95 protein-coding genes and 1 tRNA gene are annotated in these 87983 nt (G+C 58.7%); 52 read left to right on the top strand and 44 right to left on the bottom strand.

Annotation, left to right across the window (positions count from 1 at the left end):
- Positions 1-870: 870 nt before the first annotated feature.
- The 3 genes from rpsT to mutM form a co-directional block, all read right to left on the bottom strand.
- Positions 871-1137, bottom strand: a complete 267-nt coding sequence (rpsT, locus tag QSV77_RS14155; RefSeq protein ID WP_003493474.1) for a 30S ribosomal protein S20 — start codon at positions 1135-1137, stop codon at positions 871-873.
- Between the two features lie 194 nt (positions 1138-1331).
- Entirely contained in the window at positions 1332-2105 is a 774-nt protein-coding gene (locus QSV77_RS14150) for an enoyl-CoA hydratase (RefSeq protein WP_302733858.1), read from the bottom strand.
- 47 nt (positions 2106-2152) lie between these two features.
- Positions 2153-3049, bottom strand: a complete 897-nt coding sequence (mutM, locus tag QSV77_RS14145; protein ID WP_302733856.1) for a bifunctional DNA-formamidopyrimidine glycosylase/DNA-(apurinic or apyrimidinic site) lyase — start codon at positions 3047-3049, stop codon at positions 2153-2155.
- Between the two features lie 142 nt (positions 3050-3191).
- Here mutM and ubiE point away from each other — a divergent pair, with 142 nt between their 5' ends.
- From ubiE to QSV77_RS14130, 3 genes are all read left to right on the top strand, one after another.
- Positions 3192-3968: a bifunctional demethylmenaquinone methyltransferase/2-methoxy-6-polyprenyl-1,4-benzoquinol methylase UbiE gene (gene ubiE, locus QSV77_RS14140; RefSeq protein ID WP_302733855.1), complete on the top strand. Its 777-nt coding sequence runs from the start codon at positions 3192-3194 to the stop codon at positions 3966-3968.
- Positions 3969-4004: 36 nt separating this feature from the next.
- Positions 4005-5579, top strand: coding sequence for a 2-polyprenylphenol 6-hydroxylase (gene ubiB / locus QSV77_RS14135; protein ID WP_269700206.1), 1575 nt, complete (start codon positions 4005-4007; stop codon positions 5577-5579).
- 480 nt (positions 5580-6059) lie between these two features.
- The gene (locus QSV77_RS14130) at positions 6060-6995 is read left to right on the top strand and encodes a sterol desaturase family protein (protein ID WP_142840901.1); all 936 of its coding nucleotides are present in this window, start codon (positions 6060-6062) and stop codon (positions 6993-6995) included.
- A gap of 41 nt (positions 6996-7036) precedes the next feature.
- Here QSV77_RS14130 and QSV77_RS14125 read toward each other — a convergent pair whose 3' ends face one another.
- The 3 genes from QSV77_RS14125 to QSV77_RS14115 all read right to left on the bottom strand — a co-directional run bounded on the left by QSV77_RS14125 (position 7037) and on the right by QSV77_RS14115 (position 10252).
- Entirely contained in the window at positions 7037-7396 is a 360-nt protein-coding gene (locus tag QSV77_RS14125; RefSeq protein ID WP_142840900.1) for an MmcQ/YjbR family DNA-binding protein, read from the bottom strand.
- On the bottom strand, positions 7393-8598 hold the full coding sequence (gene coaBC, locus QSV77_RS14120; protein WP_302733854.1) for a bifunctional phosphopantothenoylcysteine decarboxylase/phosphopantothenate--cysteine ligase CoaBC: 1206 nt from the start codon (positions 8596-8598) through the stop codon (positions 7393-7395). Before coaBC ends, QSV77_RS14125 begins: the two co-directional genes overlap by 4 nt.
- A gap of 70 nt (positions 8599-8668) precedes the next feature.
- Complete coding sequence (locus QSV77_RS14115) at positions 8669-10252, bottom strand: peptide chain release factor 3 (protein WP_052820301.1); 1584 nt, start codon at positions 10250-10252, stop codon at positions 8669-8671.
- Between the two features lie 89 nt (positions 10253-10341).
- On the opposite strand from QSV77_RS14115, the gene dut reads away from it, so the two are divergent.
- From dut to cysK, 3 genes are all read left to right on the top strand, one after another.
- A complete protein-coding gene (dut, locus tag QSV77_RS14110; protein ID WP_302733853.1) occupies positions 10342-10812 on the top strand; it encodes a dUTP diphosphatase in 471 nt (156 codons plus the stop codon).
- Positions 10813-10889: 77 nt separating this feature from the next.
- Positions 10890-11507 (top strand): LysE family translocator, encoded by a 618-nt coding sequence (locus tag QSV77_RS14105; protein WP_302733852.1) that lies wholly within the window; start codon positions 10890-10892, stop codon positions 11505-11507.
- Positions 11508-11662: 155 nt separating this feature from the next.
- Positions 11663-12631: a cysteine synthase A gene (gene cysK / locus QSV77_RS14100; RefSeq protein ID WP_142840897.1), complete on the top strand. Its 969-nt coding sequence runs from the start codon at positions 11663-11665 to the stop codon at positions 12629-12631.
- A gap of 218 nt (positions 12632-12849) precedes the next feature.
- Here the strand turns inward: cysK and QSV77_RS14095 are convergent, their stop codons facing one another.
- The 10 genes from QSV77_RS14095 to rsmI form a co-directional block, all read right to left on the bottom strand.
- Entirely contained in the window at positions 12850-14382 is a 1533-nt protein-coding gene (locus tag QSV77_RS14095; RefSeq protein ID WP_302733851.1) for a YifB family Mg chelatase-like AAA ATPase, read from the bottom strand.
- A gap of 184 nt (positions 14383-14566) precedes the next feature.
- Positions 14567-15526, bottom strand: a complete 960-nt coding sequence (gene gshB / locus QSV77_RS14090) for a glutathione synthase (protein WP_302733850.1) — start codon at positions 15524-15526, stop codon at positions 14567-14569.
- 241 nt (positions 15527-15767) lie between these two features.
- On the bottom strand, positions 15768-16280 hold the full coding sequence (locus tag QSV77_RS14085) for a cupin domain-containing protein (protein ID WP_302733849.1): 513 nt from the start codon (positions 16278-16280) through the stop codon (positions 15768-15770).
- 110 nt (positions 16281-16390) lie between these two features.
- Positions 16391-17491 (bottom strand): sn-glycerol-3-phosphate import ATP-binding protein UgpC, encoded by a 1101-nt coding sequence (locus QSV77_RS14080; protein ID WP_302733848.1) that lies wholly within the window; start codon positions 17489-17491, stop codon positions 16391-16393.
- A 10-nt stretch (positions 17492-17501) separates the two neighbouring features.
- On the bottom strand, positions 17502-18344 hold the full coding sequence (ugpE, locus tag QSV77_RS14075; RefSeq protein ID WP_142840892.1) for a sn-glycerol-3-phosphate ABC transporter permease UgpE: 843 nt from the start codon (positions 18342-18344) through the stop codon (positions 17502-17504).
- 11 nt (positions 18345-18355) lie between these two features.
- On the bottom strand, positions 18356-19324 hold the full coding sequence (locus tag QSV77_RS14070; RefSeq protein WP_302733847.1) for an ABC transporter permease subunit: 969 nt from the start codon (positions 19322-19324) through the stop codon (positions 18356-18358).
- An 83-nt stretch (positions 19325-19407) separates the two neighbouring features.
- On the bottom strand, positions 19408-20706 hold the full coding sequence (locus QSV77_RS14065; protein WP_046799279.1) for an extracellular solute-binding protein: 1299 nt from the start codon (positions 20704-20706) through the stop codon (positions 19408-19410).
- 132 nt (positions 20707-20838) lie between these two features.
- Positions 20839-21399, bottom strand: a complete 561-nt coding sequence (locus QSV77_RS14060) for a sugar O-acetyltransferase (protein WP_269700221.1) — start codon at positions 21397-21399, stop codon at positions 20839-20841.
- Between the two features lie 14 nt (positions 21400-21413).
- Entirely contained in the window at positions 21414-21782 is a 369-nt protein-coding gene (locus QSV77_RS14055) for a YraN family protein (protein ID WP_302733846.1), read from the bottom strand.
- Positions 21772-22713 (bottom strand): 16S rRNA (cytidine(1402)-2'-O)-methyltransferase, encoded by a 942-nt coding sequence (gene rsmI / locus QSV77_RS14050; protein WP_137085833.1) that lies wholly within the window; start codon positions 22711-22713, stop codon positions 21772-21774. Before rsmI ends, QSV77_RS14055 begins: the two co-directional genes overlap by 11 nt.
- A gap of 268 nt (positions 22714-22981) precedes the next feature.
- Here rsmI and dnaN point away from each other — a divergent pair, with 268 nt between their 5' ends.
- From dnaN to QSV77_RS14020, 6 genes are all read left to right on the top strand, one after another.
- Positions 22982-24100, top strand: coding sequence for a DNA polymerase III subunit beta (dnaN, locus tag QSV77_RS14045; protein ID WP_046799275.1), 1119 nt, complete (start codon positions 22982-22984; stop codon positions 24098-24100).
- Between the two features lie 195 nt (positions 24101-24295).
- Entirely contained in the window at positions 24296-24889 is a 594-nt protein-coding gene (pmtA, locus tag QSV77_RS14040) for a phospholipid N-methyltransferase PmtA (protein WP_137085831.1), read from the top strand.
- Positions 24890-24984: 95 nt separating this feature from the next.
- Positions 24985-25581 carry a histidine phosphatase family protein gene (locus QSV77_RS14035; protein ID WP_302733845.1) on the top strand — a complete coding sequence of 199 codons (597 nt, stop codon included), beginning with the start codon at positions 24985-24987 and terminating at the stop codon, positions 25579-25581.
- Between the two features lie 4 nt (positions 25582-25585).
- Positions 25586-26293 (top strand): orotidine-5'-phosphate decarboxylase, encoded by a 708-nt coding sequence (pyrF, locus tag QSV77_RS14030; RefSeq protein ID WP_142840886.1) that lies wholly within the window; start codon positions 25586-25588, stop codon positions 26291-26293.
- Positions 26294-26310: 17 nt separating this feature from the next.
- Positions 26311-26598 (top strand): DUF1330 domain-containing protein, encoded by a 288-nt coding sequence (locus QSV77_RS14025; protein WP_142840885.1) that lies wholly within the window; start codon positions 26311-26313, stop codon positions 26596-26598.
- Between the two features lie 120 nt (positions 26599-26718).
- A complete protein-coding gene (locus tag QSV77_RS14020) occupies positions 26719-27699 on the top strand; it encodes a complex I NDUFA9 subunit family protein (RefSeq protein WP_302733844.1) in 981 nt (326 codons plus the stop codon).
- A 602-nt stretch (positions 27700-28301) separates the two neighbouring features.
- Here the strand turns inward: QSV77_RS14020 and QSV77_RS14015 are convergent.
- Positions 28302-29108 (bottom strand): undecaprenyl-diphosphate phosphatase, encoded by an 807-nt coding sequence (locus QSV77_RS14015; protein ID WP_302733843.1) that lies wholly within the window; start codon positions 29106-29108, stop codon positions 28302-28304.
- Positions 29109-29266: 158 nt separating this feature from the next.
- Here QSV77_RS14015 and QSV77_RS14010 point away from each other — a divergent pair, with 158 nt between their 5' ends.
- The 13 genes from QSV77_RS14010 to guaA all read left to right on the top strand — a co-directional run bounded on the left by QSV77_RS14010 (position 29267) and on the right by guaA (position 42830).
- Positions 29267-29959 (top strand): glutathione S-transferase family protein, encoded by a 693-nt coding sequence (locus QSV77_RS14010; RefSeq protein WP_142840881.1) that lies wholly within the window; start codon positions 29267-29269, stop codon positions 29957-29959.
- A 124-nt stretch (positions 29960-30083) separates the two neighbouring features.
- Positions 30084-31241: a tRNA epoxyqueuosine(34) reductase QueG gene (gene queG / locus QSV77_RS14005; RefSeq protein WP_302733842.1), complete on the top strand. Its 1158-nt coding sequence runs from the start codon at positions 30084-30086 to the stop codon at positions 31239-31241.
- A 3-nt stretch (positions 31242-31244) separates the two neighbouring features.
- A complete protein-coding gene (locus tag QSV77_RS14000; protein WP_302733841.1) occupies positions 31245-32117 on the top strand; it encodes an SDR family oxidoreductase in 873 nt (290 codons plus the stop codon).
- Between the two features lie 427 nt (positions 32118-32544).
- On the top strand, positions 32545-32913 hold the full coding sequence (locus tag QSV77_RS13995; RefSeq protein ID WP_035219318.1) for a septal ring lytic transglycosylase RlpA family protein: 369 nt from the start codon (positions 32545-32547) through the stop codon (positions 32911-32913).
- A gap of 60 nt (positions 32914-32973) precedes the next feature.
- Positions 32974-34263 (top strand): RsmB/NOP family class I SAM-dependent RNA methyltransferase, encoded by a 1290-nt coding sequence (locus tag QSV77_RS13990; RefSeq protein WP_302733840.1) that lies wholly within the window; start codon positions 32974-32976, stop codon positions 34261-34263.
- A 155-nt stretch (positions 34264-34418) separates the two neighbouring features.
- The gene (locus tag QSV77_RS13985; protein WP_302733839.1) at positions 34419-35696 is read left to right on the top strand and encodes an imelysin family protein; all 1278 of its coding nucleotides are present in this window, start codon (positions 34419-34421) and stop codon (positions 35694-35696) included.
- A 58-nt stretch (positions 35697-35754) separates the two neighbouring features.
- Entirely contained in the window at positions 35755-37278 is a 1524-nt protein-coding gene (locus QSV77_RS13980) for a di-heme oxidoredictase family protein (RefSeq protein WP_302733838.1), read from the top strand.
- Positions 37278-38399 (top strand): imelysin family protein, encoded by a 1122-nt coding sequence (locus tag QSV77_RS13975; protein ID WP_302733837.1) that lies wholly within the window; start codon positions 37278-37280, stop codon positions 38397-38399. Before QSV77_RS13980 ends, QSV77_RS13975 begins: the two co-directional genes overlap by 1 nt.
- A 4-nt stretch (positions 38400-38403) precedes the next feature.
- A complete protein-coding gene (locus tag QSV77_RS13970; RefSeq protein ID WP_302733836.1) occupies positions 38404-39498 on the top strand; it encodes a DUF1513 domain-containing protein in 1095 nt (364 codons plus the stop codon).
- 51 nt (positions 39499-39549) lie between these two features.
- Positions 39550-40002 (top strand): TspO/MBR family protein, encoded by a 453-nt coding sequence (locus tag QSV77_RS13965; protein ID WP_302733835.1) that lies wholly within the window; start codon positions 39550-39552, stop codon positions 40000-40002.
- 82 nt (positions 40003-40084) lie between these two features.
- Positions 40085-40534 (top strand): PaaI family thioesterase, encoded by a 450-nt coding sequence (locus tag QSV77_RS13960; RefSeq protein WP_065114661.1) that lies wholly within the window; start codon positions 40085-40087, stop codon positions 40532-40534.
- Positions 40531-41169: a 5'-methylthioadenosine/S-adenosylhomocysteine nucleosidase gene (locus QSV77_RS13955; RefSeq protein ID WP_142840873.1), complete on the top strand. Its 639-nt coding sequence runs from the start codon at positions 40531-40533 to the stop codon at positions 41167-41169. The genes QSV77_RS13960 and QSV77_RS13955 overlap by 4 nt, the downstream gene beginning before the upstream one ends.
- Before the next feature lie 83 nt (positions 41170-41252).
- Complete coding sequence (gene guaA / locus QSV77_RS13950) at positions 41253-42830, top strand: glutamine-hydrolyzing GMP synthase (RefSeq protein ID WP_110755693.1); 1578 nt, start codon at positions 41253-41255, stop codon at positions 42828-42830.
- 38 nt (positions 42831-42868) lie between these two features.
- Here guaA and QSV77_RS13945 read toward each other — a convergent pair whose 3' ends face one another.
- Both QSV77_RS13945 and QSV77_RS13940 read right to left on the bottom strand, forming a co-directional pair.
- Positions 42869-43357: a hypothetical protein gene (locus QSV77_RS13945; RefSeq protein ID WP_302733833.1), complete on the bottom strand. Its 489-nt coding sequence runs from the start codon at positions 43355-43357 to the stop codon at positions 42869-42871.
- Positions 43358-43501: 144 nt separating this feature from the next.
- Complete coding sequence (locus QSV77_RS13940) at positions 43502-44080, bottom strand: TetR/AcrR family transcriptional regulator (RefSeq protein WP_302733951.1); 579 nt, start codon at positions 44078-44080, stop codon at positions 43502-43504.
- 167 nt (positions 44081-44247) lie between these two features.
- Between QSV77_RS13940 and QSV77_RS13935 the strand changes: the two genes are divergently transcribed.
- On the top strand, positions 44248-44964 hold the full coding sequence (locus QSV77_RS13935; protein WP_302733832.1) for a 2'-5' RNA ligase family protein: 717 nt from the start codon (positions 44248-44250) through the stop codon (positions 44962-44964).
- A gap of 206 nt (positions 44965-45170) precedes the next feature.
- Here QSV77_RS13935 and QSV77_RS13930 read toward each other — a convergent pair whose 3' ends face one another.
- On the bottom strand, positions 45171-45338 hold the full coding sequence (locus QSV77_RS13930; RefSeq protein WP_003503889.1) for a hypothetical protein: 168 nt from the start codon (positions 45336-45338) through the stop codon (positions 45171-45173).
- 232 nt (positions 45339-45570) lie between these two features.
- Between QSV77_RS13930 and QSV77_RS13925 the strand changes: the two genes are divergently transcribed.
- The 3 genes from QSV77_RS13925 to QSV77_RS13915 all read left to right on the top strand — a co-directional run bounded on the left by QSV77_RS13925 (position 45571) and on the right by QSV77_RS13915 (position 47734).
- The gene (locus QSV77_RS13925; protein WP_142840868.1) at positions 45571-45918 is read left to right on the top strand and encodes an ArsC family reductase; all 348 of its coding nucleotides are present in this window, start codon (positions 45571-45573) and stop codon (positions 45916-45918) included.
- A gap of 11 nt (positions 45919-45929) precedes the next feature.
- Positions 45930-46406, top strand: coding sequence for a Cys-tRNA(Pro) deacylase (ybaK, locus tag QSV77_RS13920; protein ID WP_271360565.1), 477 nt, complete (start codon positions 45930-45932; stop codon positions 46404-46406).
- An 89-nt stretch (positions 46407-46495) separates the two neighbouring features.
- Positions 46496-47734 carry an aminopeptidase gene (locus QSV77_RS13915; protein WP_302733831.1) on the top strand — a complete coding sequence of 413 codons (1239 nt, stop codon included), beginning with the start codon at positions 46496-46498 and terminating at the stop codon, positions 47732-47734.
- A 6-nt stretch (positions 47735-47740) separates the two neighbouring features.
- Here the strand turns inward: QSV77_RS13915 and QSV77_RS13910 are convergent, their stop codons facing one another.
- Positions 47741-48604 carry an EamA family transporter gene (locus QSV77_RS13910; RefSeq protein WP_302733829.1) on the bottom strand — a complete coding sequence of 288 codons (864 nt, stop codon included), beginning with the start codon at positions 48602-48604 and terminating at the stop codon, positions 47741-47743.
- An 81-nt stretch (positions 48605-48685) separates the two neighbouring features.
- Between QSV77_RS13910 and QSV77_RS13905 the strand changes: the two genes are divergently transcribed.
- The 3 genes from QSV77_RS13905 (at position 48686) to QSV77_RS13895 (ending at position 51260) form a co-directional block, all read left to right on the top strand.
- A complete protein-coding gene (locus tag QSV77_RS13905; protein ID WP_302733828.1) occupies positions 48686-49186 on the top strand; it encodes a MarR family winged helix-turn-helix transcriptional regulator in 501 nt (166 codons plus the stop codon).
- Positions 49187-49295: 109 nt separating this feature from the next.
- Entirely contained in the window at positions 49296-50003 is a 708-nt protein-coding gene (locus QSV77_RS13900) for a FadR/GntR family transcriptional regulator (protein WP_302733827.1), read from the top strand.
- A gap of 54 nt (positions 50004-50057) precedes the next feature.
- Positions 50058-51260, top strand: coding sequence for a mandelate racemase/muconate lactonizing enzyme family protein (locus tag QSV77_RS13895; RefSeq protein ID WP_142840864.1), 1203 nt, complete (start codon positions 50058-50060; stop codon positions 51258-51260).
- Here the strand turns inward: QSV77_RS13895 and xseA are convergent, their stop codons facing one another.
- Positions 51261-52859 carry an exodeoxyribonuclease VII large subunit gene (xseA, locus tag QSV77_RS13890; protein WP_302733825.1) on the bottom strand — a complete coding sequence of 533 codons (1599 nt, stop codon included), beginning with the start codon at positions 52857-52859 and terminating at the stop codon, positions 51261-51263.
- A gap of 190 nt (positions 52860-53049) precedes the next feature.
- Between xseA and QSV77_RS13885 the strand changes: the two genes are divergently transcribed.
- Both QSV77_RS13885 and QSV77_RS13880 read left to right on the top strand, forming a co-directional pair.
- Complete coding sequence (locus tag QSV77_RS13885; RefSeq protein WP_080818188.1) at positions 53050-53292, top strand: hypothetical protein; 243 nt, start codon at positions 53050-53052, stop codon at positions 53290-53292.
- A 12-nt stretch (positions 53293-53304) separates the two neighbouring features.
- The gene (locus QSV77_RS13880; protein ID WP_302733824.1) at positions 53305-53676 is read left to right on the top strand and encodes a hypothetical protein; all 372 of its coding nucleotides are present in this window, start codon (positions 53305-53307) and stop codon (positions 53674-53676) included.
- On the opposite strand, the gene QSV77_RS13875 is transcribed toward QSV77_RS13880, so the two are convergent.
- Positions 53673-54656 (bottom strand): Gfo/Idh/MocA family protein, encoded by a 984-nt coding sequence (locus tag QSV77_RS13875; protein WP_302733823.1) that lies wholly within the window; start codon positions 54654-54656, stop codon positions 53673-53675. The genes QSV77_RS13880 and QSV77_RS13875 overlap by 4 nt on opposite strands.
- 182 nt (positions 54657-54838) lie before the next feature.
- Between QSV77_RS13875 and QSV77_RS13870 the strand changes: the two genes are divergently transcribed.
- From QSV77_RS13870 to QSV77_RS13855, 4 genes are all read left to right on the top strand, one after another.
- Positions 54839-55399 carry an isochorismatase family protein gene (locus QSV77_RS13870; RefSeq protein ID WP_142840860.1) on the top strand — a complete coding sequence of 187 codons (561 nt, stop codon included), beginning with the start codon at positions 54839-54841 and terminating at the stop codon, positions 55397-55399.
- Positions 55399-56382, top strand: a complete 984-nt coding sequence (locus QSV77_RS13865; RefSeq protein WP_302733822.1) for a GlxA family transcriptional regulator — start codon at positions 55399-55401, stop codon at positions 56380-56382. The genes QSV77_RS13870 and QSV77_RS13865 overlap by 1 nt, the downstream gene beginning before the upstream one ends.
- 110 nt (positions 56383-56492) lie before the next feature.
- Positions 56493-57443 (top strand): aldo/keto reductase, encoded by a 951-nt coding sequence (locus tag QSV77_RS13860; protein ID WP_302733821.1) that lies wholly within the window; start codon positions 56493-56495, stop codon positions 57441-57443.
- Position 57444: 1 nt separating this feature from the next.
- Positions 57445-57888: a GNAT family N-acetyltransferase gene (locus QSV77_RS13855; protein ID WP_302733820.1), complete on the top strand. Its 444-nt coding sequence runs from the start codon at positions 57445-57447 to the stop codon at positions 57886-57888.
- Here QSV77_RS13855 and QSV77_RS13850 read toward each other — a convergent pair whose 3' ends face one another.
- A complete protein-coding gene (locus tag QSV77_RS13850; protein ID WP_302733819.1) occupies positions 57889-58779 on the bottom strand; it encodes a LysR family transcriptional regulator in 891 nt (296 codons plus the stop codon).
- 116 nt (positions 58780-58895) lie between these two features.
- Here QSV77_RS13850 and QSV77_RS13845 point away from each other — a divergent pair, with 116 nt between their 5' ends.
- Entirely contained in the window at positions 58896-59897 is a 1002-nt protein-coding gene (locus tag QSV77_RS13845; protein ID WP_302733818.1) for an aldo/keto reductase, read from the top strand.
- A 53-nt stretch (positions 59898-59950) separates the two neighbouring features.
- Here QSV77_RS13845 and pheT read toward each other — a convergent pair whose 3' ends face one another.
- From pheT to infC, 6 genes are all read right to left on the bottom strand, one after another.
- Positions 59951-62374: a phenylalanine--tRNA ligase subunit beta gene (pheT, locus tag QSV77_RS13840; RefSeq protein ID WP_302733817.1), complete on the bottom strand. Its 2424-nt coding sequence runs from the start codon at positions 62372-62374 to the stop codon at positions 59951-59953.
- A 24-nt stretch (positions 62375-62398) separates the two neighbouring features.
- Complete coding sequence (gene pheS, locus QSV77_RS13835; protein WP_110755727.1) at positions 62399-63481, bottom strand: phenylalanine--tRNA ligase subunit alpha; 1083 nt, start codon at positions 63479-63481, stop codon at positions 62399-62401.
- Positions 63474-64352 (bottom strand): phosphotransferase, encoded by an 879-nt coding sequence (locus QSV77_RS13830; protein ID WP_302733816.1) that lies wholly within the window; start codon positions 64350-64352, stop codon positions 63474-63476. The genes pheS and QSV77_RS13830 overlap by 8 nt, the downstream gene beginning before the upstream one ends.
- A 175-nt stretch (positions 64353-64527) precedes the next feature.
- On the bottom strand, positions 64528-64932 hold the full coding sequence (gene rplT / locus QSV77_RS13825) for a 50S ribosomal protein L20 (protein WP_003507464.1): 405 nt from the start codon (positions 64930-64932) through the stop codon (positions 64528-64530).
- Positions 64933-64972: 40 nt separating this feature from the next.
- On the bottom strand, positions 64973-65176 hold the full coding sequence (gene rpmI / locus QSV77_RS13820) for a 50S ribosomal protein L35 (RefSeq protein WP_003493355.1): 204 nt from the start codon (positions 65174-65176) through the stop codon (positions 64973-64975).
- Positions 65177-65367: 191 nt separating this feature from the next.
- Positions 65368-65904, bottom strand: coding sequence for a translation initiation factor IF-3 (gene infC, locus QSV77_RS13815; protein ID WP_077224822.1), 537 nt, complete (start codon positions 65902-65904; stop codon positions 65368-65370).
- 187 nt (positions 65905-66091) lie between these two features.
- Here infC and QSV77_RS13810 point away from each other — a divergent pair, with 187 nt between their 5' ends.
- Together QSV77_RS13810 and QSV77_RS13805 are read left to right on the top strand one after the other, a co-directional pair.
- The gene (locus QSV77_RS13810) at positions 66092-66880 is read left to right on the top strand and encodes a carboxylesterase (RefSeq protein WP_269708228.1); all 789 of its coding nucleotides are present in this window, start codon (positions 66092-66094) and stop codon (positions 66878-66880) included.
- Between the two features lie 118 nt (positions 66881-66998).
- Entirely contained in the window at positions 66999-67613 is a 615-nt protein-coding gene (locus QSV77_RS13805) for a transglutaminase-like cysteine peptidase (protein WP_269708229.1), read from the top strand.
- A 57-nt stretch (positions 67614-67670) separates the two neighbouring features.
- Here the strand turns inward: QSV77_RS13805 and mbfA are convergent, their stop codons facing one another.
- Positions 67671-68654 carry an iron exporter MbfA gene (gene mbfA, locus QSV77_RS13800; RefSeq protein ID WP_142840850.1) on the bottom strand — a complete coding sequence of 328 codons (984 nt, stop codon included), beginning with the start codon at positions 68652-68654 and terminating at the stop codon, positions 67671-67673.
- Positions 68655-68792: 138 nt separating this feature from the next.
- Between mbfA and QSV77_RS13795 the strand changes: the two genes are divergently transcribed.
- Both QSV77_RS13795 and QSV77_RS13790 read left to right on the top strand, forming a co-directional pair.
- A complete protein-coding gene (locus tag QSV77_RS13795) occupies positions 68793-69266 on the top strand; it encodes a group III truncated hemoglobin (protein ID WP_302733812.1) in 474 nt (157 codons plus the stop codon).
- Between the two features lie 189 nt (positions 69267-69455).
- Complete coding sequence (locus QSV77_RS13790; RefSeq protein ID WP_262516375.1) at positions 69456-70559, top strand: TRAP transporter substrate-binding protein; 1104 nt, start codon at positions 69456-69458, stop codon at positions 70557-70559.
- 6 nt (positions 70560-70565) lie between these two features.
- On the opposite strand, the gene QSV77_RS13785 is transcribed toward QSV77_RS13790, so the two are convergent.
- Complete coding sequence (locus QSV77_RS13785) at positions 70566-71660, bottom strand: AraC family transcriptional regulator (protein ID WP_302733950.1); 1095 nt, start codon at positions 71658-71660, stop codon at positions 70566-70568.
- A gap of 143 nt (positions 71661-71803) precedes the next feature.
- Between QSV77_RS13785 and QSV77_RS13780 the strand changes: the two genes are divergently transcribed.
- On the top strand, positions 71804-72877 hold the full coding sequence (locus QSV77_RS13780; protein ID WP_302733811.1) for an alpha/beta fold hydrolase: 1074 nt from the start codon (positions 71804-71806) through the stop codon (positions 72875-72877).
- Positions 72878-72891: 14 nt separating this feature from the next.
- On the opposite strand, the gene QSV77_RS13775 is transcribed toward QSV77_RS13780, so the two are convergent.
- From QSV77_RS13775 to QSV77_RS13765, 3 genes are all read right to left on the bottom strand, one after another.
- Positions 72892-73410 (bottom strand): GNAT family N-acetyltransferase, encoded by a 519-nt coding sequence (locus QSV77_RS13775; RefSeq protein WP_271360550.1) that lies wholly within the window; start codon positions 73408-73410, stop codon positions 72892-72894.
- Positions 73411-73430: 20 nt separating this feature from the next.
- On the bottom strand, positions 73431-74009 hold the full coding sequence (locus QSV77_RS13770) for a helix-turn-helix domain-containing protein (protein ID WP_193559519.1): 579 nt from the start codon (positions 74007-74009) through the stop codon (positions 73431-73433).
- 98 nt (positions 74010-74107) lie between these two features.
- Positions 74108-74509 (bottom strand): ketosteroid isomerase-related protein, encoded by a 402-nt coding sequence (locus QSV77_RS13765; RefSeq protein ID WP_142840843.1) that lies wholly within the window; start codon positions 74507-74509, stop codon positions 74108-74110.
- A gap of 73 nt (positions 74510-74582) precedes the next feature.
- Here QSV77_RS13765 and QSV77_RS13760 point away from each other — a divergent pair, with 73 nt between their 5' ends.
- The 3 genes from QSV77_RS13760 to lepA all read left to right on the top strand — a co-directional run bounded on the left by QSV77_RS13760 (position 74583) and on the right by lepA (position 77957).
- The gene (locus tag QSV77_RS13760) at positions 74583-75191 is read left to right on the top strand and encodes a GNAT family N-acetyltransferase (RefSeq protein WP_302733810.1); all 609 of its coding nucleotides are present in this window, start codon (positions 74583-74585) and stop codon (positions 75189-75191) included.
- A complete protein-coding gene (locus QSV77_RS13755; protein ID WP_302733809.1) occupies positions 75188-76057 on the top strand; it encodes a carbon-nitrogen hydrolase family protein in 870 nt (289 codons plus the stop codon). Before QSV77_RS13760 ends, QSV77_RS13755 begins: the two co-directional genes overlap by 4 nt.
- A 61-nt stretch (positions 76058-76118) precedes the next feature.
- Complete coding sequence (lepA, locus tag QSV77_RS13750) at positions 76119-77957, top strand: translation elongation factor 4 (RefSeq protein ID WP_161991328.1); 1839 nt, start codon at positions 76119-76121, stop codon at positions 77955-77957.
- A gap of 69 nt (positions 77958-78026) precedes the next feature.
- Here the strand turns inward: lepA and QSV77_RS13745 are convergent, their stop codons facing one another.
- Complete coding sequence (locus QSV77_RS13745; protein ID WP_302733808.1) at positions 78027-78434, bottom strand: DUF2000 family protein; 408 nt, start codon at positions 78432-78434, stop codon at positions 78027-78029.
- 94 nt (positions 78435-78528) lie between these two features.
- Here QSV77_RS13745 and QSV77_RS13740 point away from each other — a divergent pair, with 94 nt between their 5' ends.
- On the top strand, positions 78529-79305 hold the full coding sequence (locus QSV77_RS13740) for an AraC family transcriptional regulator (protein WP_302733949.1): 777 nt from the start codon (positions 78529-78531) through the stop codon (positions 79303-79305).
- On the opposite strand, the gene QSV77_RS13735 is transcribed toward QSV77_RS13740, so the two are convergent.
- The gene (locus tag QSV77_RS13735; protein ID WP_302733807.1) at positions 79306-80193 is read right to left on the bottom strand and encodes an NAD(P)/FAD-dependent oxidoreductase; all 888 of its coding nucleotides are present in this window, start codon (positions 80191-80193) and stop codon (positions 79306-79308) included.
- A 154-nt stretch (positions 80194-80347) separates the two neighbouring features.
- Here QSV77_RS13735 and QSV77_RS13730 point away from each other — a divergent pair, with 154 nt between their 5' ends.
- Entirely contained in the window at positions 80348-80806 is a 459-nt protein-coding gene (locus tag QSV77_RS13730) for an Rrf2 family transcriptional regulator (RefSeq protein ID WP_142840838.1), read from the top strand.
- 74 nt (positions 80807-80880) lie between these two features.
- On the opposite strand, the gene QSV77_RS13725 is transcribed toward QSV77_RS13730, so the two are convergent.
- A complete protein-coding gene (locus QSV77_RS13725) occupies positions 80881-81198 on the bottom strand; it encodes a hypothetical protein (protein WP_142840837.1) in 318 nt (105 codons plus the stop codon).
- A gap of 71 nt (positions 81199-81269) precedes the next feature.
- Positions 81270-82670 carry a PLP-dependent aminotransferase family protein gene (locus tag QSV77_RS13720; RefSeq protein ID WP_302733948.1) on the bottom strand — a complete coding sequence of 467 codons (1401 nt, stop codon included), beginning with the start codon at positions 82668-82670 and terminating at the stop codon, positions 81270-81272.
- A 163-nt stretch (positions 82671-82833) separates the two neighbouring features.
- Here QSV77_RS13720 and QSV77_RS13715 point away from each other — a divergent pair, with 163 nt between their 5' ends.
- Entirely contained in the window at positions 82834-83709 is an 876-nt protein-coding gene (locus QSV77_RS13715; RefSeq protein ID WP_302733806.1) for a DMT family transporter, read from the top strand.
- A gap of 12 nt (positions 83710-83721) precedes the next feature.
- On the opposite strand, the gene QSV77_RS13710 is transcribed toward QSV77_RS13715, so the two are convergent.
- From QSV77_RS13710 to QSV77_RS13695, 4 genes are all read right to left on the bottom strand, one after another.
- Entirely contained in the window at positions 83722-84828 is a 1107-nt protein-coding gene (locus tag QSV77_RS13710) for a GH25 family lysozyme (protein WP_302733805.1), read from the bottom strand.
- A 178-nt stretch (positions 84829-85006) separates the two neighbouring features.
- Complete coding sequence (locus tag QSV77_RS13705) at positions 85007-85195, bottom strand: YegP family protein (protein ID WP_046799222.1); 189 nt, start codon at positions 85193-85195, stop codon at positions 85007-85009.
- 78 nt (positions 85196-85273) lie between these two features.
- Entirely contained in the window at positions 85274-85972 is a 699-nt protein-coding gene (locus QSV77_RS13700) for a type 1 glutamine amidotransferase (protein ID WP_302733804.1), read from the bottom strand.
- Between the two features lie 133 nt (positions 85973-86105).
- On the bottom strand, positions 86106-86555 hold the full coding sequence (locus tag QSV77_RS13695) for a DoxX family protein (RefSeq protein WP_142840834.1): 450 nt from the start codon (positions 86553-86555) through the stop codon (positions 86106-86108).
- A 133-nt stretch (positions 86556-86688) separates the two neighbouring features.
- Here QSV77_RS13695 and QSV77_RS13690 point away from each other — a divergent pair, with 133 nt between their 5' ends.
- Positions 86689-86994, top strand: coding sequence for a SelT/SelW/SelH family protein (locus QSV77_RS13690; protein WP_142840833.1), 306 nt, complete (start codon positions 86689-86691; stop codon positions 86992-86994).
- 120 nt (positions 86995-87114) lie between these two features.
- Positions 87115-87201, top strand: a tRNA-Leu gene (locus QSV77_RS13685).
- Between the two features lie 239 nt (positions 87202-87440).
- Here QSV77_RS13685 and QSV77_RS13680 read toward each other — a convergent pair.
- Positions 87441-87803, bottom strand: a complete 363-nt coding sequence (locus QSV77_RS13680) for a pilus assembly protein N-terminal domain-containing protein (protein ID WP_153515366.1) — start codon at positions 87801-87803, stop codon at positions 87441-87443.
- Positions 87804-87983: the final 180 nt, after the last annotated feature.

Genomic DNA, 87983 nt, shown 5'->3' with positions numbered 1-87983 from the left:
TGCCGATTTGTCCCCTGCCGCATCAGAGCAAGCTGCATCACATGCCTTCGGTGCGCGGTCCCCATCAGCCACCGCACCCATCGCCAAATTCAATTGCATATTGCCGCCTTTCAAATTGCCAATCATAGCCTGACGATCAAAAATCGATCGCCAGAGATCCCCCTCGTATTATTCCGGCCTTCAGTGCTCCCCTCGAAAGAGCATCAAAGGCTACTACTTGTTTGCGAGCCGGTTATCCCATTTCCCTCCCCCTCATGGAGAGGCCTGCGACACGCTAAAGACGCTCCTTTCGCCACAACCCTAAGGCGTATGCTTGAGGACAAAAAACCCCTGCCCGTTCCGAGACCGAAACGGCGCAAAAAGCTCCATGACCTGAGAAAACGGGCCCCGAAAGACCCGCCAGCAAGAAGGTGAATATCGTCGATACGATCATCGAGATAATCTGTGGACTGAGATCCGCACCCCTTGTTGGAATGCATTTAGGCAGGATCGTGGGGAGAGATCAATGGCGTTTTTTCTGCAAAAACTCAGATCGGCCATTGACTCACAAAGGCCGTTTTGCATCACGGGCAAGGCCCGAAGCAGAATCGCTTATGAATCAATGAGATTCAATTTTGGCAATTTTAGAGAGCCTGTTTTGGCAAAAAAATAAAAATCTTCTTGACTCAAAACTCGTCACGACTTCCGTAGAGAAAGCTTCCCATTTTCCGAGAGACCTCCGGCAAGCCATTGTTTTTATTTAATATTTCCTGTCGTCCATCTGACACGCGTTTGTCACGTTACGGCAGGAATGATTAACAGGCAGTTAGAATCACAAAAAGCCCGGTCAAAAGACCAGGCTTTTTGAATAGTTATTTGTGATTAGCCGGATTAGGCCGAAAGAGCCTTAACGCGCTGTGCGAGACGCGACACCTTGCGGGATGCGGTGTTGCCATGCAGGACGCCGCGGGTAGCTGCGCGCTGGATCTCGGGCTGAGCAGCCTTCAGAGCTTCGGTGGCAACAGCCAGATCGCCGGAAGCGATTGCTTCCTCGACCTTGCGAATGAAGCCGCGAACGCGCGAACGGCGAGCCTTGTTGACTGCGGTACGGCGAGCGATCTTGCGGGTCGCCTTTTTCGCCGAAGTTGTATTGGCCATGTATGCCTCTCTTCGAATTCAAACCAAATTCCGCAACCAGAGGATCGGGTCGTTCGACGACCTCACTTAACCCAAGAATGCGGGAGTAATTTCGGACAAGCCGGATGGCTTTCCTTAACCGTGGGCGGGCATATACCGCTAAAGCGCACGCCCGTCAACGCGCAAATGGCGGAAAACGCCGATATTCCGACTCCTTAGCGATTCCGGAAAACGGGTTTGCGTTTTTCGATGAAGGCCGCCATGCCCTCCTTCTGGTCCGCCGTTGCAAAGAGCGACTGAAAGGACCGCCTTTCATATCGCAGGCCTTCGGCCAGCGACATCTCAAAGGAGCGATTGACGCTTTCCTTGGCCATAAGAACAGAGGCACGCGACAGCGAAGCGATACGGGTAGCAGCTTCCACAGCCTCCTCCATCAGATTTGCGGACGGAACGATGCGCGAGACGAGGCCTGAACGCTCGGCCTCCGCCGCATCCATCATGCGGCCGGTCAGAACCAAATCCATGGCCTTTGCCTTGCCCACTGCCCGTGTCAGCCGCTGTGAGCCGCCCATGCCGGGAATGACGCCGAGGGTGATCTCCGGCTGGCCGAACTTCGCCGTTTCCGAAGCAATGATGAAATCGCACATCATCGCGAGCTCGCAGCCGCCACCGAGCGCAAAACCCGAAACGGCAGCGATGACCGGCTTCCTCGTTGACGCAACCTCATCCCAGCCGCCGAGAAAATCACCGACATAGGCGTCGACGAAATCCAGCCCCTGCATCTCCTTGATGTCGGCGCCTGCGGCAAATGCCTTTTCCGAGCCGGTGATGATGATTGCACCAATGGAATCATCGGTGGAGAATGAAGAGAGAATGTGCCGCAGCTCTTTCAGAAGCACCGAGTTGAGAGCGTTGAGCGCCTTGGGGCGATTGAGCGTTATGACGCCCACCTCATCACGCTTTTCGACCAGTATCGTTTCATAGTCCACGGCAATCTCCCCTTCTCCGTTGTTGCGGCCCATTACTCTTGGCTCAGTCACTTCTGGCAGGCGGCGCAATAAAAGGTCGAACGACCGGCCTGTACCACTCTCTCAACCGTACCCCCGCAGCCGGGTGTCCGGCAAGGCTGGCCTTCCTGATCGTAGACCGAAAAGGAATGCTGGAAATAACCGAGTGTCCCGTCTGTCTGTATATGGTCGCGGAGTGAGGAGCCGCCGGCGGCGATAGCGTCCGCGATCACGTCACGGATTTTTTCCGTCAGATCGATGAGCTGCGCTTTGGGCTTGCCTGATGTCGTGACCAGCGTTCCCGCTGCCCGTAAGGGAGAAAGATGCGCGCGCCACAGCGCCTCGCAGACATAGATATTGCCAAGGCCGGCAATGACCTTCTGATCCAGCAGCGTGCCTTTCAAGGGCTGGCTCTTGCCCTCAAACCGGCTCGCCAGATAATTGGCGCTCAATGCATTGCCTGTTGGTTCCGGCCCAAGCTCGGCAAAAGCCGGATAGAGATCGAGCTTGTTGCGCTCCACCAGATGCATGAAGCCGAAGCGGCGCGGATCATTATAGATGACGCAGACGCGCTCTTCGCCCTTATCCAGATGAAAGACGACATGGTCGTGTTTGCCATCCTTTGAGCGGGCATAATGAAACGTGCCGGGCGTATTGCCGGCTTCATCCGCGTCCGCCTCGATACGAAACGAGCCGGACATGCCGAGATGGGCAATGATCGTCAGCCCATCCTCCAGTTCGATCAAAAGATATTTCGCCCGGCGTCCAAGCGATATGATCGTTTTGCCTTCGATCAGCGTCGCGAAATCCTCCGGGAACGGAAAACGCAGATCGGGGCGGCCAAGGTGGAGTTTGCGAACCCTTGCCCCTTCCATAGCGGGGGCAAGACCGCGTCTGACAGTTTCGACTTCTGGCAATTCTGGCATCTGGCTTATCCGGCAGTTTATCGTTAGGACCATGTGGTCTATACAATGCACGCGAAATGTCGCGCCCAGGCGATGCGGCAACAGATAGCGTCGCCATGGCGTTTCCGCTATGGTCCGCCACGCAATAAAATGGAGACAGACGATGACCGACGCCCGTACGACCGCAGAAGGCGGCATGGAAACGTCCTATGGCTTCCACAAGGTGGACGAAGGCAAAAAGCAGGGGCTGGTCAACGAGGTCTTCCACAAGGTGGCCAAGCGCTACGACATCATGAACGACGTGATGTCGGCGGGCCTGCACCGGCTGTGGAAGGACGCCATGGTCTCTTCGCTTTCGCCGCGCAAGGATGCTTCCTACAAGGTTCTGGACGTGGCGGGTGGCACCGGCGATATCGCGTTTCGCATCGTCGAGGCCTCCAACCGTCTGGCGCACGCCACCGTTCTCGATATCAATGGCTCGATGCTGGCGGTCGGCGAGGAACGTGCGGCAAAAAAGAAGCTTTCCGACAATCTGACCTTCGTTGAGGCCAATGCCGAAGAACTGCCCTTCGAGGCGAATTCATTCGACGCCTATACGGTCGCTTTCGGCATTCGCAACGTGCCGCGCATCGATGTCGCGCTGAAGGAGGCCCATCGCGTGCTGAAACGTGGCGGGCGGCTGCTGGTACTGGAATTTTCAGAGGTCGAAATGCCGCTGCTCGACCGCGTCTACGACGCCTGGTCGTTCAACGCCATTCCGCAATTTGGCAAGATGATCACCGGCGACGCCGAACCCTATCAATATCTGGTCGAGTCGATCCGCAAATTCCCCAATCAGGAGGATTTCGCGGCGATGATCCGCACCGCCGGCTTCTCCCGCGTGTCCTACACCAACTACACCGGCGGCATCGCCGCCCTGCATTCCGGCTGGAAGCTTTAAGAGCATGGCCAGCAGAAGCAGGAGACAGGCATAAGCATGAGCACTTTGGGCGCATATTTCCGCCTCGCAAGGGTTGGCTGGGTTCTCGTGCGCGAAGGCGTCGTGTTGGCCCTGCCCTCCGACGACCTTCCTGCTCCCGCGCAAATGCTGAAAGCGTTGCTGAAGCCCTTCGCCCGCAGCAAGGCCAAACGAGCGCAGCGTAGCGACCGGCTGGCAACGGCCGTCGAGCGGCTTGGACCGTCTTATGTGAAGATGGGCCAGTTTCTGGCCACCCGGCCGGATGTGGTGGGAGCCGATTTCGCCGACGATCTCGCAAGCCTTCAGGATCGCATGGCATTTTTCCCGGCTGCCGCGGCGAAGGCCAATATCGAGGGCTCGCTCGGACGCACGGTTTCCGACCTCTACAGGGAATTCGGTGACCCGATCGCGGCCGCCTCCATCGCCCAGGTTCATCCGGCAATGGTGGATACGCCGAAGGGACCACGCAAGGTGGCCGTCAAGGTCATTCGTCCCGGCGTGCGCCAGCGTTTCCAGAACGATCTGGAGGCGATGTATCTGATCGCCGACCTGCAGCAGCGCTTTGTCCGTTCAGCCCGCCGTCTGCGGCCGGTCGAGGTGACACGCACGCTGGAACAGACAACCAAGATCGAGATGGATCTGCGGCTCGAGGCCGCCGCCCTTTCCGAGCTTGCCGAAAACACAAAGGATGATCCCGGTTTCCGTGTTCCGGAAGTCGACTGGGAACGCACCGGCCGCGATGTCGTCACCATGGAGTGGATCGACGGCGTCAAGATGTCGGATATCGAGGGGCTGAAGGCCGCCGGTCACGACCTGAACCAACTGGCCGATACGCTGATCCAGTCTTTCCTGCGGCACACGCTGCGCGACGGCTTTTTCCATGCCGACATGCATCCCGGCAATCTCTTCGTCGACGACAAGGGCATGATCGTCGCGGTGGATATGGGCATTGCCGGACGGCTCGGCAAAAAGGAACGCCGCTTCCTCGCCGAAATCCTCTATGGCTTTATCACGCGCGATTACATGCGGGTGGCAGAGGTGCATTTCGAGGCCGGTTATGTGCCGGGCCATCACGATAAAGCCAGCTTCGCACAGGCGATCCGCGCCATTGGCGAGCCGATCCACGGGCAACCGGCCGAGACGATCTCCATGGGCAAGCTGTTGACCCTGCTGTTCGAGGTGACCGAACTTTTCGACATGGAGACGCGGCCGGAACTGGTGATGCTGCAAAAGACCATGGTGGTGGTGGAAGGCGTATCACGCATGCTCAACCCGCGCTTCAACATGTGGAAGGCGGCCGATCCGGTCGTCGGCGGCTGGATCAGGGACAATCTCGGTCCCAAGCGCATCGTCACCGATCTGAAAGACGGCATGAAGGCCGCTCTAAAGCTTGCCGAAGCGGCACCCGAGATCGCCGCCAAGACGGAAAAGCTGCATTCCGAGCTGATGTATATGAGCGAGAACGGCCTGCGTTTCGATGCCCAGACAGCCGAAGCCATCGGCAAGGCGGAAGCGCGCCACACCAAATGGGGGCGGATTGCGCTCTGGGTGATCGCGCTGACGCTTCTCTATATTGCCATCCGAATCAGCTAAGACATATCTGAACCTTGGAGGTGCGCGATGTCACGGTTGGGCACCTCAGTTACCAAAAACCACCTTTCAAACCGACGTGACGACCGCATGCCATGCTCATGCAATCTAACGAAGAATAGTGACCTGACCTTCTCAACGAAACAGGTGGCCTATGCGACTGTTAACCCTTCTGGTTGGTTCGCTATTCTTCAGTCTTCAACCGGTCGCAGTGCCGGAAGCAGTGGCGCAACACAGGGTCTACGATCCCTGTACGGATGGCAGCATAAGCGATGGCAAGCCGCGCAGTTGCGGCGAGCTGAAGCGGGAATTGCGACGCAGTGACAGGTATGGTCGCAGGGGATGGGATTATTATCGGCCGATGCGGCCCCCGCGCACCGATCCATGCAGGGACGGGCGCGTCAGCGACGGGCAACCGCGATCCTGCGGAGAGTTGCGTCGCTGGTTGAATGGTAGATGATTGCCGGACGGGAATTGAAATTCATGGCAAAAACTCAGGCAGTGAAACAGGCCCTTGTCTATTGTTCGTGGCCGATGGTGTTTTTCTTCGGCCTTGTCGGCTCCTATTTCGCCTTCAACAGCAGCCATCCCATCATGGCGTTTCTCTGCGTCTATGCGGGCGCGGTGTTGAGCCTGTTTCTCCTGGAACGTTATATCCCCTATGAGGTTCAGTGGCTTCAGGGCGATGGCGAAACCGCGACGAGCATCGGCCACACGCTGTTGACCAAGGGTCTGGTCCAGCTTGCCGCCGTTGCGGGAGCAATCTTTCCGATGCTGACCGCCAATGTGCTGCAGCCGCTTGCGGCCATGCGGTTCAATCTGTGGCCTTCCGACCTGCCGATGATCATTCAGGTCGCACTTGCGGTCACCATCGCTGAATTCGGCCTCTACTGGGCGCACCGTATCGCGCATGAGACCGTGTTCTTCTGGCGTTTCCATGCCCTGCACCACAGCGTCGTCCGACTCTGGGTGGTCAATACCGGTCGCTTTCATGTGGCGGATTCGCTCTTCAAGATCGCACTCAGTCAGCTTCCGCTCTATTTGATGGGCGCACCCTTGCACGTTTTCTGGTGGCTTGGCGCCGTTACCGCCTTCATCGGCATTCTGACCCATTGCAATGTCGATATGAAAACCGGCCCGCTGGACTATGTGTTCAGCACGCCGCGGCTGCACCGCTGGCATCATTCCAAGGAGCTTCCCGAGGGAAACACCAATTACGGCGAGAATCTCGTCATATTCGACCAGCTGTTCGGCAGCTATTTCAATCCCGATCGCCCGTCCTCCACCAATATCGGTATCAAGGGGCAAATTGCGAAGGGCTTTCTGCCCCAGCTTTTTCAGCCCTTCACCAAGGAGGGCGTTCGCCAGATCATTGGTCGAAACACAAAAGACAATTCAGGCGAAACGCCCGGCATGTGAGGTTGGAGCATTCCCGCTTTTCTCCGAAATGCGAAAACGCTCTAGTCGAAGAATATGCCCAGCTCAGAGCGCAGTTTCTTCGTCAGGCCGGCCGCAACCAGTTCATAGGAGCGGCGCACATAATGCTCCAGCTCCTCTCGCTCGAGCGGTGAATGGTCACCGATCGATATCCATTTGCGTTTGGCAAAATAGGGCGCCTGACCGATGCCTTCCAGCGAGGTGAGGATTTCGAAACTTTCCTCCGAACATTTTACCACCAGACGCCAATCCACCCGCTCACCCAGCACGGCAAAGACCTTGTCGCCGACCTTGGCGACATGGGAATCCCACTGATCGACGAAACGCACGCCCGGCCATTCGCCCAGCACTCTGTCGAATGTCTTGCGATCAAACAGGCTCATGCGAGTTTCTCCGCGATAAGGGCTGCCAGACGTTTTGCGACGTCGGCCTTGTCGAGATCCGGCCAGGCCTCAATACCGTCCGCCGATATGATCTTCACGCTGTTTCGATCTCCACCCATGATGCCGGTCTCAGCCGAGACATCATTGGCGACAATATAATCCGCGCCCTTACGCTCCAGCTTGGCGCGACCGTTCTTCTCAACGTCCTGTGTTTCGGCGGCGAAACCCACCACCAGCTTCGGGCGCTTTTCGTGGTGGCCGACGGTTTTCAGGATATCGGGGTTTTCCGTCAATTGCAGCGCGGGCGGTGCATCGCCCGGCTGCTTCTTGATCTTCTGTTCCGATGAACCTGTCACGCGCCAGTCAGCGACGGCGGCGACCATGACTGCGATATCCGCCGGGAGCTTTGAGATCACCGCATCACGCATCTCTTCGGCACGCTCGACATGGATCGTTGTGACTCCAGCCGGATCGGCGAGGTTGACCGGGCCTGAGACCAGCGTCACCTCCGCCCCCAGTTCCGCGAGAGCCGCCGCAATGGCGTGGCCCTGCTTGCCCGACGAGCGGTTGGCTATATAGCGTACCGGATCGATCGGCTCATGCGTGGGACCGGAAGTGACGATGGCCTTCTTGCCCTTGAGTGGTTTGGGGCCATTGTCCAAAAGCGTCTCAACGGCTTCAACGATCTGCAACGGCTCCGCCATCCGGCCAAGACCTGCCTCACCCTTCTCCGCCATCTCGCCCGCCATGGGTCCGATAAAAAACACGCCGTCTTTTTTTAGCGTTTCGACATTGCGGGCCGTCGGTTTCGCCGTCCACATTTTCGGATTCATGGCGGGCGCGATCAGCACCCTGCGGTCAGTCGCGAGAAGGATGGTAGAAGCAAGATCGTCGGCCAGACCATGCGCCATCTTGGCCATGAGATCGGCAGTGGCGGGCGCGACCAGCACGAGGTCGCAGTCGCGCGCCAGCCTGATATGGCCGACATCCTGCTCGTCCTGTCTGGAAAAAAGCTCGGTGAAAACGTGGGTGGCAGACAGCACGCCGACCGCCAGCGGGGTGACGAATTCCTGGGCGCCCTTCGTCATGACCGGCGTCACCTTCGCGCCGCGCTCTTTCAGGCGGCGGATGAGATCGAGGCTCTTATAGGCCGCGATGCCGCCGGAGATGATGAGGAGAATATGTTTGCCTGAAAGCGTCATGATGCCGGACCAGTTTCCCGTTTCACCGGGAAACTAAGCCCTTGGCATTCAAAGTGCAATCCGGCTGATATCACGCCGCCTTGGCGACGTGATATTCCTTGATCGCAACCATCTTGATCGCTGGAAAACGCTCGGACTCATAGCGCAATGAGAAGGCGTCCTGCGCCAGAAACACCGGATCGCCATCCAGATCGCGGGCGATATCACCGCGCTTGACGTTGAGGAACTTATCCATCTCCGCCGGCTGATCGGATGAAATCCAGCGGCAGACGGAAAAGCGCGACATTTCGAAGGAGACCGGCAGGCCGTATTCGCCCATCAGCCGTTCCTTCAATACGTCCAGCTGCAGCGCGCCGACGACGCCGACGATGGCCGGCGAACCGTCTTCCGGCGAGAAGAGCTGCACGACGCCCTCTTCCGCCATCTGCTGCAGGGCTTCCTTCAGCTTCTTCGCCTTCATCGCATCTTCCAGCCGCACGCGGCGCAGGATTTCCGGCGAGAAGTTCGGAACGCCCTGGAAAACAAGGTTTTCACCCTCGGTCAGCGTATCACCGATGCGCAGCGTGCCGTGGTTGGGGATGCCGACCACATCACCCGCAAAGGCCGTATCGGCGAGCTGGCGCTGCGAGGCGAAGAAGAATTGTGGCGCGGTCAACCCCATCTGCTTGCCGGTGCGCGACAAACGCGCCTTCATCCCGCGCTCCAGCTTGCCGGAGCAGATGCGGGCAAAGGCGATGCGGTCGCGGTGGTTGGGGTCCATATTGGCCTGAATCTTGAAGACGAAGGCCGTCATCCTGTCTTCCGCCGCATGCACGGTGCGGGTATCCGCCACCTGATCGCGCGGCGGCGGTGCGAAATCGCCGAGCGCATTGATGAGGTCGCGCACACCGAAATTGCGCAACGCAGAGCCGAAGAACACCGGCGTCATGTGGCCTTCGAGAAACGCCTGACGGTCAAAGGGGCGGCAGGCTTCCAGCGCCAGTTCCGTTTCTTCGATAAAGACCTTGCGTTCGTTTTCCGGCAGCCGATCGGCAACCGCCTGCGGACCGTTGACGGAGAGGCCTTCCACCTGCGTATCATTGCCGCGAAAGGTGTTTTCGGCGAGATTATAAGCGCCGCAGAAGCTTTTCGCCCGTCCCACCGGCCAGGTGATCGGCGCGGTATCCAGCGCCAGTTTTTCCTCAACCTCATCCAATATCTCGAAGGGATCGCGGCTTTCGCGGTCCATCTTGTTGATGAAGGTGATGATCGGAATATCGCGCATGCGGCAGACTTCAAACAGCTTCAGCGTGCGTGGCTCAATACCCTTGGCGGCGTCGATAACCATGATCGCCGCATCCACCGCCGTCAGCGTGCGGTAGGTATCATCGGCGAAGTCTTCGTGGCCGGGCGTATCGAGAATGTTGAAGACGCGGTCGTTATATTCGAAGGTCATGACCGAGGTGACGACCGAAATGCCGCGCTCGCGCTCGATCTTCATCCAGTCCGAACGGGTCTGGATGCGATCCTTCTTCGCCTTCACTTCACCGGCAAGCTGGATCGCTCCGCCGAACAGCAACAGCTTTTCGGTAAGCGTCGTCTTACCCGCGTCCGGGTGCGCGATAATAGCAAAGGTGCGGCGGCGGGAGACCGCCTCGGCAAGTGTTTCGGCCATCTGACAAATCCTGTGAATTGCGGGCTATCTAGCGTTTCAGGCCCGCATTTGCAATTGACCTTGCCGCGATCTGCGCAAACTAATGCCGCATGACCATTCAAAATGACAATCGCCCCCCTCTTCGCCTCGTCCGCCTCGCCAATGGCGCAGGCCTCGAATTGCCGTCCTATGAAACCGGTGGTGCTGCCGGCATGGACCTGCGCGCCGCGGTGCCTGCAGATCAACCGCTGCCCCTGAAACCCGGTGAACGGGCACTGGTGCCGACCGGCTTCATCTTCGAAATTCCATCCGGTTATGAGGCGCAAATCCGTCCCCGCTCCGGCCTTGCCATCAAGAACGGCATCACCTGCCTCAATTCTCCCGGCACGGTGGACAGCGATTATCGCGGCGAAGTGAAGGTCATTCTCGCCAATCTGGGGCAGGATGATTTCATCATCGAGCGCGGCATGCGCATTGCGCAGATGGTAATTGCGCCGGTGACGCAGGTTACCGTGAGCGAAGTGACGGAAACCTCCGAGACGGCGCGTGGCGCCGGCGGTTTCGGCTCGACCGGGGTCTGACCGGCAAGCCGCATGATCGATTGTTTTTACCCGGCAATTTCGCTATTGATCTAGCGGATTTTCCGGGAAACATGATCATGACACTGACGACCCTTCTGGCCTATGCCACTGCCCTCTTCATTGCCGCTGCCATTCCCGGCCCCGGCATGACGGCGATCGTGGCGCGGGCGCTGGGTTCGGGCTTTCGGGAAACCTTCTTCATGGGCCTCGGGCTGGTGCTGGGCGACATGATCTACCTGACCGGCGTGATACTGGGGTTGGCCTTCGTGGCGCAGACATTTCAGGAAGCCTTCATGGTGCTGAAATTCGCCGGTGCGGCCTATCTCCTCTATATCGCCTGGAAGCTTTGGACCGCCGGCCTTTTGCCGCAGGACCTGAAGGCGAAAAAAAGCACCAGCATGCCGATGTCCTTCCTGTCCGGCCTGCTGATCACCCTCGGCAACCCGAAAACCATGCTGTTTTATGTGGCGCTGGTGCCGACGCTGATCGACATCCGCATGATCGGCCCGTCGGAATATGCGACACTCCTCGCCCTCACCTTCGTCGTGCTGATGGCCGTTCTGTTGCCCTACATCCTGCTTGCGGCCAAGGCGCGCAACCTCCTGAAACGGCCGAGCGCGCTGACAATCCTCAACCGCACGGCGGCGGGCATTCTGGCCGGAACGGCGACCATGATCGCCATCCGCAGCGCCTAAAATAATTTCGTGCATTTACCCAGTTTATCGTGAAATTTTTCCGGTAAACCGGCCATATAAGGATGAACGTTCGCTAGCCTGACAGGGCGATTACTCCTATTCTGCCGCTCAAATCTTGCGGCCACTATTCTGTGGCCTTCATACAGGAGAGCATCATGCCTGAAGCCAGAAAGCCCGGACGCGGACGCGTCTATTCCTCGATTACGGAAACAATCGGCGATACGCCGATCGTGCGGCTGGACAAGCTGGCGAAAGAAAAGGGCGTGAAGGCCAACCTGCTTGCCAAGCTGGAGTTTTTCAACCCCATCGCCTCCGTGAAGGACCGCATCGGTGTTGCCATGATCGAAGCGCTGGAAGCGCAGGGCAAGATCACCCCCGGCAAAACGACGCTGGTGGAGCCGACTTCGGGCAATACCGGCATCGCGCTTGCCTTTGCTGCCGCGGCCAAGGGCTACAAGCTGATCCTGACCATGCCGGAAACCATGTCGGTCGAGCGTCGGAAAATGCTGGCCCTGCTCGGTGCCGAACTGGTGCTGACCGAAGGTCCGAAGGGCATGAAAGGCGCAATCGCCAAGGCGCAGGAACTGGCCGAGACGCTTCCCGACGCCATCATACCGCAGCAATTCGAAAACCCCGCCAATCCGGATATTCACCGCAAGACGACGGCAGAAGAAATCTGGAACGATACTGACGGCACGGTCGACATTCTCGTTTCCGGCATCGGCACGGGTGGCACGATCACCGGCACGGGTCAGGTTCTGAAATCCCGCAAGCCGGAAGTGAAGGTCATTGCGGTGGAACCCGCCGACAGCCCGGTGCTCTCCGGTGGTAACCCCGGCCCTCACAAGATCCAGGGCATCGGCGCTGGTTTTGCACCCGCCATCCTCGATACCGGCATCTATGACGAGATCGTCACCGTCACCAATGACGAGGCTTTCGAAATCGCGCGTCTCGCGGCAAGGCTGGAAGGCGTACCTGTCGGCATCTCCTCGGGTGCAGCATTGGCGGCGGCAATCAAGGTCGGCGCGCGTGAGGAAAATGCCGGCAAGAACATCGTTGTCATCGTTCCTTCCTTTGCGGAGCGTTACCTTTCGACGGCGCTGTTCGAAGGTCTTGGGCTCTAACGACCCCATCCGGTACGCGCTATCGCGGACCAAGGAATCGAGATTTATCATGCCGCCGGCACCGCTGGCGGCATAAGCGTTTCAGAACGCCCCACATTCGGCTGGTTTCACGCGATGCGCCTCAGATCGTGCTTTCGCATCTGCCTACCGAGAAGGGGCGGAGCTTTTTCAGGGACTGCCTCCAAACTCTTCCAACAAAGCGCGCAAGCATCACGGCTCTAAGCCGCCGTCGGCAACCTCTCACCCGCGATACGATAGGACACGGCTTCCGCCACATGGATGCGGCCGACTATTTGTTTGCCGTCCAGGTCGGCCAATGTTCGCGCGACCTTCAGAATACGATGATAACCGCGAGCGGAAAACTTCAGCCGTTCGGCGGCATCGCGCAGCAATTGCAGCCCGGAGGCATCCGGTTCGGCATATTTTTCGATCAAGGTCGTCGTGCAGCGGGCATTGGTACGAATGGCAGGAAACCCCGCCGTCGCATAACGCTCCTGCTGGGCGAGGCGGGCATTGGCGACACGGGCGGCAACCACCGCACTCGGCTCGGACGCGACGGGGCGGATGAGATCAGTGGCGGAAACGGCAGGAACATCAATACGGATATCGATACGGTCCATCAGCGGACCGGAAATGCGGCCCTGATAATCGGTCACGCAACGCGGACCTCTGGCGCAGGTAAAGCCCGGCTCTCCTGCCATGCCGCACCGACACGGGTTCATCGCCGCCACGAGCTGGATTTGCGCCGGATAGCTGACGCGGTGATTGGCCCGGGCAATGATACATTCACCCGTCTCCAGCGGTTGGCGCAAAGCATCCAGCACCTGCGGCGAAAATTCCGGGAATTCATCCAGAAAAAGAACGCCGTGATGGGCAAGTGAAGCCTCGCCCGGTCTGGCGCGCAATCCGCCGCCAATCAAAGCCGCCATGGTGGCGGAATGATGCGGCGTGCGGAACGGCCTGCGGTCTGAAAGCTTGCCGCCCGACAATTGGCCGGCGATGGAATGAACCATGGACACTTCCAGCAACTCTGCCGCCTCAAGCGGCGGCAGGATGGACGGCAGGCGCGCGGCAAGCATGGATTTGCCGGAGCCGGGTGGACCGACCATCAGCAGATTATGGCCACCAGCCGCTGCCACTTCCAGCGCACGTCTGGCGCTTTCCTGCCCCTTGATATCCGCCAGATCGGGCAGATTGACCGGACTGGTCCGGATGGCGGGCACGGGGCGCGAAAGCAGCTGCGTGCCGCGAAAATGATTGGCAAGCGCTATGAGGCTGCGCGGGGCAAGGATATCGATGCCGGCACCGGCCCAGGCCGCTTCCGGACCGCTTTCAGCCGGACAGATCAGGCCCTTGCCTAGAGCGTTGGCGCCGATGGCCGCCGGCAGCGCGCCAGAGACCATGCCGATGGTGCCATCGAGATTAAGTTCGCCGAGAACCACATATTGGCCGAGCGCCTCTGCCGGTATGGCGCCCAAAGCGGCCATGAGCCCCAGAGCAATTGGAAGATCGAAATGCGAGCCTTCCTTTGGCAGATCGGCAGGCGCGAGATTGACGGTCACCTTTTTTGCCGGAAGCGCCAGACCCGAAGCATGTAGTGCCGCCTGCACCCGCTCCCGGCTTTCGGCCACCGCCTTGTCCGGCAGGCCGACGATCTGGATGCCGACCTTTCCGGGTGCGACCATGACCTGCACCTCGACGGGCACACCCTCTATGCCCTGAAATGCAACCGTATTGACTTTCGCCACCATGGCCTGCCCCCGCAAACCGGCCGCGACATCAGAGCTTCATGCCCTGTGGCGGCCACCCGCAAGCAACGTGCCATAAGGCAAAGAATAAAACAAGAACATCCGGTGAACAATTTCACGCGGGCGATGTATTTTAGTTGTGTCTAGTTGTGTCCATGGAACAAATGGAGTTCGGTCGGAAATCGCCTCAGAAATCCTGAGTTTCGCGCTTTTTCTCGATGGCGTCCCACAACAGGCTTGCCACATCGGCACCGCCGAATTTCTGCACTTCACGAATGCCGGTCGGTGAGGTGACGTTGATCTCCGTGAGATAATCGCCGATCACATCGATACCAACAAAGAGGAAACCACGCTCGCGCAGGGCGGGACCAATGCGGCGGCAGATTTCCTTCTCGCGCGCCGTCAGTTCCGTCGGCTCTGGCCGGCCACCGGCATGCATGTTGGAGCGGGCATCGTTTTCTGCCGGTACGCGGTTGATTGCGCCCACCGGCTCGCCATCCACCAAAAGGATGCGCTTGTCGCCCTTACGGACGTCAGGCAGGTATTCCTGGGCGATGTAAGGCTCACGGAACATCTGGCCGAACATTTCCAGCAGCGAGGAGAAATTGCGGTCGTCACGCGCCGAATGGAAGACACCGGCACCGCCATTGCCATAAAGCGGCTTGAGGATGATATCGCCCATTTCATTGCGGAACCGGGCGATCTCGGCCACGTCCTTGGTGATCAAGGTCTTCGGCATCAGATCGGCGAATTCAGTGACGAAAATCTTTTCCGGCGAGTTGCGCACCCAGGCGGGGTCATTGACAACAAGCGTCTTGGGATGAATACGCTCCAGCAGATGCGTGGAGGTGATATAGGCCATGTCGAATGGCGGATCCTGACGCAGATGGATGACATCCATGGTCGAAAGATCAACGCGCTCCGGTTCCGACAGCGAGAAATGGTCGCCCTTTATGTCGCGCAACTCCATCTGCTCGACGGTGGCGTAAATCTTGCCGTCACGCATGGAAAGACGGTCTGGCGTATAGTGGAACAGCCGGTATCCGCGCGCCTGCGCCTCAAGACTCATGGCGAAAGTGGAATCACCGGCAATGTTGATGCCGGAGACATGATCCATCTGGATCGCGACGTTCTTGATTTTCGCCATGCGCATGTTCCTCTTGCAGCATAGGGATGCCCTGCGGCCCACAATGCCCATTGTCCCGTCTTTTCAAGCTTCCCGGCAAGCCCGGGAGAGACCCGGAAATGCTTCAGAAAACCCTGAAGATGTAGGGCAGCGACCATTCAAACGCAACTGCTGCAAGCGGTGCTTTGTGTGAGTTTTATTGAACCTTCACAATTCCCCCGACGGCGCCGGAAGGCCCCGTCGTTTGAATTGTTTTACCGTTTCAGGCCGCCAGCTTGTAGGAACTGCCGGAAAACAGCTTGTTCTTGACGCGATAGACCAGCGCCAGCGCCCGGGGGAATGGACGACGCATGAAGGCAACCTTGCGGACATAGTCATCCACCCGCCAGGTGGCCCATGTTCCCGCCCGGAAATAGGCGACGTCGCCAACCCGCAGGATGCTGACCGAACCGTCTTCGGCCGTCACATGCACCTCGCCTTCCAGAATATAGACGGTTTCATCCCAGCCGAAGAACCAGCGGAATTCACCGGCTGTGCAATCCCACATGGCGGTGCTGGAAGCGCGGTCACCGCTTCGGGAATGATCGGCCGCGCGCGCCTGGGGATCGCCGGAGATGATCCAGTCAGGATTGATGGGGGCTGGCTGAAGTCGCAGATCGGTGCAGGATGCGCTGACAACGGCCTCGTCTTTTGCTCCGCGCAGATAGGCCGGCAATATTGGCATCGTGCGGATCGCCATGGTTGCAGCCGCCGCGAACATCATTTTGAACGACATATGAGAAAACCCCCGTGAAATATTGGAGGTCTTCTATCATCGGGATCGTAACAAAGCGGTTTTGACAATCGGCGCAATTTTAGTCATCGCGCCGATTTCTTCCGACGTGATCAGGCCGTTGCCAGCTGAGCGGGCTGTACCTGGACCTGCTCCGCCTTGCCGGCGATGCGCTTGCCGGTTTCGTTGGAGAAGAAGTGCAGTTTTTCCGGCGCTATCGTCACCGACAATGCGGCCGGAACCTCGACATCCGGCGGGAAAGCCACTGTCAGGTTCTGATCGCCGATCATGCCATGCACGAGGCGCTGCGAACCCAGCTCCTCGATATAATCGACACGCAGCGCAAGGCCCTGCTCGCCCGCCGCGGCAATGCGGAAATCCTCCGCCCGCATGCCCACCGTCACCGACCCTGAAGCGGGGGCAAAACCGTTCAGTGCAAACAGTGACGGACCGATGGCGAGGCTATCGCCATGCAGTTCCGCATTCAGCAGGTTCATGGCGGGAGAGCCGATGAAGCTGGCGACGAAGGTGGATGCGGGGGTGTGATAGACATCAAGCGGCGCGCCGATCTGTTCGATGCGGCCGCCATTCAACACTACCAGACGATCAGCCAGCGTCATGGCCTCTAGCTGATCATGGGTGACATAGATGGAGGTGGTGCCGAGGCGTTTTTGCAGGCGCTTGATTTCACCGCGCATCGAGACGCGCAGCTTGGCATCGAGGTTCGACAGAGGCTCATCGAACAGGAAGGCAGCCGGTTTGCGAACGATGGCACGGCCCATGGCGACACGCTGCCGCTGGCCGCCGGAAAGGGCGCGCGGTTTGCGATCCAGGTAGGGTTCGAGCTGCAGCATACGGGCGGCTTCAGCCACACGTGCATCGATTTCCGTCTTCGGCGTCTTGCGGTTCTTAAGCCCATATTCCAGGTTCTGGCGCACCGACATATGCGGATAAAGCGCGTAATTCTGGAACACCATGGCAATATCGCGGTCGGCGGGATCAGCCTGGTTGACCACCCGGTCGCCGATCTTCACCGTGCCTTCGGAGATGTCCTCAAGCCCGGCCACCATGCGCAGGAGCGTGGACTTGCCGCAGCCGGACGGACCGACGAGAACGATGAACTCGCCATCCCTGATGTCGATATCGACGTGATGCACGGCGCGCACGCCGCCATGATAATCCTTGCAGACCTGACTGATTTCTATAGCGGCCATTTCGGTCTCCTTATTTATCGCTCTCTGTGAGGCCCTTGATGAACCAGCGCTGGAATACGATGACGATCAGCACCGGCGGCAGCATGGCCAGAACGGCGAGCGCGAAAGCTTCGTTGTAATCGGGAATTTGCGAACCAACCCAGACCTGCAGGATCGACTTGATGCCGCGCATCAAGGTGAAGAAACTCTCATCCGTCGTCATGAGCATCGGCCAAAGATACTGGTTCCAGCCATAAACGAACATGATGATGAAGATCGCCGCCATCATGGTGCGCGACAGCGGGATGATGACATCGATGAAGAATTTGAACGGCCCTGCCCCGTCGATACGGGCGGCCTCCAGCAATTCTTCCGGAATGGATTTGAAGAACTGCCGGAAATAGAAGGTGCCCGTTGCAGACGCCAGAAGCGGCACGATCAAGCCGGTATAGGAGTTCAAGAGGCCAAGTTTGCTCATCACCTCGTAGGACGGCATGATGCGCACTTCGAGCGGCAGGAGCAGCGTCGTAAAAATGATCCAGAAGGCGAGTGTGGCAAAGCGGAAGCGGAAATAGACGATCGCATAGGCCGCCGTCATCGACAGCACGATCTTGCCAACGGCAAAACCAATACCGAGGATCAGCGAATTGAGCACCATGTTGAGGCCGGTGATCTGCCCGGTGAAGCCGCCCTTCTGGGTCAGGACCTTTTCATAGGTTTCGACGAAATTGTCGCCCGGGATGATCGCCAGGCCGCTGCGATGGATTTCCGCCGCCGTATGCGTCGAGGTCATGAAAGCCACGACAACAGGCAATATCAGGAACAGCGCACCTGCTATCAGCACCAGATGGTCGAGGGGTTTTGTCTTGTACATCGTCTTTTCCCTCAATTGTAATGGATGCGCTTCTCGATGAAGCGGAACTGGATGATGGTGAGGACGAAGACGACCAGCATCAGAATGACGGACTGGGCCGAGGAACCGCCGATGTCATTGCCGCGGAAACCGTCGAGAAACACCTTGTAGACCAGCGTGATCGGGTTGTTGGCCGCCTTGTCCTTCACCATCACGTCGATGACGCCGAACGTATCGAACAGCGAATAGGTGATGTTGATGATCAGCAGGAAGAAGGCGGTGGGCGCCAGAAGCGGCATGATGACCGTCCAGAACCGGCGAAAGCCAGAGCGGCAATCAATGGCGGCTGCCTCACGCACAGCGACGGACACGCCTTGCAGGCCAGACAGGAAGAAGATGAAATTATAGGGGATCTGCTTCCACACGGCGACGACGATCATGGCAAAGGCCGTGTCGAAATAATTGAGGCCGACCTTCATGTCCCAGCCGAAAAACGCCGCCATCTTGACGAAGGGGCCGATATGCTGGTCGAAAAACATCATGCCGATGAGGCCCGCGACCGGCGGCGCGATGGCGTAAACGGAGATCAGCAATGTCTTGTAGGTCGAACTGCCGCGAATGACCGCATCCGCCTTGACGGCCAGCAAAAGGCCGAGCGCCAGTGAAAAGAAGGTCACCAGAACAGTGAAAACGACCGTGAATTTGGCGATATTGAGATATTCCGGATTGAATATCGCGTCCGAATAATTGGCGAAGCCCACGAATGAAGCCCCGAACCCGAAAGGGTCTTCGAGATAAAACGAGGACTGAATGGCCTGAGCGGACGGCCAGTAGAAAAAGATGAAAATCACCGCGAGCTGCGGCGCCAGAAACAGATAGGGTACGAAGGACGAGGAGAACTGTACGCGCTTCATGCCGGCTTCAGCGGGCTTGGCGGGTTTTCCAGCCTTTGCGGACCAGCCGGATAAAAACCGGCGCGGTTGAGACGATGTATAGGCCACGCTTGCGCCTCCTTATCCAGAAGCGAGCCTCCCTTCCGTCGGAAAGGAGGCTCGACAACGATCATTGGTTTCGAAAAGATCGATCAGCCGGCCGTCTTGGCAAAACGGGCCAGAAGGTCGTTGCCTTCCTTCTCGATGATGTCAAAGGCGTCCTTCGGCGTGACTTCGCCGGAGAAGATGCGGTTATATTCACGTTCCATGACGGCGCGGATCTGCGGGTAGAAGCCGAGGCGATAACCCTTGGACCATTCGCCGCCCGGCAGCGACAGCTGCTGGATGCCGACTTCGGCGACCGGCTTTTCCTTGTAGAAGCCTTCAGCCTTGGCCTTTTCGTAAGCAGCCTTGGTGATGGCGACGTAACCGGTTGCCTTGTGGTAGAAGACCTGGATTTCCGGCGAGGTCAGGAACTGGAAGAAGTCAGCCACGCACTTGTTTTCGGCTTCGGACTTGCCGGACATTGCGAAGAGGGCAGCGCCGCCGATGAAGGAGTTGGTGCCAGCGCCCTTGATGGAGCCCCAGTAGGGAAGGAAAGTTGCCGAGAACGGCATGGTTGCCGTCTTCTGCAGGCCACCGAACGAACCGGAAGAACCGATCCAGAAAGCAACCTTGCCTTCTTCAAACGGCTTCTGGTTGTCGTTCCAGCCGGCGCCGTAATAGGCGAACAGGCCCTTGTCCTTCCAGTCCTTCAGCTTGTCGAACATCATGACGAGGTTCGGATCGGTAAGTTTCAGCTTGGTGTCGGTGACGCTGTCGTAGCCGTTATTGTTGGTGGCGAACTGGATGTTGTTGCGGGAGAAGAAGTTCTCCGTGAACTGCCAGGTCAGCTGCGACTGGACGAGCGGGATGTAACCGGCTTCTTTCAGCTTCGGCGCAACCTGCTCGAACTCTTCCCAGGTCTTCGGTGCTTCGACGCCGGCCTTTTTCAGGGCTTCGTCGTTGACATACATGATAGGAGCGGAGGAGTTGAACGGCATGCCGACGAACTTGCCGTCAGCTGCAGCGTAGAAATAACGCACGCCGTTGATAAAGGCTTCGCGGTCGAACTTGTAACCGGCCTTGTTGATGAGGTCTTCCGCAGGAATGACCGCGCCCTTGGCGTTGATGATGGTGGCAGCGCCGGCATCGAAAACCTGGAGGATGTTCGGCTGTTCGCCGGAACGGAAGGCAGCGATGCCGCTGGCCAGGGCTTCTTCGTAAGAACCCTTGGAAACCGGCGTCAGAGCGCATTCCTTCTGGGCTTCGTTGAACTTCTGGGAAACTTCGTTGATGACTTCGCCGTTACGGCCGCCCATACCGTGCCACCAGGTGATGTTGGTCGCAGCCATGGAAGACGTTGCCGAAATGCTGACCGCCACTGCGGCCATGGAAATCTTCTTCAACATTACTAAATCCTCTCCACCATTTATTGGGATGAGGATGCGAATAGAGGGGTTCCATGACGCCTCTTTAACAGTTTCATGTCAGATTTGTTACGGCGCCTGTTAATGAACTCCGTTCTTTCAAAAATGGATGTCTCAGGCGTCCTTGCGCTTTATCGGACGGGCCGGATTTCCCACCACCGTCGCGCCTGGCGGCACATCCCGCGTCACCACCGAACCAGCACCGACAATCGCCCCATCACCAATGGTTACGCCGGCCAACAGGATTGCGCCGCCGCCGATCCAGACATCACGGCCGATTGTCACCGGCTTTGCGATTTCAACGCCTTGCGCGCGCGGAACCGGGTCCAGATGGTGTTCAGCACAATAGATCTGCACGGCGGGGCCGAGCATTGCCCCATCGCCGATCACCACCCTGGCGGAATCGAGAATGACGCAGCTGGTGTTAAGATAGACATTCCTGCCCAGCGTGATGTTGAAGCCATAAGCGCAATGAAACGGGGCTTCGATAAATGCGCCTTCCGCGACAGAGGCGAAGAGGGCGTGCAGCAGAGGCGCCATGGCTCCCCGCTCATCCGGCAGCACGGTGTTGTGCTGGTGAACGGCCCGGCGGGCGCGCCAGCGCAGCCCATCCAGCTCGGCATCCATGCAGCTGTACCATTCGCCCGCGGCCATTTTTTCCCGCTCGGTGGACATTGCCTTCCCTCCCCTCAGAACGCGTCGATGAAATGCTGCGGCAGGCGTCGCGGCAGGATGGCGACGATATCGAAGCGCAGCGAAAACCGCCCAGCATCCCCGCGACGGGAGAGCCAGAGATCGGCGGCGGCCCGGATGCGCTGCTGCGAATGGAAGCCGACCGCATCGACAGCCCCCAGCCCGGAAGATCGCGCCTTGACCTCGATGATGGCAACGACATCCCGCTTGCGGGCGATGAGGTCGATTTCCCCCAGCCGGGTACGATAACGAATGGCGAGGATGCGATATCCCTTCACCAGCAGATAGAGTGCGGCCCAATATTCCGCCGTGTGGCCGCGCCGCTCGGCCTTACGTCTTCTGTTCCTTTGCGCGTCAGCCGCCATCCCTGTCCTTCATATCCAGCAGCCGTTGATAAAGCTCCTTGCGTGGCAGGCCGGTCAGTTTCGATGCCTCGCCCGCGGCCTTGGCGGCAGGCATGGTCGCGACCAGATCCTTAAGGAGCTTTTCGACATCCTCGATATCGGGAATTTCGTCATAGGAGGGCGGCTCGATCAGAAGTACGATCTCTCCCTTCACTACACGATCCTCGTCATAATAATCGGCAAGCTCGCTGAGCGTGCCGCGCCGGAACTCCTCGAAAGTCTTGGTCAGTTCGCGACACACCACGGCGCGCCGGTCGCGGCCAAGCACTTCCGACGCCACCTTGACGGTGGTGCCGATGCGGCGCGGCGATTCAAAAAAGATCAAGGTAGCGGGGATTTTCGCAAGTTCGGCAAACCGATCGCGCTTGCCGCGATCCTTCACCGGCAGGAAACCCGCAAACAGAAAGGCATCACTCGGCATGCCCGATCCGACAAGGGCGGCGAGCGGCGCAGATGCGCCCGGCACCGGCACGACGCGATGGCCCGCTTCCAGTGCCAACTGACCAAGACGATAACCGGGATCGGAAACGAGCGGCGTTCCGGCATCCGATACCAGTGCCACGGATTTTCCGGCTTCCAGGGCGGCGATGAGCTTCGGCCCCGCTTCGTTCGCATTGTGCTCGTGATAGGCGAGCGGGCGCGTGCGAATGCCGTAGCGTTCCAGCAGGATACGGGTGACGCGGGTATCCTCGCAGGCGAGAACATCCGCCGAAGCCAGTGTCTCCAGCGCGCGGATGGTAATATCGCCGAGATTGCCGATGGGGGTGGCCACGAGATAAAGCGCCGGCTCCAGCGGTCGTGCCGGAATGGTGGCCGTCCCGATCCTGAATTCCCTTGTTGCCTGCCTGGCATCGCTGTTCGATAGTTCTTCCGTCACACGGCTTCCAATCATTCTGGCCGATTTTTACCGGCCGGTCGCTCCGGTTTTCCCTCCTTTATGGGCAATAGAAAACCGGTGAACAAGGTCCATGGACAGCTCCATCCTGTGGATCATGCTGTATAGCAGCAAAATGAGCCGAGGCAGACGCACTCGGCTCTTGCATTTTCTGCAATAACTCTGCCATTTTGCCCGTCCACATTATCCGGCTTTTTTGCCGGTCAAGACTCTTCTTGCCGATCCGGCGGTGGCCGGTTCGCAACGGTTGAAAGCGGTAGCGTCCATGCGTATTACTCTTGAGCGGTCGAACCTTCTTAAATCGCTGAACCACGTGCACAGGGTTGTTGAGCGTCGTAACACGATCCCGATCCTGTCCAACGTCCTGCTTCGCGCATCCGGCGCCAATCTGGACATGAAGGCGACCGACCTCGACCTCGAAATCACCGAAGCAACACCGGCCATGGTGGAACAGGCGGGCGCCACCACCGTGCCGGCGCACCTGCTTTATGAAATCGTGCGCAAGCTGCCTGACGGTTCCGAGGTGCTTCTGGCCACCAACCCTGATGGCTCCACCATGACGGTTGCCTCCGGCCGTTCGAAATTTTCGCTGCAATGCCTGCCGGAAACCGATTTTCCTGACCTGACAGCCGGCACCTTCAGCCATACTTTCAAGCTCAAGGCGACCGATCTGAAGATGCTGATCGACCGCACGCAATTTGCGATTTCGACCGAAGAGACACGTTATTACCTGAACGGCATCTTCTTCCACACCATTGAAAGCGGCGGCGACCTGAAGCTGCGCGCTGTCGCGACGGACGGTCACCGTCTGGCGCGCGCTGATGTGGATGCTCCTTCCGGTTCCGAAGGCATGCCGGGCATCATCATTCCGCGCAAGACCGTCGGCGAATTGCAGAAGCTGATGGACAATCCGGAACTGGAAGTCACCGCCGAAGTCTCGGACGCCAAAATCCGTCTGACCATCGGTTCGGTGGTTTTGACCTCGAAGCTCATCGACGGCACCTTCCCGGATTATCAGCGCGTCATCCCGACCGGCAACGACAAGGAAATGCGCGTCGATTGCCAGACCTTCGCGCGGGCTGTGGACCGTGTCTCGACGATTTCGTCCGAGCGCGGCCGCGCCGTGAAGCTGGCGCTAACTGACGGCCAGTTGACGCTGACCGTCAACAATCCCGACTCGGGAAGTGCTACCGAAGAAGTCGCCGTTGGTTACGACAATGATTCGATGGAAATCGGCTTCAATGCCAAATATCTCCTCGACATCACGTCGCAGCTTTCGGGCGAGGATGCGATTTTTCTGCTGGCGGATGCCGGATCACCGACGCTCGTTCGCGACACCGCCGGCGATGATGCACTCTATGTTCTGATGCCGATGCGCGTTTAAACGGCTGTTTTTTGCCAATTCAATCAAAAACGCCGGTGGATCGCTTCACCGGCGTTTTTTGATTCGGCTGCTGCGCGTTTCAAGCGATAAGCGAATTTTTCCAGTTACGACATTTTGCCTTGTTTTTGCGCCAAATGAGATCAACAGTGCGTAACCGTTTTTTGACAATGACCAAAAATGTATCCGAGGGGAATTATGGCACTTAACCTGAAGCAACGCCTTGAGCAGAAATTTGAGGAAGAAATCCGCTTTTTCAAGGGCATGGTCAGCCAGCCGAAAAAAGTCGGCGCCATTGTCCCGACATCGTCGATCACGGCGAAAAAAATGGCGAGTGTCATCAATCCCCATTCCGGCCTGCCGGTTCTCGAACTCGGCCCGGGCACAGGTGTCATCACCAAGGCCATTCTGGCGCGCGGCATCAAGCCGGAAAGCCTGACGGCCATCGAATATTCGACCGATTTCTACAATCAGCTGCTCCGGAGCTACCCCGGCGTCAATTTCGTCAATGGCGACGCTTTCGATCTCGATGCGACGCTCGGTGAACACAAGGACCAGATGTTCGACAGCGTCATTTCCGCCGTGCCGATGCTGAATTTCCCAATGGCCGCCCGTATCAAGCTTCTTGACGAATTGCTGAAGCGCGTGCCGCATGGCCGCCCCGTGGTGCAGATATCCTACGGTCCGATTTCCCCGATCGTCGCGCAGCCGCATCTTTACCACATCCGCCATTTCGATTTCATCGTGCGCAATATTCCGCCGGCACAATTGTGGACCTATACGCGGGCCTGACCATTCGGCAGAATGGCTAAGACCGTCATTTCCCGGTCGTGACGGATGGTTAGGGTGTTGGTTTGCCCTTTCCATTGCCTTTGAGGATCGGTTTCATGCACGCGCTTTACATCACCCATCCCCAGGTCAAGATCGATCCGATGGTTCCCGTTCCCGATTGGGGGCTTTCGGACAGAGGTGCCGAGCGGGCGCGGGAGGCAAGCCACCTCCCCTGGGCGCGGGCATTGCGTCGCATCGTTTCCAGCGCCGAAACCAAGGCGATCGAAACCGCGCGTATCCTCGCCGAAACCTCCGGTGCGACGATAGAGATTATCGAAGCAATGCATGAAAACGACCGGTCCGCCACCGGCTTCCTGCCGCCGCCGGAATTCGAAAAGGCGGCGGACTGGTTCTTCGCCCATCCTGACGAGAGCTTTCACGGTTGGGAAAGGGCGATCGACGCGCAGGCACGGATCGTCAGCGCCGTCAAAGCTGTTCTCGACAGGCACGAACCACAGCAGCCCATCGCCTTTGTCGGCCATGGCGGCGTGGGTACGCTGTTGAAATGCCATATTGAAGGCCGCGGCATCAGCCGCGCCAAGGACCAGCCACCGGGCGGCGGCAGTCTTTTCCGCTTTTCCATCGCCGAGTTTTCACTTGCAGCCGCGTCCCCCACATGCGACTGGACGGCAATGGAAACATGGCAGGGATAAGACAATGACCGCGCGCGAAAAACTCATCGTCGGGCTGGATGTTCCGACTGTGCAGCAGGCCGAAGACATCGTGTCGAAGATCGGCGACGAGGTTCTGTTCTACAAGATCGGTTATCAGCTGGTATTCGCAGGCGGTCTCGAATTTGCGCGTGACCTCGTTCAGAGCGGCAAGAAGGTCTTTCTCGACATGAAGCTGCTTGATATCGACAATACCGTCGCCTCCGGTGTCGAAAACATCGCCCGCATGGGCATGTCGATGCTGACCCTGCACGCCTATCCGAAGGCCATGCGCGCCGCGGTCAAGGCGGCCGAAGGCTCCGGCCTCTGCCTGCTCGGCGTCACCGTGCTGACCTCGATGGACGACAGCGATCTGGCGGAAGCCGGTTACGCCTCGGATGCCCGTTCGCTGGTGCTGCGCCGGGCGCAACAGGCACGCGAGGCTGGTATGGGCGGCATCGTCTGTTCGGCCGAGGAATCGACGGCGGTGCGCGAAATTCTCGGTCCGGACCTTGCCGTCGTCACCCCCGGCATTCGCCCGGCCGGTGCGGATCTCGGCGATCAAAAGCGGGTGATGACGCCTTACGACGCCATCAAGGCCGGCTCCAGCCATCTGGTCGTCGCCCGTCCGATCGTCAGGGCGGAAGACCCGAAGGCGGCAGCCCGCGCCATTCTTGATGACATGCTGCGCGCCAGCTTTCCGGCCAATCACTAACGACAGGAGGAGATGAAATGGCAAAGGGATATTGGATCGCCCGCGTCGATGTGCGCGACAATGAGCGTTACAAGGACTATGTCACGACGGCAAAGCCCGCCTTCGAGCGGTTTGGCGCCAATTTTCTGGCCCGTGGCGGCGCATTGACCGAACTGGAAGGCAAAGCACGCGGACGTAACGTCGTCATCGAGTTCCCCTCCGTACAACATGCCATCGACTGTTATAATTCGCCGGAGTATCAGGCTGCGGCCAAAATCCGTCAGGAAGTCGCTGATGCGGAAATGCTGATTGTCGAAGGAATTTGACGCTCGTCAACCGCATTTCCAAAGCCTGCCCCTGCCGCGCGATAACATCTCTTCACCTGCGCGCGGCTTTGGGCTAAGAGACTGAAAAACGCTTTATCGACAGCTTCTGAGGAGCCTCCCATGACCTTGGCCAACCTTCCACCCCTCGTCACCGTTTTCGGCGGTTCGGGTTTTGTCGGGCGGCATGTCGTGAGAATGCTCGCCCGGCGCGGTTATCGCATCCGTGTTGCCGTGCGTCGCCCGGATCTTGCCGGTTTTCTGCAGCCACTCGGCAATGTCGGCCAGATTTCCTTTGCCCAGGCGAACCTGCGTTATCGCGACTCCATCATCAAAGCCGTTGAAGACGCAGATCATGTGGTCAATTGCGTCGGCATCCTGACCGAAAGCGGCCGTAACACCTTTGACGCCGTGCAGGAATTCGGCGCCAAAGCGATTGCCGAAGCCGCCCGTGACGCAGGCGCGACGCTGACGCATATCTCCGCCATCGGAGCGGAAGCAAATTCGCAGACCGGCTATGGCCGCACCAAGGGCCGTGCTGAAGCCGCCATTCATTCCGTTCTGCCCGGCGCGGTGATCCTGCGTCCGTCGATCATTTTCGGACCGGAAGACGATTTCTTCAACAAATTCGCCAAGATGGCCCGCAGCATGCCGTTCCTGCCGCTGATCGGCGGTGGAAAAACCAAATTCCAGCCTGTTTATGTTGAGGACGTCGCCGAAGCCGTCGCCCGCAGCGTCGATGGCAAGCTGAAGCCCGGCACTATCTATGAACTCGGCGGTCAGGACGTGATGACGTTCCGTGACTGTCTTGAGGCAGTTCTTGCAGCAACTTATCGTCAGCGTCCTTTCATCAATCTGCCTTTTGGCGTCGCCTCGATGATCGGCAAGATCGCTTCACTGGTCCCGCTCATCACGCCGCCGTTGACCGCCGATCAGGTGACAATGCTGAAAAAGGACAATGTCGTTTCCAGCGAGGCGGAAAAGAACGGCCTGACACTCGAAGGCATCGGCATCAATCCAGTTCGTGTCGCTTCGGTTCTGCCCTCCTACATGGTGCAGTACCGCACACATGGTCAGTTCTCCAACGCCGGAAAAGCCGCCTGAAGCTGCACTTCAGGCATCGCCATTCTGAACGGAAGCGGGAGCCATTCCCGCTTTTTGTTTTTGCGCGATTGAATTGCAACCAAACCGCTACTTGCGCATTTCTCCCTCAACTGAAGGGGAGGTGCAGCATCAACAGGGACGGCGTTGCAAAGCCGGGTAAAAGTTAACGGCCATCTGGCCGCAACACGTAAGCGTGGCACAAGCGCAACTGTGGAAAAGACTTCGCATTAACCCGGTATTCAGCAAGCTCCTTTATTGATATTGGCCACATTCCAAACATATCCCGGACCCTCAATTCACACACGGCGGCATGATCCGCACGAACGAACGTCTGAAAGGCAATCATAAAATGGGCAGATCTATCGCACTCTTTTTTGCGTGTGCGGCTTTGGTGGTTCTGGCGGGTTCTTTCATGGCGCCGGGAACGGTTGCGGCGGGCAAGAGTGGTTGCGCTCCCGCTTACGGCGTCGATCCCTGCGCAACGGCTTCGATCAGCGCCAACTGATCAGCCTCTAAAAGCTTCAAAGAAAAAGCGCCTCCGGTTTTCCGGGGCGCTTTTTCGTTTTCAGGCCGGCCATTCCAGACGGCCGGCATTCACTGGCTTAACCAAAAACCAGAAGTGCGATCAGCCCCAGCGAACCGATGACGATGCGCCACCAGGCGAAAGGCGCAAAACCACGCCGCGAGACGAAGTCCAGCAGCGAGCGCACGACAAACAGGCCGGAAACGAACGCCACGATGAAACCCACGGCAATCAGCGCGCCGTCATCAAAGCTCAGCACATCGCGGTTCTTGTAGAGATCGAGGGCGAAAGCGCCGAGCATGGTCGGCATCGCCAGGAAGAACGAAAATTCGGCGGCAGAGCGCTTGTCCGTACCCATCAGCAGCGAGCCGACAATGGTAGCACCCGAGCGCGAGGTGCCGGGGATCATCGCAAGGCACTGGAACAGGCCGATCTTGAAGGCGAGCGACGGCGGATAATCCATGATGTCGGTATATTTCGGTTTTAACGGCATGCGGTCGACGGCAAGCAATATGACGCCGCCGATAATAAGGACGACACAAATCAGCATCGGTGTTTCGAACAGCACCGTCTTGATGAAGTCATGCGCCAGCGCACCGATCACCGCCGCCGGCAGGAAGGCAAGCGCGACGGCCAGCACGAAGCGGCGCGCCTTGGCGCTGGTCGGCAAAGCGAGTGCGATCGACACAAGCTTTTGAAAATAAACAAGAAGGATAGCGAGGATAGCGCCGAGCTGGATAAGGACGGCAAAGGTGTTGCCGGGTGATTTGAAGCCGAGGAAATGCCCGGCCAGCAGCACATGCGCCGTTGAGGAAACGGGAATAAACTCCGTCAGACCCTCGATAATGCCCAGCAGAAGCGCGCTGATGATCGATTGGTCACCCATGAGGTATCCTTTTTTTCAGGGGAAAGCGGCAATGGAAAGCAATTGCGTTAAACTTGTTTTAAAGTAGCCAAGCTCTTATAGCGTCTTGATGAAGCGAAACTGAAAAAGTTTTCCGGCAAATGCCGATCATGACAACCAATCGTAAAAATTGAGTACCGATGCCAACTCTCTATCATTCTCCGATGTCGACCGCATCCCGGTTCGTTCGTCTGATCCTCGCAGAATACGGGTTCCAGACCGATCTCGTGGAAGAGCAGCCGTGGGAAAGACGACGGGAGTTTCTGGCGCTCAATCCGGCCGGCACCCTGCCGGTCTATCTGGATGACAATATGCGCTCGCTAAGCGGGCCTTATGTGCTTGCCGAGTTTCTTGACGAAACGCATGGGGTTTTGAAGCGCGACAGGCGACTTCTGGCGGAAGACCCGTTTCAGCGGGCGGAAATCCGCCGCCTGACCGAGTGGTTTCTGCAGAAGATGGAAAATGACGTAACCCGGCCGCTGGTGCGGGAGCGGGTTTATAAATTGCAGATGACGACCGCGCAGGGTGGCGGGCCGCCGGATTCCAAGCTGTTGCGCACTGCCCGCAACAATATCCGCCAGCACATCAAATATCTGGAGTGGCTGGCCGGTTCGCGCACATGGCTTGCCGGCGACAGGTTGAGCTATGCAGACCTTGCCGCCGCAGCCGGTGTTTCGGTGCTGGACTATCTTGGTGAAATCAACTGGCTCGAGGCGCCGATTGCCAAGGAATGGTATCAGCGGCTGAAATCAAGGCCTTCCTTCCGACCGTTCCTGAGCGAACGCATTCCGCGCCTTGCGCCCTCCTCCCACTACGCCGATCTGGATTTCTAAAATACGGTCTTCTGGTTATTTGCTGCGGCGTGCGGCTGTATTTAACGCATGTCATTGTCCCGAAACCGCTGCACACTTTCGGGCGACATGCACTATATATGCCGCAGAATAACCCTCGGGAGACATGACCATCGACGTCGCCAGCGACAAACAGCAGATACGCGCCCGAAAGCTGACGGACTTCGTTCGTCAGGAGGCGCTTTCGCTCGGCTTCGATCTGTGTCGCATTACCGCGCCGGACAGCATTCCACTGGCGCCGGAACGGCTGAGGCTGTTTCTCGACAAGGGTTACCACGGCACCATGGCGTGGATGGAGGAAACGGAGGCTCGCCGAGCCCAACCGAAAACGCTGTGGGGCGACGTGCGCTCCATCGTCATGTTCGGCCTCAATTATGGCCCGGAGGAGGACCCGCGCGGTATTCTTTCGAAACCGGACAAGGCAGCCATTTCGGTCTATGCCCGCAATCGCGATTATCACGACATTATCAAAGGGCGGTTGAAAGAGATTGCCACCCGCTTTGCCGCACGTGCAGGCGAGGATGTGAAGGTCTTTGTCGATACCGCGCCGGTCATGGAAAAGCCGCTTGCCGCCGCCGCCGGGCTTGGCTGGCAGGGCAAACACACCAACCTCGTCAGCCGCACCCACGGTTCCTGGCTGTTTCTCGGCAGCATGTTCACCACCGCCGAGCTCTGTCTTGATGAGGCGGAGAAGGACCATTGCGGTTCCTGCCGCGCCTGTCTCGATGCCTGTCCGACGGCCGCTTTTCCGGCCCCCTATCAGCTCGATGCACGCCGCTGCATCTCCTATCTCACCATTGAGCACAAGGGGCCGATCCCGCACGAATTCCGGCCGATGATTGGCAACCGCATCTATGGCTGCGACGATTGCCTTGCCGCCTGTCCGTGGAACAAGTTCGCAGCGAGCGCCTCCGAGATGAAATTGCAGGCGCGCGAGGATCTGAAGGAACCGTCCATTTCTTTCCTGCTGACGCTCGACGATGCCGCCTTCCGCAGCTTTTTCAGCGGCTCCCCGGTCAAACGCATCGGCCGCAACCGGTTTATCCGCAACGTGCTGATCGCAGCGGGAAACTCCGCCGACCAGCAATTCGTGGAACGATGCAAGGCACTTGCCGAAAGCGATCCCTCGCCGGAGGTGCGCGGTATGGCCGCATGGGCTTTGTCACGGCTTATGGACAGGGAAGAATTCCGTACATACTCTGCCAGCCGCGCCCCGGAGACTGATCCGGAGGCGGAAATGGAATGGCAATTGGCAGAGGCGTGACGCATGCATATGATGATTTTCGGCGCGGGATATTCGGGAAAAGCCATCGCAAACGCGCTGAAACCCGCGGCTGGTACCATCTTCGGTACGACCCGCAGTGAGAATAAATTCCCGAACCTCGAAGCCGCAGGCATGACACCGTTCCTTTTTGACGGTGTTCGTTTCAATGACGATCTCATCGCCGCGATGGGCAATATCACACATCTCGTCCAGTCCATCGCGCCCGGCGGGCAAAGCGATCCGCTGCTGGCGTTGCTGGGCAGCGATCTGAAACGGTTCCTGCCGAAGCTGGAGTGGGTGGCTTATCTTTCCACCGTCGGCGTTTATGGCGATCATGATGGCGCCTGGGTGGATGAGGAAAGCCCCTGCCGCCCGGTTTCCGCCCGTTCCGTGGAGCGCGTCGCCGCCGAAGCCGCCTGGACGGCAGCTGCCGAAAAAGCAAATGTGCCGCTTGTCACCCTTCGTCTGTCCGGAATTTATGGCCCCGGACGCAATGCCTTCATGAATTTCGAAAAGGGAACAGCGCGAAGGCTGGTCAAGAAAGATCAGGTGTTCAATCGCATCCGGGTCGAGGATATCGGGGCGGCACTTGCCTTTCTGGCGAGCAGGAACGAACGCGGTATCTTCAATGTCACCGATGACAAACCCTGCCCGCCGCAGGATGTCGTGAGCTTCGCCGCGACGTTGATGGGTGTGGAGCCGCCGCCCGAACAGGCGTTTGAAACCGCCGATCTGACCCCTATGGCGCGCTCGTTCTACGGCGAGAACAAGCGTGTTTCCAACGCCAAAATACGCAGCCTCGGCTTTAATTTCGACTTTCCGGAGTACAAAATCTCGCTGACGCAGTTGTGGGAAAGTGGTCTCTGGCGAGGCTGAAGACGGGGCCGTTAAAAGCGATGAAAAATCCTTCCAAACCCACTTTTGAGGATGGTTTTCGTCGCATTTTGGTCAATTAGGACTTTATTAACCAAACAAAATTCACTAAAATCATAGCAATTAGAAAAATATTTCACTCACATTTCGTGAGGTGGATTCACGAAGCCGTGACTTGCAACAGCATTTCGATTGCGCATTGATTCTGCGTTATTTTTTCCATCTTTATATCCGTCTACCACACGGGCACCTTTCCGGCTAACGATCACGAATGTTACAGTCTGTAACACTTCGTGATTTGAGCTTAGCTTTTTTTCGCCATTTTTCCCTCGCCCTACAATCTCGCATCAAAAGGCGTTCAGGCCAGTTCATGGTCGTTTAGCAAGGGCACAATCAATCGGCGCGGGGCCGATTTTCAGGGAAGCACAGTTTGTTGAATATCCGTCGTATAACTTTCACCGCTGCAACTATAGCCGCCTGTTCCATCATCGCGCCTCTTCAGGCGAATGCGGCAAATGGTTGTGGAGGCGCATCGTGGTATGCGTTGACCTCCAAGACTGCTTCGGGCGAGCGTATGAACGCCGCCAACCTGACCGCCGCTCACCGCTCGCTGCGGTTTGGTACCAAGGTCAAGGTTACCAACGCGCGCAACGGCAAAGCCGTGGTGGTGCGCATCAATGACCGCGGTCCGTTCATCAAGGGTCGCGTTCTCGATCTTTCCAAGGCTGCCGCCAAAAACATCGGCATGATCAGTTCCGGCACTGCCAAGGTCTGCTACGAGATCGTCAAGGCCGATTGAGCCTTGCCCTCGCCGCCATTCGCGTCTACCAACCGGGCTTATCAGCAAAAGAGGTAGACAATGCGTTTGGGCGGGCGTTTGGCCGGAGCAATCGAAGTATTGGCGGATATTGAAGGGCGCAAACGTCCTGTCGCCGATGCATTGAAGGACTGGGGGCTTGCCCATCGTTTTGCAGGCTCCGGCGACCGGGCCGCGATCGGCAACATCGTCTATGACGCGTTGCGCATGAAACTGTCGCACGCCTGGCTGATGGATGATGACAGCGCAGCCTCGCTTGGTTATGCCGTGCTGCTGCGCCAATGGGGCAAAAGCTTTTCGGAACTGGCGGCGGAATTCGATGGCGACAGGTTCGCCCCCGCCGCGCCAGACGAACAAAGGCAGCAGGCCTTTCTTTCCCGCTCTCTCGGTGACGCGCCGACCCATATTCAGGGCGATGTTCCCGAATGGGTGCAATCTTCCTTCGAAACGGCATTTGGCGAAAGCTGGCTCACTGAAGCGCAGGCGCTGAATGAGCGGCCGACCCTTGACCTGCGCGCCAACACGCTGAAGGCAACCCGCGAAAAAGTTTTGAAGGCACTTGAGGAAAGCGGCGCGGAAGCCACGCGTATCGCCCGTCAGGGTGTTCGCATCCCTGCCGGTGAAGGCCCCTCCCGTCTGCCGAATGTGACCGCCGAACTCTCCTTTCAGAAGGGCTGGTTCGAGGTGCAGGACGAAGGTTCGCAAATCGTTGCCGATCTCGCCGGCGCGCATGAGGGCGAACAAATCCTCGATTATTGCGCCGGTGGCGGCGGCAAGACGCTGGCCATGGCCGCCAGCATGAACAACAAAGGCCAGGTTCACGCCTTCGACGCCGACCGCAAACGGCTTGCGCCGATCATCGAGCGGCTGAAGCGGGCCGGCACCCGCAACGTGCAGGTCCATGACCGTACCGCCGGGCTTGTGCCCTTCCAGGGAAAATTCGATCGCGTTCTGGTGGATGCGCCCTGCACCGGCACCGGCACATGGCGCCGCCGCCCCGATACCAAATGGCGGCTGACGGCACGCAATCTGGAAGAACGTGTGCAGCAGCAGGGTGAGGCGCTGTCGCAGGCCAAGGGTTTCGTGCGCCCGGGTGGCGAGTTGCTTTATGTCACCTGCTCCGTTCTGCCTGAAGAAAACGAACAGCAGGTCCGGCGTTTCTGCGAGGACAATCCCGAATTTGTCATCGGTTCTGCTCTGGAGCGCTGGCAGACGACTTTCGGTGCAAATGCGAACAAACCGCATTCCTCCGACGGAAAGACAGTGACGTTGACGCCTGCAACCACAGATACGGACGGTTTCTTCTTCTGCTTGATGAAACGCAAAGCATAAAAGCCGATTTGCACGCGCTGATTTTACTTGGGAAATGCCACGCGATCTTGTTTTAAAGCATTCTAAACTAGAATGTTTGACACAAGTTTGTGATTGGGTCAGAACTCGCTGGCCGCAGCGTGAAGTCTTTTCACGCCTGCCCAAGGAGAGGGATCATGATCCGCAAAACCATTCTCAGCGCCTCTTTCGCGCTTCTTGCCGCATCGGCGGCTTTCACCGCGCTTCCTGCACAGGCCGCCACTGACGCGGCTGCCGTCGTCAAGCATTACGCCGATGTCGCGCATGCGAAATACGAGGATTCGCTGACCACGGCGAAGGCGCTGGACAAGGCGATCGATGCGTTGATCGCAACGCCGAGCGAAGAGACGCTGAAGGCCGCCCGCGAAGCCTGGATCAAGGCGCGTGTTCCCTACCAGCAGTCGGAAGTCTACCGTTTCGGCAACCCGATCGTTGACGATTGGGAAGGCAAGGTGAATGCCTGGCCGCTGGATGAAGGCCTGATCGATTATGTTGACGGTTCCTACGGCACGGAAAGCGACGAGAACGAACTTTACGTCGCCAACCTCATCGCCAATCCGAAGATCAAGATCAGCGGTGAAGAGGTCGACGCCTCCAAGATCACCCCTGAACTGATCGAGAGCCTGCACGAGGCGGGTGATGTCGAAGCCAATGTGACCACCGGTTACCACGCCATCGAATTCCTGCTCTGGGGCCAGGATCTGAACGGCACCGGACCGGGCGCGGGCAACCGTCCCTACACCGACTACGACAAGGCAAAGTGCACCAATGGCAATTGCGACCGTCGCGCCGATTACCTGAAATCCGCCTCCACCCTGCTGATCAAGGATCTCCAGGAGATGGTGGACGCCTGGGCGCCGGAAGGCGAAGCCACGAAGACGGTGGAAGCCGATCCGAAAGCCGGCCTCACCGCCATTCTCACCGGCATGGGTTCGCTTTCTTATGGCGAGCTGGCCGGCGAGCGCATGAAACTCGGCCTTCTGCTGCACGATCCGGAAGAGGAGCATGATTGCTTCTCCGACAACACCTATAATTCGCATCTGAACGACGCCATCGGCATCGCTTCGGCCTATACCGGTGAATATACCCGCGTGGACGGCACGAAGATGACCGGCGCCTCGCTGGCGGAACTGGTCGGTGCCAAGGACAAGGCGCTGAATGACGAAATGACGGCGAAGCTGAACAAGACGCTCGACGCCATGCATGCGATGGAAAAGCGCGCCCAGACCGTTGAAGCCTATGACCAGATGATCGGCGAAGGCAACAAGGAAGGCAATGCCGTGGTTCAGGCGGCCATTGACGGTCTCATCGACCAGACGAAGACCGTTGAACGCGTCATCACCGCACTCGATCTCGGCAAGATCGATCTCGAGGGCTCTGACAGCCTCGATAACCCGAACGCCGTCTTCAAATAAGCGGCAAGACGGGCCGCAATGCACTGCGGCCCGTTTCTCCCATGCGCTCCTGATTTCCATGGAATTGTCACTGCTGCCGATCCGCAAGCCGTTTTTCTTCGCCGGGGCAGCCTGTCTTCTGGCATCGGCAACGCTTGCCGCGCCGTTGCGTGATGATCTGACGGAGAAAGACCGCAGCCGTGTTGAGGCCGTGACCGCGCCGACGACGGATTTTACGAAACCGGAGCCTTTCGAGGCGATGTCCGGTGGCGCGACAACCAGCACCAACAAACCCGACAGCGGCGCATTTTCGCATCCTTCCGCCACCATGCCTTTCGAGCGGAAGCAGGATTTCAAGCTCGGCAATGCGCTGTTCCAGAAGCTCTGGGTCTCCTCTCCCTCCTCCACCCAGGCATCGGACGGGCTGGGACCGCTTTATAATGCCCGGTCCTGCCAGACCTGCCATGTGAACGACGGCAGGGGCCGCCCGCCTCTTGCCGGGGAAGACGCCGTCTCGCTGTTTCTGCGGCTGGCCCGCCCGGCCCGAAACGAAGCGGAACGGGCCGCGATTGCGCGCCACGAGGTGCTGAGTTTTCCCGACGAGACCTATGGTCACCAGCTTCAAAACCTCGCCATTCCCGGCCTTGCCGCCGAGGGCAGGCCGGTCATCAACTACATTGAAACGCCGGTTCGGCTTGCGGATGGCGAAATGGTGATGCTGCGCAAGCCCACCTATGCCGTAGCGGACCTCAACTACGGCCCGCTCGGCACCGACACGACACTTTCGGCGCGTATCGCCATGCCCACACTCGGGCTTGGCCTGATCGAGGCGATCAGCGAGGCCGATATTCTGGCCAAAGCCGACCCTGATGACAAAAATGGCGATGGTATCGCCGGGCGTCCGGCATGGGTCAGGGATCATCGCACCGGCGAGGTGAAACTCGGACGGTTCGGCTGGAAAGCCCAGAATGCAAGCGTGCGCGATCAGAGCGCCAGCGCCTTCTCCCACGATATCGGCATCTCCACACCCGATGCGCCGAACGCTTATGGCGATTGCACCGATGCCCAGAAGGACTGTCTGGCCATGCCGACCGGCGTGCAGCCGCGGCTGGGGCCAGTGGAAGCCCCTGACCCGGTTCTCGATCTCGTGACGTTCTACACCGAAAACCTCGCCGTGCCGCAGCGGCGCAATGCCGGTGATGCGACCGTTCTGCAGGGCAAGCAGCTGTTTTACACCTCCGGCTGCACGGCCTGCCACACGCCGAAATTCGTGACCCGCCGCGATGCCAGCGACCCGATACATTCTTTCCAGCTGATCTGGCCCTATTCGGATTTCCTCTTGCATGACATGGGAGAGGCGCTTGCCGATGGCCAGCAGGTGGGTGAGGCGAATGGGCGGCAGTGGCGCACCCAGCCGCTCTGGGGCATCGGCCTGACGCAGAGCATCAATGGCAATGGTTTTTACCTGCATGACGGGCGCGCGCGCAGCCTGACGGAAGCGATATTGTGGCACGGTGGTGAAGGGCAAAAAGCGCGCGATGCCTTTGCCGTCTTGCAAAAATCCGACCGGCAGGCTTTGCTGGCTTTTCTGGAGTCCCTTTGATGAAAAATGCCATGCGAAAAATATCCGGCCTCGTTTCCGTGCTGCTGCTTTTGACCAATCAGCCGGCGATGGCACAGGATGTGGAACTGATGCCGCCGCCGCCGCTCGACCCCGCACAGGTGCGGAGCGTTATGGAAAAGGCGGTGAATGGCTTCATTCGCCCCGGTTATGACCACTTCCGGCAGTCGGCAGGCAGGCTGGAAGGCAGCATGAAGGCCTTCTGCGCCGCGCCCTCCAAAACAACGGATGAGGCGGCCAAAGCGGCCTTTGCCGATACCGTGGCGAACTGGTCGACCATCGAGATCGTGCGGGTCGGTCCTGTCATCGAGCAGAACCGTTTCGAAAGGGTGCTTTATTACCCCGACAAAAAAGGCCTCGGTCTGAAACAGGTGCAGCGTTACCTCTCCGAAAAGGATGAAAGCGTCACCAGCGCCGACGGCCTGAAGGGCAAGAGCGTCGCGGCACAGGGGCTTGGCGCGCTGGAATTCTTGCTCTACGGCACCGGCGCGGAGGAATTGCTCGACAAAAAGGGCGATTTCCGCTGCCGCTTCGGCGCAGCCATCGCCGGCAATATCGCCAATGTGGCGGCCGAGCTTTCCGACAGCTGGAACGCCCCTGACGGCGCGCAGAAAAACTGGACCAAGCCGGGGCCGGACAATCCCGTCTTTCGAGACGAGCGCGAGGCCCTGGTTGCCCTGCTCGGCATTCTCGTGCATGGCTCAGAGGCGATCCGTGATCAGCGGATCGAAACCTTCTACAAGGGGCCGGACAAGGCGCGTTTTCCCCGCACCGCCATTTACTGGCGCTCCGGCCTGACGTGGAAAAGCATCTCGGCAAACATCAAGGCCGTTCAGACCCTGCTGCACACCGCCGATATGGTCGAACTCGTGCCAACCGACCAGCGCTCCATCGTCAATTCCATCGACTTCATCGCCAAATCGATGATCCGCATTTCCGGAACAATCGATACGAATGTCGAAAAGGCACTGGATAAGGATGATCAGCGCGCCAAGGTGGATTATCTGCTCCTCAACGGCAAAGACCTGATCTATCGCCTCAATGACCAATATGGCGGCGCCATCGGCCTCAGCTCCGGCTTTTCCTTCGCCGACGGGGACTGAACCGATGATATCAGGCGCCAAGCGGATGTTGATAGATCGGCGCAGCTTCATCCGGGCAGCGGGTATTCCCTTTCTTGCTGCGTTGGCTCCCCGTTCACTTCATGCGCTGGAACGGGCAGACGCGGTCTTTGCCTCCGCCTTCCGCGCCCGTGACGGCTCCTACGGCATTGCAACGGTGAGCGAACGCGGCGAGATCATCGACCGCGTTGCCCTTCCCGCCCGCGCCCATGGAATGGCGACAAGCCACGCGACCGGCATGGCGGTGGCCTTCGCGCGCCGGCCCGGCACCTTCTTCATGGCCTTCGATCCCGCGCGGCACCGCGAGACGATCGTGATGCACACGCCGGAGAACCGCCATTTTTATGGTCACGGGCAATTTTCGCCCGATGGGGCGATCCTCTATGCCAGCGAAAACGACTTCGACGGCAATCGCGGTGTTATCGGGTTATACGACGCCAAAAACAGATTTACCCGCATCGGTGAATATGATGCGCACGGCGTCGGTACGCATGACATGACAGTGAGCGATGACGGGCGATTGATCGTGATCGCCAATGGCGGCATCGAAACCCATCCGGATTTCGGCCGCACCAAGCTCAATATCGACAGCATGCAGCCGTCTCTCGTGCTTCTGGACGCCGCAACCGGGCAGCTGATCCAGAAACATACGATGCCGGACGGGCTGCGACAGCTTTCCACCCGCCATGTCGGTCTTGGCGATGACGGCCGCATCTGGTTCGCCTGCCAATATGAGGGGCCGCGCAACGATCTGCCGCCGCTTGTCGGCCATTTCGCCAAAGGCGAGGACCTGGCCTTCGTCGATCTGCCGGAGGAAACAACGGTGCGCCTTGCCAATTATGTTGGAGCCATCGCCGTCAATCGGCGCGAGGGACTGGTGGGCCTGACCTCGCCCAATGGCAATGCCGCCGTGACACTGGATGCGAAAACCGGGCGGGTGGTTTCAGAGGTAAGCGTGCGCGAAGCAGCGGGCGTTGCCCCCGCCGCCACGGGCATTGCGGTTTCTTCCTATGACGGATTTTTCGAGGCGCTGCGCAGCGACGTGGCATGGGACCAGCATATCGTGCGTATCTCCAGCTAAAATACTGAAAAGGCACGGGAACAAAAGCCCAGCAGGCGCATTTGATGCGTCATGAAAAACCTGAACGTGTACGTTGTTTTTGTGGTTGTCGTTGTTGCCATCGGGGCGCTGATCGGCGTCAACAATGTGCCGGGTGAATGGTATCAGTCGCTGCAGAAACCATTCTTCAATCCGCCCAACTGGATCTTCGGCCCGGTCTGGACCACGCTTTACGTGCTGATCGGTATCGCCGGTGCACGCACATGGATCAGGAAGCGGATGGGAACGCGCATGCGCCTCTGGTTCACCCAGATGGTGCTGAATTTCCTGTGGTCGCCGATCTTTTTCGGCATGCAAAGCCCGGCGGGCGCACTGGTCATCATCATTCCGATGCTGGTGTGCATTTTGGCGTTCATGGCCCTTACCTATCGCCGTGACCGAATATCCATGTGGCTTTTTGTGCCCTATGCGTTGTGGGTTGCCTTTGCCACAGTGCTGAATGCGAGTATCGGCATCCTGAACTAATTTCTCCCTGCCCGGCCCTTGCCTTGCCTGCCGTCCCGCGCCATGTCAGTTTGCGATGGGACTTAAAGCAGGCAGGTAGGCCATGGAGATCACGGATCCCGGCGATTTTCGTCAGCGGATAGAAAGAAGCTTTGCGCGACAGGGCGTGGTGCAGGCAATCGATGCTGAGATCAGCCGTATCGAACACCGGCTGGTGGAAATCGAACTACCCTTCCATGAAAAGCTGACGCAGCAGCATGGTATATTGCATGCCGGCGTCATCGCCGCCGGTCTGGATACGGCCTGCACCTATGCCGCCTATACGATCATCGAACCGGAAGCTTCGCTTTTGACCATCGAGTTCAAGGTCAACCTCATGTCGCCGGGCCGCGGTGAGCGGTTCCTGTTTCGCGGCGAGATCATCAAGCCCGGCAACAACCTGATCGTCGCCGATGGCCGCGCTTATGCCCTTGCCGACGGTCCCGCGAAGCTGATCGCCTCCATGACTGGCACGATGATGGTGGTGAAGGGTCGCGAGGATATTACCGGATGAGCTACCGGCTTTTGCATGTCGCGGATAAATCCGTTCTTTTCGTCATGGCGGCCTCGGCCGAATATGGTCCTCATCTGCAGGCAAGAATTTCCCCCCTCATGACCGGCGTCGGCCCGGTCGAGGCGGCGATTTCGGTCACGGCAGTTCTTGCCGGTCTCGATGCGGCGGATCATCTGCCTGATCTCGTCGTTTCGCTCGGCTCAGCCGGCTCGCGGACGCTGGAACAGACCGGCATCTATCAGGCGATTTCGGTGTCCTATCGCGACATGGACGCCTCGCCCTTCGGTTTTGAAAAGGGACGTACGCCGTTTCTAGACCTGCCGGCCGAGGTGGCCTTGCCCTTCCGCATTCCCGATATTGCCGAGGCGCGGCTTTCCACCGGCGGCAACGTGGTTTCCGGCGCTGCCTATGGCTCGATCGATGCCGATATGGTGGAAATGGAGACCTTTGCCGTTTTGAGGGCCTGCCAGCGTTTCGGTGTGCCGCTCATCGGCCTGCGCGGTATTTCCGATGGCAAGGCGGATGTGAACCACGTGGACGACTGGACGGAGTATCTGCATATCATCGACGAAAAGCTGGCAGATGCCATCGACCGGCTTTGCCGCGCCATTGAGGAGGGCGTGATCGCCCTTTGAAACCTTGCGATTTTCGCAAATTTCCGCTGTTCGATGCCCGCTTGCGGGTTGCCTAAAGCCGCCATTTTCTTTAAAGGCTCGCCATGACCCAGATAGCCCATCCCGACAGCATTCTCATCATCGATTTCGGCAGCCAGGTGACGCAGCTCATTGCGCGCCGCATCCGCGAAGCCGGGGTCTATTGCGAAATCCATCCGTTCCAGAATGCCGCAGAGGCGTTTGAGAAGCTGCAGCCCAAGGGCGTGATCTTCTCCGGCGGCCCCGCATCCGTGACAGCGGAAGGCAGCCCGCGCGCGCCGCAGGCGGTGTTCGACAGCAAGGTTCCGATCCTCGGCATCTGCTACGGCCAGCAGACGCTCTGCACGCAGCTCGGCGGCGTGGTCGAGGGCGGCCATGCGGCGGAATTCGGCCGTGCCGATATCGACATCAAGAAGGCAAGCCCGCTGTTCGACGGCTTCTGGGAACAGGGCAAGAGCTATCCGGTCTGGATGAGCCACGGCGACCGCGTGACGAAGCTGCCGGAAGGTTTCGAGGTCATCGCGACCTCCGAGAACGCACCTTTCGCCATCGCAGCCGACGAGGCGCGCCACTATTATACCACCATGTTCCACCCGGAAGTGGTGCACACGCCTGACGGCGGCAAGCTGCTGTCCAACTTCGTGCACAAGATCGTTGGCTTGAAATCCGACTGGACGATGGCGGCCTATCGCGCCGAGATGATCCGCAAGATCCGCGATCAGGTCGGCACCGGCCGCGTGCTCTGCGCGCTCTCCGGCGGCGTCGATTCCTCGGTTGCGGCTATCCTCATTCATGAGGCGATCGGCGACCAGCTGACCTGCGTTTACGTCGATCACGGCCTGATGCGGCTTGGCGAAAGCGAGCAGGTCGTCGGCATGTTCCGCGACCATTACAATATTCCGCTTGTTCATGTTGACGCAGCCGATCTGTTCCTCGGCGAACTCTCGGGCGTTTCCGATCCGGAAGCAAAGCGCAAGACCATCGGTCGTCTGTTCATCGAAGTCTTCGAGGCCGAAGCGGCCAAGATTGCCGCCGATGGCAAGGGCGCACCGAAGTTCCTGGCGCAGGGCACGCTTTATCCTGACGTCATCGAAAGTGTTTCCTTCTCCGGCGGCCCGTCCGTCACCATCAAGAGCCACCACAATGTCGGCGGTCTTCCCGAGCGCATGAACATGCAGCTCGTCGAGCCGCTGCGTGAGCTTTTCAAGGACGAAGTCCGCGCGCTTGGCCGCGAACTCGGCCTGCCGGAAAGCTTCATCGGTCGCCATCCCTTCCCCGGCCCGGGTCTGGCGATCCGCTGCCCCGGCGCGATCACCCGCGAGAAGCTCGATATTCTGCGCAAGGCGGATGCGATCTATCTCGACGAAATCCGCAAGGCCGGTCTCTATGACACCATCTGGCAGGCCTTTGCCGTGCTGCTGCCGGTTCAGACCGTCGGCGTCATGGGCGACTACCGCACCTATGACTTCGTCTGCGCGCTGCGCGCCGTGACCTCGGTGGATGGCATGACGGCGGATTTCTATCCCTACGACATGAATTTCCTCGGCCGCGCCGCCACCCGCATCATCAACGAAGTGCGCGGCATCAACCGTGTTGTCTACGACGTGACGAGCAAGCCGCCCGGCACGATCGAGTGGGAATAACGCCTACAATAGGCATAGCTTAGACGATGACGCCGCGACTAGCTCGCGGCGTTTCTGTTTTGTCTTGTGAGGTAGATGATCTGGGCGGTCAGGCCAACCACGAGGATCGCCAGCAACCCGCCCTGAACGCCGAGGAGCAGCGGCGACTTCAAATCGGTAACAAAGGGATGACCATCCGGAACACGGCGCAGGGTCTCGGTCGCCGTCGGCACCATCAGGAGAAATGCGCTCACACTCAGACAGATGGTTTCTATATATCTGGCGATGCGCGTTGAGCCGAGAATGCGCTCAATTCCGTAACCTGCGAGCAGGAACAGGATGGTCAGCGCGCCAATGGCGTAGCTGACCGGCTGATGCGCCACGAGGAAGGCCGTCGCAGCGCCAATCAGCATGGACACAAAATAGATTGCACCCGGCCTGGATCGCGGAACGATCCGACCGTGACGGGCAAACATGTAAATGGCCACGGGAATGGCGGGCAGGCTGCCGAGTGTGTGGACCCAGCCAAGCGGAGAAATTCCGAACATGAGATTGCCTTTCTCTTCCATAAGGGCGGTGGCGGCCCGGGGAAGCAGACTGTTGACGACTGATCTGGAAGCGTAATGCTGTCTATTTACCGGGTCGGGATGTCGCTCAGGTCATGCATTCACCTCCCTCGCGACGTTTCATTTTCAAGCTGTGATGCGCTCCAGCATGGGGCGGGTTATCGCGCCAAAGGCTGCGGCATCACCGTAGGCGCGGGCCGAGAGCATTGCGCCATGCACGGTGGCCATGAACATTTCGGCATTGGTGTACGCTGTTCCTGTCAGCACAAGGCGCCTTTGCGCAGCCCCGCGCTCCAGCACGGCGGTAAGCCAGTCCGAGAGGCTTTGAAAATGCGCACGCACTTCAAGAACCACAGATTCGGGAAGGACGGGTATTTCAGTGGCGAGCAGAGCGCAGACGCAGAAGGGATGGGTCGCATCAGCGATACAGCCTTCCCAATAGCCGATATAGGCGCGAAGCTGTTCGAGCGGGTCGGAGATGTTTCGCTCCAGCTCGGCGAGCCCGGCTGCAGCTTCCTGCCTGTACTGCTCGACCAGTTTGCGGACCAGGTCTGACTTGTTCGGGAAATGGTGGTGAATGCTGGCATTGCGAATGCCGACCACGCTGGAAATATCGGCGTAGCTGAAACCGTTGTAGCCGCCGCTTACAATCAGGGTACGCGCGCAACGAAGAATTTCATCGGCCTTGGTTTGTGGGTTTTTCATATTCATTGCCTACCAACTAGTAGGTAGATTGTCAACTCAGTGCACCATGGTGTTATTTTCTGGAGTTCCCCTGCCTGTCGGGAAATGTAGTTGTTCTCTTTTCGTTCTTTTAATTTCTTCTGGCAATGATAATATCGCGGCCTTGGCAAAGGCCGTGGAGTATCGTCATGGGTTTCGAGTTGACGGATAAAGGAGGTGTGAGGCAGCTTTTCTTTGAAGGGCTGGAGACGCCAAAAATACAGCGCCTTAATCCGCGATTTCGCAGCAAGCTTCTCTTATTGTTGAAGCCGCCGGCAGCCGTGGCCGATAGAATCTTTGCCGATGCTTCACAGTATGCAGAAGGACGGACAAGGCGTGCAGCCTATCCGGCGGAGCTTCTGCATATCACGCTGCTCTGTATCGGATGTTTCGAGACTGTGCCTCACGGGCTGATAAACAAGCTGAAGGCGGCGCTGGGGGAAATCAATGCGCGGCCCGTTCCTATCACTTTCGAAGAAACGTCGCTTTTTGGTAATCGCAATAGTCTGGTGCTGCGAAGCAGCCGCGATATGCCGGAAATCAAGGCTCTGGTGAAGATATTGCAACGCGCCCTTTGGCGGGCAAATCTTCCCTTTGTTACGGCATCATCTTTTACGCCGCATCTCACCATGATCTATGGCTGTGGGAAGATTGAGCTTATGCCGGCCGGTAAACCCTATAGCTGGCTGGCGGGCAATTTCGAACTTGTCTTCAGCCATAATGGCGAAACAAGGCACGAGCCGCTGGCACGTTTTGCGCTTTCAGCGAAGGCGGATCGTTATGAGCGGCCTGAGAGCCAGTTATATTTATCGGAAAAAGTGATCGGCCCGTCAAAGCGGCCGAAACAGAGTGCAGCATCTCGATGACGTGCACTCGAAGCGGCGGAACAATCCCGCGCTGACAATTTATCCCGCACCTGTCCTTCGAGGACTATGCGGGAACCTTCCTGTGTGAATACGGAACGCTTCTTGAGCCATCCGCGACGCATCCACCTCGCCCGTCGAAAACCGGCGTGGATTTCGACCCCGAGCGCAAGCGAGGCGGTGCCGCCTCGCTACAAATAATAGCCAGCTTAGAGCTGTACCTTGTCGAAAGCCTTACCGTCGATGCCGAGGGCTTCGAGATCGGCACGGGCGGGCTTGCGATGTGCGCGAACAGCGGCCGAAACCGAGAGCGCTGCACCGAGAACGGCGAAAGTTTCACCGAAGAAGTTACGCGATGTCTTTGCAACCTGACGCATTTTTCTCTCCATCTTTGATGCCCAGATAATGGGTATTTTCGGCCTCTTCTACAACTCATGATGTAGCAGGGAAGCCATGCAGCTTTGCTCGCGCTCGTTTGGATATCAGCTATGGCGATTTCGCATGGCTCAGACGTCACACCCCGACAGGCCTGCAAGGGACCTCGGACATGGGTTGAATAAGCCGGATATTTTGTTATGCCGGAAAGCTGAATACAAAGAGGCTGGCAGCATGACGATCACCATTTACGGCATCAAGAACTGCGACACGATGAAGAAGGCCAGAAGCTGGCTGGAAACCAACGGCATCGACTATTCTTTTCATGACTACAAGACGGTCGGCATCGATCGCGCCCATCTGGAGACATGGTGCGATGCCGCGGGCTGGGAAACTGTTATGAACCGCGCCGGCACGACCTTCAAAAAGCTGGATGATGGCCAAAAGGCCGATCTTAGCCGCGAGAAGGCCATCGGCTTGATGCTGGAGCAACCCTCCATGATCAAGCGTCCGGTACTCGAGGCCAAGGGCAAGATAACCGTCGGTTTTAAACCGGAAACCTACCAGACGCTTTTTGCCTGAGCGCAGCCGCCATGTCCAAAACGACCCGCGCCACCCAGATGCTGACCAAGGCTGGTATTACCTTCACCACCGTCACCTATGATTACGACCCGAATGCCGACCGCATCGGCCTGCAGGCGGCCGAGGCGATTGGGGAACCGCCGCATCTGGTGTTGAAGACACTGATGGCGGAACTGGATGGCAAACCGGTCTGCGTCGTTGTGCCTTCCGACCGTGAGGTGAGCATGAAGAAGCTTGCCGCCGCCTTCGGAGGCAAATCCGCCAGCATGATGAAGCCTGCCGATGCGGAGCGCGCCACCGGTTACCATGTTGGCGGCATCAGTCCTTTCGGTCAGAAGAAACAGGTGCCAACGGCCATTGAGGCTGATGCCATGGCACATGCGCATGTTTACATGAATGGCGGGCAAAGAGGGTTACAGGTGAGACTTTCGCCCCGCGATGCGCAGGCAGCGCTGAAGGCCATCATCGCTCCGCTGGTGGCGGACTGACGCTTTTCCCACCTCTTTTGAAAGCATTTGGCTTTCGAAAGGAATGGGCTATGGTCGGCGCCTCCGATTGAAATATACGAAGGCAGACCATGACCGTTTCTCCCATCGATCCCGTCAACCTCGAAAAACTGGCCGAAGTCGCCGTAAAAGTCGGCCTGCAATTGCAGAAGGATCAGGATCTGGTGATCACTGCGCCGCTGGCGGCGCTGCCGCTGGTGCGGCTCTTGACCAAACACGCCTATCTGGCCGGCAGCGGGCTGGTCACCACCTTCTATTCCGATGAAGAAACCACGCTATCGCGCTACCGCCACGCCAGTGACGCGAATTTCGACCGGGCTTCCGACTGGCTCTACGAAGGCATGGCGAAGGCCTATGCCAACGGTGCGGCGCGATTGGCGATTGCCGGCGATAACCCCATGTTGCTGGCAGAGCAGGACCCGGCCAAGGTGGCGCGAGCCAACAAGGCCAATTCCACCGCCTACAAGCCGGCGCTGGAGAAGATTTCCAATTTCGACATCAACTGGAACATCATTTCCTATCCGAACCCCTCCTGGGCTAAGCAGGTTTTCCCCGGTGTCTCCGAGGACGAAGCGGTCCGCAAGCTCGCGGACGCCATCTTCGCCGCCTCGCGGGTGGACCTGGCCGACCCGGTGGCAGCCTGGGCAGAGCATAACGCCAATCTCGCCAAGCGCTCGGCATGGCTGAATGGCGAGCGCTTCTCATCACTACACTTCACCGGCCCCGGCACGGATGTAAGGATCGGGCTGGCAGACGGCCATGAATGGCATGGCGGCGCTTCCACCGCCAAGAACGGCGTAACCTGCAACCCGAATATTCCGACCGAAGAAGTATTCACCACACCGCATGCGCTGCGCGTGGATGGTTACGTTTCCAGCACCAAGCCCCTTTCGCATCAGGGAACGCTGATCGACGATATCCGGGTGAAATTCGAGGGTGGCCGGATCGTCGAAGCCAAGGCTTCGAAGGGCGAAGCGGTGCTGAACAAGGTGCTCGACACCGATGAAGGCGCTCGGCGTCTCGGCGAAGTGGCGCTGGTGCCGCATTCCTCGCCGATCTCGGCAAGCGGTATCCTGTTCTACAACACGCTGTTTGACGAAAACGCCTCGTGCCACATCGCGCTTGGCCAATGCTATTCGAAGTGCTTCGTCGACGGTGCTTCGCTGTCGCAGGATCAGATCAAGGCGCAGGGCGGCAATTCCAGTCTCATCCATATCGACTGGATGATCGGTTCCGACAAGGTGGATATTGATGGCGTGAAGCCGGATGGCTCCACGGTTCCGGTCATGCGCAAGGGCGAATGGGCCTGAGGACGCTTACCTCGGTAACTGGCTGCGCTGACTGAGCCAGATACTGAAAAGCACCGCAACAAACCCGGCGATCTGCGCTGGCGTGAGGCTTTGGCCGAGCGCCAGCCAGCCCAGAAGAGTTGCAACGACAGGGCTTAGAAAACCGAGCGATGCCGCAGCCGAGGGCTCTATGCGGGCAAGCCCGCGAAACCACAGAAGATAGGTCAGCGCCGCACCGATGAGGCCGAGATATGCCATGCCGAGGATATTGGCGGCGGTTGGTGTTGGCAGGGCCGGTTCCAGAACAAAGGCAACCGGCAGGAGCAGAATGCCGCCCGCGGTCAATTGCCAGGCGGTGAAGGTGAGATTGGAGACCGGCGGTCGCCATTTGCGGGTCAGCACCGTTCCGAAAGCCATGGAGACGGCACCGGCAAGGCCTGCGGCAACGCCGATACCATCCAGCGCCGCTCCGGGCGTCAGCACCAGAAGTGCGACGCCCGCAATGCCCAGCAGACCGGCGGCGATGGCAAGCGGCCTGACGGGCGCGGCCAGAAACAGCCGGGACAGGCCAATGACGATGAGGGGTTGCACCGCACCCACCGTGGCCGCCACACCGCCCGGCAGCCGATAAGCCGACACGAAAAGCATCGCCCAGAAGAACGAAAAATTCAGCGCGCCAAGAATGAAACTGCGCGGCCACCAGATGCCTTGCGGCAGCTTCCGGACGAGCAACAGCAGCAGGATGCCCGCCGGCAAAGCACGCAACATGGCGACATGCAGAGGGTAGCCCTGTGGCAAAAATTCCGTGGTGACGAAATAGGTGGTTCCCCAGATGGCAGGGGCAAGCGCGGTCAACAGCACATCGGCGGCGTAAGTCGGATTTTTCTTCATTTCAAGAATCTCTATATCAAGATAAATCCACTCTAGTCGATTTTATCTTGACGTCAAGATATCAATTGTTATGCCTTGGTGATGAGCAAAGAACCGCTGGACCACGTCGATCATATTCTGGCGCAATGGCGCAAGGAGCGGCCCGATCTCGATGTCGGCCCCATGGGCCTGCTTGGGCGCCTGCACCGGCTCAGTACACATCTTGGCCGCGAGGTTGAGGCGGTACTCCTGAAACACGGGCTCTCCTCCTCCGCTTTCGATGTGCTGGCGACATTGCGGCGGGCCGGTCCGCCCTATCGCCTTTCCCCCGGCGATCTGTTGGCCATGACCATGGTGAGTTCCGGTACCATGACCAACCGAATCGACCAGCTGGAAAAGGCCGGGCTGGTGGAGCGCGTTCACAACCCGCAGGACCGGCGCAGCGTATTGATATCGCTGACGGAGCGTGGACTTGCCATTGTCGAGGATGCCGTCGGCGCGCATGTCGAAAACCAGCATCGTCTGGTTGCTCATCTCAGCGAAGAGGAGCGTGCGGCGCTGAACGAGTTGCTGAAGCGCTTTTTGCAGGGTTTCGAGCAGTAGATTCACGGATCAGACAAACATCCAATCAAACCAGCGATCGGCGCTTGTTTTGGCGAAAAAAGTCCTGTAAGCAATTCTCCATAAACCTGTACTACAGGTTGGAGGAAAAATGTATAGCGCCATTTCTCATGAAACCGGTCTCGTCAGCAGCACGATCGGCGCGATCACGCGCCATATCCGCGAAAACGAGCTTGCCCCCGGGGCAAAGCTGCCAAGCGAGCTTTCGCTTTCCCAGCAACTCGGCGTTTCTCGCACCGTCGTTCGCGAAGCTTTCCGGTCCCTTTCGGCCATGCGGCTGATCGACGTCAGCGCTGGCAAGCGAGCCACCGTGGCGACGCTCGATCATGGTGCGATGTCGCTGATGTTCGAGCATGGCATTCACACCGAGCAGATCAACATCCAGCAGATTTACGACGTGCGCCGCACCATCGAAGTCAGAACCGTGACGTTGGCGGCGCTGAGGCGCACGGATGCGGAAGCGCTCACCATTCTCAACCATGCCAACGATATGGAACGGGACTTCGGCGACAATGACAAAGTCATGGAGCACGATCTCGCTTTCCATCTCGCCATTGCCAAATCCTCGAAGAACCCGGTTTTCGAACTCATCCTTGGCGCTTTTCAAAATGTGACACGCCAGACATGGCCGATCGGCTGGAAAAGCCGCACATCCGACGCGCAGCGCCACACCACGGTCTCGCTTCACATTGAGATCGGACAGGCCATTGCCGCAGGCGATCCACAAATGGCGTCAACGCTGATGGCGCGGCATTTCGATGAAAGCGTGCACGCGCTTCTCGCTGCAGGTATCGCCTGATTTTTCAACACAGTCCCAGATGGCAAACTGCCTTCCTCTGGAGGAGAGAGACTCATGAAAATTACGAAAATCGAGACCGTCCGCGTGGCGGAACGGGCAAACCTGCTCTGGGTTCTGGTCCACACGGATGAGGGCATTACCGGGCTCGGCGAAACCTTCTTCGGCGCCGAGACGGTGGAAACCTACGTGCACGAATATATCGCCCCGCGCGTGATCGGCCGCGATCCGCTGCAGATCGATCTTCTGGCTCAGGATCTCGTCGGTTATCTCGGCTTCCGCTCATCCGGTGCGGAAGTGCGGGGCAATTCCGCCTTCGATATCGCGCTCTGGGATATTTTCGGCAAGGCCACCAACCAGCCCATCGCCCAGCTTCTCGGCGGTTTCAGCCGCAAGGAAATCCGGACCTACAATACCTGCGCAGGTACGGAATATATCAAGAAGGCGACCGGCCAGCAGACGGCGAATTACGGCATGGCCGACGGCAGGGATTATGACGATCTCAACGGCTTCCTGCACCGGGCGGACGAGCTTGCCCATTCGCTGCTGGAAGACGGCATTACGGCCATGAAGATCTGGCCTTTCGATGCGGCGGCGGAGAAGACGCGCGGGCAATATATCTCGATGCCGGACCTGAAAAGCGCGCTCGAGCCGTTTGAAAAAATCCGCAAGGCGGTCGGCGACAAGATGGATATCATGGTGGAGTTTCACTCCATGTGGCAGCTTCTGCCCGCCATGCAGATCGCCAAGGCGCTCACGCCATACCAGACCTTCTGGCATGAAGACCCGATCAAGATGGACAGTCTTTCCAGCCTGACGCGGTATGCCGCCGTGTCGCCCGCGCCGATTTCCGCATCCGAAACGCTGGGTTCCCGCTGGGCCTTCCGCGACCTGCTGGAAACCGGTGCTGCCGGCGTGGTGATGCTTGACATCAGCTGGTGCGGCGGGCTTTCGGAAGCACGCAAGATCGCCTCCATGGCGGAAGCCTGGCATCTGCCGGTCGCGCCGCATGATTGCACCGGGCCAGTGGTGCTTTGCGCCTCCACACATCTGTCGCTCAATGCGCCGAACGCGCTGGTGCAGGAAAGCGTGCGCGCCTTCTACAAGACCTGGTATCGTGATCTCGTGACCGCATTGCCTGAAGTGAAAAATGGCATGATCACCGTGCCGCCGGGTGCCGGCCTTGGCATGGAGCTGCATCCGGATATCGAAAAGACCTTCACTGTCAGCCGCCGTTTTTCGGATGCGGCGTCGATCTGATCAAAAAAGACTGCCTTGATTGCCGGGGTCTGAAGAAGCCGGTTTCGCCGGCTTCTTTTTTTGTGCGGCGGCGGCATCCGGGGACGGCGTTCCCTCTCCCGTGGTAATGGCGGAGACGCGACCGTCGGCAAATTCCATAGACACGACAGCGCCGGAGGCAATGGCCGCGGCACGGGTCAGCGGCCGGTTCTCTTCATCACGGATCACGGCATAACCGCGGTTCAGCACGTTCTTATAAGAGAGCGATTGCAGGATGCGATTGTGGGCTGCAAGGCCGGCGCGGTTCTGCGTCATGCGATGCAGGACGGCGGTATCGGCCCGGCGCGCGGCGGTGACGACGCGTTCCTTCTGCCGCTCAAGCTGGCCAAGCAGGCGGGCGGGTAGCGAACGCAGCGCGGAATCGAAGGCATCGACGCGGCCTTTGCCCTGCAAGAGCCGGCGTTCCACCAAGGTCTCGGCCCGGTGCATACGCTCGGTGATCCTCTGCCTGTGGTGTTTGAGACCGTTCAGAAGAGTTTCCGGCCGAAGCCCCGAAGCGGAGCGCTCAAAGGCGCGGCGCTTGTTCAGCGTGGTCATTTCAAGCCCACGACCGAGACCGCTTGCGGCCTCGTCAAAACGGCGGCGCGGCAGGGCCAGAAGCTGGTCGAGCGACGGCAGCGCCCGCACCAGCGCCCGCAAGCCCTGGCGGCGATTGTCCATCTGCCGCGACACCGAGCCGGAAAGGCGGGCAGCAAGGCCGGAAAGCTGCGCTTCCAGTTCCGCGCGCACCGGCACGGCAATCTCTGCTGCTCCCGTGGGCGTCGGTGCGCGCACATCGGCGGCATAGTCGATCAATGTCGTATCCGTCTCGTGTCCGACGGCGGAAATCAGCGGAATTTCACTTTCAGCCGCGGCGCGCACGACGATTTCGTCGTTGAAGCTCCAGAGGTCCTCCAGACTGCCGCCACCACGGGCAACAATCAGCACATCCGGGCGGGCGATCTCACCACCGGGCCGAAGCGCGTTGAAACCGCGAATGGCGTTCGCCACTTCCTCGCCCGAGCCTTCGCCCTGCACCTTGACCGGCCAGACGACGACATGGACGGGAAAACGATCCGAAATGCGGTGAAGAATATCACGGATGACAGCGCCCGTCGGTGAAGTGACGACGCCGATGACATGCGGCATGAACGGCAGGCGGCGCTTGCGGGCCGCATCGAACAGCCCTTCCGCCGCCAGACGACGGCGGCGGTCTTCCAGAAGCGCCATCAGTGCGCCGGCACCGGCCGGCTCGAGGCTTTCGATGACGATCTGGTATTTCGAGGAGCCGGGAAAGGTGGTGACCTTGCCCGTCGCGATGACTTCCATGCCCTCTTCCGGGCGGAACTTCAGCCGCGAAAACGTGCCCTTCCAGATCACCGCATCGATGCGGGCGCGATCATCCTTCAGCGAGAAATAAGCGTGGCCGGAAGAATGCGGGCCACGATAGCCGGAAATCTCGCCGCGCACCCGCACCTGCTCGAAAGCCGTCTCCACCGTGCGCTTGATGGAACCCGACAGTTCGGACACCGAGAACTCGGCAAGATTGCTCAATGCGGCGTGGGAGAAGATATCGCTCATGACCGTTTGTAACCAAAACCCGTCGATTCGGAAATGCCGGTGCTCGCCAGCCCGATTTTAACGGCGATGAAACCATATCCTCAACTAACGAGTTAGGAAAACAGGGAACGGAGGAGAAAACAAGGGTTCGTTAGGGAAGAAGACGCTAGGTCTTGTCCTAGGCCCGGCAACCAAAGAGGAGGCGGCATCCATGATTTTTCTTACCGCCACAGTGCTTGGCGTAACCGCAGTTGCGTTGCGTTCTGTCTTCAGCATCATCTTCATCTGCATGATGATTATCGGCGCATATGGTGTAGCAATGGCGCTTTCTTCCACGGCCGTGCCGTTGATGTCGCTGCTTTTGGCGCTAGCCGGTTATAATTTTGGCGTCGTCGGTGTTGTCATCGGCCTTCTCGTGCTGCAACGCCCGCGCTCGACGCAGCCGACACTTTAAAAGCTCACGGCCTTGAGACTTCCGCACTTCGCGTTGACCGAGATTTGCGGATTGGCCGCTGACCTTACCGTCACCTGCCTGCTCATTTTCTATCTCGGTGTCGATCCGCTGGCCGCCCGATTGCCCGGTGCGGCGGCAGGCGTTGTGACGAGCTGGCGGCTGAACCGCTCCAACAGCCGTGCAACCGCCACATTGAGCGTTTTTCTCGTGAATGCCGTGACGCTCACCTCCCGCATCGTCGGTGTCGGGCTGTTTGTGTTGCTGCAGTGGCGCAACCCGCTGGTCCAGCCGCTTATCCCGCTCGCCTTTTCAGCATTCGCGGCATTGCTGCTGGCGCTTTACGGCTACCGACGGCTGCAAAAACGACAATTGGACCGGGATTAAACCGTTTCCCAACCGTCCTTTTTAGCTGCCCGATAGATAGCGTCGATAAAAAGCTGGTTCTTCCGCGAGCTTTCCAGCGTGACGACTTCGCCGTCGCCCTTTGCCGCCCGGGCAAAAGCCTCCGCCTCCAGCTTGTATTGACGGCTATCCTGAAACCGGAAGATTTGCGACTGGTTATGGGCCTGATTGGTCAGCTCGATCTCTTCCGCACCCCAGCGATTGGCGTTGAAAGGGGATTTGACCTCGATGTAACCATCCGTGCCGTGGAAGACCATGAGCTGACGGGCGGCAAGCTGGGTCGACAGATAAAAGCTCAGTTCGAAATCGCCGAAATCAGCCCTGACGCTGGAATAGATATCCGTACCGAATTCCCTGTCGCGCTCAACCGTGGCCTGCACCCGCTTCGGCTCCGCGCCGGTGGCAAAACGGGTCACGATGGTTGGGTAGACGCCGATATCCGGCAGGGCGCCGCCGCCCAGTTCGGGAATATTGCGCATGTTGCCGGGATCGCGATTGAAATAGCTGAAAGCGCCCTGCACATGTTTCAGCGTGCCGATGGCGCCCGATCCCAGCAACTCCTTCACCTTGGCCCAGACCGGCGCATAGGTGACCATGAAAGCCTCGGACACAATAACGCCATTGCGGTCGCGTGCGGCGATAAGCGTATCGATCTCTTCCGCTTTCAGCGCAATCGGCTTTTCACACAGCACATGCTTGCCGGCATCGGCCGCCTTGATGGTCCATTCCACATGCTGGGAGGTGGGAAGCGGGATATAGACCGCATCGATCACATCCGATGCCAGCATCTCCTCATAGGAACCGAAGGCGTTGGGCACGGAAAAACGCTCGGCCACTGCACGCGCCTTGGCGTGATCGCGGCTGGCGATGGCGCTGACCACACAGTTTTGCGCATCCTGTATTGCCGGAATGACGTGATCCTGAGCGATCTTCGCCGTTGAGATTATTCCGAAGCGCAGCATTCCCATTCTCCCACTCTGCCATTTCTTCGGAAACTTACCATCCCGGCACCGTGTGGCAAGCCGGCAAAGTCCGATCAGTATAAAGTATGGCCGGATGTGTCCTGCCTTTGTCGGCCTGGTTGCTTTTATCGAGCTGTGTAAGGGAGAATTATGTTATCAGTACCCCAACGGAGAAACATGAAATGTCCTCTTCTCACACCGCACTGCTCGTCATCGACGTTCAGGAATCGTTTCGGCATACCCCTTATTTCGAGGAAAGCGGGCTCGCCGCCTATCTGGAGAAACAGCAGGCATTGATCGACGGCGCCAAGGCCGCGGGAATTCCCGTTGTTCAAATCTTCCATGTCGATGGCGACAAGGCCTTCTCGAAAGACAGCGGCTATGTCCGTGCGCTGGAGGGTGTGGAGATCGCACCCGATGTGACCTTCCACAAGAACCGCCATTCGGCCTTTGCCGGCACCGGCCTTGAAATCTGGCTGACGCAGAAAGGTATCAACCGGCTGATCGTCTCCGGCATCCGCACCGAACAATGCTGCGAAACGACCACCCGGCACGCTTCCGATCTCGGCTACAGCGTCGATTACGTAACCGAGGCGACGTTGACCTTTCCGATGATGCACGCCTCCGGCACGGTGTTCAGCGCCGACGATATCCGTAAACGCACCGAGCTGGTGCTGGCGGGGCGCTTCGCACGCATCGCCACGGTGAACGACGCGATTGCAACCTTGAAAGAAGCAGCCTGATGGATAAAGGCGGCACACGCATCATTCCGTTTTATACGCTTGTGCCGCCGCACGCGCTGTTGCTCGATATTGCCGGCCCCCTGCAGGTCATCCGTTATGCCAATGACGAGCAAAGCGACATTTTTTTCGACTGCCGCTACATTGCGGCAAGGGACAGGCAACAATCCTCGATCGGCCTTGACCTTTGCGGGCTGGAGGCCCTGCCCGCGGCGCTTCCGGAAAATGCGTTTCTCTTGATCTCCGGCAGCACTTCACGTTCCGAGAGCGAGCCGGAAACGCGGCGGGAGCGGCAGGCATTGACGGCATGGCTGGGCCGCGTCGCGCGTGTCGACACCACAGTCATTTCCATCTGCTCCGGTGCATTGCTGGCGGGAGAGGCCGGACTTTTCGACGGACGAAGCTGCACCACCCATGCCGATTGCATCGAGGCGCTGCGACGCATCGCGCCATTGTCCCAGGTGGCCGAAAACCGACTGTTCGTCGAGGACGGAAACCGCTTTTCAAGCGCGGGCATCTCCACCGGCATCGATCTCATGCTGCATGTGGTTTCCCGGCTGACATCCCCGGCCGTTGCGGCGCGTATTGCAAAAACCATGGTTGTCTATCTGAGGCGCAACGGCAGCGATCCGCAAATTTCGCCCTGGCTGACAGGCCGTAACCACATGCACCCCGCCATTCACCGCGTGCAGGACCGGGTGATGGCAGAGCCAGCGCAGGACTGGTCACTGGAAGGCCTGGCCGATATTGCAGCCCTCAGCGAAAGGCATCTGTCACGCCTGTTTCGCGAACATACCGGCATCAGCGTCATCGATTATGTCAATCTGATGCGGGTCAATTTGGCCCGTGACATTCTCGCTAATAGCCGCCTCGATATGGAGTCCATTGCCGAACGGGCGGGGTTTGCCTCTGCCCGGCATTTGCGGCGCGTGTGGCAACAGCATAATCACCTTCCGCCCAGCCACTATCGCGGCTATCGGAGCTGATCTCTCCGGCTTCCGTCTGTTGCCTGATGAGTGCCATCAAAGGAATTGAATGGTTATGCGGATGAGCAGTTGCTAACCTTGCCACAAAGTCAGCAACAGGAGCATCCCCCGTGGAAAAACGAAACCTCGGCCGCACCGGCCTCTCCATCGCCCCGATCGTCTTCGGCGGCAACGTGTTCGGCTGGACAGCGGATGAGAAGACTTCCTTTGCCCTGCTCGACGCTTTTTTTGACGCCGGGTTCAACGCCATCGACACGGCGGATGTCTATTCCGCCTGGGTGAACGGGCATGAGGGCGGCGAATCCGAAGTCATCATCGGCAAATGGCTGAAGCAATCGAGCATCAAGCGCGAGGATGCGGTGATCGTCACCAAGGTCGGTTTTGACAATCGCGGCCAGAAGACCGGCCTCAGCGCCAAGTGGATCGCAGAGGCTGTCGAAGCCTCGCTGAAGCGGCTGCAGACCGACTATATCGACCTCTATCTCGCCCACAAGCCGGATGCCGAGGTGCCGCTGGAAGAGACGCTTGCCGCCTTTGCAAAGCTGAAGGAACAGGGAAAAATCCGCGCCATTGGCTGCTCCAACTATTCCGCCAGCCAGCTTCAGGAGGCGCTGGATACGGCTGCGAAAAACAGTCTTCCGCGTTACGACGTGCTGCAGCCGGAATATAATCTCTACAACCGTGCGGATTTCGAAGGTCCGCTTGCTGATCTCTGTGTGAAGGAAGAGATTGGCGTCATCAACTACTACAGCCTCGCCGCCGGTTTCCTGACCGGGAAATACCGTGCCAAGGCCGATACGGAAGGCGTTGCCCGCAGCTATCGCGTCGGCGAATATGTCAACACGCGTGGCCTTGCCGTTCTGGGCGCGATGGATGCCGTGGCGGTACAGACCGGGGCCAAGCTCGCCGATATCGCGCTCGCCTGGCTGTTGCGGAAAAAAGCGATAACCGCGCCGATTGCCAGCGCCACCAGCCTGTCGCAGCTTGAAAGCTTCAAACGCGCCGTCGAGTTAAAACTGACCGATGAAATGATGACCCTTCTCGACAAGGCAGGCGCATAAGATGGAGCTTGCAATTCGTGATGCACAGCCGGCTGACCGGGCAGAATGGCTGCGCCTCTGGAACGACTACCTTGCCTTTTATGAGGTCGAGCTTGCCGATGACGTCACCGACCATACCTGGGCGCGCATCCTTGATCCCGCATCCCGTGTTTCGATGCGTGTGGCCGTGCTGGGTGACAGGATGGCGGGTTTCGCCATCCACCACTTCCATGATTCCACCTGGGTGAAGACGCCCGATTGCTATCTGGAGGATTTGTTCGTCGATGGCGAAATCCGCGGCAAGGGAACGGGCCGCGCGCTGATGGACGATCTTATCACCATCTGCAAGGAAAAGGGCTGGTCGCGGCTATACTGGCACACGGGCGAAGACAACCACCGCGCCCAGAAACTTTACGACAGCTACGTGAAAAGCGACGGCCATATTCGCTATCGCATCAAGTTCTGATCAGCCCCGGAAGCGGAAAAAATCCACAAAAGCCCTCAGCGCCGGACGCATCTGCCGGCGGGAGGGATAATAGATATAAAAGCCGTCAAAGGGTGCGCACCAGTCCTCCAGCACGCGGATGAGCCTGCCCTCCCTGATATCGTCCTCGACGCGCTGCTCGAAGACGAAGGCGAGCCCTGCCCCGTCTATCGCCGCCCGACGAATGAGGCTTTGGTCCGACAGGATCAAAGGTCCCTGCACATCGACCACCAGCGGCTTGCCGTTCTTCTCCAGTTCCCAGCGATAGATAAGACCACTGGCGAAACGGCGGCGAATACAGCGATGCCGGATAAGATCCCTGGGATCGCGTGGCGGTGGATTTTCCGCAAAATAGGACGGAGAACCAACAATTGCGCCGCGCCATGCGCCGCTGGCTTTCACCGCAATCATATCCGCGTCGAGGTGCTCCCCGAGCCGCAGCCCGGCATCGAAACCCTTTGCGACAATATCTTCAAAACGGTCGTCGGTTGAGATTTCGAGTGAAATATCGGGATAGAGCCGCAGGAACTCACCCAACCGCGGCACGATGAGATCCTCGGCGGCCAGTCTCGGCAAGGTGATGCGCAGGGGGCCGGCCGGTCTCCCGCCATGCTCGGCAAGCGTCTCGATGACGGCATCGATATCGGCAAGCGCCGGACCCAGTGTTTCCAGAAGCCGCCTTCCCTCCTCTGTCGGCGAAACGCTGCGGGTGGTACGATGAAGCAGACGCAGGCCAAGGCTTGTCTCCAGTGACGAGACGGCATGGCTGACGGCGGAGGGCGCAATGGCGAGTTCAGCCGCAGCCTTGCGGAAGCTACGGCCTTCGGCAACGGCGGCGAGAACGGCCAGCTGGGAGAGTTGCACACGGTTCATTGTTCTAAATGATAGAACAACCCACGCGGATTTGCAGCGATTATTTTTATCGCCATGAGACGCTATTTTCTGATCACGCCCTGATGACGGGCGGTTCCTTATGGAAGGACGAACAGATGAAACAAAGAACCCTTGGAAACAACCTATCCGTTTCGGCGCTTGGCCTCGGCTGCATGGGAATGACCCATGCCTATAGCCCGACCGGCGATGAAAGCAGCGCAATAGCGACGCTGCACCGCGCCGTCGAACTCGGCGTCACCTTTTTCGATACGGCAGAGGTTTATGGGCCTTACAATAACGAGATTCTCGTCGGCAAGGGTTTGAAGCCCTATCGCGACAAGGTGGTCATCGCCACCAAGTTCGGTTTCAGGATCGACACCAGCAAACCCGCAGGCCAGATGATGGTGGGCACCGACAGCCGCCCGGAAAATGTGCGCGCCGTCGCCGAAGCCTCGCTCAAACGCCTTGGCGTCGATGCCATCGACCTGTTCTACCAGCATCGCGTCGATCCCGATGTGCCGATCGAAGATACGGTGGGGGCCATGGCGGAGTTGGTGAAGCAAGGCAAGGTGAAACATCTCGGCCTTTCCGAAGCCAGCGCCGAAACGCTTCGCAAAGCGCACACCACCCATCCGATTGCGGCCATTCAGAGCGAATATTCGCTGTGGACCCGCGATGTGGAGGAAAACGGCGTGCTGGAAACCTGCCGCGAACTCGGCATTGGTTTTGTCCCCTTCAGCCCGCTTGGGCGCGGGGCTCTGACGGGCGCGCTGAAGTCACTCGACGGCCTCGCCGCCGATGATTTCCGACGCGGCCTGCCGCGCTTCCAAAGCGAAAACTTCGACGCCAATCTGGCGCTCATCCAGCTTCTGGAAGACATGGCGACTGAAAAGGGCGTTACCGCCGGGCAATTGGCGCTCGCCTGGGTGCTGGCACAGGGCGACTTCATTGTTCCTATCCCCGGCACCACAAAAATTGCTAATTTGGAGAAAAACGTCGCTGCAGCGGATGTTTCGCTGACGGCGGAGGAAGTTGCGAGCCTCGGTGCCCTCCTCTCGCCGGCAAAGGTTGCGGGGGAACGCTATCCCGCGCGCATGTCCCAGATGGCCAACCGCTAAAAACAAAAAAGCCGCGGCAACCGCCGCGGCTTTTTTCATTCAGCCATCGGCTTTCAAGCACGCAGAACGCCACCTGTCGACTTCTCGACATTGCCGACGATCTTGGCCGTCAGCGCCTCGAAATCCTCATCCGTCAGGGTCTTGTCGACCGGCTGGATCTGCACTTCGATGGCAACCGACTTGCGGTTTTCGCCGAGCGACGCACCCTCAAAGATATCGAAGACATTGACGCCGGTGATCAGCTTGCGGTCAGCACTCGTCGCGGCCTTGATGATGGCACCCGCCTCGACCGACTTGTCAACCACAAAGGCGAAGTCGCGCTTGACGGCCTGGAAAGGCGAAAGCTCGAGTGCGGGCTTGGTGCGGGTCGCCTTCTTTTTCGGCTCCTGCATGGCATCGAGATAAATCTCGAAACCGCAATAGGCGCCGGAAACATCCAGTTCGGACAGGGTTTTCGGATGGAACTCGCCGAAATAACCGAGCACGACCTTCGGGCCCATCTTGATGGTGCCGGAACGGCCGGGGTGATACCAGGAAGGCGCACCGGCTTCGATCTGCACATTGGCCATGGGCAGGCCGCAGGCTTCGAGCACGCAGAGCGCATCAGCCTTGGCGTCATAGACATCCACCGGCTTGCCGCCGCCCTTCAAAGCATTGGACCACATGCGGCCGCTGCCTGCGAGCGAGGCCGTGCCACGGCGGACACCGCCGGCAACGCGGCGCTGCTTCTCAGGCGTATCGCCCTCATAGGTGCCGGAAACCTCGAAGATCGCGACGTCACCATAACCCTTGTCGGCATTACGCTGGGCAGCGGTCAACAGGCCAGGCAGCAACGAGGGCCGCATGTCCGACATATCGGCCGCAATCGGGTTGGCGAGCTTCAGGGCCGGCGAACCGCCACCGAAGAGCTTCGCCTGCGCTTCCGGAATGAAGGACCACGTGACGGCTTCCAGCATGCCACGGCTTGCCAGGGCACGGCGCGCGGTACGCGTGCGGATCTGCAATGTGGTCAGGATACGACCATTGACGGCACCGAAGTTTTCCAGCGGTTCCGGCTTGATATTGTCGACGCCGTGGATGCGCATGACTTCTTCCACCAGATCAGCCTTGCCGTCGACATCAGGACGCCAGGACGGGACGGTGACGGAAACGCGCTCGCCCGTTCCCTCGACACCGAAACCGAGGCCCTTGAGAATCGTGAGGCTCTCTTCTGCCGAAACTTCCAGACCCGTCAGGCGTTTCACTTCCGCGAGCGGGAAATCCACGACCTTGGGCTGATGGCCCTTATAACCCACGACCCGGGCTTCGCCAGCGACGCCGCCGCAGAGTTCCAGAACCAGTTCGGTGGTGCGCTCCAGACCCGGAACCATGTATTCCGGATCAACGCCGCGCTCGAAACGATAACGCGCATCGGTGATGATGCCGAGCGAACGGCCGGTCTTGGCGATGTTGATCGGATCCCAGAGAGCGGATTCGATCAGCACATCGACGGTATTGTCATCGCAGCCGGAATGTTCGCCGCCCATCACGCCGCCGATGGACTCTAGGCCCTTTTCATCAGCAATGACGACATTGTTCGGGCCGAGTTTATATTCCCGCTGGTCGAGTGCGAGGATCGTCTCACCCTCTTTCGCACGACGAACCGTAAGATCGCCCTTGACCTTGGCAGCGTCGAAGACGTGCATCGGCCGGCCCTGATCGAAGGTCATGTAGTTGGTGATGTCGACAAGCGCGTTGATGGGGCGCAGGCCGATTGCCATCAGGCGCTGCTGCATCCATTTCGGGCTCGGGCCGTTCTTCACGCCGCGCACGATGCGCAGCGAAAAGCCGGGGCAGAGCGCCGCATCGTCCAGTTCCAGCTTCACATCGACGGGCGTTGCGCCTTCCACCTTGAAGGACGGCGCAGGCCTCGTCTTCAGCTTGCCGAGACCGGAAGCCGCAAGATCACGGGCAATGCCGTAGATCGAGGTGCAATCCGGACGGTTCGGCGTCAGGTTGATTTCGATCATCGGATCGTCGAGGCCGGCATAGGTGGCGAAGGACGTGCCGACAGGGGCATCCTGCGGCAGATCGATGATGCCGTCATGATCGTCGGAAATGTTGAGCTCCTTTTCGGAGCACATCATGCCGTGGCTTTCGACGCCGCGAATTTTGCCGACAGCAAGGGTGACATCGATACCCGGGACATACACGCCCGGACGCGCCAGAGCACCGACAAGGCCGGCGCGTGCATTGGGCGCACCGCAAACGATCTGTACCGGCTTGCCATCACCGGCATCGACCATCAGCACCTTGAGGCGGTCGGCCTCAGGATGTTTTTCAGCGGAAACCACCTTGGCAATGACGAAAGGCTTGTAAGCCGCCTTGTCGTCAACTTCTTCGACCTCGAGGCCGATTGCCGTCAGCCGCTCGCAAATCTCGTCCAGCGTCGCATCGGTATCCAGATGCTCTTTCAGCCAGGAAAGAGTGAATTTCATGTCTTTGCTCCTTGGCTAACCGGATTAAACGCTCAAACCGCCGAACAGCGTCGGCATGTCGAGCGGGCGGAAGCCGTAATGGTTCATCCAGCGGACATCGGCGTTGAAGAAATCGCGCAGATCAGGCATGCCGTATTTCAGCATGGCGATGCGGTCGAGGCCCATGCCCCAGGCAAAGCCCTGATATTCGTCCGGGTCCAGCCCACCAGCACGCAGCACGTTCGGGTGCACCATGCCGCAGCCGAGAATTTCCATCCAGTCATTGCCTTCGCCGAACTTGACGATCGGGCCGGAACGGTCGCACTGAATATCCACCTCGAAGCTCGGCTCCGTGAAGGGGAAGAAGGACGGGCGGAAACGCATGACGACGCTGTCGACCTCGAAGAAGGTCTTGCAGAACTCTTCCAGCACCCAGCGCAGATTGCCGACATGCGCTTTCTTGTCGATGACAAGGCCTTCGACCTGATGGAACATCGGCGAATGGGTGGCGTCGGAATCCTGACGGTAGGTCTTGCCGGGAATGACGATGCGGATCGGCGGCTTCTGGCTTTCCATGGTGCGGATCTGCACCGGCGAGGTGTGCGTGCGCAGCACCTTACGCTCACCGTTTTCATCCGGCTGGAAGAAGAAGGTGTCGTGCATTTCGCGGGCCGGGTGGCCTTCGGGGAAATTCAGCGCCGTGAAGTTGTAATAATCGGTCTCGATATCGGGACCTTCGGCGATCGAGAAACCCATATCCGCGAAGATGGCGGTGATTTCATCGACGATCTGGCTGATGGGATGAATGCGGCCACGCTCGGCCGGGGACTGGCGGACCGGCAGGCTGACATCCACCGTTTCCGCCTTCAACCGGGCGGCGATGGCAGCATCCTTCAGCGCATTCTTGCGTTCGCCGATAAGATCGGTGATCTCAGTCTTAAGCTGGTTGATGGCAGCACCGCGGGTCTGGCGCTCTTCCGGCGTCATGCTGCCCAGCGTCTTCAAAAGCTCCGAAACCGAGCCCTTCTTGCCCAGCGCGGAAACGCGCACGGCTTCGATGGCCGGCTCATCGGCAGCAGCCGCGATCTCCGACATCAATTGCGATTTCAAGGTATCAAGTTCAGTCATCTTTTCCTGCCTTGCCGGTCTTTTTAACAGCGGCTTCGGGGTTCACAGCATTCATCAGATAGTCGGTCGCCATGATAAAGCGTCGCAGATCACTACCCATCCGCACGCGCCCGATCAACCGGGCAAGCGGTAAAAATCGCCCGAGAATGCCGGTCAGGCGGCACAATTCTTCCAGCGCCCGGGGCGGGGCGTTTTCGCGCCAGCGGGCGAAGGCCGCATCGCAGGTCCCCGGCGCATCGCAGGCGCGGGTGGCGACCTGTAAAAACAGCAGCCATATATCGCGGGCCTGCGCCGTTTCCAGCGGCATGACCTCCTGAGGACGCTCCTCGAAATCCATGAAACCGACACGGCCGTCCTGAAGAAAGAAGTCGCGCACATGCGGACGACCATGGCAGAGACCCGCCGCATGCAACTCGCCAAGCGCCTCTGCGGATTTTACAAGCAGCGCATCGTGCTCCACCGGTGTCGTGGCCTTTATCGCATCCATGCGCTCCATGATGGTGGGGCCGACATCGCCAAGCACAACGGCCGTCAGCGAGGAATAGATGACGGGGGGCACGGGGAAACCACTGGCCTTGAAGGCCTCCAGCGTTTCGAGTTCGCGGCGCATGAGACCGGCGCCGTCAAGCGGCGGCGAAGGACGCATAAAGGTATAGGGAAGCAGCTTTGCGAGAAAAGTCTGCAGCTTTATCCACCAGGACGGCGTTTCCGTGCCCTGGCGTTTTATCCAGACGGTCGTTGTGGAAAGCTCGAGTTTCTGCACGCGGCGCTCGCTTTTAAGCAGAACCCGCATCAAGGCTGCGATATCGCCATCTTCGAGATGGACGTGGAAACCCTTCGCCTTTTCCGCCTCACTTGCGGCAACCAGCATTCTTGCCCCCCAATGGAACATGCCGACCGAAAGCCGGATGCCCCACCCTTCTGGCAACCCCGGTGCAAAACGCTCTACGCCTTTGCCGAAACTGCCGTGAATTCCAAAAAATCGAAAACCCGCGCCGGAGGACCGGCGCGGGTTTCAAATGAACAACAGATTGTCCGCGCCGTAATTACTTTACAGCGGTTTCAAACTCGTTGGTCGTACCAGCATCCTTGAGGTACTCAAGAGCCTTCTTCGCTGCTTCAACGAGCGCGCCGAATGCTGCCGGCTCATGGATAGCCATGTCGGACAGAACCTTGCGGTCGACTTCGATGCCAGCCTTGTTCAGGCCGTCGATGAAGCGGCCGTAGGTCAGGCCGAATTCGCGAACAGCAGCGTTGATACGCTGGATCCACAGAGCGCGGAAGTTGCGCTTGTTGACCTTGCGGTCGCGGTAAGCGTACTGCTTGGAACGATCCACGGCAGCCTTTGCTGCGCGGATGGTGTTCTTGCGGCGGCCGTAGAAGCCCTTGGCTGCCTTGAGTGTCTTGGTGTGCTTGGCGCGGGAAGTTACGCCACGTTTTACGCGTGCCATGTCATGATCTCCTTAAAGTGTCCAAAAGTGCGGAAAAGTCTCAGAGACCGTTCGGCAGGTAGTTCTTGACGACTTTCTTGCCGTCAGCTTCGGCGAGAACCATGGTTCCACGCGCGTCGCGAATGAACTTGTTGGTACGCTTGATCATGCCGTGGCGCTTACCGGCGGCGGCTGCAACAACCTTACCGGTAGCGGTGATCTTGAACCGCTTTTTTGCAGCGGACTTCGTCTTCATCTTGGGCATTTTGCTACTCCGTGTTTTTGTATCGAAACAGGCAGACGAGGCCTATTTCAAGCTATTCAGGAACGGCCTCGGCATGCCCTGCCGGACCGTTCGGACGCGCGCTTATAACCGCAGTCGGCTAAAAGCGCAACGGGGAATGAAAATTTCCCCTTGCGGCGGTGATTTACGCAGCTTTCAGGACTGGCGCAAAATTATTTCGGGGCGAGAACCATCATCATCTGACGGCCTTCCAGCTTCGGCTCGGCTTCAACCTTGGCAATCGCCTGGGTATCTTCCTTCACTTGGAGGAGAAGTTTCATGCCAAGTTCCTGGTGGGCCATTTCACGGCCACGGAACTTCAGCGTCACCTTCACCTTGTCACCCTCGTCAAAGAAGCGGTTCATCGCCTTCATCTTCACGTCATAGTCATGCGTGTCGATGTTGGGGCGCATCTTGATTTCTTTGACCTCGACGATCTTCTGTTTCTTGCGCGCCTCAGCGGCTTTCTTCTGGGTCGAGTATTTAAGCTTGCCGAGATCGAGGATCTTGCATACCGGCGGCTCTGCGTTCGGCGAAATCTCGACGAGATCGAGACCGGCCTCTTCCGCCATTTTCAAAGCCTGATCCGTCGGCATGCTACCGAGGTTCTGGCCCTCTTCATCAATAAGCTGAACTCTGGGAACCCGAATTTCCCGGTTGGAGCGCGGGCCCTCCTTGACGGGGGCATCGGCTTTGAAAGGTCTGCGAATGGTCGTATTCTCCTGATCTGTTTCTGGATCACGTCAGCAAAAAACAGCTTGTTTGGTACAAGCGGCGGAAATGTCGTTATTGCCGTGGCGAAGTCAATAGCATATCTGCCCGAAAAGATCACCTCTTGCCACGGTTTTTGCAAATACGCCGCCGATATTGCACGAAAATCAGGAGAATTGCATATACATGACCGAACAAGCCGCTGAATTCCTGCATATGGGAGCGGGTGACGACGCCCGCAACATCGCTTTTCTCCATCGCCGCGCAGCATCACAGCCGGACGCACCCCTGCTCGTCTGGCTCGGTGGCTATCGTTCCGACATGACGGGAACCAAGGCGGTGGAGCTCGATCGCTTCGCAGCGGAAAATGGTCTTGCCTGCCTGCGGCTCGATTATTCCGGCCACGGAGCTTCCGGTGGCGATTTCAAAAGAGGCACGATTTCGCGGTGGCTGGAAGAAGCACTCGCCGTGCTACGCGCCAAGGCACCGGCGCGTGTCATCCTCGTTGGCTCGTCCATGGGTGGGTGGATTGCGTTGCGCATGGTCGAGGAGCTGCGCAAGGCAGGCGGTGCGCCCTCCGTCGCGGGTCTGGTTCTTATTGCCCCCGCTCCCGATTTCACTGCGGAGTTGATAGAGCCCAGCCTGACGGAAGCGGAAAAGACGTCGCTGGTGGAAAGAGGCTATTTCGAGGAACATTCGGAATATAGCCCTGAACCCAACATCTTTACCCGGGCGCTGATGGAGGACGGCAAGCAGAACCGCGTGCTTACGGGCATCATCACCACCGGCTGCCCCGTTCACATCCTGCAGGGCATGCGTGATCCCGATGTCCCCTATCAACACGCACTCAAGCTCCTCGAGCACCTTCCCGCCGACGATGTCGTGTTGACGCTGATCCGCGACGGCGACCACCGGCTTTCCCGGCCGCAGGATATCGACAGGATGCTCGCAGCCGTCAAAGCCCTTGCGATATAGGCATTTGCGCAACGCTCTTAACCATATTCAACGAGTCTTGCGCGCCACCGATTGCTAATGATTGACTCCTACCCCCCATCCCTCTTAACTTTTCATTAAGAATTAAGGGACGGGTTTCATGATGAACGCACCGCTGGCGCGTGCGCTGCTGTTTGCAGTTGCCGCCGGGCTAATGACTGCTGCTTCCGCCATGGCGGAAATCAAGGGAAGCCCTTCCATGGTGACGGGCGGGATTACCTCCCAGCCGATCGGCCATTACGAGTTCTGTCAGAAATATGCGGATGAATGCAACATTCGCAACAAGCTGACGCCGCCGCCCCGCGTTACCGAATATGGCTGGGGCGTCATTCGTGAGATCAACACCTCCGTCAACACCACCATCGTGGCGATGACCGATCAGGAAATCTACGGCAAGGACGAAGTCTGGGAATATCCGACGACGGCCGGCGACTGCGAAGATTTTGTGCTGCTGAAGCGCAAGAAGCTGATCGAGCGCGGTTTTTCCGTTGCCGACCTTCTGATCACCGTTGTGCGCAAGCCGGATGGTGAAGGCCATGCCGTGCTGACGCTTCGTACCACCGATGGCGATTATATTCTCGACAACCTGACCGACGACGTGAAGCTCTGGACCGACACGAATTACACCTATCTGAAACGGCAGGCGTCCTTCAATACCGGCCGCTGGGTCTCCATCGAAGATGGTCGTGACGTTCTGGTTGGCGCGTTGCGCTGACACTCGAACTATCATTCTGGACAGACGAGAGCCCGCAGCCGCGGGCTCTTTCTTTTTTCAGCCATTGCCGATGATAATGCCGGCTGCCAGCACCAGCGAACCGCCAAGCACAACCTGAAACACCGCCCGCAGGAACGGCGTTTCCATGAAGCGGTTCTGAATGAAGGCGATGGCCCAGAGTTCCACGAAAACGACGATGGCGGCGATTGCCGTGGCCGTCCAGAAATGCGGAATGAGATAAGGCAGCGCGTGGCCGAGGCCACCGACGGCCGTCATGATGCCAGAGGCGAAGCCCCGTTTTACCGGCGAGCCACGGCCCGAAAGCTTGCCATCATCATGGGCGGCCTCGGTAAAGCCCATCGAAATGCCCGCGCCCACGGAGGCTGAAAGGCCGATCAAGAAGGTCTGCCAGGTATCTTGCGTGGCGAAAGCTGCGGCGAAGATCGGCGCAAGCGTCGAGACGGAACCGTCCATCAACCCCGCAAGGCCCGGCTGCACATAGGTCAGAAGAAACTGCCGCTTGGCCGTTGCCGCCTCTTCGGACTTGCCGTCCTCATCGAGATGTTTTTCTTCCAGCCGTTGGGCAATCTCTTCGTGCCCCCGCTCCGCCTCGGCCAGGTCACCCAACAGCTTGCGTGTCGAGGCATCGGTGGTTCGCTTGAGCGCTTCATCGTAAAAGCGGATCGCCTGCGCTTCCATCAATTCCGCCTGGGCGCGAATTTTCTCCAGCGACAGGTTCTTCACCAGCCAGTCCGGCGTGCGCTCGTAAAATCCGCGCACATGTTCGCGGCGGATCAGCGGGATGGTTTCTCCGAAACGGCGGCGATGCATGTCGATCAGCACATTTCGATGCCGCTGCTCGACCTCCGCCATGTCTTCGAAAACCTTTGCGGATTGCGGATATTGCCCGCGCAGATGATCGGCGTAGGAGCGGTAAATACGGGAATCATCCTCTTCCGACGAGATGGCGAGCGCCAGGATTTCCTGCTCGCCGAGCGAGGAGAAGGGGCGTTTGGACAGGGAAAAAAGACTGCGGAACATGGCTGAAACCTTTTTAGAATAATTCTAAATATAGTGATAGACCGCCACAATCAAGCTTTTTAGAATTATTCTAATACGTCAAAGCGTCGCATTGCGGAGGACCACCAGAGGGCGTAAATTTATGGAAAAGGAAGCACGATGCAGGATCCAATCACGGCAAAGGCCGCCCATAATGCCGACATTCAGCACAAGGCCGAAAAAGCCATGGCAGCGATCGGCGTCGATGCCGGTTTCATCGATCTGCTTGTCGAGACATTTTATGGCCGCGTTCTAAAACATCCGACGCTCGGGCCGGTTTTCGATGCGCGACTTTCCGGGCGCTGGCCGGAACACATGGACAAGATGAAACAGTTCTGGTCGGCAATCGCCTTCAAGAATGGCGGTTACGGTGGCAAGCCGGTACAGGCGCATCTGGGCGTGAGTGGAATGACGGCCGAACTTTTCCCGCAATGGCTCACGCTGTTTTCGGCAACGCTCGATGACATCGCGCCGAGCAGGCAGGCCCATGACTGGTTCATGGAAACGGCGGAACGCATCGCCAGAAGCCTGACACTTTCGCTGTTTTATAATCCTGCAATGGACGATCCGGCATTAAAACGCACGCAAACCTGACCACGGCAGGGCAGAAGCCACAAGAAGAACGCGATCACGTGCCAAAACAGCAATCGACAGGCATTGCAGAAGAGCGCGCAAGTTTGGAACATTCCCTCTTGATGGCTGCAAGGATAAATGGTTAGTAGCCTTTGGGAGGCGTACCGTGCGGTTCGCCTGTAATATGCAGACGTATCAGGGCTTATCGACATGGATCGCAGATCATTTATCCGCAAGGCGGGCGCTCTTGGCGCCGGTGTTACCGCAACCGCGCTGGCCGCTCCGGCCATTGCGCAGGAAAACCCCAAGATCACCTGGCGCATGACGTCGTCCTTCACCAAGGGCCTCGACATTCTTTTCGGTGCTGGCCAGATGGTCGCCGATCACGTCAAGGAAGCTTCCGGCGGCAACTTCGTCATCCAGCATTTCGCGGGCGGCGAAATCGTGCCGGCGCTGCAGGCGGCCGATGCGGTGACGGCCGGAACCGTCGAAATGGCGCATACCTGCGCCTATTATTACGTCGGCAAGGACCCGACCTTCGCGCTTGGAACCTCGGTTCCCTTTGGCCTCAACGCACGCCAGACGAATGCCTGGTTCAACCAGGCCGGCGGCAATGAGCTGCTCAACGAGTTCCTTGCCCAGCACAATATCTACTCGATCCTGCTCGGCAATACAGGCGCTCAGATGGGCGGCTGGTTCCGCAAGGAAATCAACACCATCGACGACCTCAAAGGCCTGAAGATGCGCATTGCCGGCCTCACCGGCCAGGTGATGCAGAAGGTTGGCGTTACCCCGCAGCAGATCGCCGGCGGCGATGTCTATGCCGCGCTGGAAAAGGGCACGATCGACGCGACCGAATTTGTCGGCCCCTATGACGACCAGAAGCTCGGCTTCTACAAGGTCGCAAAATACTATTACTATCCGGCATGGTGGGAAGGCGGCCCGGCCGTGCATGCCTTCGTGAACCTGCAGAAGTTCAACGAACTGCCGGAAAACTACAAGCGCATCCTGAAAGACGCCTGCGCCGCCGGCAGCGCCAGCATGCTGGAGCGCTACGACGCGCGCAACCCGAAGGCCCTGAAGGAACTGGTGGCGCAGGGCGCCATCCTGCGGCCGTTCAGCCAGGAAATCCTTGATGTCTGCCACAAGGCGGCACAGGACACCTATGCGGAAATTTCGGCCAAGAACGAGAGCTTCAAGAAGATCTACGAGAGCCAGCAGGCCTTCAAGAAGGATGCCTATCTCTGGGCGCAGATCGCCGAATATACCTATGATACCTACATGATGATCCAGCAGCGCAACGGTACGCTCTGAGCCTCCTCATTTCCCGACCATCTTCAGACGGTCATCCGGCATCTGCCGGGTGGCCGTTTTGTTTGGCGAGACCAGCTTCCACACCTGCCGTTCACGCCAGTCGACCGGGCTCATGCCGGTGACGCGGCGAAACTCCCGGTTGAAGTTGGACTTGGTCTGGAAACCCGAGGAGAACATGATCGCGGTTACCGATTGCTCCGTCTCCTCCAGCAGCCGGCAGGCTTCGCGGATACGGAGCTGGTTGACATATTGTGAGACATTGATGCCGAGGGAACGATTGATCGCACCGGATATCTGCCGACTGGGCAGGCCGAGGCGTCTGGCCAGCCGCGTCAGGTTGAGGTTCTCGTCGCGGTAAAGCGCCTGTGTTGTCATCAGCTGGTCGAGGCTAGCGACTATGTCGCGGTCCTGTTCCGATGGTTCTGAGGGAGGCGGCAATTCCTCGGCCGGCTCTGCAGCCGTTTGCGGCGCTTTGCTTTTTCCAGCCAGGGCGGCCATCAGACCGATCAGCAACAGCCCGAAAAGATTGGCATTGCTGACAAGCGCGGCGACATTTTCCCCATGCGCCCACTCAAAATCGAGGAACACGAGAAGATCGAACAGCGCCGAAACACAAAGCGCCATGGCGGCGATAATCAATGCCCTGTGCGCAGAAGTGACGCTGGCGAATTGCGCCTCGTCCAGCCCATCCGGCCCTTTTCCTCCCAGAAGAAGCAGTGCGGCGGCATGGCCGACGAAGATGAGGATCAAGGCAAGGTCGATCACTACCGGCAAGGCGAATTCCAGAACAACGATCAACAAAGGCGAGAACACAAGACTTGCCAGCATCGCTCTCCTGCTGTCTGCCCCGACCCTCATCAAGCCGCGAAAGGCGATATAGACAAGCGGTGGCAGGCAGGCGGCCAGAACCGGCAGGACATAACGTACGGCATTGACGCCATACCCCCAGCGCAGGCCGACAAGAACCGATTGCACGGCGCAAAGCGCGATCAGGGCCAGAAAGGCGCGGTTCGTCCGCACATCGTCTCCGCTTCGGAAAAAGACGATGAACATGACGACCAACAGAAGCGCCACGACGAATGGCAGGGGAATGAAAAGCACGAATAAATATCCCGGATCGACGACCTGTTGTCTTTTCATGGACCAGATCGCGTTTCGGTACGACCTCAAACACGATCAAGGACGCGAAAAACAGGTGACTGTGCAGATTGGGTCTCGTTCTTTCCGACCGCAAGAGGTTTTTCATGCGCCCCATCGTCACCATCACCACCATGCTGTTTTCCGCTCTCATTACCCAGCCGGCTTTTGCAAATGAAGCCGTTGGCGTCAGCGAAATCGCCATCCACTCTCCCGAACGTGGCGAGGACCTTGCCGTCACCGTCTGGTATCCTTCGGAGGGCAACGGCACGCAGACGCGTTCCGGCGAGGACCGGATTTTTCAAGGCACGGCTGTCTTCAAGGACAGCACAGTGCAACCGGGTCGCCTGCCGCTGGTGCTTCTGTCACACGGTTCGGGCTCGAGAGTGAGCGGCATGGCCTGGATCGCCGCAAAGCTTGCGAGCGAAGGTTTCATCGTCGCCGGCCCCAACCATCCCGGCACCACCAGCGGCGATTCAACACCTGCCGATACGCCGAAAATCTGGGAGCGGACGGGCGATCTTTCCACAATCATCACCGCGCTGACGACGCAGGGCAAATGGTCGGGCGCGATCGATGCGCAGAGGATCGGCGTACTCGGTTTTTCGCTCGGCGGCAGCGCGGCAATGGAGATTTCGGGCGCACGCGCCGATCTCAACGCGTATAAGCGCTATTGCGAAGACCATGCTGCAATGATGGATTGCCAATGGTTTGCCGGCGGCCGGGGTTATCTCAACAACGAGCCGGTCAGTGTACCGAAGCTCGACCTCGGAACTCTCGACAAGGCCCGTTTCGAGCAGCAGAACCGCGATCCACGCATTCGTTCCGCCGTGCTGGTCGATCCTGGCCTCGCACTCGCCTTCCAGCCGGACAGCCTGAAAACAATCGATATTCCGCTGGCCTTCATCAATCTCGGCAGCAAGGGGAAAATTCCACCGGCCGTGCTGGCGGACAAACTGGCAGCCGAGGTGCCCGGCGCGACCTATCAACAGGTCGATGAGGCCAACCATTTCAGCTTCCTGCCCCTATGCAAACCGGATGCCGATGCGTTTCTCAAATCCGTTGGCGAGCGTGATCCGATCTGCGAACCGGCCGGGCCACGCGACCGCGCAGATATTCATGCCGAACTGGAAAAGATGATTGTTGACGCCTTCAACCGCACGCTGAAGCCGGGACAATAAGCGGCGGAAATGTGCTAGCCGATCCGCTTGTAAAACAGCGTCGTGCCGCAATAACGCCCATCGGGAAACAGGGCGTAATCGGGAATGACCCCGACCCGTTCCCAGCCAAGGCGGGGATAGATCGCCTCTGCATCACTGCCTGTGGCCGTATCCAGCACCAAAAGGGTACGGCCACGGGCTGCCGTTTCCTCTTCAACCTTCTGCATGAGCTTGCGGGCAAGCCCGAGACCCCGCGCCGAGGGATGCACGAGAAGCTTCATCAGATCACCGCGATGTGGCTGGTTGGGTTTGGAAGCGAGGCCCACCTGCACGGTTCCCACCACCTTGCCATCCACTTCCGCCACGACATGGATCGTGCCGCCCTCATTCGCCGCTTCCGCCACGGCTCGCCAGAAGGGCTCTGCATCCTGCGGAGAAAAGGGCAACATGAAACCAACGGATGCGCCGCCATTGACGCAGGCGGAAAGGACTTCGCAAAGTTCCGGCAGGACGTCGAGCGTCTCTTGCCCGTTCAGCACGCGGATGGTGGCCATGAAAACTCCTCTGGAAAAAATCAGCGCTGTCTTTGGTCCAGCACGACAGCGTAACGGGCGGGCTTTTCGGAAGGATTGTGAAAGACATGTCCTTCACCGACCGGCATGAAAAGGCAGTCGCCGGGCTCCATCAGATGCACCGTACCGCCGCTCGTCATCTCCAGAACGCCTTCGAAAAGCCAGACATATTGCGTCATGCCCCTGCTTGCCGCATGCGGCGGAAAGCCGACACGCGCACCGGCCGGAAACTCGACCTCGACAATATCGACATCGGAACCGACGCGCGGTGGGGAGATGGCGCGGCGGACATAACCGGTTTCGGGATCTTTCCAGAGCTGCTGGTCCCGCTTCTTTACCAGCGGGGAAACAGCCTCTTCGTTTTCGGCGAAGAAGCCGGAGAGCGACAGGCCCAATGCTGCGCAGATGCGGGCGAGCAGCGACGCCGTCGGGCTCGCCTCACCCCGTTCGATGCGCGAAATCATGGCGCGGCTGACACCGGATTCAGAGGCAAGCCGATCCAGTGTCAGGCCGTTTTCGGCCCGCAACGACCTGATCCGCTCACCGATTGAACGTTCGAGAATATGATCTTCGTTTTCCATCATATGAGACTATAATTCCCATATGATGGAGTCAATATCCACGATAGTGGAAACCCGATTACCGTCGGATGGCCATTATCGCGGGAACAATGAAGGCTTCAGGCGCCGACCTGGGCAATCCAGTCGTTCAGATTATAGTAGTTTGTTACTCGACTAACTTTTCCATCCTTCAGGTCAAAGAAGGCACCGGCGGGCAGGACGTATTTCTGGCCATCAGCTTCCGGCAATCCCTCATCAGTCTTGAGATATTCGCCATTGACGGTGAATTCCGCGGAGGCACGTTTACCGTCTGCGCTCGCCATGATCACCATGTCGGTGAGGTTTTCCTTATAGCAGCGGTTCATGTGGTCCATGAAGGAGGCAAAAGCCGCCTTGCCGGCCTGGCGTTCGCCCTGATTGATGTCATGCACCACCTCGTCATGAAGAAGCGCCAGAAAGGCATCCATGTCCTGTCGGTTGAAGGCATCGTAATAGGCGCGGATCGTCTCGGCTGCGGTCATCGTCTTCTCCGTTCAATGCTTGCGCGGGTTTTCCATGACGGTATAACCAGCGGAACCGAAAGTGAAAATGCCCATGACCGTCGAAATCAAGTCTCTTTCCGGCATTGACGCCGCACCCTATTTCGATGATCTCGCACGGCTGCGGATTACGGTGTTCCGCGCCTTCCCCTATCTCTATGATGGTTCGGTGGAATATGAGCGCAAATATCTGGCCACCTATGCCGATACGAAGGGCGCTGTTTTCGTGCTGGCGCTCGACGGCGGGCAGGTTGTCGGCATGTCCACGGGCATGCCCATGGCGGCGGAAACCGACGAGGTGAAATCGCCTTTCCTGGCGGCCGGTTACGACCCGTTGCAGCTGTTTTATTTCGGCGAAAGCGTGCTGTTGCCGGATTATCGTGGTCACGGCATCGGCGTGCGGTTTTTCGAGGAACGGGAGGCCCATGCCAGCCGTCTCGACTTCGACTGGTGCACCTTCTGCGCTGTCGAGCGGCCTGCGGATCACCCGCGCCGCCCGGCAGATTACGTGCCGCTAAATGCCTTCTGGGAAAAGCGCGGCTACCGCCACCACCCCGAGCTGCGCACCAGCTTTACCTGGCAGGATATCGATGAGAGCGTCGAGAGCCCGAAACCGCTGTCCTTCTGGATGAAGAACATCGCCGCAGGAGATAGAAACCGATGACCCGCCTCGCCGCCAGCCAATATGCCATCGAACTGATCGAGACATGGGAAGCCTATGCGGCGCATCTTGCCGCCATCGTGCGCGAGGCGAAAGAAACGGGTGCGGAACTGCTGCTTCTGCCGGAATATTCGGCCATGGCGCTGACCGGGCAATTACCGCCCGAGGCGCGGTCGGATCTGCATCGTTCCATCGAAGAGATACAGCCGCTTATTCCTTCCTGGGTGGAACTTTGCGAAGAGCTGGCGCGGCAACATCAAATCCTGTTCCAGCCGGGCAGTGCGCCGGTGAAGGACCCGGACGGCAAGTTCCGCAACCGGGCATGGCTGTTTGGACCGGACGGGTTGATCGGTTATCAGGACAAGCAGATCATGACCCGTTTCGAGCGGGAGCAATGGAACATCCATGCCGGTGCAGAGGGTCTGAAAGCCTTCGACACGCCAGTCGGCAAGCTCGGCATCCTCATCTGTTACGATAATGAGTTTCCCATGCTCGGCCGCAGGCTGGCGGAACTCGGCGTGGAACTCGTTCTTGCCCCCAGTTGCACCGACACGCTGGCCGGCGCTTACCGGGTGCGCATCGGCGCACAGGCGCGGGCGCTGGAAAACCAATATGCCGTGCTCTCCTCTCCCACCGCAGGCGAGGCCCCATGGTCACCTGCCGTCGATGAAAATCGCGGCCGTGCGGCGCTTTACGTGCCGTCCGACTATGGCATGCCGGCATCCGGCATCGTTGCGGAAAGCGACAGCGATGCGGTGACGCACAGCACGTTATTGATTGCCGATATCGATCTTGCCGCTGTCGCAAGACTCAGAACCGAGGGACAGGTGGCCACCCGTCGCGACTGGCCGGAGCAATTTGCGATCTAAAAAGCCCATTTTAAAGGGCTTTTAACCAAATTCCCGCTTTGCGGCATGAGAAGCCCCTGCTATAGCGCGGAGCATGAGCACAAATTCGACCCGCACGCCCCTGGACCATATCCGCAACTTCTCGATCGTTGCCCACATCGATCACGGCAAATCGACGCTGGCCGACCGGTTGATCCAGTCGACGGGCGGCCTTGCCGAACGCGACATGTCGGAACAGGTTCTCGATTCGATGGATATCGAGCGCGAGCGCGGTATCACCATCAAGGCCCAGACCGTGCGCCTGCACTATAAGGCGAATAACGGCGAAACCTATGTGCTGAACCTCATCGACACCCCCGGCCACGTCGACTTCGCCTACGAAGTGTCCCGCTCGCTTTCGGCCTGCGAGGGTTCGCTGCTCGTCGTGGACGCATCGCAGGGCGTGGAAGCCCAGACGCTTGCCAACGTCTATCAGGCGATCGACAACGATCACGAGCTGGTGACGGTGCTCAACAAGATTGACCTGCCGGCGGCCGAACCCGACCGCATCAAGGAGCAGATCGAGGAAGTGATCGGCATCGACGCTTCCGACGCCGTGATGATTTCGGCCAAGACCGGCCTTGGCATTCCCGATGTTCTGGAAGCCATCGTCAACCGCCTGCCGCCGCCGACGAGCGAAGTTGGCGAAAACGGCCCGCTGAAGGCACTGCTGGTCGACAGCTGGTACGACACCTATCTGGGCGTCATGGTTCTGGTACGCGTCATCGACGGCGTGCTGAGCAAGGGCCAGCAGATCCGCATGATGGGTTCAGGCGCGAAATACGGCATCGAGCGCGTTGGTGTGCTGACCCCGAAGATGGTCAATGTCGACAGCCTCGGCCCTGGCGAGATCGGCTTCATCACCGCCTCGATCAAGGAAGTTGCCGATACTCGTGTTGGCGATACGATCACCGACGACAAGCGCCCGACCGCGCAGGCCCTGCCCGGCTTCAAGCCGGCACAGCCCGTGGTGTTCTGCGGTCTCTTCCCGGTCGACGCGGCGGACTTCGAAGATTTGCGTGCGGCGGTGGGCAAGCTTCGCCTCAACGACGCCTCCTTCTCTTTCGAAATGGAATCGTCTGCCGCTCTCGGCTTCGGTTTCCGTTGCGGCTTCCTTGGCCTGCTGCATCTTGAAATCATTCAGGAACGCCTTGAGCGCGAGTTCAATCTCGATCTCGTCGCCACCGCACCTTCGGTTGTCTATGAAATGACGCTGACTGACGGTACCGAGAAAGAACTTCACAATCCGGCCGATATGCCCGACGTGGTGAAGATCAAGGAAATTCGCGAACCGTGGATCAAGGCGACGATCCTGACGCCGGACGAATATCTCGGCGGCATCCTGAAGCTGTGTCAGGACCGGCGCGGCCTGCAGACGGAGCTGACCTATGTCGGCAACCGCGCGATGATCACCTATGAACTGCCGCTCAACGAAGTGGTATTCGATTTTTACGACCGGCTGAAATCCATCTCCAAGGGTTACGCCTCGTTCGATTACAACATCATCGATTATCGCGAAGGCGATCTCGTCAAGATGTCGATCCTCGTCAATGGCGATCCTGTCGATGCGCTTTCCATGCTGGTGCACCGCTCGGCGGCCGACCGGCGTGGGCGCGGCATGTGCGAAAAGCTGAAGGAACTCATTCCGCCGCACATGTTCCAGATCCCGATCCAGGCGGCCATCGGCGGCAAGGTCATCGCCCGCGAAACCGTGCGCGCGCTGCGCAAGGACGTGACGGCGAAGTGTTATGGCGGCGACGCGACGCGTAAGCGCAAACTTCTGGACAAACAGAAGGAAGGCAAAAAGCGCATGCGCCAGTTCGGCAAGGTGGAAATTCCGCAGGAAGCGTTTATCGCCGCCCTGAAGATGAACGACGAATAAGCAGCACTGATACTGCATCGCTATTGGAGGGAGGCTTATAGCCTCCCTTTTGCGTTTGAAGCGACATGGTTAGGTATGCAGCTTTGCGCCCTTGGTGATTTTGTCGACGATCTTCTTGTCCGCCCGCAGCGCCATGCCGACCACCCTGGCATTATCAGGAGAAAATTCCGAAAATACCTGACGGTTGGCGACATCGTGCCCGGTCGCGAACATTTCCTCAATGTAGAGTGATGTTGTGACATCGCGCTCGAGGGATCGCTGATGGATCTTTCGGAGCACCTCCTGATCGGTGGCCATGACAACGATCGGCTGGATGGACAGGGGATTGTAGACGTTGCCCGCACTATCGCGGTATGGTTCCCCGATGATCTCTCCGGTCTGGGCGACAATCCCCGACATGAGAAATGCAGTAACGTTCAGTTTTTGCCACACGGCAAGGTCATCACGAAGGATGACGGCGATCTTGGTATCAAACATGCGAACTCAATCTGGCTGTGGTTACGAAAGAGAAGCAACCCTAGACCCTTCGCGCACCGTCGATCTTGAACGTTCGTGCAAATTCGAGGGGATCGTGCAGGCGCCCGCAAGCGAGGGCATAGAACGCATCGAAGCACGCTTTCATGGCAACGCCTATGCGCCGCATCGCCATGATACCTATGCGCTCGGCGTCACGCTTTCCGGCGTCCAGACTTTTTCCTATCGCGGCACCTCGCATTTCAGCATGCCGGGAAATGTCATCGTGCTGCATCCCGACGAAGTGCACGATGGCGGCGCAGACACGGATGAAGGCCTGCGCTACCGCATGCTTTATCTTCCGCCTGAAAAAATCGCACAGGCGGGATATCAGGCGCTGCCCTTTGCAAAAAATCCCGTTATCGAGGACGCCGCGTTCCGGCAATGTCTGATCGAGGCGCTCGGCAATCTCGAGAGCGAGCCGGACAATCTGCTCCTGACCGACTGGCAATCGAGACTGGCGGATCTGCTTTCCAAACATTCAAACGGCAGCGCTACAACCATCAAACGGATTGACCACGCCGCCGTTTTGCGGTGTCGGGACTATCTGCTGGAGAACAGTGCCGACACTGTCGGTGCAGAGGAGTTGGAGCGAATAAGCGGGCTCGACCGCTTTACGCTCTTCCGGCATTTCCGTGGCCTGCTGGGAACCAGCCCGCATCGTTATCTCATCATGCGGCGACTACAAAAATGCAAGGAGATGATGCGGGCCGGTGCCAGCCTTGCTGAAACGGCATTTGCCTGCGGGTTTGCCGATCAGGCGCATTTCACCCGGCATTTCAAGAATGCCTTCGGCATGCCTCCCGGACGCTGGCTTAGCCTCACCTCCAGCTGATCATTCCGGAAACAGGATTGACCGGTGCGCCGCGGCACCTGTCATGGCACCATCGCCCACCGCAAGGGCGACAGAGCCTGCCGGCCTTGCGACATCACCGCAGGCAAAGACGCCGCGGACCGTGGTCTGTTTCATGGCATCAGTCACGATGCTCGATCCCATGGGCCCCTCCTCCACGGAGCAGCCGAGTTTTCCGATCCATTCCGAGGTGATCCGCAGTTTCGGCTGGGTGAAAAGACCGGCCAGCGCAATGCTGCGGCCGTCGGCCAGAACGACATCCGCATGTCCGGCAATTTCCGCGATACGGTCTTTTTCCACCCGGACACCACGGGCAGACAGAAGTGCGGCCTGATCCTCATCCGGCACGAACATGCCATTGGTAAAGAAAGTCGTCTCACCCCAGTCCAGCAGCATCAGGGCGTGATGAATAGCCATGGGTGAAGCGGCAATGACACCGATTTTTCCCTGATCGAGTTCGTAGCCATGGCAATAGGGGCAATGAAAGACCGAAGAGCCCCAGCGCTCTTTCAGCCCGGCTATGTCAGGCAGCTGATCGGTAACGCCCATGGCAAGGATCAGCCGGGCCGCACTTTCGCGGCGGTGACCGTCGATCTCAACGGCGAAATCGCCAAAAGACCCCTCGGCGCCGGTCACGCTACCCTCCGCCCACGCTATCGTCTGGTAACGCTCGATCTGACGTCGCGCTTCGGCGACGATCTCGCCCGGTGCCTTGCCATCCTGTCCAAGAAACCCATGGGAATGGCTGGCAAAACGGTTCCTTCTTTTACCCGCATCCACAACAAGAACGTTTTTTCTGGCGCGGCCCAGCTGCAGGGCGGCGGATAGACCGGCATAGCTGCCGCCGATGACGATGACGTCGAATTTCATGATGCACCTATCGTTCAAGACCGGGCAGGAAGCGCCCGCTTATTTTCACGATACTTATATTGTTACGTGATTTTTCGAGTCAAGGGTCACGCAACTTATATTGTTACGTCACTTCGGAACTGATAGCGTGGCGAAAAACAAATGGGCTTGCGCAATGAGACACGACACGCGCCTTTCAAGGGTGCTGCATATTCTGATCCATATGGAAAAACACGAGAGAGCGGCGACCTCTGAAAGCATCGCCGCCATGCTGCAGACCAATCCTGTGGTAGTGCGCAGAACCATGGCGGGCCTGCGGGAGCATGGTTATGTCTCATCGGAAAAAGGCCATGGCGGCGGCTGGGTCCTGGCGCGACCGCTAAGCGAAATCACCCTGCTGGATATTTACCGGGCACTCGGCGCACCGGAGCTGTTTTCCATCGGTCTGGCGGGCGACAATCCGAACTGCGTTATCGAACAGGCAGTCAATGAGGCCCTTTTTGACGCGATGAAAGAGGCGGAAACCATCCTCCTGTCCCGCTTTGGGAGCATAACGCTTGCAGCGCTGGCGAAAGAATCGATCGCCCGCTGGTCCAAGGTGTCCAATAGCCCATCGGCGATGGAGCAGCTCTAAACGCGAAAGCTGATTGCACCCACGAAAAAACCGCCTGCCCGAAGGCAGACGGTCTTATCATGTCAGTCAGCCCATTACGGCTGGGTCTGAGTACCACCCGTATTCGGGCTTGCCGGGGCCGTGTTATTTGCCGGCGGCGTTGCCGGGGCAGTCGGCGCCATGGGTGCCGGTGCCTGATCCGTGGCCGCAGGCGGCGTGGTGGACGATGTCGTGGCCGGATCGGTGGTCGGGCCGCTCATCTGCGACCAGGCAAAAACACCCACCAGCACGACGACGATGATCGCCAGCCACGGTACCCAGGACGACGAGGTCCGGGCAGTCGGCTCATTGCTGATATTCAGTTCCGGACGAAGATCGCGGTCCGGGCGCGGGTTGTTGGGATCGAATGTCATGGTATTTCTCCTCTTCACTCTGCGGAGAAAACGGTGTTCACGCGATTTTGTTCCGATTCATCCCCATGCCTTCAGGGCAGGCGGTGATCGGCCGCCTCCCGGAGCGCATCCTCCAGCACCGTCATGGTCTGCGGACTGCCCATTTGCGATACATTGAAACGCATGAAACTGGATGCATTCTGCGAGGAACTGAAGACGTTGCCGGGTGCCAGAACCACCTGCTGCGCAAGCGCGTGGCGCGCCACATCGCCCGCATCCACTCCGTCCGGCAGACGGCACCATAAAAACATGCCCGCCTGCGGCTCGATCCAGGGCACACATCCGATCGACTTCAGACGTGCCGCCGCCTGCGGCATCACCGCCGCAAGGCGCAGTCGAAGCGCCTCGACATGCTTGCGGTAACTGCCATCCGTCAAAAGCGACAGTACCAGCGCCGCAGAAAAATGCGCTCCACCGAAAGCGGTGGCGATCTTGAGATCGGTCAGCGCTTCCACCCATGCCAGAGGTGCCGCGATGAAACCGCACCGCACGGAAGCCGACAGGGTTTTTGAAAAGCTGCCGATCTGGACAACACGGCTAAGACCATCAAAAGCAGCCAGCCGCGGTGCCGCCTGTGTTTCGAAATCGGCAAAAATATCATCCTCGATGATGGTCAGCCCCGCCTGTTCGGCGAGCATCAACAGCCGATGGGCGGTAACGGCGGAAAGTCTGGCGCTGGTCGGATTATGGATCGCGGAATTGGTAATATAAAGACGCGGCTGGTGTTCCTTCAGCGCCTGTTCGAACAACGGCAAGTCCGGCCCGGTTGGCGTGTAAGGCACGCCGATGACCCTGACGCGGTGCGCGCGCAGCAGCGCATGGAAATTGAAATAACAGGGATCGTCGACAATCACCGCATCCCCCGGCTGCAGCAGGAAACGGCAGAGAAGATCGATCGCCTGCGTACCGGAATCGGTAAGCATGATCTGGCCGGTGCCCGCTTGTACCCCGTGTTCCGCTAGCCTGCGCGACAGAAGCTGGCGAAGTTGCAGCAGCCCCATTGGGCTCGCATAATCCGTCAGCAGGGCAGTATCCGCACGGGCAAGCCCCCGCATCGCCCGCCGCAGCGCCTCCTCCGGCATCCATGACGCGGGAAGCCAGCCGCAGCCGGGCTTGGCAAGGACGGAGGCCTCATCCAGCGCCTGCCGGGACACCCAAAGGGGATCCACCGCCCTGTCCAGCCGCGGCTCGATATCGGCCAGAGATAACGGCGCAAGCGGACCCGCCACAAAAAAACCGGAGCCGGGACGCGAACCTATCGTGCCATCAGCCACCAGGCGGTCATAGGCTTCGACGACGGTGGAGGTGGAAACCTGCATCGCCTTTGCCAGCGCCCGCACCGAAGGCAAACGTGCGCCCGGCACAAGGCTGCGCGCGGCGATTCGCTGGCGGATGCTCGCCATTACTTTTTCTATGCGTGTTCCGGGCTGCATGCCTGGTGGGGGCTCGATGCGCGTGACGGGAACAACCTGCTCGTTCAAACCGCTCTCCATCCGTACTGGGACATCAACCATAACAGTTTCTTGAAATTGTATACGACTGTTGCTGTTCCTGCCAGTCGTTCCGGATCAAGAAAGCAAAATGCAGGAGATGATAATGGACAAGACGACAAGCGGCTGGCTGAACGGCCTTATCGGCGTGGTGATATTCAGCGGTTCGCTGCCGGCCACACGTATTGCCGTGACCGATTTCGATCCGGTGTTCCTGACTGTTGCCCGCGCCAGCATTGCCGGCATTCTGGCACTCGCCCTGCTGTTGCTGTTCCAGCAAAAACGCCCGGCGCGGAACGATATGACATCGCTTTTCATCGTCTCGTTCGGTGTGGTGGTGGGTTTTCCGCTTTTGACGGCGCTGGCGCTGCGTCACGTCACATCAGCGCATTCCATCGTCTTCGTCGGGCTATTGCCGCTCGCAACCGCCGTCTTCGCGGTGTTGCGCGGTGGCGAACGTCCCCGCCCGGCCTTCTGGCTGTTTTCCTGTCTGGGCAGTGCCCTTGTGGCAGGTTTTTCACTGTCGAACTCGCTTTCAGCCGGAGTTGGGGCTTCGCTTGCCGGCGATCTCCTGATGTTGGGCGCGATCATCGTCTGCGGACTGGGTTACGCCGAGGGCGCCGCTCTGTCGCGCAAGCTGGGCGGCTGGCAGGTCATCTCCTGGGCACTCGTTCTCTCACTGCCGGTGATGCTGCCGCTTGCCTTTTTCACCGGACCGGAAACGCTTGCCGGCATCGATCCGCAGGCTTGGGGCGGCCTTGCCTATGTGTCGCTGTTCAGCATGTTGATCGGCTTCATCTTCTGGTATCGCGGGCTGGCGCTCGGCGGTATTGCCGCTGTGGGCCAGCTGCAATTGCTGCAGCCGTTCTTCGGGCTGGTGCTTGCAGCAACGCTGCTGCATGAAGAGGTGAGCCCTGCCATGATCGGGGTTACGCTTATCGTAGTGCTTTGCGTTGCGGGTGCCAGAAAATTCGCGCGCTGACACCCGCCCGGATCAGCTTGAACGGCGGTCGATCCAGCGATGCCATGCGTCTTCGCTGCCGTTGAAGACATTGAGATCGATACGGCCATCGACACCGTGCGACAGGCCGGAGCCGGAATATTGCCAGAACAGCCACTTGCGGCCGGGATAGACCACGGATGGATGCTGGGCGACGGCGCGCAGCCAGAAGGGATAGTCCTGGAATTCGCCCGTGAGGTTGTCCTTATAGAAATCAGGTGCCGTATAAATGATCGGCCGCTGTCCGTAGTGACGCTCAAGCTTGGTCATGAAGACGCGCATCTTTTCCAGCACGCGCTCACGGGAATGGCGCATCTTGCAGCTCGACTCGCCGTTATATTCCACGTCGATGACAGGCGGCAGCGCATCGGGATCGCGCGGCACGTTGCGAATGAACCAATCCGCCTGCTCGCTGGCCGAGCGGCACCAATAAAAGAAGTGATAGGCGCCGCGGCGGATACCTGCTTCCTTCGCACGCTGCCAGTTGGTGCGGAACATCGGGTCAAGATGATCGCCACCATCCGTCGCCTTGATGAAAGCGAAATTGGCGCCACGGGTGCGCAGCTGCGGCCAATTTATATTTGCCTGCCAGCGGGAGACATCCACACCGTGGACCTGAAAATGGCGCGGCTGAACGCGGCCGAAATTGATTGGCTTGGCATCGCTGAAACTGGAGCGGAAAATACGCGAGCGGATTTGTGCGCCGACGCCCGCTGCCGGGGCGGCGGCCATGGCCAATTGCACCGGGCGCTCCATTTCGCGAACCATCGGGCGCTCCGCCGGCCGCACCATTCCCGCCTGCGATGGCGTTGGCAAGCCGATTTCAGGCGCATTCTGAAGCATGGAGGCTTTTGGAGTGACGGCGGAAAAGGCCTTGGGCTCTTCAGGCACCGGCCCGCCCCATGCCAGCACTTCCTGCCGTGGCTGGGCGGTGATGGCCTGCGTGCCAACACTTGCCTGCGGCACGGGTGCCGAAGGCGTGACCGAACTCGTCGTCTCCTTCGAAGGCAGGCCAGCCACCAGGCTTTCCGGCCCGGAACTGGTGCAGCCACCTAACAAAAGGCAACCGAAGAAAAGTGCTGGCACAGCCGATGATCGCATGAGAACCCGTACGCAAAACAAATCGGGGGCACTCAAACGCCGCCCGGAGACCTCGAAATACAATTGCTAACGGAAGATTATCAAAAAAGACTGAATCTTATCTTTACGCCGGCACCTGCCAATGCGCCTGTCATTTCTGGCAGGCAACATGCTTCGAGTTCTCACAGGGCGGCAAAAATCAGGCCGTCATGGTGGTCAGATCGACAGTATCGGCACCGGGAGAATTTTTCTTGATCGACTCGATCGCATGGACGGCCGAGGCCTTGGCCTTGTACCCTTCCGAAGAAAACATCGTTTCGCCGTTGGATGCCTTGAAGCGAAAACGATATTCGCCAGCCTTGTCCTGATAAATCTCAAATTTATACATGCTCTTCACATCTCCTTGCTGATGATGGTGAAACGACCACGACCCTGATCGCCCTCGTTAACAACGAAAATAATCCGCTTAAATGAGCCGCACCCAGGCACGCGCAATTTCCAGACCGGCTGCATCGGCCATATCTGCGCGCCTGCCGCGATGGTCGCTGTATTTTTCCAGCCAGCCGGGCGCCATTTTTTCGACCGATGCCGGGAAGGCCTCGCACCAGCTGTCCACCACAGCGGTGGATGCTTCGAAATGGAACTGGGTGCCATAAACCGCCCGGCCTAGACGGAAGGCCTGATTTCGCGTCGCTTCATTGGTTGCCAGCCGTATTGCACCCGGCGGAAGCGTGAACGTATCGCGGTGCCACTGAAAGATGGGGAATATTTCATCCAGCCCCGCCAATAGCGGATCGGATACACCGTCTTCCGTCAGCGATACATCTTCCCAACCGAATTCAGGCGGGCCGGAGAGAATATTTTCTCCCCCATAAGCGCGCGCCAGCAACTGGCTGCCAAGGCACACACCCATCACGGCCTTATCGGCATCGCCAAAGGCTTTCATCAAAAGCGCAAGGTCTGGAAGGTAGGGATAAAGCGCGTCATCGAGGGCGTTCTGCTCACCGCCGAGAACGATGAGCGCATCATGTTCACCGGCACCCGTGGGAAGAGGCTCGCCCGCATAGGCGCGGATGACACGCAAGTCCGAACCCGCCTCTTCCAACGCAACCCCGAGCTGTCCGTGCGGCGTGCCCGCCATGTTTTCGATGATTGCAACGCGCATACGGCCTCTCGATGGTGCTGAAAATTCAAACGACGCATTCGCCTGTCAAATTCAAGCTTCACCATGAGAAAAACGGATTTTCAAGAGGCATGAAGGGTGGCGGGGCAATATTGAAAACCCCGCCGACGGAACCTTAGAATTCCCGGGACATTTTTGCGTCGACGGAATGCCGGTTACCACCACGAACGGCGAAGAACAGGAAGATAGCCGCCCATAGGATCGACTTTTCTGCACCAGCCAGACCTTCCGCCTTTACGATGCCGTGAAAATAGACCGTTACCAACAGGACGATCATGGCCGCAAAAGAGGCAGGCCGCGTGAAGAGGCCGATCGCCACCAGAATGCCGCCGAAAAACTCTGTGGCAGCAAGAAGCGGCGACCAGAACACGCCGGGATAAAAGCCAAGGCTTTCCACCATGCCGACCGCACCGAAAGGGTTGGCGATCTTGCCGAAACCATGGGTGACGAGAAGAACACCCGCCGCAACGCGCAGAATGGTCTCCACCAGATCATGCGTCGAGTTGTAAAGCGGTGCGACAGCGGGAACGAAAAGACGCTGACGGTTATTGTCGAACTGGGCCATAGGATCTCCACGTTTCAGCCTTCGATGGCTTATCTGTTCGCAAAGCTCCGTGATAAGAACAAGAACGCGCCGGGTAAAAACATGAGTGTTATAGTTGACATTATCGTGACCGGACTTTGAAGGAGACGTGACCATGACCGACACCAAGCCGCGCATAACCATCCGCTATTGCACGCAGTGCAACTGGTTGCTGCGCGCAGGCTGGATGGCGCAGGAGATCTTGCAAACCTTCGCTTCTGATATCGGCGAAGTCAGCCTCATCCCCTCGACCGGCGGTCTGTTCGAGATCACCGTGGACGACGCCACCATATGGGAACGCAAACGCGATGGCGGTTTTCCCGGCCCAAAAGAGCTCAAGCAGAGAATCCGCGATATCATTGATCCGGACCGCGACCTCGGCCATGTGGACAGAACGAAGCATGACGGGCTCGACACCTGACCCGGCGACATGTTTCAACAGCCACCAACCAAGTTTTTTCCCTTTAAAATCAATGATCGTCATAAAAGTTCAAAAAGTCTGTTGACACCGGGCGGCTGCCCTCGTACATCGCTCTCCGTCGCCCAGATGGCGGAATTGGTAGACGCGCCAGCTTCAGGTGCTGGTACTCGAAAGGGTGTGGAGGTTCGAGTCCTCTTCTGGGCACCATTCCTTTTTTGATCTTAGCCAGATCAATGACTTAGACGAAAAAACAGCAACATGTAGGCCTCCCGCGAAACGCAGGGGCGCATGTTGTGTTTTTTCGATCTGATCAAACTCCTGGTCCCGTTTCCCCCAAAAAACGATTGCCACCTGCGCGAACGCAACATTTGTCACGCCGACAAAATGCCCGCCGCTTCTTCATGCGAAATCATTATATGTGAAAGCCTCGTCTGGCCTCGCCGAGCTTACGGCTGAGAGTCTTTGTCGCCACTGTTTTGCGAATGTTGTTCGCAATTCGGCGTGCAGGATAGCACGGTTCGTTCCGTCTGGCGGAAAACGCGAACTGTATTGCCTTCATCGATGGAGACGAGAATGCGCTCATCGACGATCGGATTGCCATCGGCATCAAGAAGCACGAGATTTGTCGTACCGAAGCTGCGGCCGGTCAGCACAATGGTCGTGGCATCGGCGACCGTGGCATCGGCAACTTTCGAATTACCAACAATAACCTTGCTGACAGGACGATCGAGACGGAGAACACGGGCGTGGTTCATCGAAACGCGCAATATGTCTTCTTGGGCGAAAACAGATTGCGACGAGCCTCCCATAATGACGGACAAGCCGACCACAATTTTCGCCAGTTTTCCGGATGACACGCGTTTGGCCCTTGTTCATTACCCGCACTTTACTGCGTCGCAGAATGCGCGGTTTTAGTGAATGAAGCGTTAAATGGCGAAAATGCATGATGCAGGCAGTAACCATGCGCAGCTGAAGTCTTTTTCCGCCTC

Source organism: Agrobacterium sp. V1 (assembly GCF_030518355.1).
Lineage (GTDB): Bacteria > Pseudomonadota > Alphaproteobacteria > Rhizobiales > Rhizobiaceae > Agrobacterium > Agrobacterium cucumeris.
This window is presented reverse-complemented; position numbering and strand designations above follow the sequence as displayed.

Excerpts from the sequence above, each read along its gene's own strand:
- QSV77_RS13885 (WP_080818188.1), top strand. The coding sequence starts at position 53,050 with ATGATTTTTCTTACCGCCACAGTGCTTGGCGTAACCGCAGTTGCGTTG.
- QSV77_RS13795 (WP_302733812.1), top strand. The coding sequence starts at position 68,793 with ATGCAGGATCCAATCACGGCAAAGGCCGCCCATAATGCCGACATTCAG.
- QSV77_RS14125 (WP_142840900.1), bottom strand. The coding sequence starts at position 7,396 with ATGAGCCTGTTTGATCGCAAGACATTCGACAGAGTGCTGGGCGAATGG.
- QSV77_RS13830 (WP_302733816.1), bottom strand. The coding sequence starts at position 64,352 with ATGCTGGTTGCCGCAAGTGAGGCGGAAAAGGCGAAGGGTTTCCACGTC.
- ubiE (WP_302733855.1), top strand. The coding sequence starts at position 3,192 with ATGACCGACGCCCGTACGACCGCAGAAGGCGGCATGGAAACGTCCTAT.
- QSV77_RS13710 (WP_302733805.1), bottom strand. The coding sequence starts at position 84,828 with ATGCGATCATCGGCTGTGCCAGCACTTTTCTTCGGTTGCCTTTTGTTA.
- QSV77_RS13850 (WP_302733819.1), bottom strand. The coding sequence starts at position 58,779 with ATGAACCGTGTGCAACTCTCCCAGCTGGCCGTTCTCGCCGCCGTTGCC.
- QSV77_RS13715 (WP_302733806.1), top strand. The coding sequence starts at position 82,834 with ATGGACAAGACGACAAGCGGCTGGCTGAACGGCCTTATCGGCGTGGTG.
- QSV77_RS13870 (WP_142840860.1), top strand. The coding sequence starts at position 54,839 with ATGTCCTCTTCTCACACCGCACTGCTCGTCATCGACGTTCAGGAATCG.
- QSV77_RS13985 (WP_302733839.1), top strand. The coding sequence starts at position 34,419 with ATGATCCGCAAAACCATTCTCAGCGCCTCTTTCGCGCTTCTTGCCGCA.
- mutM (WP_302733856.1), bottom strand. The coding sequence starts at position 3,049 with ATGCCAGAATTGCCAGAAGTCGAAACTGTCAGACGCGGTCTTGCCCCC.
- ybaK (WP_271360565.1), top strand. The coding sequence starts at position 45,930 with ATGTCCAAAACGACCCGCGCCACCCAGATGCTGACCAAGGCTGGTATT.
- QSV77_RS13865 (WP_302733822.1), top strand. The coding sequence starts at position 55,399 with ATGGATAAAGGCGGCACACGCATCATTCCGTTTTATACGCTTGTGCCG.
- QSV77_RS13745 (WP_302733808.1), bottom strand. The coding sequence starts at position 78,434 with ATGTTTGATACCAAGATCGCCGTCATCCTTCGTGATGACCTTGCCGTG.
- QSV77_RS13690 (WP_142840833.1), top strand. The coding sequence starts at position 86,689 with ATGACCGACACCAAGCCGCGCATAACCATCCGCTATTGCACGCAGTGC.
- QSV77_RS14015 (WP_302733843.1), bottom strand. The coding sequence starts at position 29,108 with ATGGGTGACCAATCGATCATCAGCGCGCTTCTGCTGGGCATTATCGAG.
- QSV77_RS13705 (WP_046799222.1), bottom strand. The coding sequence starts at position 85,195 with ATGTATAAATTTGAGATTTATCAGGACAAGGCTGGCGAATATCGTTTT.
- QSV77_RS13790 (WP_262516375.1), top strand. The coding sequence starts at position 69,456 with ATGGATCGCAGATCATTTATCCGCAAGGCGGGCGCTCTTGGCGCCGGT.
- QSV77_RS14060 (WP_269700221.1), bottom strand. The coding sequence starts at position 21,399 with ATGTCCACCGAGCGGGAAAAAATGGCCGCGGGCGAATGGTACAGCTGC.
- QSV77_RS13960 (WP_065114661.1), top strand. The coding sequence starts at position 40,085 with ATGGAGATCACGGATCCCGGCGATTTTCGTCAGCGGATAGAAAGAAGC.
- coaBC (WP_302733854.1), bottom strand. The coding sequence starts at position 8,598 with ATGACGCTTTCAGGCAAACATATTCTCCTCATCATCTCCGGCGGCATC.
- ubiB (WP_269700206.1), top strand. The coding sequence starts at position 4,005 with ATGAGCACTTTGGGCGCATATTTCCGCCTCGCAAGGGTTGGCTGGGTT.
- QSV77_RS13805 (WP_269708229.1), top strand. The coding sequence starts at position 66,999 with ATGATGAACGCACCGCTGGCGCGTGCGCTGCTGTTTGCAGTTGCCGCC.
- rsmI (WP_137085833.1), bottom strand. The coding sequence starts at position 22,713 with ATGATTGGAAGCCGTGTGACGGAAGAACTATCGAACAGCGATGCCAGG.
- rpmI (WP_003493355.1), bottom strand. The coding sequence starts at position 65,176 with ATGCCCAAGATGAAGACGAAGTCCGCTGCAAAAAAGCGGTTCAAGATC.
- QSV77_RS13910 (WP_302733829.1), bottom strand. The coding sequence starts at position 48,604 with ATGAAGAAAAATCCGACTTACGCCGCCGATGTGCTGTTGACCGCGCTT.
- pheT (WP_302733817.1), bottom strand. The coding sequence starts at position 62,374 with ATGAAATTCACTCTTTCCTGGCTGAAAGAGCATCTGGATACCGATGCG.
- QSV77_RS13900 (WP_302733827.1), top strand. The coding sequence starts at position 49,296 with ATGTATAGCGCCATTTCTCATGAAACCGGTCTCGTCAGCAGCACGATC.
- QSV77_RS13810 (WP_269708228.1), top strand. The coding sequence starts at position 66,092 with ATGACCGAACAAGCCGCTGAATTCCTGCATATGGGAGCGGGTGACGAC.
- QSV77_RS13855 (WP_302733820.1), top strand. The coding sequence starts at position 57,445 with ATGGAGCTTGCAATTCGTGATGCACAGCCGGCTGACCGGGCAGAATGG.
- queG (WP_302733842.1), top strand. The coding sequence starts at position 30,084 with ATGACCATCGACGTCGCCAGCGACAAACAGCAGATACGCGCCCGAAAG.
- QSV77_RS13940 (WP_302733951.1), bottom strand. The coding sequence starts at position 44,080 with ATGAAAAACCCACAAACCAAGGCCGATGAAATTCTTCGTTGCGCGCGT.
- QSV77_RS13955 (WP_142840873.1), top strand. The coding sequence starts at position 40,531 with ATGAGCTACCGGCTTTTGCATGTCGCGGATAAATCCGTTCTTTTCGTC.
- QSV77_RS14065 (WP_046799279.1), bottom strand. The coding sequence starts at position 20,706 with ATGTTGAAGAAGATTTCCATGGCCGCAGTGGCGGTCAGCATTTCGGCA.
- QSV77_RS13760 (WP_302733810.1), top strand. The coding sequence starts at position 74,583 with ATGACCGTCGAAATCAAGTCTCTTTCCGGCATTGACGCCGCACCCTAT.
- QSV77_RS14055 (WP_302733846.1), bottom strand. The coding sequence starts at position 21,782 with ATGGCGGCTGACGCGCAAAGGAACAGAAGACGTAAGGCCGAGCGGCGC.
- rplT (WP_003507464.1), bottom strand. The coding sequence starts at position 64,932 with ATGGCACGCGTAAAACGTGGCGTAACTTCCCGCGCCAAGCACACCAAG.
- pyrF (WP_142840886.1), top strand. The coding sequence starts at position 25,586 with ATGACCGCGCGCGAAAAACTCATCGTCGGGCTGGATGTTCCGACTGTG.
- QSV77_RS13875 (WP_302733823.1), bottom strand. The coding sequence starts at position 54,656 with ATGCTGCGCTTCGGAATAATCTCAACGGCGAAGATCGCTCAGGATCAC.
- gshB (WP_302733850.1), bottom strand. The coding sequence starts at position 15,526 with ATGGCGAAAATCAAGAACGTCGCGATCCAGATGGATCATGTCTCCGGC.
- pmtA (WP_137085831.1), top strand. The coding sequence starts at position 24,296 with ATGGCACTTAACCTGAAGCAACGCCTTGAGCAGAAATTTGAGGAAGAA.
- QSV77_RS13735 (WP_302733807.1), bottom strand. The coding sequence starts at position 80,193 with ATGAAATTCGACGTCATCGTCATCGGCGGCAGCTATGCCGGTCTATCC.
- QSV77_RS14035 (WP_302733845.1), top strand. The coding sequence starts at position 24,985 with ATGCACGCGCTTTACATCACCCATCCCCAGGTCAAGATCGATCCGATG.
- QSV77_RS13975 (WP_302733837.1), top strand. The coding sequence starts at position 37,278 with ATGAAAAATGCCATGCGAAAAATATCCGGCCTCGTTTCCGTGCTGCTG.
- QSV77_RS13725 (WP_142840837.1), bottom strand. The coding sequence starts at position 81,198 with ATGACATTCGATCCCAACAACCCGCGCCCGGACCGCGATCTTCGTCCG.
- dnaN (WP_046799275.1), top strand. The coding sequence starts at position 22,982 with ATGCGTATTACTCTTGAGCGGTCGAACCTTCTTAAATCGCTGAACCAC.
- QSV77_RS13720 (WP_302733948.1), bottom strand. The coding sequence starts at position 82,670 with ATGCAGCCCGGAACACGCATAGAAAAAGTAATGGCGAGCATCCGCCAG.
- ugpE (WP_142840892.1), bottom strand. The coding sequence starts at position 18,344 with ATGTACAAGACAAAACCCCTCGACCATCTGGTGCTGATAGCAGGTGCG.
- QSV77_RS13935 (WP_302733832.1), top strand. The coding sequence starts at position 44,248 with ATGGGTTTCGAGTTGACGGATAAAGGAGGTGTGAGGCAGCTTTTCTTT.
- QSV77_RS14010 (WP_142840881.1), top strand. The coding sequence starts at position 29,267 with ATGCCAACTCTCTATCATTCTCCGATGTCGACCGCATCCCGGTTCGTT.
- QSV77_RS13925 (WP_142840868.1), top strand. The coding sequence starts at position 45,571 with ATGACGATCACCATTTACGGCATCAAGAACTGCGACACGATGAAGAAG.
- rpsT (WP_003493474.1), bottom strand. The coding sequence starts at position 1,137 with ATGGCCAATACAACTTCGGCGAAAAAGGCGACCCGCAAGATCGCTCGC.
- QSV77_RS14000 (WP_302733841.1), top strand. The coding sequence starts at position 31,245 with ATGCATATGATGATTTTCGGCGCGGGATATTCGGGAAAAGCCATCGCA.
- QSV77_RS13700 (WP_302733804.1), bottom strand. The coding sequence starts at position 85,972 with ATGCGCGTTGCAATCATCGAAAACATGGCGGGCACGCCGCACGGACAG.
- QSV77_RS14115 (WP_052820301.1), bottom strand. The coding sequence starts at position 10,252 with ATGGCCGAAACACTTGCCGAGGCGGTCTCCCGCCGCCGCACCTTTGCT.
- QSV77_RS13970 (WP_302733836.1), top strand. The coding sequence starts at position 38,404 with ATGATATCAGGCGCCAAGCGGATGTTGATAGATCGGCGCAGCTTCATC.
- QSV77_RS13980 (WP_302733838.1), top strand. The coding sequence starts at position 35,755 with ATGGAATTGTCACTGCTGCCGATCCGCAAGCCGTTTTTCTTCGCCGGG.
- QSV77_RS13695 (WP_142840834.1), bottom strand. The coding sequence starts at position 86,555 with ATGGCCCAGTTCGACAATAACCGTCAGCGTCTTTTCGTTCCCGCTGTC.
- QSV77_RS14080 (WP_302733848.1), bottom strand. The coding sequence starts at position 17,491 with ATGGCCGCTATAGAAATCAGTCAGGTCTGCAAGGATTATCATGGCGGC.
- QSV77_RS14095 (WP_302733851.1), bottom strand. The coding sequence starts at position 14,382 with ATGGTGGCGAAAGTCAATACGGTTGCATTTCAGGGCATAGAGGGTGTG.
- QSV77_RS14130 (WP_142840901.1), top strand. The coding sequence starts at position 6,060 with ATGGCAAAAACTCAGGCAGTGAAACAGGCCCTTGTCTATTGTTCGTGG.
- QSV77_RS13770 (WP_193559519.1), bottom strand. The coding sequence starts at position 74,009 with ATGGAAAACGAAGATCATATTCTCGAACGTTCAATCGGTGAGCGGATC.
- QSV77_RS13965 (WP_302733835.1), top strand. The coding sequence starts at position 39,550 with ATGAAAAACCTGAACGTGTACGTTGTTTTTGTGGTTGTCGTTGTTGCC.
- dut (WP_302733853.1), top strand. The coding sequence starts at position 10,342 with ATGACCATTCAAAATGACAATCGCCCCCCTCTTCGCCTCGTCCGCCTC.
- QSV77_RS13780 (WP_302733811.1), top strand. The coding sequence starts at position 71,804 with ATGCGCCCCATCGTCACCATCACCACCATGCTGTTTTCCGCTCTCATT.
- QSV77_RS13990 (WP_302733840.1), top strand. The coding sequence starts at position 32,974 with ATGCGTTTGGGCGGGCGTTTGGCCGGAGCAATCGAAGTATTGGCGGAT.
- mbfA (WP_142840850.1), bottom strand. The coding sequence starts at position 68,654 with ATGTTCCGCAGTCTTTTTTCCCTGTCCAAACGCCCCTTCTCCTCGCTC.
- pheS (WP_110755727.1), bottom strand. The coding sequence starts at position 63,481 with ATGACTGAACTTGATACCTTGAAATCGCAATTGATGTCGGAGATCGCG.
- QSV77_RS13845 (WP_302733818.1), top strand. The coding sequence starts at position 58,896 with ATGAAACAAAGAACCCTTGGAAACAACCTATCCGTTTCGGCGCTTGGC.
- QSV77_RS13730 (WP_142840838.1), top strand. The coding sequence starts at position 80,348 with ATGAGACACGACACGCGCCTTTCAAGGGTGCTGCATATTCTGATCCAT.
- QSV77_RS14020 (WP_302733844.1), top strand. The coding sequence starts at position 26,719 with ATGACCTTGGCCAACCTTCCACCCCTCGTCACCGTTTTCGGCGGTTCG.
- QSV77_RS14105 (WP_302733852.1), top strand. The coding sequence starts at position 10,890 with ATGACACTGACGACCCTTCTGGCCTATGCCACTGCCCTCTTCATTGCC.
- xseA (WP_302733825.1), bottom strand. The coding sequence starts at position 52,859 with ATGAGCGATATCTTCTCCCACGCCGCATTGAGCAATCTTGCCGAGTTC.
- QSV77_RS14025 (WP_142840885.1), top strand. The coding sequence starts at position 26,311 with ATGGCAAAGGGATATTGGATCGCCCGCGTCGATGTGCGCGACAATGAG.
- QSV77_RS13755 (WP_302733809.1), top strand. The coding sequence starts at position 75,188 with ATGACCCGCCTCGCCGCCAGCCAATATGCCATCGAACTGATCGAGACA.
- QSV77_RS13930 (WP_003503889.1), bottom strand. The coding sequence starts at position 45,338 with ATGCGTCAGGTTGCAAAGACATCGCGTAACTTCTTCGGTGAAACTTTC.
- QSV77_RS13915 (WP_302733831.1), top strand. The coding sequence starts at position 46,496 with ATGACCGTTTCTCCCATCGATCCCGTCAACCTCGAAAAACTGGCCGAA.
- QSV77_RS13945 (WP_302733833.1), bottom strand. The coding sequence starts at position 43,357 with ATGTTCGGAATTTCTCCGCTTGGCTGGGTCCACACACTCGGCAGCCTG.
- QSV77_RS13905 (WP_302733828.1), top strand. The coding sequence starts at position 48,686 with ATGAGCAAAGAACCGCTGGACCACGTCGATCATATTCTGGCGCAATGG.
- cysK (WP_142840897.1), top strand. The coding sequence starts at position 11,663 with ATGCCTGAAGCCAGAAAGCCCGGACGCGGACGCGTCTATTCCTCGATT.
- QSV77_RS14085 (WP_302733849.1), bottom strand. The coding sequence starts at position 16,280 with ATGTCGTTCAAAATGATGTTCGCGGCGGCTGCAACCATGGCGATCCGC.
- QSV77_RS13765 (WP_142840843.1), bottom strand. The coding sequence starts at position 74,509 with ATGACCGCAGCCGAGACGATCCGCGCCTATTACGATGCCTTCAACCGA.
- QSV77_RS13895 (WP_142840864.1), top strand. The coding sequence starts at position 50,058 with ATGAAAATTACGAAAATCGAGACCGTCCGCGTGGCGGAACGGGCAAAC.
- guaA (WP_110755693.1), top strand. The coding sequence starts at position 41,253 with ATGACCCAGATAGCCCATCCCGACAGCATTCTCATCATCGATTTCGGC.
- QSV77_RS13775 (WP_271360550.1), bottom strand. The coding sequence starts at position 73,410 with ATGGCCACCATCCGCGTGCTGAACGGGCAAGAGACGCTCGACGTCCTG.
- QSV77_RS13680 (WP_153515366.1), bottom strand. The coding sequence starts at position 87,803 with ATGGGAGGCTCGTCGCAATCTGTTTTCGCCCAAGAAGACATATTGCGC.